The organism is Thiomonas sp. (assembly GCF_054608695.1).
This window is the reverse complement of the sequence record NZ_JBTRXV010000006.1, coordinates 1-109,512: the sequence shown is the minus strand read 5'-3', so window position 1 is coordinate 109,512 and position 109,512 is coordinate 1. Positions and strand designations below refer to the sequence as shown.

General features: G+C 66.4%; 102 protein-coding genes, 1 tRNA gene and 4 pseudogenes. 63 read left to right on the top strand and 44 right to left on the bottom strand.

The features are described from left to right. Window positions 1–129 (top strand): annotated as a pseudogene (locus ACYCUK_RS04915) (ferredoxin--NADP(+) reductase); the annotation flags it as partial. 61 nt (window positions 130–190) lie between these two features. Here ACYCUK_RS04915 and ACYCUK_RS04910 read toward each other — a convergent pair. From ACYCUK_RS04910 to ACYCUK_RS04895, 4 genes are read right to left on the bottom strand one after another with little or no spacing between them, the layout of a single operon-like run. Beyond that, complete coding sequence (locus ACYCUK_RS04910; protein ID WP_461593709.1) at window positions 191–544, bottom strand: DUF488 domain-containing protein; 354 nt, start codon at window positions 542–544, stop codon at window positions 191–193. A gap of 39 nt (window positions 545–583) precedes the next feature. Continuing rightward, a complete protein-coding gene (locus ACYCUK_RS04905; protein WP_461593708.1) occupies window positions 584–712 on the bottom strand; it encodes a hypothetical protein in 129 nt (42 codons plus the stop codon). Window positions 713–717: 5 nt separating this feature from the next. After that, complete coding sequence (locus ACYCUK_RS04900; RefSeq protein WP_461593713.1) at window positions 718–909, bottom strand: DUF2905 domain-containing protein; 192 nt, start codon at window positions 907–909, stop codon at window positions 718–720. Next, window positions 909–2,444 (bottom strand): class I SAM-dependent methyltransferase, encoded by a 1,536-nt coding sequence (locus tag ACYCUK_RS04895; RefSeq protein WP_461593707.1) that lies wholly within the window; start codon window positions 2,442–2,444, stop codon window positions 909–911. The genes ACYCUK_RS04900 and ACYCUK_RS04895 overlap by 1 nt, the downstream gene beginning before the upstream one ends. A 39-nt stretch (window positions 2,445–2,483) precedes the next feature. On the opposite strand from ACYCUK_RS04895, the gene ACYCUK_RS04890 reads away from it, so the two are divergent. The 20 genes and pseudogenes from ACYCUK_RS04890 (at window position 2,484) to ACYCUK_RS04795 (ending at window position 22,090) form a co-directional block, all read left to right on the top strand. Beyond that, on the top strand, window positions 2,484–3,296 hold the full coding sequence (locus ACYCUK_RS04890) for an SDR family oxidoreductase (protein WP_461593706.1): 813 nt from the start codon (window positions 2,484–2,486) through the stop codon (window positions 3,294–3,296). A gap of 35 nt (window positions 3,297–3,331) precedes the next feature. After that, entirely contained in the window at window positions 3,332–3,733 is a 402-nt protein-coding gene (locus ACYCUK_RS04885) for a dihydroneopterin aldolase (protein ID WP_461593705.1), read from the top strand. Further along, complete coding sequence (ttcA, locus tag ACYCUK_RS04880) at window positions 3,730–4,722, top strand: tRNA 2-thiocytidine(32) synthetase TtcA (RefSeq protein WP_461593704.1); 993 nt, start codon at window positions 3,730–3,732, stop codon at window positions 4,720–4,722. Before ACYCUK_RS04885 ends, ttcA begins: the two co-directional genes overlap by 4 nt. A 97-nt stretch (window positions 4,723–4,819) precedes the next feature. Further along, complete coding sequence (locus ACYCUK_RS04875) at window positions 4,820–5,521, top strand: DUF4136 domain-containing protein (RefSeq protein WP_461593703.1); 702 nt, start codon at window positions 4,820–4,822, stop codon at window positions 5,519–5,521. Window positions 5,522–5,710: 189 nt separating this feature from the next. Then, window positions 5,711–6,013: an FmdB family zinc ribbon protein gene (locus tag ACYCUK_RS04870; protein WP_461593702.1), complete on the top strand. Its 303-nt coding sequence runs from the start codon at window positions 5,711–5,713 to the stop codon at window positions 6,011–6,013. A gap of 105 nt (window positions 6,014–6,118) precedes the next feature. Further along, the gene (locus tag ACYCUK_RS04865) at window positions 6,119–6,802 is read left to right on the top strand and encodes a DUF502 domain-containing protein (protein ID WP_461593701.1); all 684 of its coding nucleotides are present in this window, start codon (window positions 6,119–6,121) and stop codon (window positions 6,800–6,802) included. Window positions 6,803–6,898: 96 nt separating this feature from the next. Then, a pseudogene (aspS, locus tag ACYCUK_RS04860) lies at window positions 6,899–8,686 on the top strand (aspartate--tRNA ligase); the annotation flags it as partial. Between the two features lie 313 nt (window positions 8,687–8,999). Next, entirely contained in the window at window positions 9,000–9,212 is a 213-nt protein-coding gene (locus tag ACYCUK_RS04855) for a DUF3311 domain-containing protein (protein ID WP_461593700.1), read from the top strand. Then, window positions 9,209–10,684: a sodium:solute symporter family protein gene (locus ACYCUK_RS04850; protein ID WP_461593699.1), complete on the top strand. Its 1,476-nt coding sequence runs from the start codon at window positions 9,209–9,211 to the stop codon at window positions 10,682–10,684. Before ACYCUK_RS04855 ends, ACYCUK_RS04850 begins: the two co-directional genes overlap by 4 nt. A 223-nt stretch (window positions 10,685–10,907) precedes the next feature. Beyond that, window positions 10,908–11,423 carry a dihydroneopterin triphosphate diphosphatase gene (nudB, locus tag ACYCUK_RS04845; RefSeq protein WP_461593698.1) on the top strand — a complete coding sequence of 172 codons (516 nt, stop codon included), beginning with the start codon at window positions 10,908–10,910 and terminating at the stop codon, window positions 11,421–11,423. Beyond that, window positions 11,420–12,478 carry an endonuclease/exonuclease/phosphatase family protein gene (locus tag ACYCUK_RS04840; protein ID WP_461593697.1) on the top strand — a complete coding sequence of 353 codons (1,059 nt, stop codon included), beginning with the start codon at window positions 11,420–11,422 and terminating at the stop codon, window positions 12,476–12,478. The genes nudB and ACYCUK_RS04840 overlap by 4 nt, the downstream gene beginning before the upstream one ends. A gap of 65 nt (window positions 12,479–12,543) precedes the next feature. Next, window positions 12,544–14,040, top strand: a complete 1,497-nt coding sequence (gene clsB / locus ACYCUK_RS04835) for a cardiolipin synthase ClsB (RefSeq protein WP_461593696.1) — start codon at window positions 12,544–12,546, stop codon at window positions 14,038–14,040. A 346-nt stretch (window positions 14,041–14,386) separates the two neighbouring features. Continuing rightward, window positions 14,387–15,295 (top strand): sulfurtransferase, encoded by a 909-nt coding sequence (locus ACYCUK_RS04830; protein ID WP_461593695.1) that lies wholly within the window; start codon window positions 14,387–14,389, stop codon window positions 15,293–15,295. A 32-nt stretch (window positions 15,296–15,327) separates the two neighbouring features. After that, window positions 15,328–16,551 carry a YeeE/YedE family protein gene (locus ACYCUK_RS04825; RefSeq protein ID WP_461593712.1) on the top strand — a complete coding sequence of 408 codons (1,224 nt, stop codon included), beginning with the start codon at window positions 15,328–15,330 and terminating at the stop codon, window positions 16,549–16,551. Window positions 16,552–16,563: 12 nt separating this feature from the next. Beyond that, a complete protein-coding gene (locus ACYCUK_RS04820) occupies window positions 16,564–16,746 on the top strand; it encodes a hypothetical protein (RefSeq protein ID WP_461593694.1) in 183 nt (60 codons plus the stop codon). Between the two features lie 89 nt (window positions 16,747–16,835). After that, window positions 16,836–17,678 (top strand): 23S rRNA (adenine(2030)-N(6))-methyltransferase RlmJ, encoded by an 843-nt coding sequence (locus ACYCUK_RS04815; RefSeq protein WP_461593693.1) that lies wholly within the window; start codon window positions 16,836–16,838, stop codon window positions 17,676–17,678. Between the two features lie 231 nt (window positions 17,679–17,909). Further along, on the top strand, window positions 17,910–19,517 hold the full coding sequence (locus ACYCUK_RS04810; protein ID WP_461593692.1) for a sensor histidine kinase: 1,608 nt from the start codon (window positions 17,910–17,912) through the stop codon (window positions 19,515–19,517). Further along, window positions 19,514–20,206 carry a hypothetical protein gene (locus ACYCUK_RS04805; RefSeq protein ID WP_461593691.1) on the top strand — a complete coding sequence of 231 codons (693 nt, stop codon included), beginning with the start codon at window positions 19,514–19,516 and terminating at the stop codon, window positions 20,204–20,206. The genes ACYCUK_RS04810 and ACYCUK_RS04805 overlap by 4 nt, the downstream gene beginning before the upstream one ends. After that, window positions 20,203–21,552: a sigma 54-interacting transcriptional regulator gene (locus ACYCUK_RS04800; RefSeq protein WP_461593690.1), complete on the top strand. Its 1,350-nt coding sequence runs from the start codon at window positions 20,203–20,205 to the stop codon at window positions 21,550–21,552. Before ACYCUK_RS04805 ends, ACYCUK_RS04800 begins: the two co-directional genes overlap by 4 nt. Window positions 21,553–21,850: 298 nt before the next feature. Next, the gene (locus tag ACYCUK_RS04795) at window positions 21,851–22,090 is read left to right on the top strand and encodes a hypothetical protein (RefSeq protein WP_461593689.1); all 240 of its coding nucleotides are present in this window, start codon (window positions 21,851–21,853) and stop codon (window positions 22,088–22,090) included. Between the two features lie 158 nt (window positions 22,091–22,248). On the opposite strand, the gene ACYCUK_RS04790 is transcribed toward ACYCUK_RS04795, so the two are convergent. Both ACYCUK_RS04790 and ACYCUK_RS04785 read right to left on the bottom strand, forming a co-directional pair. Beyond that, on the bottom strand, window positions 22,249–24,510 hold the full coding sequence (locus tag ACYCUK_RS04790; protein WP_461593688.1) for a sensor domain-containing diguanylate cyclase: 2,262 nt from the start codon (window positions 24,508–24,510) through the stop codon (window positions 22,249–22,251). A 298-nt stretch (window positions 24,511–24,808) separates the two neighbouring features. Further along, on the bottom strand, window positions 24,809–26,149 hold the full coding sequence (locus ACYCUK_RS04785) for an NAD(P)/FAD-dependent oxidoreductase (RefSeq protein WP_461593687.1): 1,341 nt from the start codon (window positions 26,147–26,149) through the stop codon (window positions 24,809–24,811). A gap of 340 nt (window positions 26,150–26,489) precedes the next feature. Here ACYCUK_RS04785 and ACYCUK_RS04780 point away from each other — a divergent pair, with 340 nt between their 5' ends. Then, window positions 26,490–28,538: a DEAD/DEAH box helicase gene (locus tag ACYCUK_RS04780; RefSeq protein ID WP_461593686.1), complete on the top strand. Its 2,049-nt coding sequence runs from the start codon at window positions 26,490–26,492 to the stop codon at window positions 28,536–28,538. Between the two features lie 174 nt (window positions 28,539–28,712). Here the strand turns inward: ACYCUK_RS04780 and ACYCUK_RS04775 are convergent, their stop codons facing one another. Both ACYCUK_RS04775 and ACYCUK_RS04770 read right to left on the bottom strand, forming a co-directional pair. Next, a complete protein-coding gene (locus ACYCUK_RS04775; protein ID WP_461593685.1) occupies window positions 28,713–28,997 on the bottom strand; it encodes a DUF427 domain-containing protein in 285 nt (94 codons plus the stop codon). Between the two features lie 109 nt (window positions 28,998–29,106). After that, window positions 29,107–29,794 (bottom strand): annotated as a pseudogene (locus tag ACYCUK_RS04770) (alpha/beta fold hydrolase). Window positions 29,795–29,938: 144 nt separating this feature from the next. Between ACYCUK_RS04770 and ACYCUK_RS04765 the strand changes: the two are divergent. After that, on the top strand, window positions 29,939–31,171 hold the full coding sequence (locus ACYCUK_RS04765) for a nucleoside recognition domain-containing protein (protein ID WP_461593684.1): 1,233 nt from the start codon (window positions 29,939–29,941) through the stop codon (window positions 31,169–31,171). Between the two features lie 16 nt (window positions 31,172–31,187). Here the strand turns inward: ACYCUK_RS04765 and ACYCUK_RS04760 are convergent, their stop codons facing one another. The 5 genes from ACYCUK_RS04760 to ACYCUK_RS04740 form a co-directional block, all read right to left on the bottom strand. Then, the gene (locus ACYCUK_RS04760; RefSeq protein ID WP_461593683.1) at window positions 31,188–31,727 is read right to left on the bottom strand and encodes a hypothetical protein; all 540 of its coding nucleotides are present in this window, start codon (window positions 31,725–31,727) and stop codon (window positions 31,188–31,190) included. Between the two features lie 31 nt (window positions 31,728–31,758). Then, window positions 31,759–32,889 (bottom strand): ABC transporter substrate-binding protein, encoded by a 1,131-nt coding sequence (locus ACYCUK_RS04755; protein ID WP_461593682.1) that lies wholly within the window; start codon window positions 32,887–32,889, stop codon window positions 31,759–31,761. 125 nt (window positions 32,890–33,014) lie between these two features. Further along, entirely contained in the window at window positions 33,015–34,148 is a 1,134-nt protein-coding gene (locus ACYCUK_RS04750) for a PilT/PilU family type 4a pilus ATPase (RefSeq protein WP_112485439.1), read from the bottom strand. 55 nt (window positions 34,149–34,203) lie between these two features. Further along, complete coding sequence (locus tag ACYCUK_RS04745) at window positions 34,204–34,833, bottom strand: cyclic nucleotide-binding domain-containing protein (RefSeq protein ID WP_461593681.1); 630 nt, start codon at window positions 34,831–34,833, stop codon at window positions 34,204–34,206. A 90-nt stretch (window positions 34,834–34,923) separates the two neighbouring features. Next, on the bottom strand, window positions 34,924–35,970 hold the full coding sequence (locus ACYCUK_RS04740) for a type IV pilus twitching motility protein PilT (RefSeq protein WP_461593680.1): 1,047 nt from the start codon (window positions 35,968–35,970) through the stop codon (window positions 34,924–34,926). Between the two features lie 129 nt (window positions 35,971–36,099). Here ACYCUK_RS04740 and ACYCUK_RS04735 point away from each other — a divergent pair, with 129 nt between their 5' ends. Beyond that, the gene (locus ACYCUK_RS04735; protein ID WP_461593679.1) at window positions 36,100–36,834 is read left to right on the top strand and encodes a YggS family pyridoxal phosphate-dependent enzyme; all 735 of its coding nucleotides are present in this window, start codon (window positions 36,100–36,102) and stop codon (window positions 36,832–36,834) included. Window positions 36,835–36,942: 108 nt separating this feature from the next. Continuing rightward, complete coding sequence (locus ACYCUK_RS04730) at window positions 36,943–37,446, top strand: DUF3617 domain-containing protein (RefSeq protein WP_461593678.1); 504 nt, start codon at window positions 36,943–36,945, stop codon at window positions 37,444–37,446. 111 nt (window positions 37,447–37,557) lie between these two features. Here the strand turns inward: ACYCUK_RS04730 and ACYCUK_RS04725 are convergent, their stop codons facing one another. The 4 genes from ACYCUK_RS04725 to ACYCUK_RS04710 all read right to left on the bottom strand — a co-directional run bounded on the left by ACYCUK_RS04725 (window position 37,558) and on the right by ACYCUK_RS04710 (window position 42,252). Then, window positions 37,558–37,911, bottom strand: coding sequence for a thioredoxin domain-containing protein (locus ACYCUK_RS04725; RefSeq protein WP_461593677.1), 354 nt, complete (start codon window positions 37,909–37,911; stop codon window positions 37,558–37,560). Between the two features lie 137 nt (window positions 37,912–38,048). Continuing rightward, window positions 38,049–39,713 carry an energy-dependent translational throttle protein EttA gene (ettA, locus tag ACYCUK_RS04720; RefSeq protein WP_461593676.1) on the bottom strand — a complete coding sequence of 555 codons (1,665 nt, stop codon included), beginning with the start codon at window positions 39,711–39,713 and terminating at the stop codon, window positions 38,049–38,051. A gap of 211 nt (window positions 39,714–39,924) precedes the next feature. Beyond that, entirely contained in the window at window positions 39,925–40,212 is a 288-nt protein-coding gene (locus ACYCUK_RS04715; RefSeq protein ID WP_461593675.1) for a hypothetical protein, read from the bottom strand. A 558-nt stretch (window positions 40,213–40,770) separates the two neighbouring features. Beyond that, window positions 40,771–42,252 carry a Do family serine endopeptidase gene (locus tag ACYCUK_RS04710; protein ID WP_461593674.1) on the bottom strand — a complete coding sequence of 494 codons (1,482 nt, stop codon included), beginning with the start codon at window positions 42,250–42,252 and terminating at the stop codon, window positions 40,771–40,773. 333 nt (window positions 42,253–42,585) lie between these two features. Between ACYCUK_RS04710 and ACYCUK_RS04705 the strand changes: the two genes are divergently transcribed. The 8 genes from ACYCUK_RS04705 (at window position 42,586) to ACYCUK_RS04670 (ending at window position 48,936) form a co-directional block, all read left to right on the top strand. Then, on the top strand, window positions 42,586–42,930 hold the full coding sequence (locus tag ACYCUK_RS04705) for a hypothetical protein (protein ID WP_461593673.1): 345 nt from the start codon (window positions 42,586–42,588) through the stop codon (window positions 42,928–42,930). A 152-nt stretch (window positions 42,931–43,082) separates the two neighbouring features. Continuing rightward, on the top strand, window positions 43,083–43,304 hold the full coding sequence (locus ACYCUK_RS04700) for a YXWGXW repeat-containing protein (protein WP_461593672.1): 222 nt from the start codon (window positions 43,083–43,085) through the stop codon (window positions 43,302–43,304). Window positions 43,305–43,382: 78 nt separating this feature from the next. Then, window positions 43,383–43,532 (top strand): hypothetical protein, encoded by a 150-nt coding sequence (locus tag ACYCUK_RS04695; RefSeq protein ID WP_461593671.1) that lies wholly within the window; start codon window positions 43,383–43,385, stop codon window positions 43,530–43,532. An 82-nt stretch (window positions 43,533–43,614) separates the two neighbouring features. Then, on the top strand, window positions 43,615–44,391 hold the full coding sequence (locus ACYCUK_RS04690) for an SIMPL domain-containing protein (protein WP_461593670.1): 777 nt from the start codon (window positions 43,615–43,617) through the stop codon (window positions 44,389–44,391). A 56-nt stretch (window positions 44,392–44,447) separates the two neighbouring features. Next, window positions 44,448–45,287, top strand: a complete 840-nt coding sequence (locus ACYCUK_RS04685; protein ID WP_461593669.1) for a class II glutamine amidotransferase — start codon at window positions 44,448–44,450, stop codon at window positions 45,285–45,287. Window positions 45,288–45,712: 425 nt separating this feature from the next. Further along, window positions 45,713–46,933 carry an efflux RND transporter periplasmic adaptor subunit gene (locus ACYCUK_RS04680; protein ID WP_461593668.1) on the top strand — a complete coding sequence of 407 codons (1,221 nt, stop codon included), beginning with the start codon at window positions 45,713–45,715 and terminating at the stop codon, window positions 46,931–46,933. 43 nt (window positions 46,934–46,976) lie between these two features. Then, window positions 46,977–48,179, top strand: coding sequence for an ABC transporter permease (locus ACYCUK_RS04675; RefSeq protein ID WP_461593667.1), 1,203 nt, complete (start codon window positions 46,977–46,979; stop codon window positions 48,177–48,179). Continuing rightward, window positions 48,172–48,936, top strand: a complete 765-nt coding sequence (locus tag ACYCUK_RS04670) for an ABC transporter ATP-binding protein (RefSeq protein ID WP_461593666.1) — start codon at window positions 48,172–48,174, stop codon at window positions 48,934–48,936. Before ACYCUK_RS04675 ends, ACYCUK_RS04670 begins: the two co-directional genes overlap by 8 nt. 57 nt (window positions 48,937–48,993) lie before the next feature. Here the strand turns inward: ACYCUK_RS04670 and ACYCUK_RS04665 are convergent, their stop codons facing one another. From ACYCUK_RS04665 to ACYCUK_RS04650, 4 genes are all read right to left on the bottom strand, one after another. Continuing rightward, window positions 48,994–50,163, bottom strand: a complete 1,170-nt coding sequence (locus tag ACYCUK_RS04665; protein WP_461593665.1) for an NAD(P)/FAD-dependent oxidoreductase — start codon at window positions 50,161–50,163, stop codon at window positions 48,994–48,996. Between the two features lie 12 nt (window positions 50,164–50,175). Then, complete coding sequence (locus ACYCUK_RS04660) at window positions 50,176–51,417, bottom strand: MFS transporter (RefSeq protein WP_461593664.1); 1,242 nt, start codon at window positions 51,415–51,417, stop codon at window positions 50,176–50,178. Between the two features lie 104 nt (window positions 51,418–51,521). Then, the gene (locus ACYCUK_RS04655; RefSeq protein ID WP_461593663.1) at window positions 51,522–51,698 is read right to left on the bottom strand and encodes a hypothetical protein; all 177 of its coding nucleotides are present in this window, start codon (window positions 51,696–51,698) and stop codon (window positions 51,522–51,524) included. 89 nt (window positions 51,699–51,787) lie between these two features. Beyond that, the gene (locus ACYCUK_RS04650; RefSeq protein ID WP_461593662.1) at window positions 51,788–52,726 is read right to left on the bottom strand and encodes a carbohydrate kinase family protein; all 939 of its coding nucleotides are present in this window, start codon (window positions 52,724–52,726) and stop codon (window positions 51,788–51,790) included. A 194-nt stretch (window positions 52,727–52,920) separates the two neighbouring features. On the opposite strand from ACYCUK_RS04650, the gene glpK reads away from it, so the two are divergent. Further along, entirely contained in the window at window positions 52,921–54,501 is a 1,581-nt protein-coding gene (glpK, locus tag ACYCUK_RS04645; RefSeq protein ID WP_461593661.1) for a glycerol kinase GlpK, read from the top strand. 7 nt (window positions 54,502–54,508) lie between these two features. Here the strand turns inward: glpK and tpx are convergent, their stop codons facing one another. The 11 genes and pseudogenes from tpx to ACYCUK_RS04590 all read right to left on the bottom strand — a co-directional run bounded on the left by tpx (window position 54,509) and on the right by ACYCUK_RS04590 (window position 59,847). Beyond that, entirely contained in the window at window positions 54,509–55,009 is a 501-nt protein-coding gene (gene tpx / locus ACYCUK_RS04640) for a thiol peroxidase (protein ID WP_461593660.1), read from the bottom strand. 99 nt (window positions 55,010–55,108) lie between these two features. After that, window positions 55,109–55,420: a HigA family addiction module antitoxin gene (locus ACYCUK_RS04635; RefSeq protein ID WP_461593659.1), complete on the bottom strand. Its 312-nt coding sequence runs from the start codon at window positions 55,418–55,420 to the stop codon at window positions 55,109–55,111. A 17-nt stretch (window positions 55,421–55,437) separates the two neighbouring features. Next, window positions 55,438–55,749 carry an addiction module antidote protein gene (locus tag ACYCUK_RS04630; RefSeq protein ID WP_461593658.1) on the bottom strand — a complete coding sequence of 104 codons (312 nt, stop codon included), beginning with the start codon at window positions 55,747–55,749 and terminating at the stop codon, window positions 55,438–55,440. Further along, window positions 55,746–56,081: a type II toxin-antitoxin system RelE/ParE family toxin gene (locus ACYCUK_RS04625; RefSeq protein ID WP_461593657.1), complete on the bottom strand. Its 336-nt coding sequence runs from the start codon at window positions 56,079–56,081 to the stop codon at window positions 55,746–55,748. Before ACYCUK_RS04625 ends, ACYCUK_RS04630 begins: the two co-directional genes overlap by 4 nt. Window positions 56,082–56,127: 46 nt before the next feature. After that, window positions 56,128–56,331, bottom strand: a complete 204-nt coding sequence (locus ACYCUK_RS04620; protein WP_461593656.1) for a hypothetical protein — start codon at window positions 56,329–56,331, stop codon at window positions 56,128–56,130. A gap of 2 nt (window positions 56,332–56,333) precedes the next feature. Further along, window positions 56,334–56,567 carry a hypothetical protein gene (locus tag ACYCUK_RS04615; protein ID WP_461593655.1) on the bottom strand — a complete coding sequence of 78 codons (234 nt, stop codon included), beginning with the start codon at window positions 56,565–56,567 and terminating at the stop codon, window positions 56,334–56,336. A gap of 157 nt (window positions 56,568–56,724) precedes the next feature. Further along, a complete protein-coding gene (locus ACYCUK_RS04610) occupies window positions 56,725–57,948 on the bottom strand; it encodes a tyrosine-type recombinase/integrase (protein ID WP_461593654.1) in 1,224 nt (407 codons plus the stop codon). Window positions 57,949–58,124: 176 nt separating this feature from the next. After that, window positions 58,125–58,200 (bottom strand) — tRNA-Ala (locus tag ACYCUK_RS04605). 13 nt (window positions 58,201–58,213) lie between these two features. Further along, window positions 58,214–59,002, bottom strand: a complete 789-nt coding sequence (yaaA, locus tag ACYCUK_RS04600) for a peroxide stress protein YaaA (protein ID WP_461593653.1) — start codon at window positions 59,000–59,002, stop codon at window positions 58,214–58,216. Window positions 59,003–59,107: 105 nt separating this feature from the next. Continuing rightward, a complete protein-coding gene (locus ACYCUK_RS04595; RefSeq protein ID WP_461593652.1) occupies window positions 59,108–59,233 on the bottom strand; it encodes a hypothetical protein in 126 nt (41 codons plus the stop codon). Between the two features lie 187 nt (window positions 59,234–59,420). Next, window positions 59,421–59,847, bottom strand: a pseudogene (locus ACYCUK_RS04590) (rubrerythrin family protein). 324 nt (window positions 59,848–60,171) lie between these two features. On the opposite strand from ACYCUK_RS04590, the gene ACYCUK_RS04585 reads away from it, so the two are divergent. Then, window positions 60,172–61,104: an NAD(P)-dependent oxidoreductase gene (locus tag ACYCUK_RS04585; protein WP_461593651.1), complete on the top strand. Its 933-nt coding sequence runs from the start codon at window positions 60,172–60,174 to the stop codon at window positions 61,102–61,104. Between the two features lie 993 nt (window positions 61,105–62,097). On the opposite strand, the gene acnA is transcribed toward ACYCUK_RS04585, so the two are convergent. The 6 genes from acnA to ACYCUK_RS04555 all read right to left on the bottom strand — a co-directional run bounded on the left by acnA (window position 62,098) and on the right by ACYCUK_RS04555 (window position 70,406). Beyond that, a complete protein-coding gene (gene acnA / locus ACYCUK_RS04580) occupies window positions 62,098–64,989 on the bottom strand; it encodes an aconitate hydratase AcnA (RefSeq protein WP_461593650.1) in 2,892 nt (963 codons plus the stop codon). Between the two features lie 123 nt (window positions 64,990–65,112). Beyond that, window positions 65,113–66,567 (bottom strand): bifunctional 2-methylcitrate dehydratase/aconitate hydratase, encoded by a 1,455-nt coding sequence (locus ACYCUK_RS04575; protein ID WP_461593649.1) that lies wholly within the window; start codon window positions 66,565–66,567, stop codon window positions 65,113–65,115. 24 nt (window positions 66,568–66,591) lie between these two features. Next, the gene (locus ACYCUK_RS04570) at window positions 66,592–67,188 is read right to left on the bottom strand and encodes a hypothetical protein (protein ID WP_461593648.1); all 597 of its coding nucleotides are present in this window, start codon (window positions 67,186–67,188) and stop codon (window positions 66,592–66,594) included. Window positions 67,189–67,229: 41 nt separating this feature from the next. Beyond that, entirely contained in the window at window positions 67,230–68,402 is a 1,173-nt protein-coding gene (prpC, locus tag ACYCUK_RS04565; RefSeq protein ID WP_461593647.1) for a bifunctional 2-methylcitrate synthase/citrate synthase, read from the bottom strand. 78 nt (window positions 68,403–68,480) lie between these two features. Next, window positions 68,481–69,389 (bottom strand): methylisocitrate lyase, encoded by a 909-nt coding sequence (prpB, locus tag ACYCUK_RS04560; RefSeq protein WP_461593646.1) that lies wholly within the window; start codon window positions 69,387–69,389, stop codon window positions 68,481–68,483. Window positions 69,390–69,419: 30 nt separating this feature from the next. Next, window positions 69,420–70,406, bottom strand: coding sequence for a malate dehydrogenase (locus tag ACYCUK_RS04555; protein WP_461593645.1), 987 nt, complete (start codon window positions 70,404–70,406; stop codon window positions 69,420–69,422). A gap of 235 nt (window positions 70,407–70,641) precedes the next feature. On the opposite strand from ACYCUK_RS04555, the gene ACYCUK_RS04550 reads away from it, so the two are divergent. The 24 genes from ACYCUK_RS04550 to ACYCUK_RS04435 all read left to right on the top strand — a co-directional run bounded on the left by ACYCUK_RS04550 (window position 70,642) and on the right by ACYCUK_RS04435 (window position 95,873). Further along, the gene (locus tag ACYCUK_RS04550; protein WP_461593644.1) at window positions 70,642–71,421 is read left to right on the top strand and encodes a GntR family transcriptional regulator; all 780 of its coding nucleotides are present in this window, start codon (window positions 70,642–70,644) and stop codon (window positions 71,419–71,421) included. 77 nt (window positions 71,422–71,498) lie between these two features. Continuing rightward, window positions 71,499–71,909 carry a succinate dehydrogenase, cytochrome b556 subunit gene (sdhC, locus tag ACYCUK_RS04545; RefSeq protein WP_461593643.1) on the top strand — a complete coding sequence of 137 codons (411 nt, stop codon included), beginning with the start codon at window positions 71,499–71,501 and terminating at the stop codon, window positions 71,907–71,909. A gap of 78 nt (window positions 71,910–71,987) precedes the next feature. Continuing rightward, the gene (sdhD, locus tag ACYCUK_RS04540) at window positions 71,988–72,353 is read left to right on the top strand and encodes a succinate dehydrogenase, hydrophobic membrane anchor protein (protein WP_461593642.1); all 366 of its coding nucleotides are present in this window, start codon (window positions 71,988–71,990) and stop codon (window positions 72,351–72,353) included. Between the two features lie 2 nt (window positions 72,354–72,355). Beyond that, window positions 72,356–74,119 (top strand): succinate dehydrogenase flavoprotein subunit, encoded by a 1,764-nt coding sequence (sdhA, locus tag ACYCUK_RS04535; protein WP_461593641.1) that lies wholly within the window; start codon window positions 72,356–72,358, stop codon window positions 74,117–74,119. A 20-nt stretch (window positions 74,120–74,139) separates the two neighbouring features. Next, a complete protein-coding gene (locus ACYCUK_RS04530) occupies window positions 74,140–74,850 on the top strand; it encodes a succinate dehydrogenase iron-sulfur subunit (RefSeq protein WP_461593640.1) in 711 nt (236 codons plus the stop codon). A 17-nt stretch (window positions 74,851–74,867) separates the two neighbouring features. Then, entirely contained in the window at window positions 74,868–75,140 is a 273-nt protein-coding gene (locus ACYCUK_RS04525; RefSeq protein ID WP_461593639.1) for a succinate dehydrogenase assembly factor 2, read from the top strand. A gap of 88 nt (window positions 75,141–75,228) precedes the next feature. Continuing rightward, on the top strand, window positions 75,229–76,542 hold the full coding sequence (gene gltA / locus ACYCUK_RS04520) for a citrate synthase (protein WP_461593638.1): 1,314 nt from the start codon (window positions 75,229–75,231) through the stop codon (window positions 76,540–76,542). Between the two features lie 260 nt (window positions 76,543–76,802). Beyond that, window positions 76,803–78,203 (top strand): 3-isopropylmalate dehydratase large subunit, encoded by a 1,401-nt coding sequence (leuC, locus tag ACYCUK_RS04515; protein WP_461593637.1) that lies wholly within the window; start codon window positions 76,803–76,805, stop codon window positions 78,201–78,203. Window positions 78,204–78,218: 15 nt separating this feature from the next. Next, a complete protein-coding gene (gene leuD, locus ACYCUK_RS04510; RefSeq protein ID WP_461593636.1) occupies window positions 78,219–78,866 on the top strand; it encodes a 3-isopropylmalate dehydratase small subunit in 648 nt (215 codons plus the stop codon). 20 nt (window positions 78,867–78,886) lie between these two features. Continuing rightward, a complete protein-coding gene (gene leuB / locus ACYCUK_RS04505; protein ID WP_461593635.1) occupies window positions 78,887–79,990 on the top strand; it encodes a 3-isopropylmalate dehydrogenase in 1,104 nt (367 codons plus the stop codon). A 50-nt stretch (window positions 79,991–80,040) separates the two neighbouring features. Then, on the top strand, window positions 80,041–81,165 hold the full coding sequence (gene asd, locus ACYCUK_RS04500; protein WP_461593634.1) for an aspartate-semialdehyde dehydrogenase: 1,125 nt from the start codon (window positions 80,041–80,043) through the stop codon (window positions 81,163–81,165). A 197-nt stretch (window positions 81,166–81,362) separates the two neighbouring features. Beyond that, complete coding sequence (locus ACYCUK_RS04495) at window positions 81,363–83,915, top strand: FimV/HubP family polar landmark protein (protein ID WP_461593633.1); 2,553 nt, start codon at window positions 81,363–81,365, stop codon at window positions 83,913–83,915. Window positions 83,916–83,939: 24 nt separating this feature from the next. Continuing rightward, window positions 83,940–84,725 carry a tRNA pseudouridine(38-40) synthase TruA gene (gene truA / locus ACYCUK_RS04490; RefSeq protein WP_461593632.1) on the top strand — a complete coding sequence of 262 codons (786 nt, stop codon included), beginning with the start codon at window positions 83,940–83,942 and terminating at the stop codon, window positions 84,723–84,725. 9 nt (window positions 84,726–84,734) lie between these two features. Then, window positions 84,735–85,385: a phosphoribosylanthranilate isomerase gene (locus ACYCUK_RS04485; protein ID WP_461593631.1), complete on the top strand. Its 651-nt coding sequence runs from the start codon at window positions 84,735–84,737 to the stop codon at window positions 85,383–85,385. Between the two features lie 60 nt (window positions 85,386–85,445). Further along, window positions 85,446–86,678 (top strand): tryptophan synthase subunit beta, encoded by a 1,233-nt coding sequence (gene trpB / locus ACYCUK_RS04480; protein WP_461593630.1) that lies wholly within the window; start codon window positions 85,446–85,448, stop codon window positions 86,676–86,678. Further along, entirely contained in the window at window positions 86,678–87,499 is an 822-nt protein-coding gene (trpA, locus tag ACYCUK_RS04475) for a tryptophan synthase subunit alpha (RefSeq protein ID WP_461593629.1), read from the top strand. Before trpB ends, trpA begins: the two co-directional genes overlap by 1 nt. A 28-nt stretch (window positions 87,500–87,527) precedes the next feature. After that, complete coding sequence (accD, locus tag ACYCUK_RS04470; protein ID WP_112485537.1) at window positions 87,528–88,403, top strand: acetyl-CoA carboxylase, carboxyltransferase subunit beta; 876 nt, start codon at window positions 87,528–87,530, stop codon at window positions 88,401–88,403. Window positions 88,404–88,497: 94 nt separating this feature from the next. Beyond that, window positions 88,498–89,817 carry a bifunctional tetrahydrofolate synthase/dihydrofolate synthase gene (gene folC / locus ACYCUK_RS04465; protein ID WP_461593711.1) on the top strand — a complete coding sequence of 440 codons (1,320 nt, stop codon included), beginning with the start codon at window positions 88,498–88,500 and terminating at the stop codon, window positions 89,815–89,817. Beyond that, window positions 89,814–90,719, top strand: coding sequence for an SPOR domain-containing protein (locus ACYCUK_RS04460; protein ID WP_461593628.1), 906 nt, complete (start codon window positions 89,814–89,816; stop codon window positions 90,717–90,719). The genes folC and ACYCUK_RS04460 overlap by 4 nt, the downstream gene beginning before the upstream one ends. Further along, complete coding sequence (locus ACYCUK_RS04455) at window positions 90,716–91,216, top strand: CvpA family protein (RefSeq protein ID WP_461593627.1); 501 nt, start codon at window positions 90,716–90,718, stop codon at window positions 91,214–91,216. Before ACYCUK_RS04460 ends, ACYCUK_RS04455 begins: the two co-directional genes overlap by 4 nt. Before the next feature lie 50 nt (window positions 91,217–91,266). Further along, a complete protein-coding gene (gene purF, locus ACYCUK_RS04450) occupies window positions 91,267–92,772 on the top strand; it encodes an amidophosphoribosyltransferase (RefSeq protein WP_461593626.1) in 1,506 nt (501 codons plus the stop codon). Then, a complete protein-coding gene (locus tag ACYCUK_RS04445) occupies window positions 92,769–93,992 on the top strand; it encodes an O-succinylhomoserine sulfhydrylase (protein WP_461593625.1) in 1,224 nt (407 codons plus the stop codon). The genes purF and ACYCUK_RS04445 overlap by 4 nt, the downstream gene beginning before the upstream one ends. A 61-nt stretch (window positions 93,993–94,053) precedes the next feature. Next, window positions 94,054–95,460 carry a glutamate--tRNA ligase gene (gltX, locus tag ACYCUK_RS04440; RefSeq protein ID WP_461593624.1) on the top strand — a complete coding sequence of 469 codons (1,407 nt, stop codon included), beginning with the start codon at window positions 94,054–94,056 and terminating at the stop codon, window positions 95,458–95,460. A 152-nt stretch (window positions 95,461–95,612) separates the two neighbouring features. After that, entirely contained in the window at window positions 95,613–95,873 is a 261-nt protein-coding gene (locus ACYCUK_RS04435; RefSeq protein ID WP_233224428.1) for a hypothetical protein, read from the top strand. A gap of 54 nt (window positions 95,874–95,927) precedes the next feature. Here the strand turns inward: ACYCUK_RS04435 and ACYCUK_RS04430 are convergent, their stop codons facing one another. Then, a complete protein-coding gene (locus ACYCUK_RS04430; protein ID WP_461593623.1) occupies window positions 95,928–96,965 on the bottom strand; it encodes a quinone-dependent dihydroorotate dehydrogenase in 1,038 nt (345 codons plus the stop codon). A 96-nt stretch (window positions 96,966–97,061) separates the two neighbouring features. Here ACYCUK_RS04430 and rpiA point away from each other — a divergent pair, with 96 nt between their 5' ends. Continuing rightward, window positions 97,062–97,724, top strand: a complete 663-nt coding sequence (rpiA, locus tag ACYCUK_RS04425) for a ribose-5-phosphate isomerase RpiA (RefSeq protein WP_461593622.1) — start codon at window positions 97,062–97,064, stop codon at window positions 97,722–97,724. 18 nt (window positions 97,725–97,742) lie between these two features. On the opposite strand, the gene ACYCUK_RS04420 is transcribed toward rpiA, so the two are convergent. The 5 genes from ACYCUK_RS04420 to ACYCUK_RS04400 all read right to left on the bottom strand — a co-directional run bounded on the left by ACYCUK_RS04420 (window position 97,743) and on the right by ACYCUK_RS04400 (window position 104,783). Continuing rightward, entirely contained in the window at window positions 97,743–98,420 is a 678-nt protein-coding gene (locus ACYCUK_RS04420) for a glutaredoxin family protein (RefSeq protein ID WP_461593621.1), read from the bottom strand. Window positions 98,421–98,492: 72 nt separating this feature from the next. After that, on the bottom strand, window positions 98,493–100,589 hold the full coding sequence (locus ACYCUK_RS04415; protein ID WP_461593620.1) for a M3 family metallopeptidase: 2,097 nt from the start codon (window positions 100,587–100,589) through the stop codon (window positions 98,493–98,495). A gap of 17 nt (window positions 100,590–100,606) precedes the next feature. After that, the gene (gene folD / locus ACYCUK_RS04410; protein WP_461593619.1) at window positions 100,607–101,455 is read right to left on the bottom strand and encodes a bifunctional methylenetetrahydrofolate dehydrogenase/methenyltetrahydrofolate cyclohydrolase FolD; all 849 of its coding nucleotides are present in this window, start codon (window positions 101,453–101,455) and stop codon (window positions 100,607–100,609) included. Window positions 101,456–101,528: 73 nt separating this feature from the next. Then, complete coding sequence (locus tag ACYCUK_RS04405; protein WP_461593618.1) at window positions 101,529–102,143, bottom strand: response regulator transcription factor; 615 nt, start codon at window positions 102,141–102,143, stop codon at window positions 101,529–101,531. A 51-nt stretch (window positions 102,144–102,194) separates the two neighbouring features. Then, window positions 102,195–104,783 (bottom strand): PAS domain-containing sensor histidine kinase, encoded by a 2,589-nt coding sequence (locus ACYCUK_RS04400; protein WP_461593617.1) that lies wholly within the window; start codon window positions 104,781–104,783, stop codon window positions 102,195–102,197. 340 nt (window positions 104,784–105,123) lie between these two features. Between ACYCUK_RS04400 and aceE the strand changes: the two genes are divergently transcribed. The 3 genes from aceE to ACYCUK_RS04385 all read left to right on the top strand — a co-directional run. Then, complete coding sequence (aceE, locus tag ACYCUK_RS04395) at window positions 105,124–107,832, top strand: pyruvate dehydrogenase (acetyl-transferring), homodimeric type (protein ID WP_461593616.1); 2,709 nt, start codon at window positions 105,124–105,126, stop codon at window positions 107,830–107,832. A 75-nt stretch (window positions 107,833–107,907) separates the two neighbouring features. Next, window positions 107,908–109,359 carry a dihydrolipoyllysine-residue acetyltransferase gene (locus tag ACYCUK_RS04390; protein ID WP_461593615.1) on the top strand — a complete coding sequence of 484 codons (1,452 nt, stop codon included), beginning with the start codon at window positions 107,908–107,910 and terminating at the stop codon, window positions 109,357–109,359. An 18-nt stretch (window positions 109,360–109,377) separates the two neighbouring features. Beyond that, window positions 109,378–109,512: biotin/lipoyl-containing protein (locus ACYCUK_RS04385; protein ID WP_461593710.1), on the top strand; the 135-nt coding region annotated here is incomplete at its 3' end.

Sequence of the window (109,512 nt, the reverse complement as noted above, 5' to 3'; positions counted from 1 at the left end):
GAGGCGGCGCTGGCGGCGTTCGGCGCGGCGCACGCCATCTTCCCGGAGAAGAAGATCCATCTGCAGTACACCACCACCAGCCCCAAGCTGCATAAAGTGCTGGGGGTGGAGTCGCCGGCCTTCGACTAGGTCGTGCTCCGAAGCAAGCGCAGGGCGGCGGCAAGCTTGGCCGCTCCTGGCGCGCGCCTCGTCAAGGCTTGCGCAGGTAGTCGGCCAGGACGATGGCGTGGTTGTGGGCCTCGTCCTTGGCGGCGTACAGCAGCGTGACCTGCTTGTGCTCCTGGAGCAGGCGGCGCAACAGTCCCACGGTTTCGGGCATGGCGTCCAGCTCGGCGACGTAGCGGCGCCGGAATTCGTCCCACCTCGCCGCATCGTGGCCGAACCACTGTCGCAACGCCGGGCTCGGCGCGATCTCGCGCACCCAGCGGTCCGCCGCGGCCTCGTCCTTGCCCAGTCCTCGCGGCCACAGCCGGTCGACCAAAAGGCGCAGGCCGTCGGCTGCCGTCGCGGGCTCGTAGACCCGCTTGATGTCGATTCGTGTCATCGTCCCTCTCCCATGCTTGGAGTGTTCGATGTCCGCATGCTAAGACGCCACCGGATCGCCGTGTTGGGTCGGTGAGGCGATGGCAGTGCGCGGATCAGGGTCGGCTTCTGGCACGAGTTCCTCCTGCAGGCGCCGCAGCGTGTCGTGGCCCTCGGCTGGAGCGCCCATGCGTTTCAGCGCAGCAAGCGCGCGATCACCCAGGCGAAGATGGACAGCAGCAGGGCGGAGCCGAGGGGGAACAGCCATGCGCGGCCGAAGGCGTGAAAGCGCAGGTCCAGCGGCAGGCGGCCGAAGCCGAAGCGTTCCAGGTAAGGCAGCAGCGCCGAGACCACGATGGACGCGAGGATGAAGACGAACAGCCACATCAAGGTGGCCCCTCGGCTGTGTCGTGCAGGGCGAGCGCGGCGCGGCGGTCTCCTTGATCAAAGCCCATGAGCGGTGCGCGCAGGCCGCGCCCCAGGGCGATGACCTTGAACAACTCGCCCATTTCGGCCTCCGACAGCAGCTTTTGCACTGCCGCGGTCTGGGCCAGGCCGGCGCGGTTGCGGGGCGCCCCGGTCTCGCCTTGCTGCCCGGCGGCAACGGCGGCACCGAGCAGGTCCAGCAGGCCGCAGTTGAGCAGGAAGCGCGCCTGCGAGGTGTAGCCCAGCAGCTCCAGCCCCGCTTGCGCGGCGGCTTGGGCGATGCCGCTGAAGTCCACATGCGCGGTGATGTCGGAGGCGCCCGGCTGCCACAGCGGATCGTCGTGGGCGCGGTGGGCGCGGTGGCAGCGCAGGGTGCCGCCACTGCGCTGCGGGTGGTCGTACTCGTGGGCGGGAAAGCCGTAGTCGATGAACAGCAGCAGGCCACGGCCGAGGTGTTCGGCCAGCGTGCTGATGAAGGCTTCGGCGGCCTGGTGGATTTCGGTGACGGCCCCCAGCGGCAGCGCCCGCATACTGGGACGCGGCGCGACGCCGGTCGCGCGCTCGGCCCAGGCGAGGGGTTGTTCCGTATCGTTGTTCTCAAGGAAACGCTGGGCCGCACCCGAGTTTCCTTGACCCCCTCGGGGGGCCTGACGCGAAGCGGCAGGTTCGGGGGCGGTCTCAAGGAAACGCTGGGCCGCACCCGAGTTTTCTTGACCCCCCCGGGGGGCCTGACGCGAAGCGGCAGGTTCGGGGGCGGTCTCAAGGAAACGCTGGGCCGCACCCGAGTTTCCTTGACCCCCTCGGGGGGCCTGACGCGAAGCGGCAGGTTCGGGGGCACTCTCAACGACGCCACGCTCGACCCAACCCTGCTGCGTGCGCCGCGCGAGTTTCACCGGCATGGCGTCCAGCACCTCGTTGCCGATGACCACGGCGTCGAAGCGCGCGGGCAGGGCGTCCCACCAGACGATGCGCTCGCGCAAGGGCGCGGGCAGCGTGGCCACGGCTTCCTGCTGGCGCGCGCGCATGGCGGCAGAGACTTCGACGATGGCGTACTGCGCCGGCAGCCAGCCCTCGGCGTGGAGCGCGGCCAGCAGGTCGCAGGCCAGGCGGCCGCTGCCGGCGCCGAATTCCACCACGGTGGCGAGCCCCTCGGCCTGCGCCGCCGCCGCCACCTGTCGCGCCAGCGTCGCGGCGAACAGCGGCGTGAGTTCGGGGGCGGTGACGAAGTCGCTGCTGCCGCCCCAGGCGCCCAGCACCCCGGGCGCGGCGGCGTAATAGCCCAGGCCCGGGGCATACAAGGCCAGTTCCATGTAGCGGTCGAAAGGCAGCCAGCCGCCGGCTTCGGCAATGGCTTGCTTGATGCATGCGAGCAAGGCGGGCAGATGGTTCCAGGCGGGCGCGGCCAAGCCACCATCCGAGCCTGGCCGCGCTGCTTCGGGCATGCCCCCGCCCTCGGGTTGCGGGGCGCCTGACGGTAGACTCTGCATGCTTTTCATCGCCGCGATTCTAGGTTTCACACCCCCTGCCTAGGTTTCATGCCTCCTGCCAACCCTCCCGCACAAAGCACTCACGCCGCCGCTCGGCCCGTGGTGCTGGTCACGGGCGCCGCGCGGCGCGTGGGCCGGGTGATCGCGCTGGAACTGGCCGCTGCCGGCTGGGACGTGGCCGTGCACCATCGCGACTCCGCCGACGAAGCACGGCAAACCTGCGCCGACCTGGCTGCCGCCGGAGCCCGCGCTCAGGCCTTCGCCGCCGATCTCGCCGACGCTGCTGCGGTCCGCAACCTCGTGCCGCAAGTGGCAGCCGCCTTCGGCCGCTTGGACGCCCTGGTGAACAACGCCTCGCTGTTCGAGCATGACGACGCCGCCAGCTTCAGCGCCGAAGCGGCAGGGCAGCATTACCAGGTCAACACCGTGGCGCCGGTGCTGCTGGCGCAGGCGCTGCACGCGCATGTGCAGGCCCGCGGCGCGCAGGGTTGCGTGGTGAATCTGCTCGACCAGAAGTTGTGGAATCCCAACCCCGATTACTTGTCCTACACCTTGAGCAAGGCGGCGCTGCGCGAGGCCACCACGCTGCTGGCGCAGGCACTGGCGCCCAGCTTGCGCGTGGTCGGCGTGGCGCCGGGCGTGACCCTGCCGTCGGGGCCGATGAGCGCAGCCGAATTCGCCGCTGCCCATGGGCTCACGCCGCTGGGCCGTTCGTCCACGCCGCAAGACGTGGCCGAGGCGGTGCGTTATGTGCTCGCGGCCCAAGCCGTCACCGGCACCACCTTGCTGGTGGACGGCGGCCAGCACCTCACGGCGCAGGCGCGCGACGTCTTGTATCTGGCGCGCGCGCAAGCCGGTTGAGCCGCACGCCCAAAAACCCTCCACGAAAGCTATCCATGACGAGTGCCCTGAACCATCCCGCCCTCGGCGATTGCCGCCGGCTGTTCCTGAAGAATTACGAGGTGTGGATCAACATCGGCGTGCACGACTTCGAGAAGCGCGGCGAGCAGCGCGTGGTCATCAATGTGGACCTTTACGTGCCCTACGCCGACTCCACACCGACGCGGGACAAGCTCGACGAGGTGGTGGATTACGACTTCATCCGCCGCACCATCGCCCAGCGCCTGGCGCGCGGCCACATTCATCTGCAGGAAACCCTGTGCGACGACGTCGCCGCGCTCATGCTGCAGCACCCCAGCGTGCGCGCCGTGCTGGTGTCCACCGAAAAGCCCGACGTCTACCCCGATTGCGACGCGGTGGGCGTGGAGGTCTTCCGCATCAAGGAATTGGCGCCATGAGCGCACCGTTGCCGGCCGATCTTGGCGTGAGTGACGGCCATGCCCAGGCCCTGCGCGCCGCGCGCGAAACCAACAAGCTGTCCAAGCGCCTGCACCGGCTGGTGGGCCAGGCGATTGCCGACTTCGCCATGATCGAGGCCGGCGACCGGGTGATGGTCTGCATGTCGGGCGGCAAGGACAGCTACGCCATGCTCGACATCCTCCTGAGCCTGCGCGAGCGCGCCCCGGTGGACTTCGACATCGTCGCCGTCAATCTCGACCAGAAGCAGCCCGGCTTTCCCGAGCATGTGCTGCCGGAGTATCTGCAGCGCCAGGGCGTGGCCTTCCACATCGAGCAGCAGGACACTTACTCCATCGTCAAGCGCCTCATTCCCGAAGGCAAGACGCTGTGCAGCCTGTGCTCGCGCCTGCGCCGCGGCATCCTCTACCGCGTGGCCGACGAACTCGGCGCCACCAGAATCGCCCTCGGCCACCACCGCGACGACATCCTGCAGACCTTTTTCCTCAACCTCTTCCACGGCGGCCAGCTCAAGGCCATGCCCCCGAAGCTGGTGAGCGACGACGGCCGCCACATCGTCATTCGTCCGCTGGCCTATGTGGAAGAGGCCGACCTCGTTCGCTGGGCCGCGCACCGCCAGTTCCCCATCATCCCCTGCACCCTGTGCGGCAGCCAGGAAAACCTGCAGCGCAAGCAGGTGGCGGCCATGCTGCGCGAGTGGGACAAGCGCTTCCCCGGCCGGCTGGAGACCCTGTTTTCCGCGCTCGGCAAGGTGACGCCCTCGCATCTGCTGGACCGCAACGCCTACCCCTTCGCCACCCTGCAGGCCAGCGGCCAGCCGGATGCGAACGGCGACATCGCCTTCGACGACGAACCTTGCACACCACCCAGGCAAGACCCTGTCGGGGAACGGGATGGCGCTGCTGTCGTCCAATGGATAATCGAGCCCCCAGACCGCCGCCTTGCGGCAGTCGCCCCCGGAGGGGAATGAGAACACTTCGGATGGCCGGGCGTTTTCTCATGCGGCTTTGCTGGCTGGCACTGAGTGCTGTCGCCTGCCGGACAGAGCCGGAACCATCGAGGTGATCATGCGTCCACTTGCGAGTTCTTCCCAGGCCGGGTCCGCCCTGGCCACGGCGCAGTCTCAGGCCGGCCTGCACGGTCCGGCGCCTTCAGCGCATCCCCAGCGCCGCCTGGGCCACCGTCTCGCCGGCCTCGTTGCACTCTCGGCCGTGTTGCTTCTGGGCGGCTGCGCCACACTCACCGCCGTGCGGGCGGACGTGGCCACGCCCAAGCCCGCGCCCCAGGCCCTGGTTGGCGCCAAGGTTCAACTGCAGGCCGCTCCTTCCATTGCCGCCGCGCCCGACGCCGGCGTGTTCCAGTCCGCCGTGGTGCAGGCCATGACCCACGCCGGTATGGTGCCCCTGCTGGGTCAGCCCGCCCCCTACACCGCGCGCTACAGCTTCCACAGTTATCTGGACTTCGAGGCCAGTTTCCCCAGCGCATGGCCACCGCCCGGCGCGCCCATTCTGTTGCCCAATGGCGCCTGGATCTACAGCGGCTACCCCTTGTTGTGGAGCGGTTTCTCCTGGCCGCCACCGTGGTACGACCGCGTATTCGACCTGGAAATTCGCGACACGGCGACGGGCGCCCTGGTCTACAGCACCAGCGCCGTCACCGGCTCCTACGAGCAGCGTCTGGGGCCGGTGGCACAAAAGCTGGCGGATTCCGCGCTGGCCGGTTTCCCGCTGCGAAGCGGCATGCATCGGGTGACGATCCCGGGCGGGTGAGTGCTGCCCGCGCCGCCCACCGCTGCGCCCCGGCTTCGCGCAGCGGTGGGCGGCGCGCTGTCCGCGGGTGCTGCTTTTATAATCGGCACCAATTTTGCTTTGCCCCTCTCCACGCGGCGCCGGCCTTGAAGACCGGCGCCGCGTCCTCATCTGTTCCCTGTCCAATCGTCTCTCTCTGCGGAGTCAGCCATGCCGATTTACGCCTACAAATGCGCTTCCTGCGGACACAGCATGGACGCGCTGCGAAAACTATCCGACGCACCTCTCTCGGTCTGCCCGGCTTGTGGCCAGGCGGCGTTGAGCAAGCAGGTCACGGCCGCTGGATTCCAGCTCAAGGGGTCCGGCTGGTACGCCACCGATTTCAAGGGCGGCGGGGCTGCGGCGGCCGCAGCGGCGGCCAAGCCTGAATCCAAAACCGAACCCAAGGCTGAGCCCAAGGCCGAAGCAGCACCTGCGGCCGCCGCGTGCGGCAGCTCCTGTGCCTGCCACTGACCTGCGGATTCGCTGCACCGTCCCGCCCGCGCTGTCATGGCCGGGCGGTTTTGATTTTCCGCGGTCAACGCCCGTCTTGTTCTCACGGGGAAACGGGTTTCGCTCATGCGTCTGAAAAACTTCTTCATGGCCGGCCTGCTGGTCTGGCTGCCGCTCACCATCACCATCTGGGTGCTGTGGCAATTGCTGTCGGTGTTCGACGGCATTTTCCGCGCCATGGTCGGCGCCCTGAGCGCGGTGGCCCCAGGCCTGGCGCCGGCGCTCGACCGGCTGATGGACATTCCCGGCGTGGGTGTGGTGCTGGTGCTCGCGGCCATCCTGCTCACCGGCGTGCTGGTGGCTAATATCGTCGGCCAATGGTGGCTGGCGCGCTGGGATGGACTGCTGGCGCGCATCCCCATCGTCAAGAGCATCTACAGCAGCGTCAAGCAGGTGTCGGACACCTTGTTCTCCAGCAGCGGCCAGGCCTTCCGCCAGGCGGTGATGGTGCAGTATCCGCGCGCCGGCTCCTGGACCATTGCCTTCGTCACCGGAACGCCCGCCGGCGAGGTGGCCGAGCACTTGCCCGGCGAGCACATCAGCGTTTACGTTCCCACCACCCCCAACCCCACCTCGGGTTTTTTCCTGATGGTGCCGCGCGCCGAAGTGATGGAGTTGGCGATGAGTGTGGACGAAGCGCTCAAATACGTCATTTCCATGGGCGTGGTGGCGCCGCAAGCGCACGCCCCAGCACACCCGGAAACACCCCCTCTGCCCCACGCTGCCCCGCAGTCGAACAACGGGCATTGAGCCGGCCCGGCCAGACCTGGGCGCTTGTCCCGGGGTGGGCCGTCCTCTTCGCTTCGGTCTTTTTCGATTTCCATTTTTCCTGACCTCCATCACACCATGAGCCTTCGCAGCCATACCCTCGGCGCCGTCACCGAATCCCTGCTCGGACAAACCATCAGCCTGTGCGGCTGGGTGCAGCGTCGGCGTGACCACGGCGGCGTCATCTTCATCGACCTGCGCGACCGCGAGGGCCTGGTGCAGGTGGTGTGCGACCCCGACCGCGCCGCCATGTTCGCCACCGCTGAAACCCTGCGCAACGAGTTCTGCGTGCAGGTGCAGGGCCTGGTGCGCAGCCGCCCGGCCGGCACCGAAAACGCCAACCTCGCCTCGGGCAAGGTGGAGGTGCTGTGCCACGCGCTGCAAGTGCTGAATGCCTCGGCCGCGCTGCCCTTCCAGCTCGACGACGACAACCTGTCGGAAACCACCCGCCTGACCCACCGCGTGCTCGACCTGCGCCGCCCGCAAATGCAGCACAACCTCAAGCTGCGCTACCGCGTCAGCATGGCCGTGCGCCAGTACCTGGACGCGCAGGGTTTCATCGACATCGAAACCCCCATGCTGACCAAGAGCACCCCCGAGGGTGCGCGCGACTACCTCGTGCCCAGCCGTGTCAACGCCGGCCAGTTCTTCGCCCTGCCGCAGTCGCCGCAGTTGTTCAAGCAGATGCTCATGGTGGCCGGTTTCGACCGCTACTACCAGATCACCAAATGCTTCCGCGACGAAGACCTGCGCGCCGACCGCCAGCCCGAGTTCACCCAGATCGACTGCGAAACCTCCTTCCTCGGCGAAGACGAAATCCGTCCGCTGTTCGAGGCCATGATCCGCACCGTGTTCAAGGACGCGCTGGGCGTGCAACTGGCCGACCCCTTCCCGGTCATGCCCTATGCCGAAGGCATGGCCCGCTTCGGCTCCGACAAGCCCGACCTGCGGGTGAAGCTGGAGTTCACCGAACTCACCGATGTGATGAAGGACGTGGACTTCAAGGTGTTTTCCGGCGCCGCCGAATTGCCCGACGGCCGCGTCGTGGCGCTGCGCGTGCCGGGTGGCGGCGACATCAGCCGCAGCGAGATCGACGCCTATACCGAATTCGTCAAGATCTACGGTGCCAAGGGCCTGGCGTGGATCAAGGTCAACGACGTGGCCAAGGGCCGCGACGGTTTGCAGTCCCCCGTCGTCAAGAACCTGCACGACGCGGCCATTGCCGCCATCCTGCAGCGCAGCGGTGCGCAGAACGGCGACATCCTGTTCTTCGGCGCCGACCGCGCCAAGGTCGTCAACGCCGCCATCGGCGCGCTGCGCCTGAAAATCGGTCATGGCGACTGGGCCCGCGTCCACGGTCTGTTCGAAGACGCCTGGAAACCCTTGTGGGTGGTGGACTTCCCCATGTTCGAGTTCGACGACGACGAACAGCGCTTCGTGGCCTGCCACCACCCCTTCACCGCGCCGAAAGACGAGCATGTGGACTACCTCGCCACCGATCCCGGCCGCTGCATCGCCAAGGCCTACGACATGGTGCTCAACGGCTGGGAAATCGGCGGCGGCTCGGTGCGCATTCACCGTGCCGGCATGCAGAGCAAGGTGTTCGCCGCGCTGGGCATCGGCCCGGAGGAAGCCCGCGCCAAGTTCGGCTTCCTGCTCGACGCGCTGCAATACGGCGCCCCGCCCCACGGCGGCATCGCCTTCGGCCTGGACCGCATCGTGACGATGATGACCGGCGCCCAGAGCATCCGCGACGTCATCGCCTTCCCCAAGACCCAGCGCGCCCAATGCCTGCTGACCAACGCCCCGAGCCCGGTGGACGAGAAGCAGTTGAAGGAGTTGCACATCCGCCTGCGGCAGACGCAGCCGGGGTTTTTAACGACTCGGATCCGTGTCGAGCGAATCCAGCAAAAGGGCGCGGCCGCGCCCTTTTTTGCGCCTGCAAGCGGCGGCCAAGCGTGTACAAACTGTTTCAATTTCGTCCACCAGGGCTTGCCCGGCCTCAATGCATGCATGTTGGGTGATGCCGCTCGGACGAGTGGCCCGTGCGTATGGCCATGCGCGACAAGAATTGCATACAATTTGTTGGGTCTATTGTGGGCAATAAAGGCTTGACGTTGCCGAGGGGCTCGCCTAGCCTGCAGAGCGTGGATTGTCCCCTGACCTTCTGGAGGCCGCGATGCGCAACATCCGCTATCTGGGTTGGATTCCGCCGATTGGCACGCTGATCGGGCCGCTGGTGCACAACGACGTGCATCCCTTCATCCTCGGCATGCCCTTCATCCTGGGCTGGATCGTGGTTTGGCTCCTGCTCACCACGCCCATCATGGCGCTGGTGTACTGGCTCGACCCCTCCAACCGCGGCAGCGGCGACGCGGGAGGCCGGCCATGAATATCGCCCTCATTCTGATTGCCCTGATGACGGCCTTCGCGCTGTGGCTGGGCATCCGCGCGCGCAGCGGCCACACCATGCACCTGGAGCAGTGGACGGTGGCCGGGCGCGGCTTCGGCCCGGTGTTCGTGTTCCTGCTGCTGGCCGGCGAGATCTACACCACCTTCACCTTCCTCGGCGCCTCGGGCTTCGCCTATGGCCTCGGGGGACCTGCGTTCTACATCATCGCTTACGGTTCGTTGGCCTATGTCCTGTCCTACTACGTCATGCCGCCGGTGTGGCGCTACGCGCGGGAGCACAAGCTCATCAGCCAGCCGGACTATTTCCGCACCCGCTATGCCAGTCCGGCGCTGGGGGTGCTGGTGGCGTTGGTGGGGATCGTCGCCCTCATTCCCTATCTGGTGCTGCAGTTCAAGGGGCTGGGCATCATCGTGCACGCGGCGAGCTACGGCAGCATCGACAACGCGCTGGCGATCTGGATCGGCGCTGCCGTGGTCACCATCTATGTGATGGTCTCCGGTGTGCGCGGTTCGGCCTGGATCTCGGTGGTCAAGGACATCGGCATCCTTGCCGTGGTCATCTTCCTCGGGGTGTACCTGCCGACCCACTATTTCGGCGGCATCGAGGCCATGTTCCATGCCATCGACGTCGCCAAGCCCGGCTTCCTGGCGCTGCCGGCGCATGGGCAAAGCGTGTCGTGGTTCGTCTCCACCGTGGGTCTGAGCGCTCTGGGTTTTTTCATGTGGCCGCATTCCTTCGCCGCCACCTACACCGCGCGCAGCGAGCGCACCCTGCGCAAGAACGCGGTGGTGCTGCCGCTCTACCAACTGGTGCTGCTGTTCGTCTATTTCGTCGGCTTCGCCGCGCTGCTGAAGGTGCCGGGGCTGAAGGGGCCGGACATCGATCTGGCGCTGTTCCACATCGCCACCGCCACGTTCTCGCCGGCCGTGGTGGGCATCATCGGCGCCATCGGCGTGCTCACCGCCCTGGTGCCCGGCTCGCTCATCATGATGAACGCCGCCACGCTGCTGGCCCACAACCTTTACCGGCTGGCGCACAAGGGCTGCGACGATGCGCAGGTGACCCGCATGGCCAAGGGCCTGGTGCCGGTAGTGGCGCTGGTGGCCGTGGGCTTCACCCTGCATGGCGGTTCCACCATCGTCGCCCTGCTGCTGATGGGCTACAGCTTCGTCACGCAGCTGTTCCCCTCGCTGCTGCTGAGCTTGTCGAGCCGCAACCGGGTGACGGCGCCGGGTGCCTTCGCCGGCATCGCCGTCGGCGTGGCCACGGTGGCGCTGTTCAGCCTGGAGCACCTGTCGCTCGGCAAGCTGGTTCCCGCGCTGCCGTCAGCCGTAGCCGACTTGAACGTGGGCATCGTCGCCCTGGTGCTGAACATCGTGGTCATGCTCGTGGTCAGCGCATGGACGCGCAAGCAGCTGCCTTTGCAAGCTGGCGCGCAACTGGCAGGCTGAGGCGCGGCGCGGTCGGCAGCCGGGTTGCCGGTGTTGTGCCGCCGCCTTGGCCCTGCGTTTTGGCGGGGGCAGCGGCAAGCCCGCGGCCCCGTTTCCACGCTATGAGCGCAAGGCCCCGAACCCGGGTCGGCAACCCGCCGATACGCCAACTGGTGGGATGGTCGGCGCCTAACATGCGTGCTGCGCCCGGCATGGTGTTCGAGCGCATCGGAACCACTGCCGCATGTCCTCCCTCAACCCTGCATCTCCCGTCCAAACCCAGGCCCAGACCGTGGTCCACAAGTTGCCGGTTTCGGTGCTGGTGGTGATTCACAGCCCGGAGCTGGATGTGCTGCTGATCGAGCGCGCCAAGCAGCCTGGTTTCTGGCAGAGCGTCACCGGCAGCCTGGACGCGTTGGATGAACCACTGGCCGCTACCGCCATGCGCGAGGTGGCCGAGGAAACCGGCATCCGCGTCGGTGCGGCAGCGGTACCGGCTACGGCGCTGCGCGACTGGCACTTGGCGAATGTGTACGACATCTACCCTGTTTGGCGCCACCGCTACGCCCCCGGTGTGTGGACCAACACCGAGCATGTGTTCAGCCTGGAAGTGCCACGCGGCACGTCCGTGACCCTGGCGCCGCGCGAGCATCGCGCGCAACAGTGGCTGCCCTGGGGCGAGGCGGCGGCGCGGTGTTTCTCCGCGTCCAATGCCGAGGCCATTCGGCAACTGCCACGTCGACTGGGTCGGCAGGCATGAAGATGCCGGACCGTCGGCAACAAAAGGCAGCGCGTCTGCGTGCCGCCCTGACTGCCGCCGGCGGGCCGGCAGCGGCCCTCGCCAGCCACGCCGCCACATCGGCTCGCGGTCCGGGCGATGCCAGCGAAACACGCGTGGAGCCATCGGCTGCGGTGCCAGCGCCCACGGTTGCGGACGTGCTGCGGGTGGCGTCGTACAACATTCACAAAGGCGTGGTGGGCCTGGGGCCGACCAAGCGCCTGAGCATTCACGAGCTGCAGGAAGGCTTGCGCGAACTCGACGCCGACCTCGTCTTCCTGCAAGAGGTGCAGTTCACCCACCCGCGCCATGCGCGCCGTTTTTCCCACTGGCCCGAACTGCCGCAGCACGAGGTGCTGGGGCGGGGTCTGGGCATGCACACGGCTTATCACACCAATGCCACCACACGGCATGGCGAGCATGGCAATGCGCTGTTGACGCGCCTGCCCATTCTCAGCGTGGCCCACCACGATGTGTCGGACCACCGCTTCGAGCAGCGCGGCCTGCTGCATGTGCGCCTGCAATGCGCGGGTCTGGGCGCGTGGCACGGGGGCAGCAGCGCTGTCGGCGGCGGCTCTGCGGTGCTGCACGCCATCGTCGTGCACTTCGGTCTGTTCAGTGCCGGGCGCAAGCGCCAGATCGCGCGGCTGGTGCATTACATCGCTGCCCAGGTGCCGGGCGACGAGTCTGTGATCGTCGCCGGCGACTTCAACGACTGGCGCGGCCAGCTCGGCACTGAGCTTGCCGCGGTGGGCCTGATCGATGTCTCCGCGCGCCAATCGCCCCATGCCGACGGGCGCAAGCCGCGCTGGCGCCACCGCGTGCGCACCTTCCCGGCGCGCCTGCCGCTCATGCCGCTGGACCGCATTTACGCGCGGGGCTACGCCGCGCGCTCGCTGGGCCTGGGCTGGGGCGCTGGTTGGGCGCGCTTGTCGGACCATGCTCCGCTCCTGGTGGATCTGGAGCCCGCGACCACGGCCGTGGCAGGTGCTGCGCCGCTGGCCAGCTCAGGGCTTGGAGTTGGCGTGCGGGGTTGACGCAGGCGGCACAATGCGGCGAGCGACCGCAGGCCAGCACCGACACAAGCCGACCCATCACCCGCATGTCCGAACCCGCAACCCCCAAAAGCCGACACCGACGCAGCTCCCGCCTGGGCCGGGCGCGTGTCTGGTTGCGTGCGGGCTGGCAAGCAGCACGCTGGTCGCGCATGGTGCCGCGCGGCGCTGGCGGGGGAGGTGTTGCGGGCGCGACCAGCGGCAACCCGCTGGTCGCCGATGACGACACGTCGCCCGACCCGGCCTGGTCACGCGGCAATTGCGTCGAGCTGCTGCCCCTGGGTGAAACGCTGTTCCCGGCGCTGGAGCAGGCGTGGACAGCGGCGCGCACCAGCATCTGGCTGGAAACCTACATCTTCCACGACGACCCCATCGGCCTGCATCTCGCCACGGTGCTGGCCGACGCGGCGCGGCGCGGCGTGCACGTGCGCGTGATGGTGGACGGCCTCGGTTCCGGCCGCAGCATCCCCACGCTGGCGGCACTGTTCGCCGGCAGCGGCGTGGAGTTCATGGTCTACCGCCCCTGGCGCCTTTGGCTCGACCTGGTGCAGCGCGGCCATTGGCGCCGGCTGCACCGCAAGCTGTGCGTGGTGGACGGCGCCACCGCGTTCATCGGCGGCATCAACCTGATCGACGACCGGCTCGACATTCGCCATGGCTGGAGCGCCCAGCCGCGGCTGGACTATGCCGTGCGGGTGCAGGGCCTGGTGGCGCAGCAGGTGCTGTGGAGCATGCGGCGCTTGTGGCTGCGCACCGTGGCCACCGGCAGCTTGCAGCGGCAGTTGCGCAGCATGCCGGGGCCCGAGGTGCTGAAGTCGCGCCAGGCGCGCCAACGCTATCTGGATGAATTGCGCGCCTGGGGTGGCGAACTGCCGCCACGCGAGGACGTGCAGCAGGAAACCCGCGAGCGCCAGAGCCGCCTGCTGGCCGAGGAGCGGCCGACGCATCCCGCCTGCCCCGACGGCCAGCCCGGCATGCGCGCCGCGCTGGTGGTGCGCGACAACCTGCTGCAGCGCCGTGCCATCGAGCACAGCTACATCCAGGCCATCGACCAGGCGCGCAGCCAGGTGCTGCTGGTGTCGCCCTATTTCTATCCGGGCCAGGCATTTCGCACCAGTCTGAAACGCGCTGCCGCACGCGGGGTGCAGGTCACCTTGCTGCTGCAAGGCCGCATCGACTACCGCGCCGCCGCCTGGGCCGCGCACACCCTGTACCGTGAGCTGCTGCAGGCCGGCGTGCATATTTGCGAATACCAGCGCGCCTATCTGCACGGCAAGGTGGCCGTGGTGGACGAGTCCTGGGCCACGGTGGGCAGCTCCAACATCGACCCGCTGTCGCTGCTGGTCAACCGCGAGGCCAATCTCCTCGTGCGCGATGCGCGCTTCGCCCGCGATCTGGCGGCGCATATCCGCGCCGAACTCATCCACGCCCTGCCCATCGACCACGCCCGGCTGCAAAAACGCGTGTCCTGGTGGACCCGCCCGCTGGTGGCCTTGGCCGCGCGGCTGTTCATCGCCATGGCCGGCGGTGCGCGCAATTACTGAGCACTCAGCGCGTTCCCCCGTTTCATCCCGATTCTTCCCTTTCTTTCGTTTCCTGAAGACGCCTGCGTGACCCACGAACCGCCTGTGCGACTTCGCCTTGCTGGCTCACCGGCATATAACGTCCGGTTCTATGCGTATATGAAAACGGTATTTCCCAAGCTATTCGGCCTTGGCCAAAATGCCGAGCATGAAGACTGAATCCCCCCGAATCCCCAAGCCAACTGGAACCACGCCAGAAGTAACTGGCGCATCCGAGCGCCGATCCGTTCCACCCTCCGAGCACACCAGTTTGTGGAGCCGGCTCAAGCATGGCTGCGTCCTCTGCTGGCTGCTTGCAGCTTGGGCTTTGAGCCAGAGTGCAAGTGCTGCACCGAGTCCTTTGCTCACCCCGGCCGCGCTGCTGGCGCAGTTGCCACAGGTGCGGGTGATTGACATCCGCGAGGGCGACGCCTCCTCGTCACCCTACGCCGCTGGCCATATTCCCGGCGCCGTGTGGGCACCGTATTCCAGCTGGCGCGGCGCGGCCGACAACCCCGGCAAGCTGCGCTCGGTCGCCGACTACACCGCGCTGGTGCGCAGCCTGGGGCTGAACGCGCAGACCCCCGTGGTGCTGGTGGCCGACGGTTCCGACCCGAGCGATTTCGGCGCCCCGGCCCGTGTCTACTGGACCCTCAAGTGGCTGGGCCTGGGGCATCTGGCCATTCTCAACGGCGGCATGACGGCGTGGGCCCGCGCCGGGCTTCCCGTGACGCGCCAGTCGGTGCAGGCGCAGCCCTCCGACTTCACGCCGCATCTCGACACCGCCATTCTCGCCAGCCGCACCCAGGTGGCGCAGGACTTGCGCCAGTCGCAGTCCACCTTGCTGCTGGATGCAAGACCCCGCGCCTTCTACCTCGGCCAGGTCAAGGCGCCAGCCGCTGCCCAGCCCGGCACCCTGCCGGGCGCGCTGGACTTCGACAACGCGCGCTGGTTCCCAGGCGGTTCCGGCACGCTGCCCGACAAGGCCGAGCTGGAGCGCATCGCCCAGTCCATGCCGCATGCCGCCGGGGCGCAGCAAACGGTCTCGTTCTGCAACACCGGCCACTGGGCCGCGACCAACTGGTTCGTCCTGTCCGAGCTGCTGCACCAGCCCGATGTGAAGCTCTACCCCGGCTCGATGGTGGACTGGTCGCGCGCTGGCGAACCCATGACCAACGTTCCCTCCCGCATCCAGCAGCTATGGGCACAGCTCCAACAAACGTGGCGGGCGCATTGAACGACCCGGGGGCGATCAATGGCGGCATCACGGTGGCAGCGACAAGTCGGTCGCAGGCACATCCCGGCGTACGAACCAGCCGGCCCGTCCTGCTGATGGGCGCGGCGCTGGCCGGCTTTCTGGCCGTCACCTGGCTGGTGGGCTGGCGCCAGGGGCTGCTGTGGTGCATCGGCGTGGGCTATGGCGTGGCGCTGTTGGCGGCGGCCTTCGGCTTCACCACCGGCTGGCGGGTGTGGATCACCCAGCGCGACCCCAAGGGCCTGTGGGCGCAGTTCGTCGGCATCGCGGTCGCCATGCTCATCAGTGTGCCGTTGCTGGCCATCCACCCCGAGCTGGAGGGGGCCGACGGTCCCTTGTCCATCAGCCTGCTGGTCGGCGCTTTCGTTTTTGGCGCCGCCATGCAGGTGGCGGACGGCTGCGGTTCGGGCACGCTGTACAAGGCCGGCCTGGGCCATCCGGTGAGTTTGGCGGTGCTCCCGGCTTTCGTCTTCGGCAGTTTTTTCGGCGCCGCGCAACTGCCAGCCTGGCTGGCGCTCGGCGCGTTGCCGCCGGTGAATCTGGTGCATGTGCTGGGCGCGGGATGGACACTGGCGGCGCAACTCGGCGCCCTGGCGCTGTTGGCCGCCCTGCTCTGGCGCTTCAGTGCGATGCGTGCCTACCGCTTGCGCCGCGCAGCCACTGGCGCGGCGGTTGCCGCGGCGGGCCCCAGTGAGCGTGATTCAGCCGTGCTGCTGCAGGGGCCACCGCAGTCGCGCTGGCAGGGCAAGGCGGTGTGGATCGCGGCCATCGCCCTCGGGCTGTTGGCCGCTGCCAATCTGGTGGTGGCCGGCCAGCCCTGGGGCATCGTCTACGGCCTGGGTTTGTGGGGCGCGAAAATCGTGCAGGCATTGGGGTTCGATCTCAGCCACAACGCCTTCTGGGGCCTGCCCGTGCAACAGGCGCAATTGCACGCCAGCGTGCTGGCCGACAACACCAGTGTCACCGACATCGGGCTTTTGCTTGGCGCCCTCATCGCCGCCAGTTGGAAGGGCAAGGCCTGCCCACGGGTGAAGTTGCCGTGGCGCGCCTGGGTGGCCTCGGTGCTGGCCGGGTTGGTGCTGGGCTACAGCTCGCGCCTCGCCTTCGGCTGCAATGTGGGGGCCTATTTCTCCGGCATTGCCACCGGCAGCCTGCATGGCTGGATCTGGTTTGCCTGCGCCTTCCTGGGCAGCGTGCTGGGCGTGCGCTTGCGCGGCCGCTTGGGCATCGCGGGTTGAGCGGGCGCACGCATGCCATTTCCCTTCAAAAAATCCTGGCCTGCCTGGCTGCTATGGGCCGCGCTACTGGCCCTGCTCGTGCTCGACTGGTGCAGCAGCACCCCGCACCAGCGCTTCGCCGAACCGCCCCCGCTGGCCCTGGGCAACGGCCCTGCAGCCGACGCCGGGCACTGCTCACTGGCACCCCAGAAATAGCTCCCTGACCGGGGCCGAGGCGCTGGCCACGCCGAATACGCCCGCCATCCCAGGCGCTACAGTTCGGCTTCCTCCTCCGGAAGCCCGCGATGCTCGCCTACCGCCATGCCTTTCACGTCGGCAATCCTGCCGACGTGCTCAAACACATCGTGCTGCTCGGTGTGCTCGAACGCATGGCCGCGAAGGACAAGGCGTATTGGTATATCGACACCCACGCCGGCGCCGGTAGCTACCAGTTGGCCGACCGCATGGCCCAGCGCCTGGCCGAGTACCAGACCGGCATCGGTCTGCTGTGGGGGCGCAAGGACATGCCGCCTCCGGTGGCGGCCTATGTGAAACACATCCGCACCTTCAACGCCGGCGGCGAGCTGCGCACCTACCCCGGCTCGCCCGCGCTGGCCGGTTCGGTGTTGCGGCCGCAAGACCGCATGCGCCTGTTCGAGCTGCACACCACCGACTTTCGTCTGCTCGACGCCACATGGGGCCAGCAGCCGCATGTGGAAGTGCGCAACAGCGACGGCTTTGCCGGGCTCAAGGCCGTGCTGCCGCCGCCCACGCGTCGCGGCGTGGTGCTGATCGATCCATCCTACGAACTCGACAGCGATTACGGCCAGCTCGTCGCTGCCCTGCGCGACGCCATCTCCCGCTTCGCCACTGGCGTCTACTGCGTTTGGTATCCGCAGTTGCAAAGCCTCGAATCCATCCGCCTGCCCAAGCGCCTCAAGGCGCTGTCACCCGCCGGATGGATGCATGCCCAACTCTCCACCGCCGCGCCGCGCCCCGATGGCTTCGGCCTCATGGGCAGCGGCATGTTCGTCATCAATCCGCCTTTCGGCCTGCAGGAAAGTCTGAAAGCCACGCTGCCCTGGCTGGCCCGCACCCTGGGGCAGGACGGGGCGGGCCAGCATGTGCTGGAAGGACATACGCCATAGGGGGCGCCCTGGCGTTTCTTGAGATTGAGCCGCCGGCCTCCAACCTGCCCGCCCATGGTGAGGTGCCGCAGGCGCTGGCCGTGCTCGAGATGGATGGGCCGCGACATGTCCTGGCGTTGGCGGGTGCGCCGGGTTGCAGCCTGAGCGCAGCGGGATAATGATCGGCCGTCGCCCCGCCCCTTGCCCTGCAGCGCCCGCCCATCACCGGCTTTCCCTCGTCCGACCATGCGCATGCCCTATCCCCGTTCCTTCTCCAGCCTCTTGCTGGCGGGCTTCGCGCTGGTGACGCTGCCGCTGCTGGCCGGGATGGCCTACACCGCCGTGGTGCAGGAGAGGCTCGCGGTGCAGACCCGACAGTCGATCACGCTCACGGTCAAGGTCACGCGCACCACGCGGCAGTTGGCGGAAGACATCTCCAGCCTGCAGCGCGCCGCGGGGCAGTTCTATGTGCTGCAGGACCCGCAGCTGCGCTCCGGCATGCGCGAGGCGCACGAGTCCATTCGACAGGCGCTGCAAAACCTGCGGGCCATGCCCTTCGGCCCGTCGAACACCGAGCGCATCCGGCAAATCGGCCTGCGCGAAGGCGTGCTGTATGCCCAGCTGAACGATCCGGCCAATGTCGGATTGCGGCGCTTCGACTCGTTCGCCACCGAGTTCAACACCCTCGACCGGCTGGCCGATCAGGTGGCGGTGGCGGGCAATGCCATGGTGGAGGATCAGGCTGCTTCGCTCATACACCGCGCCCGCACCCTGCGCATCGTGCTGCTGAGTCAGGCTGCGGCGGCAGTGCTGTTGTCGCTGCTCATCGCAGGCCTGTTTTCCTGGTTGCTGGGCCGGCCGGTGCGCCAGATCGACCAGGCCATCCGCCGTCTTGGGGCTGGCGACCTGCAGCCCCAGCCCCGGGTGCAAGGCCCCATCGACCTGGTGTTCCTCGGTCAGCAGCTCGACTGGCTGCGCCAGCGCCTGCGCGAGCTGGACGAGCAGAAACTGCGTTTCCTGCGGCATGTTTCGCACGAGCTGAAAACCCCGCTGGCCTCGCTGCGCGAAGGTGTGGAACTGCTGGCCGACGGCGTGGGTGGCAGGCTCACGGCGCAGCAGCGCGAGATCACGCAGATCATGCGCGGCAATGCGCGCGACCTGCAGGCGCGCATCGAGAACCTCATCGGCTACAGCCGCGCCCAACGCCAGCTCGACCCGCTGGTCTCCAGCGGCGTGGACCTCGCCGCCCTGCTCGACCAGGTGGTGCGCCGCAACGACCTGGCGCTGCGCGCCAAACATCTGCAGGTCGTGCGCAGCGGCCATGCGCCCTTGCTCAAGGCCGATCGCGGCAAGCTCGACACCCTGTTCGAGAACCTGCTGATCAACGCCATGCGCTTCAGCCCTGAAGGCGGGAGCATTCGCATCGACCTGCGCAGTGCCGACGGCGTGGTGCACGCCACCGTGGCCGACGAGGGTCCGGGCGTGGCCGAGAACGACCGCGCCCATTTGTTCAAGCCCTTCTTCCAGGGCAGCCGCCAACCTCCGGCGGCGGCCCCCGGCAGCGGCCTGGGGCTGGCCATCGCCCAGGAATATGCGCAACTGCATGGCGGCGAAATCCAGCTGTGCGACACCCCCGATCGCCCCGGTGCCAGCTTTTGCGTCCACCTGCCGCTGCAACCCGAGCTGCCAGTCGTGGGCGCATCCGCCTCGACCAACGCTTCAACCACCGCCACCACCTCGGCCCCGGCCACCCGCCGTTTGCCGGGCGCCGCACCGCAGCGCAACGAGCTTGCGGACTCCAGCACGGACCCGGAAGCGGAATGGCAACCGACCCAACCCTCCAACGACACACCCTCATGAACCGACCGTTTTCTGCAACACGGATTTCAACGCGCAGCCGCAGCCGCAGCCCCAGGCGCTCAGGCGCAGCGCTTGCTGCCCGGTGCGTCGCTGCCGCCAGCTTCGGCGCGCTGGCCCTGCTGTCCGGCTGCGCGCCGCTGCCGATGCACCCCGTGCCTGGAGCCGCGCCGCATGGCGAATCGCAATCGGCCCAGTTCCCCCGGGCGCAGGCCGTATCCCCCAAGCCGGCGGCAACGTCCACTGCGGCCATCGCCTCGCTGTTCAAGCCCGAGCCGTTGAGCATGAGCTGGATTGGCGACACATTGCGCCAAATCGCGCTCGACACGCAGGCGGCGGCCAACACCGAGCAGCAGCGGCTGCAAGCCCTGGGGGCGCAGCGCACGCCGGCCGACAAGCTCAAGCTGGCGTATTTGCTGGTGGCGCGCGCCGCGCCCACGACGGAGGAGGCCAATCAGGCACAGGACTTGCTCAGAGGACTGGATAACCAGACCGACGATCCGGCGTCCAAGCAGTTCATCCGCGTCATGCAGCGCCTGACGCGCCAGACCCTGGACCTGGCGCAACTGCACGCCGACCTGGCCCGCAGCAACAAACAAGTGGCCGATCTGCAGGACAAGATCGGCCAGATCAAGAACCTGGAGGTCGAATTGCAAGATCGTGCCCAAAGCCGGCCGGGGCCGGCGAAATGAGCCTGGCGGCACCCAACGTCCTGGTGGTCGACGACGACGCCGACCTGCTGCGCCTGCTCGGCATGCGCCTGCAGTCGGCCGGCTACAAACCGGTGGCGGCCAGCAGCGGCGAAGAGGCGCTGGCGCGGCTGGCGGTGTCGCGACCGCGCGCGGTCATCACCGATCTGCGCATGCCGGGCATGGACGGCATGGCGCTGTTCGAGCGCATCCACGCTGCCGACCCCTCGCTGCCGGTCATCATTCTCACCGCCCACGGCACCATTCCCGACGCGGTTTCGGCGGCGCAGAGCGGCGTCTTCGGCTACCTCACCAAACCGTTCGAAGCGCCGGAATTGCTGGCCCTGCTGGCGCGCGCCGTGGGCAGCGGCAGCCTGGAGAGCGGCCAGGCAGCGCGGCCGCGCTTTCCCGAAATCGTCACCGCCAGCCCCTTGATGAATGCGCTGCTCGACGAAGTGGTGCTGGTGGCGACGAGCGAGGCCGGGGTGCTCATCCAGGGCGAATCCGGCACCGGCAAGGAGATGCTGGCGCGCGCCGTGCACCAGGCCAGCGCGCGCAAGCGTGCGCCCTTCGTCGCCATCAACTGCGCCGCCATTCCCGAGGCGCTGCTCGAATCCGAATTGTTTGGCCATGCCAAAGGCGCCTTCACCGGCGCCGACAGCGCCCGCAAGGGCTTGTTCCAGACGGCGCAGGGCGGCACGGTGTTTCTCGACGAGATCGGCGACATGCCCCTGGCGCTGCAGGCCAAGCTGCTTCGCGTGTTGCAGGAGCGCGAGGTGCGCCCGGTGGGCGCCAGCCAGTCGCTGCCGGTGGACGTGCGCATCGTCTCGGCCACCCACCGCGACCTGGAAGCGGCGATTGCCGAGCAGCAGTTCCGCGAAGATTTGTTCTACCGCCTCAATGTGGTCAACCTGCACATTCCACCGCTGCGCGAGCGCCGCGAGGACATCGCCCCGCTGGCCCAGCACTTCGTCGACAAACTGGCGAAAAAGCATGGCCGCCGCATCGTCGGCTTTGCCGCCGATGCCCTGGACCTGCTGATGCGCGCCGAGTGGCCCGGCAATATCCGCCAACTCATGAACGTGGTGGAGCAATGCTGCGCGCTCTGCACCACCGTGCGGATTCCGGCGGCGCTGGTGACGCGCGCGCTGCGCAACAAACCGACGGAAATCCTCAGCTACGCCGAGGCCAAGGACCGCTTCGAGCGCGACTACCTCGTGAACCTGATGAAGCTCACCGGCGGCCAGGTGACCGAAGCCTCCCGCCTGGCGCAGCGCAACCGCACCGAGTTCTACCGTCTGCTGCAAAAACATGCGCTGTCGCCCGCGCTGTTCAAGTCGACTGAGTAGGGCCTCGGCCGCAGGCTGTCGCCAGGGTTCTCCCCAGCGTCGCTTGGGAGCGACAAAAAAAACAATGGAAATCAGGTGCTTGCACAAAGCTGACTGCAGGTGTCGGGCTGCGGCGACAGTTTCCAGTATTCACGGACAAGGTTTGTGGCGGCGTACTCCGCGAGCTCGGTTCGACAAGCGCAAGCTATTGATTCAAAACATGAAAATAGCCTGGCACGCAAACTGCAAAGTAGAGGGCATGGTTGTGTTGAATCTGTCCTCAGCACATCGTCTTCAAACCTGAATCAGGAGCGATCCGATGAACCCCAACATTCTGAGCAAACCCTGGATTCCCGCCTTGGGTTTTGCTGCTGCCATCTTGCTGGCCGCGCTGATGTCCGGCCAAGCCCACGCTGCCGGCATGCCTGCCGAAACCACGGCACAGGCAGCCACCATGCAACCAACAACCTACAACGCCGCGAAGAGCGGCGCCTCCGCCCCTGACAAGGCGGGTGAAAAAGCCGACAAGATGAAAAAAGAAGGCGAAAAGAAAGAATGAATTCGTCAGGCGCTGCCTGACCCCGGTTGTTGTCTCCTCCCCCCTTGGCCAAGCGCATGCTTGGCATTTTTTTTGCGCGTCGCGCGCGCAGAAATAGCGTGAACGGCCCTGGGTTTGGCGGCTTGGGCGCGGGGCGCTGCGCTGCGGCGGCCCAATGGTCAGGGCAGCGCCAGATCGTGGAATGACCAGATCTCGACGCGGTTGCGCCCGCGTTGCTTGGCTTGGTAGAGCGCCTTGTCGGCGCGTGCGAGCAGGTCCTCGATGCCGCGGTCGGCGGCTTCCGGGTCGGCGGCATCGGCAATGCCGATGCTGACGGTGAGCTGCTGGCGCAAGGGCGCGTGGTCCATCCCCGCCGATTCCTGAATGGCCAGGCGCAGGCGCTGTGCGAAGTCGTAAGCACGCAGTCCGTCGCAATGGGGCAGGACGATGGCGAACTCATCGCCACCGAGACGCCCGAAGAGATCGACGCTGCGGAGCTGGGACTTGCAGACCGTGGAGAAACTGCGCAGTGCGCGATCACCCGCCGGGTGGCCGTAAACATCGTTGAGTTGCTTGAAGTGATCGACGTCGATGGCCAGCAGCGCCAGGTCGTGGCTCAGTCGCCGCGACTCGTGAAACGCGGCTGAGGCCTGGGCCAGGAAATGGCGACGATTGGACACGCCGGTGAGCGAGTCGGTGTAGGCCAGCTCCTGCAGGCGCAACTCACGCTGCTTGGTGGGGGTGATGTCCTTGAAGGCGAAGATCAGCGCCTCTTCATCCTGGTAATGCGTGTGGGTGATGGACAGCAGCAGCCAGAGCAAGCTGCCGTCGAAGCGACGGAATTTGACCTCCTGCCCACTCACGGTGCCCTCGCGCAGCACGCGCGCAATGATGGCTTCGCGCTGGCCCGAGTCGGCCCAGAGGTTGCGCATGGGTTTGCCGTGGTGCTCGGCATAGCTGGCGCGAAAGAGTTCGTCCGAGGCGCGGTTGGAGAACATCAAGCCCGAGTCGCGCAGGCGGATGATGACCAGGGGCACGGGCGACGCATCGACCAAAAAGCGAAAACGCTGCTCGTCGCGCTGCAACTGGTCTTGCAGCCGCTTGAGCTCGGAGATGTCCTGCAGACTGGTGACGATGCCCAGCGGCTTGCCGCTCGAGTCAGCCACCTGGGCCTTGTTCAGGATCCAGACCGATTCCTCGCCGTCCACCGACAGTTGGCGGCATTCCTGCGACAGCGGCCGTCCTTCAGCCAGCAGCTTGCGGTCCATGCCGGTCCAGGTGTGCAACAGGCTGTCTTCGAACACGTCTTCAGGCGGGCGTCCCAGCATGGCATCCTGGGTGCGCCCCAGCAGCTGGGTGAAGGCCTTGTTGATGAGCGCAAGGCGCCCGTCGTTCGCGGTGTAGGCCGTGGGGTTGGGCAGGGCGCTGAGCAAGGAGTCCTGGAAGCGTAGTTGCCGTTGCAGCCGCGTCTGGCTCTCCACCAGGGCCGCGGTGCGCCGCTCGACGGCGCGCTCCAGCCCGGCGTTGGCCTCGCGCAATTGGCGCAACGCCGCGCCGCGATCCTGCGCCAGGCTGCTGGCGAGCAGAACCGTGCAGGCCAGGCTGATGCCCATGACCTGCAGCGCGGTGATGCGATCCATCGGCGGCAGCGCCGTCATCGGACCCAGGCCCATGGTGGTGCCCGCCAACTCCAATGCGAACAGCGCGGCCATGAACAGGCTGGAAAGACGCATGGGCAGGCGGATTGCGGCCCAAAGCACGGGCAACAACACCAGTGTTCCCAGACCCAGCGGCAAGGCCTGCGTCGTGGGCGGGGCAAAGTAGATGAGCACCGTGCCCAGCAGGGCAAGCACCGGGACGCCGAGCAGTTCGGGGGTTGGCGCCGGCAATGCATCGTTGCGACGCTCCCACCACAGCACCAGGGGTGGGGCGAAGATCAGCACGCTGCAAATATCGCCGACCAGCCAGCTCAGCCACAAGCCGCCGAGGTTGTGCATCGGCGGCAAGGGTGGCAGCAGCGTTGCGAGCATGCCGCCGCCGGCACTGAACGCAGGAGCCAGCAGACCGAGCGTGACGATGAAGGCCAGCGTATTGCCTGTGCCTTGCAAGCCTGTCCATGGTCGGCGCAAGCGTTGCAACAGCCACCAGGCGATGAGCACACCAACAGTGTTACCCGTCGCGATGCACAGGGCTGCCAGCGGCGACCAGCCGACACTGAATGCATTGGCCAGGTAAGCGCCCAGCGCAATGCCTGGAGCGGCGGCCCAACCGCCAACCATGACGCCGAAAACGGCCACGGCACTGGAGGGCCAGAGCAACGCGCCTGCTGCGCCGCTGCGCATCACGAACCACGCCAGCAGCACGTAGACGCCCGCCAGCGCAGCGTTGAACAGCAGCAGCTTGGACAGGCGCTGCAGTGCGGCTCTGGCGGGTGCCTGCATATCAGCCGTGTCCCGGCACGACAAACTGCGGGAAAGCATGGCGCCGAGCCATGCGCGCCGGCTTGCCGTGCAAGGGGGACGCGCACGCGGTACACAGCTGGCGGCGGGCAGCAGCCGGCTGCGATGCCTGGCGAGTGCCCGAAGTTGGGCGGATGTTCCCAATTTGCACGTTATCGTTCTTGTCTGGATTTTTCTACAGCATACCGAACAGTTCGCGCAGAAAAACCTGACAATCAGGGCGAAGCACTCGTCACCGATCACCCGTGTGCTCGATGCAGCAGCACCCGCTGGGCTTCTCTCAATGCAACTTGATGCGCGGTTCGGTCGTGCGCGAGATCAGGCGTGCCAGCGTGAGGAAGGCGGTTTTCCAGAAGCCATGCAAGGCATGCAGATGCTTGCGATAGAGCAGCCAGTAGATGAACCTGGCGAAATGGCCTTCGATGAACAGGCTGCCCTTGGCCAAGCCGCCCATCAAGCTGCCCACGGTGCTGTGCTCGCCCAGGGAAACGAGGGAGCCGAAATCGCGGTAGTGGAAGGCGTGCAGCGGCTTGCTGGTGCACCGACGTTGAATTTGCCGCACCAGAAAACTGGCCTGCTGGTGGGCGGCCTGGGCGCGTGGCGGCACACCGCCGGGGTGGCCTTTCCAGGGGCAGGCGGCGCAATCGCCCAGGGCAAAAATGGCGTCGTCGCGCGTGGTCTGCAAAGTGGGGCGGACCACCAACTGGTTGATGCGGTTGCTTTCCAATCCATCGAGATCGCGCAGCACGTCGGGGGCTTTCACACCTGCGGCCCACACCACGAGTTCTGCCGGCAGAAAGTCGCCATCGGCCGTTTGCACCCCGGTCGCGGTGACGGCGGTGACGCGTTTGCCGGTGTGAATCTGCACGCCCAGCTTGGCGAGTTCGGCCGTTGCCGCCGTCGACACGCGCTCTGACAACGCGGGCAGGATGCGCGGGGCGGCCTCCACCAGGCTCAGGCGCATATCGCGTTCGGGGTCGATGCGATCCAGCCCGTAGGCGGCCAGCGCGCGGGTGGAGTTGTGCAGCTCGGCCACCAGTTCCACCCCGGTGGCGCCGGCGCCGATGGCCACCACCTTGAGTTGCTCCGGCCGCAGCGGGTCGGTTTGCGTGTTGGCGGCAATGCAGGCGTTGACCAGGCGCTTGTGGAAGCGCCGCGCGTCTTCAGGGCTGTCGAGGGCGATCGCGTACTCCGCTGCGCCGGGGGTGCCGAAGTCGTTGTTCTGGCTGCCCAGCGCCAGCACCAGGATGTCGTAGCCGAAGCTGCGGCGCGGCACGATTTCGCGCCCGTCCTCGTCCAGCGTCGGCGCCACCAGCACCTGCTTGCGGGCGCGGTCCAGCCCGTCCATCGCGCCCAGGCGGTACTTGAAGTGATGCCAGGTGGACTGCGCCAGGTAGTTCAGCTCGTTGTCGTCGATGTCGAGGGTGCCTGCAGCGGCCTGGTGCAGCAGCGGTTTCCACAAATGACTGCGACCGCGCTCGACCAGGGTGATGTCGGCGTGTCCGCGCCGGCCCAGGGTGTTGCCCAGGCGGGTGGCCAGTTCCAGCCCGCCGGCACCGCCGCCGACGATGACGATGCGTGGCAAGGAGGATGCCGGGGATGCGTCGGTTTGTGCGTCCATGGTTTCTGGGTTGTTGTTGGTCTTTGCAAGCGTACTGCGCATTGTGCGAAAAATGGGGCCTGCAAGGAAACACAGGCTCGCCCGGCGATGTTGCCGGGGCGCTGGCTGGCGCACAATCTCGGCTTGGGCACTGTTAGGGCAACGCTGAACAAGTCCCGCGTGCGCATCGCATCCGCGCCTCGGGCGGTCTGCGGCGTTGCAAATCCGCGCCATGGCTTGGGCTATGGCTGTGGGTTTGCGCCTTGCATCCCATCCCGATGCGCGGCGCTTTGCATCACGGGAACTCATTCAGCATCGTCTTCGCGCCCCTTTCATTCACCGTCATCAGGTTCATCCATCCATGTCCAGCACCGCCCCCGAGTCTCCCGCCGTCACCTTCGCCGATCTCGGTCTGCCGGAGCCCATCCTCGCAGCGCTGCGCGACGTGGGTTACGAAAGCCCGTCGCCGATTCAGGCGGCCACCATTCCCATTCTGCTCGAAGGCCGTGACCTGGTTGGCCAGGCGCAAACCGGCACCGGCAAGACGGCGGCCTTCGCCCTGCCCATCCTCGCCCGCATCGACGTGGCTCGCAAGGAGCCGCAGGCGCTGGTGCTGGCGCCCACGCGCGAACTCGCCATCCAGGTGGCCGAGGCCTTTGCCACCTACGCCACGCACCTGCCGGGCTTCAACGTGCTGCCCATTTACGGCGGCCAAAGTTATGTGCCGCAGCTGGCCTCGCTCAAGCGCGGCGCGCATGTCGTGGTGGGCACGCCCGGGCGCATCATCGACCATCTGGAACGCGGCACGCTGAAGCTCGACGGCCTGGCCCATATGGTGCTGGATGAAGCCGACGAAATGCTGCGCATGGGCTTCATCGACGATGTCGAATCCATCCTGCAGAAAACCCCGCCCACACGCCAGGTCGCGCTGTTCTCGGCCACCATGCCGCAGGCCATTCGCCGCATTGCCAGCAACCATTTGCGCACGCCGGCGGAAGTCACCATCAAGGCCAAGACCAGCACCGCCACGCAAGTGCAGCAGCGCTACTGGATGGTCAGCGGCCTGCACAAGCTCGACGCGCTGACCCGCATCCTGGAGGTGGAGAACTTCGATGGCATGATCGTTTTCGCCCGCACCAAGATGGCCACCGAAGAGCTGGCCGAGAAGCTGGCGGCGCGTGGCTTCTCCACCGCCGCGCTGAACGGCGACATCCTGCAGGCGCAGCGCGAGCGCACCGTGCAGCGACTGAAAGACGGGCAGATCGACATCCTGGTGGCCACCGACGTGGCCGCGCGCGGACTGGATGTGGACCGCATCAGCCATGTGGTGAACTACGACATCCCGACCGATACTGAAAGCTATGTCCACCGCATTGGCCGCACCGGGCGCGCCGGGCGCAGCGGCCAGGCCATTTTGTTCGTCACGCCGCGCGAGCGCCATCTGCTGGCCGCCATCGAGCGCGCCACGCGCCAGCCCATCACGCCGATGCAATTGCCCAGCCCGCAGGACGTGAACGACAAGCGCATTTCCCGCTTCCTGGAGCGCATCACCGAGGCGCGCGAGCAGGAAGGCCTGGAGCAGTTCCAGAGTCTGATCGAACGCTACGAGCAGGAGCAGAACGTGCCGGCCATTGAAATTGCCGCTGCCCTGGCGCGCATGGTGCAGGGCGACAAACCCCTGCTGCTGGGGCCGGGTACCGAGGAGGGCGGCCATGCGATGCGCAGCGACAGCCTGGGCGCACGCGGGCGCGCTGCGCAGCGCGCCGAGCCCACCTTCGGCCCGCGCGGAAAACCCGCCAAGTCCTTCGAGCGCGAGGTGCGCAAGCCTTCGCCATCGCTGCCTCCGCGCGAGCCCAAGCCCGCCAGCGCCAAGCCACGCGGCCTGACCGACATCGCCGACGCCGCCATCGGCGAACTGGAAGCACGGGTGCAGTCGGCGCGCTTCGAGAAGTCGCATCCCGGCTTCGAGCCGGACGACCACGGCAGCGCCGCGCCGCGCCGCAAGAAGGCCGTCGCGGGCGACATGGCTTTCGAGACGTATCGCGTCGAGGTCGGCCGCGACCATGGGGTGGAGGTGCGCAACCTGGTCGGCGCCATCGCCAATGAAGCCGGGCTGGAAAACAAGCACATCGGCAGCATCGACATTCGCGGCGACCACAGCCTGGTGGACCTGCCCGCAGGCATGCCCAAGGACGTGTTTCGCACCCTGCAAAAAGTCTGGGTCCTGGGCCACCAGCTCAACCTGAGCCTGGCTGGAGCGGGCGGCGGTGCGGCGTTCAAGCCGCCGGCTCACGCCAAACCCAGGGCCGCAGCCGGCACCACGCGGCCAACCCTGCGCGCCACCGAGCGCGCGCCCAGCCGCAAAGGCCCGGGCGCCGATTCGCCCAAGCGCAAGCCGATCCGGCGTTGAAAACGGCCCCCAGGGGCGCTACGCTGCCCCGCCCCCCAAGGGGGGTCGAGGAAACTAGGGAGCTGAGGGGCGCGGCTCCAAGTCTGCCAGTGCAGGCTTGGACGGCACGAAGGCCAGCCGGCTCTGACGCTGGCGGCCAGGCGTTTCCTTGAGTCGGCCGAAGCTGAGTCGGCCCTAACCGGGTTTGACGACCACACCCTTCCAGAACGCCACGCGCCCGGTGATTTCTTTCGCTGCGGGTTTGGGTTCGGGGTAGAACCACACCGCGTCGGTGTTGCGCTGGCCGTCGGCCACCAGGGTGTAGTAGCTGGCGGTGCCCTTCCAGGGGCAGACGCTGTGGGTGTCGCTGGGTTCGAGCAGCCCGGGTTTGACCGACTCGCGCGGGAAATAGTGGTTGCCTTCGACCACCACCGTGTCGTCGCTTTCAGCGATGATGACACCGTTCCAGACAGCTTGCATCGTGACCTCCATTGTGATTGGATTGGCAGATCTGCCTGGCAGAGATGTGCGGCAGATGTGTTCGGCAGACTATGCCGCAGTTGCGCGGTGTCTGCCACGGCTGCGGCGCTCAGCCCTGCGGGCTGGATGTCGCTGGGATCCGGCCCGTATGCGTTGCGACGACATTCGGCGTGGCGCGAATGACCTCTTCCGGCGCGTCGCGCTGCGGCACATGGCCACAGTTGGGCAGCACCAGGGTGCGCGTGTGGGGCAGGATGCGAGCGATGCGGTCGACCTGTTCCAGCGTGCCGTAGGCATCGTCCTCGCCCTGCACGACGAGCAGCGGGCAGCGCAGGGTGGCGATGTCAGCCTCGATCGTCCAGTGGCGAAACCCCGCAGCCAGCCACGGCTTCGGGAAAAGCCGCGGCGTGGAGCAGGGCGATGGTGGCGCCGCTGTGGCCGAACAGCCAGGGCCGGTGGATGCCGAGGGCCGCGAGCAGGGCTGGCAAGACCTCCAGCGCCTGCCGGTGGAGATAGCGTGCATCCCAATGCTCGCCGGGTGCGCGCGGGGTGGAGCGGCCATAGCCGGGACGCGAGTACACCAGGCCGTCCAGGCCGCTGGCAGCGCAGAGCTGGTCGGGGAAGTCGCGCCAGGCGGCGACCGAGCCCAGCCCCTCGTGCAGGAAGACGATGCAGGGCGTCTCGGTGGTGTCGGCAGCACGCTGGGTGCGAACCCGGCGGAACTCGATGCATGGCGACTCCGGCAGCGCTTGCCGGGTGATGAACTCGGTCGCGAGGGGCGAATCGGCCTGGTGCATGGAATGGGTCGGGTGGCGCGAGGTGGCGACACTGCATTGTCGCGGCAGTTCCGCCCACAGGCCCAGCCTCTACCATCGGCGCCATCTGCTCGACCGTCCATCGACGCCGCCGATCGACGCTGCTGATCATCGTCCACGCTGCCCATGCTGAATCGTCTTTGGCTCGGATTCTTCCTCACCGCCGCTGTGGCCGCGCTGGCGCGCTGGTCGCTGGGCGACGCCGCCGTGTTCGGCGCCATCGTCGACAGCCTGTTCGCCATGGCCAAACTCTCGGTCGAGGTCATGGTGCTGCTGTTCGGCACGCTCACGCTGTGGCTGGGCTTGCTGCGCATTGCCGAACGCGCCGGACTGGTGGACTTGCTGGCGCGCGCGCTCGGTCCCTTGTTCAAGCGGCTGATGCCGGAGGTGCCGGAAGGCCATCCGGCCATCGGCCTGATCACGCTCAACTTCGCCGCCAATGTGCTGGGGCTGGACAACGCCGCCACGCCCATCGGCCTGCGCGCGATGCGCGAGCTGCAAACCCTGAACCCCAGCAGCGACACCGCCAGCAATGCGCAGATCCTGTTCCTGGTGCTCAACGCCTCGTCACTCACGCTGCTGCCGGTGAGCATCTTCATGTACCGCGCGCAGCAGGGCGCGCCCGACCCGACGCTGGTGTTTCTGCCCATCTTGATTGCCACCAGCGCCTCGACCTTGGTGGGTCTGCTCAGTGTGGCGTGGATGCAGCGCCTCAAGCTCTGGGACCCGGTGGCGCTGGCCTATCTCGGCAGCGGCGCACTGCTGCTGGGTGCGCTGCTGGCCGGGCTGGCGACATTGAGCGCGGCGGCGCTGGCCAGCGTCTCGTCCCTGGTTGGCAACCTCGCGCTGTTCGGCGTGGTCGTGGCGTTCTTGCTGGCAGGAGCGATCAAGCGCGTGCCGGTGTACGAGGCCTTCATCGAAGGCGCGAAAGACGGCTTCGGCGTGGCGCGCGATCTGCTGCCGTATCTGGTGGCGATGCTGTGCGCGGTCGGCGTGCTGCGCGCTTCCGGCGCGTTGGGCTATGCGTTGGAGGGTATTCGCTGGGTCGTGCACGGCCTCGGCATGAACACCGATTTCGTCGCCGCCCTGCCCACCGCGCTGGTCAAGCCTTTCTCCGGCAGCGCCGCGCGCGCCATGCTGATCGAGACCATGCAGCACTACGGCGTGGACAGCTTTCCGGCGCTCACCGCGGCGACGATGCAAGGCAGCACCGAAACCACGTTCTATGTGGTGGCGGTGTACTTCGGCGCGGTCGGCATCAAGCGCGTGCGCCATACCGTGGGCTGCGCGCTGGCGGCAGACCTGGCCGGCATCATCGCCTCCATTCTGGTTTGCAGCTGGTTTTTCGGCGGGCGCTGATCGCCCGGAACAGACGCTACAGCCCGGCGAGATACGCCCGGGCGCGCTCGCGTCCGACCGCCTTGTCCAAGGCTGCTTCCAGGTCGGGAATCAAGCTGCGCAGCTGCTCGACCGAGTTGCATTGTTCGATCTTGAGCTGCAGGCCATAAGCCTTGAGCAGGCTGAGGTGTTCGCTCACCAGCGCATTCATGCGGGCGTAGAGCTCGGCATAGTCCCCAGTGGGCGCGGCGGCTGACCCGAACACAGCGTCCAGCGGCTCCAGGGTGTCGGGCCCGGCCATATCGCGCGCCCTATCCGCCGCAGCCTCAACCCCTGGCACAGGCGGCACGGCGGGGGGAAGGGGAGTCGTGGCGACGATCAACCCAAGCTGCAGGAGCTGCTGCAGGCTATCGCTGGGCGCGCCACTGGCCTGGACCAGAGCTTCCAATTCCGCCAGAGCACGTTTACCGTCGACGCACAGCAGCAGATTGCGCATGGGGCGCGTGAGGTGGTCGCTGCGGCTGCGGATTTCATCCTGGCCGGCTGCGGTTTTGGCGTAGATGAGCGGGGTTTGCATGGTGCGTGATTCAGGCCTGAAACCGCGCCACTCAATGCCGGAATTTCCCGTCTTTGGTGATGCTGGTGACGTCGACCAGGCTGGAGCCGGAATGGTCGGTCGGCGAGAAGCGCACCATGAAACCGCCGAGGTCGTCCGCATTCATGGCGTTGAGTGCATCGATCAGGCCGGTGCGCGTGGGCGTCTTGCCAGCCTTGCGCAAACCTTGAACCAGGACTTTGGCGTCGATATAGCCTTCCAGGCTGGTGAAGTCGTAGTCGTCCTTGTGGCCGCTGGCCGCCATGCGCGCCTGGTACTCGCGCACGATGGCGATCGCGCCCGAGTAGGGGAAGGGCACCACCTGGGTGATCATGACGCCGTCGCCTTCTTTTCCAAGGGCTTTCGCCAGGGCCTCCGAGCCGACGAAGCTGACGTTGGCGAACTGGCCGGCGTAGCCCTGGGCGCGTGCAGCCTTGATGAAGGCCGCGGCCTCGGTGTAGGTGCCGACCTCGACGATGAGATCGGGCTTGGCCGGCAGGATGGATTTCAGCGCCGCAGCCACATCCACCGTGTTGCGCTGAACCGTGCCGGTGGCCACGGGCTTGAGGCCATGCGCTGCCAGGGCCTTGACCACGCCCGACAAGCCGGCCTTGCCGAAGGCGTCGTCCTGGTAGAACACGGCGACCTTCTTCAGCCCGAGGAACAGAAAGTTATCGACCATCCGGCGGGTTTCGTCGTTGTAGCTGGCACGGATGTTGAAGATGTAGCGGTCCACCGGCTCACGCAAGGCCACGGCACCCGTGAATGGCCCAACGAGCGGAATTTTCGCCTCGTCGATGAGCGGCTTGGCGGCCAGCGTGGTGGGCGTGCCGACGTAGCCGAGCAGGGCGAAGACCTTGTCGTCGTTGATGAGCTGCTTGGTGTTGGCCACGGTGCGTGCGGGCTCGTAGCCGTCATCCAGGCTGACGAGTTTGATGCTGCGCCCATCCACCCCGCCTTCGGCGTTGACGGCCTTCAGATAGGCCTCGATGCCCAGGCGCAGGCGGATGCCGAGCTGGGCCGCGGGGCCGGTGAAGGGTGCCGATTGGCCGATGAGGATTTGCGATTCCGTCACGCCGGGGTCGGCCGCCAGCGCTGAAACGGACAAACCCAGAGAGAGCAGCAACGCCCAGAAGAATTTCATGAAGACCTCGAATCAGATGAATAAGCCGGGGAAGGGGGTTACTTGGAAAACAGGATTTCGGCCAGCATGGGCTTGTTGGGCAACAGGCCGGAACATGGGTCTTTGCAGGCCATGTGGAAGCGGCTTCAAACGATGGCCAGGTGTTCAGTGCCGCTGGACGGGTCTTGCTGGCCGCGCTTGCCGTCGAGCTTGATGCGCAGGCGCAGATCGTTGACCGAATCGGCGTTGCGCAGGGCGTCTTCGTAGCTGATCTGGTTGGCTTCGAACAGGTCGAACAAGGCCTGGTCGAAAGTCTGCATGCCCAGCTCGCGTGAGCGCTTCATCACGTCCTTGATTTCGCCCACCTCGCCCTTGAAGATGTGGTCGGCAATGAGCGGTGAGTTGATCATGATTTCCACCGCGGCAACCCGCCCGCGCCCGTCCTGCCTGGGCAGCAGGCGTTGTGATATCAGCGCTTTGAGGTTGAGCGACAAGTCCATCAGCAGCTGGCTGCGACGCTCCTCGGGAAAGAAGTTGACGATACGGTCGAGCGCCTGGTTGGCGTTGTTGGCGTGCAGCGTGGCCAGCACGAGGTGGCCGGTTTCGGCGAATGCCACGGCATGGTCCATGGTTTCCCGGTCGCGGATTTCGCCCATCAGGATGACGTCCGGCGCCTGGCGCATGCTGTTCTTCAGCGCGGCTTCCCAACTGTCGGTGTCGATGCCGACTTCGCGCTGGGTGATGATGCAGTTCTTGTGCGCGTGGACGAACTCGATCGGGTCTTCAACCGTGACGATGTGGCCGTAGGAGTACTCGTTGCGCCAGTCGAGCATGGCGGCCAGGGATGTGCTCTTGCCGCTGCCGGTGGCGCCGACGAAGATGATGAGTCCGCGCTTGGCCATCGCCAGTTCTTCCAGCACCTTGGGCAGGCCCATGCTGTCGATGGTCGGCACGGTTTGCGGAATGAGCCGCAGCACCAGGCCGATATTGCCCTGCTGCATGAAGGCGTTGCAGCGAAAGCGGCCGATGCCCGATGGGGCGATGGCGAAGTTGCATTCCTTGTTCTTCTCGAAATCCGAGGACTGCCGATCGTTCATGATGGCGCGCGCCAGTGCCTGGGTGTGCTGGGCGGTGAGCGGCTGCGCCGACATCTTGCTGACTTGCCCGTCCACCTTGATGGCGGGGGGGAAGTCGGCCGTGAGGAACAGGTCGGAACCGCCGCGGCTGACCATCAGGCGCAACAGGTCGTGGACGAATTTGGAGGCTTGGTCGCGTTCCATCAGGCGTCTCCGTGGTCAGGTGTGGATCGGGGCAGGGCGCACGGCAGAGCCGACTTCATGCCGGTTGCGCCGGAGCGCCCAGCTTGCGCAGGCGCAACGAAAGGCGGCGTGCCAGCGAGCCGATGAGGCGTGCGGCCGAACCCGGATCTTGCTCGATCATGCTATCAAGCGCCCCGGCTTCGAGCACGGCGATCTCGCAGGGGTTGAGCGAGGTGCAGTAGGACCAGCGCGGCCCGGCGTCGAGCAGCGACATCTCACCCAGCACATTGCCGGCGCGCACTTCCGTGAGTCGCAGGCGCTCACCCCAGGGCTGCTGCCGGTCGACGGCCACCACGCCGTGCAGCACCACCAGCATGAAGCCGCCATATTCGTTCTGGGCGATGAGGTCCTTGTTCGCATCGGCGGCGTAGAACTCGAAATGCCGTGCGCATTTCTCCAGGTCGTCGGGGGAAAGCCCCGCCATGAAGCGATCGCGGCTCCACAATTCCTTCAGGCGCTTGGCCGGTGCCGGTCTTGCGAGCTTGCGCGCCCCGATGGCCTTGGCGCGCTCGGCCCAATGGACGATGGGCACGGTGGCGTCGTCCACGTCCTGGAAGCCGGTGGTGAAAAACTGGGATTCCGGGCCGTCGTCCCGGCTTTCCGCCACGGGTTTGCCCCGGCGCAGCATCTCGAAGACTTTTTTCATGATGGTTGGGTGCAAACGAGCAGTTCGGGCTCGATGGGGCTGCTCGGGTGTTGTCGGAGGCGCAGCAAGGGCTGCTCGGCGTGCATGGGCTCAGGCACCCGGGAAATTTTCGGGTATTTTGGCCTTGGAGCGCGCCTCGCTGGCGGAGATGGCATTGCGGCGCACCAGATCGGTCAGGCATTGGTCCAGGGTCTGCATGCCGTGGGCCTGGCTGGTCTGGATCATGGAATACATCTGCGCCACCTTGTTCTCGCGGATCAGGTTGCGAATGGCCGGGGTGCCCAGCATGATCTCGTGCGCGGCGACGCGGCCGGCACCGTCCTTGACCTTGCACAGGGTCTGCGAGATGACGGCCACCAGCGCCTCCGACAGCATGGCGCGCACCATGTCTTTCTCGGCCGAGGGGAAGACGTCGATGATGCGGTCGATGGTTTTCGGTGCCGACGAGGTGTGCAGCGTGCCGAACACCAGGTGCCCGGTCTCGGAGGCGGTGAGGGCCAGGCGGATGGTTTCCAGGTCGCGCATTTCGCCCACCAGGATGGAGTCCGGGTCTTCGCGCAGCGCCGCGCGCAGCGCGTTGGAGAAGCTCAGCGTGTGGGGGCCGACTTCACGCTGGTTGATCAGCGATTTTTTCGACTCGTGCACGAACTCGATCGGGTCCTCGATGGTGAGGATGTGGCCGTACTCGTTTTCGTTCAGGTGGTTGACCATGGCGGCCAGCGTGGTGGACTTGCCCGAGCCGGTGGGCCCGGTCACCAGCACCAGGCCGCGGGGCTTGAGCGCCAGTTCGCCGAAAATCTTGGGCGCGTTCAGGTCATCCAGCGTGAGGATTTTGCTCGGAATGGTGCGGAACACCGCGCCGGCGCCACGGTTCTGGTTGAAGGCGTTGACGCGAAAGCGCGCCAGGCCGGGAATCTCGAAGGAGAAGTCGACCTCGAAGTACTCCTCGAAATGCTTGCGCTGCACATCGCTCATGATGTCGTACACCATGGCATGCACGGACTTGTGATCCAGCGGCTCGACATTGATGCGGCGCACGTCGCCATGCACCCGGATCATCGGCGGCAGGCCAGCCGACAGATGCAGGTCCGACGCATTGTTTTTCACACTGAACGCCAGCAATTGCGTGATGTCCACTGCAATCCCCCCTAATTTGGCAAGGCTCTTATAGTAAGGGTCAGTCCGGCGCCGCACGGCCGAAACCAGCCCATGCGGCCGGGGGCTGTTGTTTCCGCGGAACGCGGCTTTTGCCTGCACTTCAATCCCATGACGCCTTCCAGCCCTGCCGCACGCCTGCGCCAAGTGCGCGAGCGCATCGCCGCCGCCGCCACGCAGGCCGGGCGCGATCCGTCCTCGGTGCGCTTGCTGGCCGTGTCCAAAACCTTTCCGGCCGAAGCCGTTGCCGAGCTTGCCACCTGCGGCCAGGCCGACTTTGGCGAGAACTATGTGCAGGAAGGCCTGGGCAAGATGGCGGCCCTGCGCGCCACCCATCCGCAACTCGGCTGGCATTTCATCGGGCCGCTGCAGAGCAACAAGACGCGCGAGGTGGCGGCGCAGTTCGACTGGGTGCACGCCGTGGACCGCCTGCACATCGCCCAGCGCCTGTCGGCCCAGCGCCCGGCCGCGCGCAACGGCAGCCCGCTTTCGCCGCTGCAGTTGTGCCTCCAGGTGAACATCAGCGGCGAGGGCAGCAAGAGCGGCGTTGCGCCCGAAGCCGTGGCCGAACTGGCCCATGCCGTGGCGATCTTGCCGCATTTGCGCCTGCGCGGGTTGATGTGCATTCCGGCCCCAGTCGAGGGGCTGCAGGCGCAACGTGCGCCTTTCGCCCAGTTGCGACGGCTGCTGGCTGAACTCAACCGGCAAGGTCTCGCACTCGACACGCTCTCCATGGGCATGAGTGCCGACCTCGAAGCCGCCGTGCTCGAAGGCGCAACCCTGGTGCGCGTGGGCACGGCCTTGTTCGGGGCGCGCGTTGCGCGGCAAGCGGCGCAGCAGGTCTGAACCCGCGACCCGCCCCAGCGGCGCGGCTCAAGAAGTTCACAACTCGAAACCATGCACCCCAGCATCGTGGTCTACGCTGAACGGCCCGAGAACTTGCAGGATCCTGCCATGTCACGTCGCTTCCAAACCCCGTCCCGGCGCCGGGTCGCGGGTCTTCCCCTGATCGTTGCCGCCCTGGGGTCGTCCCATGCCCAAGCGTTCAGCCTCAAGCCCGGACTGTGGGACTACAGCGTGCAAAGCTCGACCAACGGCGCTCCGCCGGTCGATTTGTCGCACATGATGCAAAACGCCTCCCCGGCGATCAAGGCCGAAATCGAGGCGCAGATGAAGGCGCGCGGCATGGCGATGGACCTGGGCAACCAGACCCTGCGTCTGTGCCTGAGCCCCGGGTTCGTCGCGGCCAAGCGCCCGCCGCTGTACCTGGGCGGGCAATGCAAGGTGCACTGGAGCCAGCCCACGCAGGGCAACTGGGATTTCAGCTACGCCTGCACCCAACCCACCTCCAGCGGCAAGGGTCGCGTCGCGCTCGCCAGTCCGACGGCGTACAAGACCCAGTTCACCGCCGTCACCCCGCAAGGCACTGTCTCCGCACCTCCGAGGCGCATTGGGTGAGCAGCGACTGTGGCAGCGTGCCGCCGCTGCAGCCCGTGCCGTAAGTCGCGCCATGCGCGCCGGCCGTTCCCATGCCCGGCGCACGCAGCGCCCCGAGCCCATTCAGCGCGTTCAGCGCAAGAACCTGCGCAGGTCGATGTCGAGTCCGCCCAGTTGGCGCAGGCGCGTTGCGGTTTGCGCAGCGTCCGCGGCGTCGAGCGCCGCCAGCGTGTCGATCAGCCGCGCCCAGGTTCCAGGCTGCTGGGGCAGGACATCGCAATACAGCAGCAGGTCGCCGCGCTGCACGGCCAGCACCGGAAAGTTGTCCACTTCGCCATCGCCCAGGGCCTCGGCTGCGTCCTCCACGTCGATCCAGACGAAGCGCGCTTGCGGATAGCGCGTGGCCAGGGCCTCGAAGCCCGGCCGCCATTCCCGGCATACCCCGCACCACTGCGCGCATAGACAGGCGACGATCAAGGATTCCATGGGTGCCCCGGGTGCAGACGGACAAGTGGTGGGCTGGAGGCTCGGCGCAAGTATGCACCGAGGCCCTTCGCGCGGAAAAAATAATGGCCTCGGGAGGCATGGCGCAAGTATGCGCCATGGCCCTTCGCGCGCGGCGCTCAGCGCAGCGGTTTGAAGCGCAGCCGGTGCGGGCGGGCGCCTTCCTCGCCCAGGCGCTTCTTCTTGTCGGCCTCGTATTCCTGGTAGTTGCCGGAGAAGAAATTCCATTGCGAATCGCCCTCGGCCGCAAGGATGTGGGTGGCGATGCGGTCGAGGAACCAGCGGTCGTGGCTGATGACCATGATGCTGCCGGCGAACTCCAGCAGCGCGTCTTCCAGCGCGCGCAGGGTTTCCACGTCGAGGTCGTTGCTCGGCTCGTCGAGCAGCAGCATATTGCCGCCCGACAGCAGGGTCTTGGCCAGGTGCAGGCGTCCGCGCTCGCCGCCGGAGAGCTGTCCCACCAGCTTTTGCTGGTCGCCGCCCTTGAAGTTGAAGCGGCCCAGATAGGCGCGGCTGGCCATCTCGAACTTGCCCACGGTGATGATGTCGTGCCCGCCGCTCACGGCTTCCCACACGGTCTTGTCGTCGGGCAGCGCGTCGCGGCTCTGGTCGACATAGGCCTGGCGCACCGTGGGGCCGATGACGACCGTGCCCGAGTCCGGCTGCTCGCGCCCGCTGAGCATGCGAAACAGCGTGGACTTGCCCGCGCCGTTCGGCCCGATGACGCCGACGATGGCGCCCGGCGGCACCGAGAAGCTGAGCTTGTCGATCAGCAGCCGGTCGCCGTAGCTCTTGCTCACCTCGTGGAACTCCACCACCTGGTTGCCCAGGCGCTCGGCGAAGGGAATGAAAATCTCGTTGGTCTCGTTGCGCTTCTGGTATTCCTGGCTCGACAGTTCCTCGAAGCGCGCCATGCGCGCCTTGCTCTTGGCCTGGCGCCCCTTGGGGTTCTGCCGCACCCACTCCAACTCCTGCTTCATGGCCCTCATGTGCGCGTCCACCGCGCGCGACTCCTGCTCCAGCCGCGCCTCCTTCTGCTCCAGCCAGGTGCTGTAGTTGCCCTTCCATGGAATGCCGTGGCCGCGGTCGAGTTCCAGGATCCACTCCGCGGCGTTGTCGAGGAAGTAGCGGTCGTGGGTCACGGCCACCACGGTGCCGGGGAAGCGGTGCAGGAACTGCTCCAGCCAGTCCACGCTCTCGGCGTCGAGGTGGTTGGTGGGCTCGTCGAGCAGCAGCATGTCGGGCTTGGACAGCAGCAGCCGGCACAACGCCACGCGGCGCTTTTCGCCGCCGGACAAGTCGCCCACGCGCGCGTCCCAGGGCGGCAGGCGCAGTGCGTCGGCGGCAATTTCCAGTTGCAGGTCGGTGTTGCTGCCCTCGCCGGTGGCGATGATGGCCTCCAGCTGGGCCTGCTCCTCGGCCAGCTTGTCGAAGTCGGCATCCGGCTCGGCGTAAGCGGCGTAGACCTCGTCCAGCCGCTTCTTGGCCGCCAGCACGCCGCCCAGCCCGGCCTCCACCGCTTCGCGCACGGTCTGGTCGGGGTCGAGTTGCGGCTCCTGCGGCAGATAGCCCATGCGAATGCCGGGCATGGCGACGGCCTCGCCTTCGATGTCCTTGTCCACCCCGGCCATGATCTTCAGCACGGTGGACTTGCCCGAGCCATTCACCCCCAGCACGCCAATCTTGGCGCCGGGGAAAAAGCTCAGGGAAATGTCTTTGAGAATGTGTCGCTTCGGCGGAACGATCTTGCCGACGCGGTTCATCGTGAACACATATTGCGCCATGGTTTTCGCGGTCTGGGGTTGTCTTGCAGCCGGGGCCCGAATGGGCTGCGGCATCGGCATTCAGCTTAGCGGACTGGGCGAGGGCGGCATCCGGACCGCTCGCAATCAGCCTTCGGTATCACGCGCTGCCAATCTGCCTGTTGAATCGGCAGCCCAATCCGCTGGCTCGTCAGCCAGTGCCCTCAGCCCCCCCCGGCGCCGGACGTTTGCCTCACTGCTTTTGGCCCTTCACCGCATGCCAGGCCGCCACACCGCCAGCCTCCGCCGCATGGCCCACGGCCAGGCCGACGTGCTTGGCTTCATGGCCCACCGCCAGCCCCACTTTCTTGCCTTCCTTGCCAACGTCACGCACAACCGTGCCGACGGTCGTGCCCACTTTTTTCGCCCCTTGCGTCAGGCTGCTGTCGCTCGCCTGGGCTGGCAAATTGCCCAGCGCCACAAGCGCAATGAGGCTGGCGCAAAGCTGGGCTGCATACGTTTTTTTCGATCGAGATTGCATCTGGATTCTCCTGGTTCGTGGTGCTTGCTTCCGGGATGATTTCCGCCAGAACAAGCATAAGGCAACACTGAACAAGTCCCTCGTGTGCATCGCATCCCCGCCTCGGGCGGTCTGCGGCGTTGCAAATCCGCGCCATAGCTTGGGCTATGGCTGTGGTTTGCGCCTTGCATCCCATCCCGATGCAAGGCGCGCTGCATCACGGGAACCTATTCAGCATCGCCATAAGCGCAACGGCGCGCCGACATCGCAAGGTCGAGCACGAAAAAAGAAGCGGACCGAGGCCCGCTGGAAGTGCTGCTCGCTTGCTTGAGGAACACCCCGGAGCGTGAGCCCCGGGGCGGGTGAAGGCGGCGGCCCGTTACCGCCGCCAAATGGTCGCAGCTCAGGGAGTGAAAGCTGCGGCCAGATGGGGTTTGTGCGCGGAGGCTCGGCGCTTGCAGGCGCCGAGGCCCTGAGCTGCGCGCGCACGCTGGTCGTTGGCCGGAGGCAGCGGGCTTGCAAGCCCCAGACCGTTCGTGCGGCGCGCCGCAGTGCGCAGGCACTGCGTCTGGTCCGCTTTTAGCCCATTTCCACCGGGACGAAGATGCGGTTGTTGCCACGCTGGATGAGGAGCGCCACGGTTTTGCCGGCTTTCTTCAGGATGGTGCGAACCTGGTCGATGCTGTCCACCGGCTTGCCGTCCACGGCCAGCAGGATGTCGCCGGATTGCACGCCAGCTTGTTCGGCCGGGCCCGTGACGTTCTCCACCAGCAGGCCGTGGTGCACATCGGCCTGCTGCTCTTCGGTCGGCTTGAGCGGCCGCACTTCCAGGCCGAGGCCATGGCCGCCTTCGGTGCTGCCGCCGGCATCGGCCACCAGGGTGTTGCCGCTGAAGCTGCCCAGGGTGGCGGTGATGGTGGATTCGCGATGGTTGCTCCAGACGCCGAGCTTGACGGGCTGGCCCGGCCGCATCAGACCGATCATCATCGGCAGATCAGCCGAGTCGTTCACCGGTTCGCTGTTGACGCTCAGGATGATGTCGCCCGCCTTCAGGCCGGCCTTGGCCGCCGGGCTGCCCTTGGCCACATTGGCCACCAGCGCGCCGCGTGGCGTTTGCAGGCCGAAGGAGTTGGCCAGTTGCTGCGACACGGTTTGCACCGCGATGCCGAGCTTGGCGTGTTCCACATGGCCGCTCTGGATGATCTCCTTGGCCACCGTCACGGCCACGTTGATCGGGATGGCGAAGGACAGGCCCTCGAACGCGCCGGTCTGGGTGAAGATCTGCGAGTTGATGCCGACCACCTCGCCCTTGGTGTTGAACAGCGGGCCGCCGGAGTTGCCGGGGTTCACGGCCACGTCGGTTTGAATGAAGGGCACCATGTCGTCGTCGGGCAGCGAGCGGCTCTTGGCGCTGACGATGCCCGAGGTCACGGTGTTGTAGAAGCCGTAGGGCGAGCCGATGGCCAGCACCCAGTCACCGGGTTCCAGGTTGGCCGGGTTGCCCACGCGGATCGTGGGCAGATTGGTGGCGGGAATCTTCACCACGGCGATGTCGGTCTTGGTGTCATAGCCCAACACCTTGGCCTTGTAGCTGCGGTGGTCGGTGAGCGTGACCATCACCGACTTGGCGCCTTTCACGACGTGGGCATTGGTGAGGATGAGCCCGTCGGAGCTGATGATGAAGCCCGAGCCCAAGCCTTCGGTCGGCACCTCGCGCGGCTGCTGGTTCTGGAACTGCTGGAAGAACTGGAAAAAGGGCGAGTTGCGCAGTTGCGGCGGCACCTGCGACATGTCGGGTGCGTCGGTGCTCTTGGTTTCGCCGCGCACATTGATGTGCACCACCGTGGCGCCGAATTGCTTGACGATGGCGGCGAAGTTCGGCCCGCCCACGGCAGCGGTCTGCATCGGCGCGCCCGGCGGGTTGTTGAACAGGGGCACCGTCTTGTTGTTGAGTTCCACATGGGCTGGAATGCCGGCATAGCTCACCTGGTAGGCCATGAAACCGCTGCCCCCGATGATGCCGGCGGCAGCCAGGGCTGCCCACAGTTTTCTGGATTTCATGATGCACCTCCGTGAAGAAATCCGATGGAATCGAAATTGCGCTGAGGTGAATGATCCATGCATGAACTTAGGTCTGTCTTAAGTAGTGATGGGTAGTGATGGGTGGGCGCAGGAGCAGGAAGCGCCGCTTGGGTTGCGACACATTTGCTGACATTTGCGCGTTCAGCACTGTCGCCATCGCGGACGGCGACTCCGTTATCGCCGGCACTGCATGCAGCATCGTTCGTTTCTATCTCATGTGAAAACGCAGGGCCGCCCCGAGTTTTCTCATCCCCTTCTGGGGGGGGAGTCCGCTTGCGGACAACTGGGGCGCTCACAACCGGAACTCAGACCATGAACACCAGAATCACCTCGCTGCACAAAACCTTGCTCGGCGCATTCGCTCTGGGCACCCTGCTCGTTGCCACATCGGCACAGGCGGAAACCCACTGGGAGCACGTGCATCCGCGGCGCGACCAAGTCCTCGACCGCACCCAGCACCTCAATCGCCGCATCGTGCACGAACGCCGCGAAGGCGAACTGACCGCGGCGCAGGCCCATGACCTGCATGCCCAGGTGCGGCAAACCCACTTGGAGCAGCGCGCGATGGCGCAGACCAATGGCGGCTACATCACCAGGGTGCAACAAGCGGGTCTGAACCAGCAGCAAAACGCCATCAGCCGGAAGATCGGGCCATGAGCCCCGCGCCCGGCCGCCCGAAGCGGGGCGAACCCCTCTCGGAGGGGACGCGCGCAGCGCGAGGGGAGCCCAGCATGAGCCCCGCGCCCGGCCGCCCGAAGCGGGGCGAACCCCTCTCGGAGGGGACGCGCGCAGCGCGAGGGGAGCCCAGCATGAGCCCCGCGCCGGCTTCGCGCGCCTGGGCACGGCGCCTGCGCCTGGGTTTGCTGGGGCTCACGGCCGCTGCGGCGTTGAGCGGCTGTTATGTGGCGCCGCTGGCGCCTCCCGGGCCGCCCGTCGCCGTGGTGGTGCGCCCGGCCCCGCATGGCTGCTGGCACCCTGGCTGGTGGGGCCCGTGGGGCTGGCATCCGGGGCATTGGGGCCTGTGCCGCTGAAGCCGGCGGCAACAGCCATGCGCCATCCAATCAACCAACCATCATGCGGGCCGCACGCGGCCTGCCGAAGGAGCCTTCATGCGCCTCATCCTGCTCGCCGCGCTGCTTGCGGCCAGTCTCTCGGGCTGCATCGTCGTGCCGCCCCGCGCCGGCGTCTACATCCAGCCTTATGGCATGATTCAAGGCGGCTGGTATCACCGTTGGGGTGATGACGACGAACGGCGTTGATCAGCGCAATGCCATTTGCTCGTGGCCGGCGTCGTGGGTTATGTTGGCGCTGTTCCAACCGCATTGCGCGACGAGGCCCTGCATGAATTCACGCTCATTCGCTCCAAGCCTGGCTCGGCGTCTGCCGGGTCTGCGGCGACATTTTCCCGCCGTGGCGTTGTGCGCGGCTTGCCTGGCGGCAGCGCCACTCGCGCTGGCGCAGACGCCGTTGGCCACCTGCGGCGCCCAGCCTGCCGGTGTGGTGCAACTCGAAGCCACAGCGCATGCCGACGTCACGCCCGACCGCGCCGTGGCCGTGCTCGCCGCCGTGCGCCAGGGCAGCGATGTCGCCACCCTCAATGCCGAAGTCGCCAAGCTGCTCGACAGCGCGGTGAAAGCGGCGCGCGCCACGCCCGGCGTGCAGGTGCAGACCGGCAGCTTCCAGACCCAGCCACGCTACAAGGCGGTGGCCGGCCAGAGCCAGCAGGACGGCTGGAGCGTGCGTGCCCAGATCATTCTCAAGTCGGTGGATTTCGCCGCCGTCGGCCGCCTTGCCGGGCAGCTTGCGCAGAGCCTGCAGGTGGAAAGCACCGGCACCGAAATCTCGCCCGAACTGCAGGCGCACGAATTGACCAAGCTCACTCAAATGGCCATCGCCCAATACCGCACCCAGGCACAGGCCGCGGCGCATGATTTCGGCTACGCCGGCTATACGCTGCGCGAGGTGAACATCGGCAGCCTGCAGGGCGCCTCGCCGGCGCCGAGGCCCATGTTCCGCGCCATGGCCGCGGTGCCCATGGGCGAGCAGGCGGTTCCGATCGAGGCCGGGGTGCAGGCCCTGGGCGTGACCGTGTCCGGTTCGGTGCAGTTGCAGCGCTGAGGCCGTGCATGGACGGCGCCGGCCTCCCCACACACTGCGCAGGATAGGTCTCCATCATGTGCGAGTTGTTCGCCGTCAGCAGCGCCCACCCGGCTCGCGTGCGCCTGCGCTTCGCCGAGTTCGCCACCCATGGTGCCCCGGTGCGGGGCGGCAATCCCGACGGCTGGGGCGCGGCGTATTTCGACGGCCCCGAGGCGCATGTGCTGCGCGAGCCGCTGCCTGCGGTGCGAAGCGCCTTCGCGCGCGTGCTGGAAGACCACGATTTCCACAGCACCCTGGTGCTCGCCCATGTGCGCCGCGCCTCGCGCGGGCCGGTGGCACTGGCCAACACCCAGCCGTTCTCGCGCGAGCTGGCCGGTCATCGGCATGTGTTCGCGCACAACGGCGATCTGCCCGACATCCAGTCGCGCTGGCCGCTCGAGTCGGGTGGCTTGCAAGCTTGTTGGCAACCGATCGGCCAGACCGATTCCGAGCATGTGTTCTGCCAGCTGCTGCGCCAGCTCGCGCCGCTGTGGCGCGCAGCGGACGGCGTGCCCGGCGTGGCGGCTCGGCTGGACGTGGTGACGGCATTCGCCGCGCGGCTGCGCCCCATCGGCCCGGCCAATTTTCTCTACAGCGACGGCGACGTGCTGTTCGCCCACTCTCACCGCCGCCATCAGGCCGATGGCAGCATCCGTCCGCCGGGCTTGCATCTGCTGCGTCGCCGTGCGGCGGGTGTGCAACTGCATGAGGCCCGTGGCTTGCAAGTGCGCACCCGTCACCACGAAGTTCACGCCTTGGCGATGCTGGCCAGCGTGCCGTTGGGCGTGGGCCATTGGCAGCCTCTGGCCGAAGGCCGGGTGGTGGCCCTGCGCGCCGGCGAGGTCATCGCCAGCACGGGTGAGGCGCCGGTCTGAGGGAGCGCCCCCAGACCTGCCGCTTTGCGTCAGGCCCCCCGAGGGGGCAAGGAAACTTGGGAGCGGCCCGGCGTTTTCTTGAGAGAGCCCCCAGACCTGCCGCTTCGCGTCAGGCTTCCCGAGGAGGATGAGAAAACTTGGGGCTGAGTACCGCGGCTCCGAGCCTGCCAGTGCAGGCTTGGACGGCACGAAGGCCAGCCGACTCAGGCGGCTGGCGGCCCGGCGTTTTCTCATGAGGTTGCTGAGTTGACGACCTTGCCGACCCGGCGCGCTTCGGCCGGTTTGACGCCTCCCCTGCCGTGAACCGGCCCCAGCACCAGGCTTGACCGTACGCAAGTCAATTGGATCGGGCATGTCGGACAATGCCACGTCCCGTGACCCAGTCGGGTTACAGCTCCCCCGCACATTCCGCTTCTCGCTTGTCCATGGCCCGTCGCCTCGTCTGGTTCGTTCTCGCCGTCATCGCGCTGGTACTGGCGGGCATCTGGTTGCTCGACTGGTGGCGCGGGCCGCTGGTGGCGGCTTACCGCGTCGAGCGCCGGCCGCTGCTGCAGGACGTGGTGGCCACCGGACGCATCATCACCCCCTCACGCATCAACATCGCCAGCGAAATCACCGGCGTGGTGATCAAGCGCCTGGTCGATCGTGGCGACATCGTCCAGCCCGGCCAGGTGCTGCTGGAATTGCGCAGCGATCAGTCCCGCGCGCAGCGCGCGCAGGCCCAGGCGGCGCTGCAGCAACTGCTCACGCAAACCCGGCCGCAGGCGCAAGCCGCCCTGGTGAATGCCGAGTCGGCGCTGAAGCTGGCGCGCAGCGAGGAAGCGCGTGCCCGCGTTCAGGTGCAGCAGGGCGCCTTGTCGCAGCAGGCGTTGGAGCAGGCCGAGCAGACGCAGGCCGCTGCCGCGGCCCAGGTGCGCAGCGCCCGCGCTGGTTGGGACGCGGTGCGCCCCGGCGGCGCAGCCGAATCGCAACTGCACGCTGCACTCGCCGCCGCCGAGGCGGTGCAGGCGCGCAGCTTCATCCGCGCCGAGGTGGCCGGCGAGGTGCTCACCCGCAGTGTGGAGGCGGGCGATACCATCACGCCCGGCCAGGTGTTGTTCACCGTGGCGCGCGCCGGCAGCACGCAAGTGTCGTTGCCGGTGGATGAGCAGAACCTCGAACATCTGGCGCTCGGCCAGGCCGCGCAATGCCTCACCGACGCTTACCCGAATCGCAGTTTCGCCGCGCGGCTCAGCTTCATCGCCCCGGCGGTGGACACCACCAGCGGCACCATCGAACTGCGCCTCACCGTGGCGCAGCCGCCCGTCTGGCTGCGGCAGGACATGACCACTTCGTGCGACATCACCACCGGCCAGCGCGCCGATGCGCTGGTGGTGCCGAACGACGCGCTGCGTGCCCAGCGGGGCGAGCACGCCCAGGTGCTGGTGCTGCGCGCGGGCCATGCGCGGGCGCAGAACGTGACGCTCGGCCTGCAGGGCCTGGTGGCGAGCGAGGTGCGCTCGGGCCTGAGCGCAGGCGAGGTGGTGATCGACGACCCCAAGGTGCAGCCCGGCCAGCGTGTGCGCGCGGCCTTGCAGGGCGTGCCGGCCGCCGGTGGCGGCAGTTCCGCCGGCGGCCGCAGCGAAGTGGCCGGCGCGCCGCGCTGAGCGCCCGGCCAAGCCCACGCAGAGCCAGCAGAGCACGCAGCCGATGGGACTGTCCTGGCGCATCGCCTACAACTTCCTGCGCGACGGGCGGGCGCAGACCCTGCTCATCATCGTCGGCGTGGCGGTGGGGGCGGCGGTCATCGTGTTCATCACCGCGCTGGTGGACGGGCTGCAGGGCAATATCGTGCAGCGCACCCTCGGCACACAGGCGCATATCGTCGTCAGCAGCCCGGACCTGCTGCCGCTGGCCCAGGCGGTGCCGCCCGGCACGGTCGATTTGCGCAGCACCGATGCCCGCCCCCAGCGCCTGCGCTCGATCAACAACTGGCCGGGCGTGCTCGACGTGCTGCAGCAGCTCGACGGCGTGACTGCGGCCTCGCCGGTGGTCACCGGTCCGGCGTTCGCCCAGCGCGGCGCCGCGGTGCGTGCGGTGGCCGTCATCGGCATCGTGCCGCAGCGCTATGTGCAGGTCATTCCGGTGAACCAGGACATGGTGCAGGGGCGCTTCAACGTCGGCGCCAGCCAGATTCTCATCGGCAACCGGCTGGCGCAGGACCTCGGCCTGCGCGTGGGCGACAAGCTGCGGGTGCAGGGCGCATCCGGGGGCTCGCAGGTGTTCGACGTCGCCGGGGTGTTCTCGCTCGGCGTGCGCGACCTCGACCAGCGCTACGTCTACATGGGGCTCAAGCCGGCGCAGGCGCTGCTGGGCCTGCCCGGCGGCGTCACCGAGATCGACCTCACCGTGCGCGACATCTTCCGCGCCGAGGCCATCGCCGCGCGCATCAACCGTCTCACCGGGCTGAAGTCGGAGAGCTGGATGACGACCAACGGCCAGTTGCTCAATGCGTTGAAGTCGCAGTCGCTCTCCAGCGCGTTGATCCGTTTTTTCGTCGCGCTCTCGGTGGCCTTCGGTATCGCCAGCGTGCTGGCGGTGAGCGTGGTGCAGCGCACGCGTGAAATCGGCATCCTGCGCGCCATGGGCGCCACGCGCCAGCGCATCCTGGCCGTGTTCCTGTACGAAGGCGCTGCGGTCGGCTTCGCCGGCTCGGTGCTGGGCGCCGCGGCGGGTGCCGGCATGGTGTGGGTCTTCAACACCTACGGTCCGGCCTTGTTCTATGTGCCCGTGGCCTTCTCGTTGGTGATCGAGGCCGTGGTCGTGGCCACGCTCGCCGGCATCGCCGCAGCGGCCTTGCCGGCGATGCGCGCAGCCGGGCTCGATCCCGTGGTGGCGATCCGCTATGTCTGAACCCGCGCCAAGCAGCCTGGCGCCCAGCGGCGCCATCCCGGTGTTGCGCTTGGAGGGGCTGCGCAAGTCCTACCAGGTGGGCACGCCGCTGGAAATCGAGGTCCTGCATGGCGTCGGCTTCACGCTGCAGCGTGGCGAGTTTGCCGCCCTGGTCGGGCCTTCGGGCTCGGGCAAGACCACCCTGCTCAATCTCATCGGCCTGCTCGACGCCCCCACCGGCGGCGAACTGTTCCTGCAGGGCACGCCCACCCGCATGCTGGAGGACGCCGAGCGCACCGCGCTGCGCGGCCGCGCGATTGGCTTCGTGTTCCAGTTTCACCATTTGATCCAGGCCTTTCCGGTGTTGGACAACGTGCTCATGCCGGCACTGGTGCAGGGCGCGCGCCGCAGCCGCGAACTGGAAGCGCAAGGCCTGGCGCTGCTCGACGCCGTGGGCCTGGCGGCGCATGCGCGCAAGCGGCCGAACGAGCTGTCGGGTGGGCAGCAGCAGCGCGTGGCCATTGCCCGCGCCTTGCTCACGCGCCCGCCGCTGGTGCTGGCGGACGAGCCCACTGGCAACCTCGACACCCACAGTGCCGACGATGTGTTCGCGTTGCTGCGCCGCTTCAGCCGCGAGTTCGGCTGCGCCGTGCTCGTCGTCACCCACGACCCGCGCCTGGCGCAGCGCTGCGACCGCATCCTCAACCTGGTGGACGGCATGATCGTGAGCGATCAGCCGGTGGCGCCGGAACTCGCGGTGCAACCCGCGCCGAACTGAAGTTCGGCCGGCACTCGAACCACAGACGCGAGCCAGCGCCCCGGCTGGGGCCGCGGCTCAGGCCGTGGCGCTGCCGCGCAGCCGTTGCGGATCGAGCATGGCGGCGCGCAAGCCCAGCGCCTGCAAATCCGCAGGCAGATCTGCGCGGCGCAGCAAGGCCGCCGCCGCGCGCGCCAGCGCAGGGGCGGTCTGAATGCCGTAGCCGCCCTGGCCCGCGAGCCAGAACAGGCCGGGCACATCCGGGTCGTGGCCGCAGACCGGCTCGCCATCGGCAACGAAGCTGCGCAGCCCCGCCCAGGCGCTGCGCGGGCGACGGATGGACAGCAGGGTGGCTTGTTCGATGGCCCAGATGCCCGTGGCGATGTCCAGCTCCTCCGGCTGCACGTCCTGCGGCGGCATGGGGTCGGCGTTGGCCGGCGAACCGAGCAGGGCGCCGGCGTCGGGCTTGAAGTAAAAGCGCTCGAAGGCGTCGATCACCATCGGCCAGGCGTGGCAGTCCAGGCCCGCGGGCGGATCGAAGATGAACGCGCTGCGGCGCCGGGGCTGCAGGCCGATGGGCTGCGCGCCGGCAAGCTGCCCGACCACGTCGGCCCAGGCGCCGGCGGCGTTCACCACGATGTCAGCGGAGAACAGGCCGGCGCTGCTGCGAACCTGCCAGGCGTCGTCGGCGCGGCTGAGCGCGAGCACTTCGGCGTTGGTGTGGATCCTGGCGCCCGCGTGCCGCGCGCTGCGCAGGAAGCCCTGCAGGATGGCGTCCACATCCATGTCCAGCGCCTGCGGCTCGAACACGCCGCCCGCCAGCCCATCGGGGCGCAGCACCGGGCAGCGCTGCAGGCATTGCGCGGGCGACAGGCGCTGCACGTCCACGCCGCTGGCATGCGTGTCGCGCTCCAGGGCATCCAGCCGGTTTGTCGCGGCCGTCAGGCTGATGTCGTCGTGCGTCCAGGCCACATGCAAGGCGCCTCGCGGCGTGAGCAGTGGATGCTCGGCAAAACCCGTGGGCGGGCTGGTGTAGAACGCGCCACTGCCCAGAGTGAGGGCGCGGATGCCCGGTGGCCCGTAGGACGGCATGTACAGCGCGGCCGAGCGGCCGGTGGCGTGCATGCCGCATTGCGCTTCGCGCTCCAGCAGCGTGACCGTCAAGCCCGGCTGCACGGCCAGCATGCTGGCCAGCGAGGCGCCGGTCATGCCGCCGCCCACCACCAGCACGCGGGTTGCGCGCTCCATGCCGCCGTGCCCTCAGGCGGCCGCTGGCGCCGCGGGTTTCGGCTTGGCTGGCGGTGCTTGCAAATCCGGCAGGAAGGTGGCGAGCAGGCCGATCAGCGGCAGGAAGGCGCACACCTTGTAGACGCCGACGATGCCGATCACATCGGCCAGCTGGCCAAGCGCCGCCGCGCCAATGCCGCCCAGGCCGAAGGCCAGGCCGAAGAACAGGCCCGACACCGCGCCGACCTTGCCCGGCATCAGCTCCTGCGCGTACACCACCATGGCCGGGAAGGCCGAGGCCAGCACGAAGCCGATGATGGCCGTGAGGAAGGCCGAGACTTCCAGGCTGGCATAGGGCAGCGCCAGGGTGAAGGGCGCCACGCCGAGGATGGACGCCCAGATCACGCGCTTGCGGCCGATGCGGTCGCCGATCGGGCCGCCCAGCAGGGTGCCCGCGGCCACCGCGGCGAGGAAGATGAACAGGTGCAGCTGACCGTCTTGCACGCTGATGCCGAAGCGGTGCTGCAGGTAGAAGATGAGGTAGGTGTTGATCGACGCCAGGTAGAAAAACTTGGAGAACACCAGCGCCATGAGCACCGCCATGGTTTTGCGCACCAGCCCTGGCGGATGCGCTTGCGCCTGGCTGGCGGCGGGCTTGCGCTTGCCCGGGCGCATCTGGTGCGCCGACCAGCGGCCGACGAAGGCCAGCACGACCATCGCCAGCAGCGCGGCGGCCGAAAACCAGGCGATGCTGCCTTGCCCGTATGGCATGATGAAAGCTGCCGCCAGCAGCGGCCCGATGGCGGTGCCGGCGTTGCCGCCAACCTGAAAGATGGACTGCGCCAGCCCATGCTGGCCGCCCGAGGCCATGCGCGCCACGCGCGACGATTCCGGGTGGAAGATGGACGAGCCCATGCCGACGCAGGCCGCCGCCATCAGCACATGCGGAAAACTGTCGGCGCGCGACAGCAACAGCAGGCCGACGAAAGTGAAGCCCATGCCGATGGACAGGGAATAGGGATGCGGCTTGCGGTCGGTGTACAGCCCCACCAGCGGCTGCAGGATGGACGCGGTGATCTGGTAGGTGAGGGTGATGAGCCCGATCTGGGCGAAGTTCAGATGCAGGCCGGCCTTGAACAGCGGGTAGATGGCCAGCATCAGCGACTGCATCATGTCGTTGAGCAAATGCGAGAAGCTGATGGCGCCGAGCACGGAGTAGCGCGTGCCCTCGGAGGCACTGGCCGTTGGCGCCAGCGCGGAGGATGGAGTGGACATGACGGGAATGGTTGGCAAGGCGCCAGCGATTGCGGCGCAGAGCGAAACTGTACGCCGGGACGTGCTTTTTTGCTGGGTCTCAAAACGCCGGGCGCCACCCGGGTTCAGCCTGCGGCAGGCTTCGCGCCAGTCGTTTGCGCCTTGGCTTGTGCGCTGGTCTGAACATGGCCACGCGCAGGTGCGGCCATGCCGAAGACCTGGCTGTAGCCGATGAAAATGCCCAGGCCGATGAGCCCGACGGGGAGGATGGCGAGGACGAGAATGAGGAGCTTGTTACCCATGACGCTGGCCCTAGTTGCGGTTCATCATGGGGTCAAGGCAGGGACAAGCCTCGTCACACCTGAAACGCTTTGCCGTTCAGTCACCCACCTCAGCCCGCATGGATGGCGCCATAGCCCAGGCGCAGGCGTTCGAGCGCCGCGTCACGCGGGATGGTGTAGTTTTGCGGCCCGGCGCAGGCAATCTTGCTCGCCCCCATCACATTGCCCAGCTTGCAGGCGTCGGCCAGGCTCCAGCCCTGCTCCAGCGCCCACAGCAGCCCGCTGCGAAAGGCGTCGCCGCAGCCGGTGGGGTCGACCACGGCGCTGGCCTCCAGGCCCGGGACATGCACGCAGGCGCCGTCCTCGAACACCTCGCAGCCCTCGGCGCCCTTGGTGACCACCAGGCCGCGCACGCGGCTGGCCATGTCGTGCAGGCTCAAGCCCGTGCGCTCGACCAGCATGGCGGCTTCGTAGTCGTTCACCGCCACCCAGGCGGCCTGGGCGATGAAGGCGCGCAGCTCGGCGCCGTCGAACATGGGCAGGCCCTGGCCGGGGTCGAAGACGAAGGGCAGGCCGGCGGCGGCCATTTGCGCGGCGTGGTCGAGCATGGCCTGGCGGCCATCGGGAGCGATGATGCCCAGGCGCAGGCTGGCGTCGGCAGGGACCGCCTGTTCATGCGCCTGGCTCATCGCGCCGGGGTGGAAGGCGGTGATCTGGTTGTTGTCGCGGTCGGTGATGATGTGGGCCTGCGCCGTGTGGCTGCCGGCCACCACACGCACATGCCCGCGCGAGATGCCCAGGCGGTCGAGCCGCACCTCGTAGTCCACCCCGTCTTCGCCCAAAGCGGCCAGGATGACGGGCTCGCCGCCCAGCTGCTTCATGCCGTAGGCGATGTTGCCGGCGCAGCCGCCGAACTCGCGCCGCAAGGTTGGCACGAGGAACGCGACGTTGAGCATATGCACCTTGTCGGGCAGGATGTGCTCGGCAAAGCGGCCGGGAAAATCCGTGATGGTGTCGAAGGCGAGCGAACCGCAGATGAGGCTGGACATGGCGAGAAGCGGGCTGGGCGAGCTGGAAAGCCAGCACTTTAGCGGCAGTGCCGCGGTGCACGCTCGCGCGTGCCCGTGGCCTGGTTCTCGCCTGCTCCTGGCACTCGCCGGCTCCTGGTTTGCCCGGCTGCGGCGTCACTGGGTATGCTGAATCCTCCATCGTGCTCCCCGACCCGCTTGCTGCCAGCCCCGCCATGACCACCGCCTCGTCCTCCGCCATCCTCGCCCTCGACCAAGGCACCTCCAGCACCCGCGCCATCGTCTTCGACCGCACCGGGGGTGTCGCCGCCATGGCGCAGCGCGAGTTGCCGCAAAGCTATCCGCAACCCGGCTGGGTGGAGCATGACGCGCGCCGCATCTGGGCCGACCAGCTCGCCACCGCGCGCGAGGCGCTGGCCGCGGCGGGCGCTGGCCGCGTGGCCGCCCTGGGCATCACCAACCAGCGCGAAACCACGGTGCTGTGGGACCGCGCCAGCGGCGAGCCGCTGCACCCGGCCATCGTCTGGCAAGACCGTCGCACCGCCGAGACCTGCGCCGCGCTGCGTGCCCAGGGGCTGGAGGCCGAGGTGCGGGCGCGCACCGGCCTGCTGCTCAATCCCTACTTCTCCGGCACCAAGCTCAAATGGCTGCTCGACCGCATCCCCGGCGCAAGAGCGCGGGCGCAGCGCGGCGAGCTGGCTTTCGGCACCATCGACAGCTGGCTGCTGTGGATGCTCTCCGGCGGCGCTGCGGCCTCCACCCGCGCCCAGGCCGTGCATGCCACCGATGTCAGCAACGCCAGCCGCACCCTGCTGTGGAATATCCACACGCGGCAATGGGACGACACCTTGCTGCGTGCGCTCGACATTCCGCGCGAGCTGCTGCCGCAAGTGCTGCCCTCCAGCCACGTCTACGGCCATACGGCTCCTGGCCTGCTGCCGGTGGCGTTGCCCATCGGCGCGCTGGCCGGCGACCAGCAGGCCGCGCTGTTCGGCCAGGGCTGCGTGCGCCCCGGGCTGGCGAAGAACACCTACGGCACCGGCTGTTTTTTATTGCTGCACACCGGCGGCACGGCACTGGCCAGCGGTAACGGATTGTTGACGACGGCTGCGGCGCAGATCGGCGGCGGGGCGACATCGAACGGCAAGCCCGCGGGCGCTCCGCAATATGCCTTGGAAGGCGGCGTGTTTGTTGGCGGCGCGGTGGTGCAGTGGCTGCGCGACGGCCTCAACGCCATCAGCGCCAGCGCCGAGGTCGAGCGCCTGGCGCAAAGCGTGCCCGACAGCGGCGGCGTCGTGTTCGTGCCCGCCTTCACCGGCCTGGGCGCACCCTACTGGCGGGCCGACGCCACCGGCACCATCACCGGCCTGACGCGGGGCAGCACCGTGGCCCATGTGGCGCGCGCGGCGCTGGAAAGCATCGCCTTCCAAAGCGCCGCCTTGCTGCAGGCCATGAACGCCGACATGCGTGCTGCGGGTACCCGGGAAGCGCCGGATGGCCTTCAGCATCTCGTGACTGAATTGCGCGTGGATGGCGGCGCCAGCGCCAACGACTTGCTGATGCAGTTCCAGGCCGACCTGCTCGGCATCCCGGTGGTGCGCCCGCAAGTGCTGGAAACCACCGCGCTCGGCGCCGCGCTCCTGGCCGGGCTGAGCTGCGGGGTCTACAGCGGATGGGCAGACATCGAGGCGCTGCCGCGCAACAGCCGCCGCTTCCTGCCGAGCTTGTCGGCGTCGCAGGCCGCGGCGCGTCTGCAGGCCTGGGAGCACGCCGTGCGCAAGGCGCTGACGGCTTGAGGCGTTTTTACTGCAACGCTGCCAGTGCAGCGGCGTAGTTCGGCTCCTGGCCGATTTCGGGCACCAGCTCGGAATGCAGCACCTTGTCGTGCTCGTCCAGCACCACCACGGCGCGCGCCGTGACGCCCACCAGCGGGCCGGTGGCGATTTTCACGCCATAGGCCTGCATGAAATCGGGGTTGCGAAAGGTGGACAGGGTGACGACGTTGTTCAACCCTTCGACGCTGCAAAAGCGGCTGGCGCCGAACGGCAGGTCGGCCGAGATCACCAGCACCACGGTGTTGTGCAGCTTGCTCGCATCGGCATTGAAATGCCGGGTCGATTGCGCGCAGGTGGGCGTGTCCAGCGAGGGCACGATGTTCAGCACCTTGCGCTTGCCGGCAAACGCATCCAGCCCGACGTCGGCCAGTTCCTTGTTGGTCAGCTTGAGCGCCGGCGCCTTGCTGCCCGGCTGCGGCAGGTGGCCATCAACCTGGATGTGGGAACCGTGAAGGGTGACTTGAGCCATGATTACTCCTGAGTGCGTGATGTGTCGGGGATGGTGGCCGCATCGTGCGGCCGGCTGGTGGTGGTCTTGCTCATGAAGTTTTCTTTCGATCGCATGGGATCAGGCCGCTACCAGATTGCCGACAGGCGCATGCTTGACCTTTGGCGCGCCGGCTTGGCGAGCCTGCCAGAGGTCATAGGCGCTCTGCTGCTGCAGCCAGACGTCTGCGCGGCCGCCATGCTCGATGCCGAGCCAGCCCTCAAGGCGCAAGGCCATTTCGGGTGAGATCGCCGCGCGGCCGTTGAGCACACGCGACAGAGCAGGGCGCGTCACGCCGAGTTGTGCGGCGGCATCGGTGACGGTCAAGCGCAGCGCCGGCAAGATGTCCTCGCGCAGCGTCAGGCCAGGGTGCGGTGGGTTGTGCATGCTCATGGTCGGTTTCCTCTTGATCAGCCGCGGTGCACGCCCAGCTTCAAGCCAGTGGCCTGCATGACGGCCAGCAGCGTCTTGATGGTCGGGTTGCCCTTCGGTGATAGCGCACGGTAAAGGCTCTCGCGTTGAATGCCGGCGGCCTTGGCCACCTGCGTCATGCCACGGGCCTCGGCCACCCGGCGCAGAGCCGTGAGCAGCGTCTCGCGACCACCGGGCTGGTCGACTTCTTCGAAAGCTGCTTCCAGGTATTCGCTGGCGAAGTCCGGGTCGTCGCGCAGCATCTCGACAATGGCCGCGTCGTGCGGCCGGCTGGTGGTGGTCTTGCTCATGATGCGCTCCTGCTTCGCCAATCTCGCCAATAGTCCCGAGCTGCCGATATGTCCGCCTGCTGGGTGCGCTTGTCGCCGCCGATCAGCAGCAGCACCAGTGACGCACCCGCTTGGGCGTAGTACACGCGGTAGCCAGGCCCCCAGTCGATCCGCAACTCCCACACGCCTTCGCCTACGGGCTTGCAGTCGCCAAAGTTGCCGTTTTCCGCCACACGATCCAATCGCACCACGATGCGCGCGCGGGCATGTCGGTCGGCCAGCTTTGACAGCCATCCGGCGAACGGGTCGAGCCCGTCGGCCGTGACGTAATGCTCAAGCTCGAAACTGGGCATGTGTGAATTATAGGTTACGGATAGACGGGCGCCCCGGGCGAACCGTTCAGCGCTGGTTGCGCGCCGCCTGCCAATCTGCAATCCGAACGATGTGAGCTTTCCTTCGTGGTATAGGCGGCGGTTTATCGCGTTGGTACTCCCGCAACCTACCCCAGACGGCCGAGAAAGCATCCATGCGGCCATCTTCGTCGGTGGCTTCCATCATCTCAATCACTTTGGCGATGTGAATGTCAGGGTGGTGGGCTTTCATGGTTAGATCACCTCGCCAATGTCATTGGCCGAGTTGCCCAGCATGTCGGCGGTTCGACGGAGCACACGCCCTATGGCGTTCATCTGGTCCGTTGTTTCGCTGTGGTCCCAGTGCTCTGCAAGCAGCGCAAGAGCGCTCCACACATTAGCGCGCCCGTCATACAGGACATGCTGCGCTTGAATCAGCGCTTCTTTGAGGTCAACTTCCTGCGTTTCGTTACGATGTTCAACAACCATGATTCACCTCTTTGGTAGGTGGGTTGCGGTGAGGGCGGCTCGGTGTTTACGCACCTTGTCGCCCGCTTTGCCTGAGGCCGTCAGGCGGCGGATTTCGGGGTCAAACACCCCTGTTTTTGCGAATGCAAGATAAGGGTTGTGGCGCTCGTAACTCGGTTCACGCTGCGCCGCGTATCGGGATGATCTCGGCACCTGCTTTCAGCTTGTCCAGGTAGTCGCTCCATTCCTGCATCATCTTGCGTCGGGTGGCGATGAACCTGGTGCGGTTGTAGGCGGTGCCCAGGCTGTCCGGCACGGCATGCGCGAGCTGGTGTTCGATCACGGCAGGCTCATAGCCCAGGCGTTCATGCAGGAACGTGCGCGCTACTGAGCGCCAGCCGTGGCCGGTGAGTTCGGTTTTGGTGTCGATCCCCAGGCGACGATAGGCTGCATTGATTGCTGCATCGCTCATGGGTTGTGTGGGTGTGCGTCCGCCGATGAAAACCCAGCCAGCGGGCAGATGGCCGGTGAGCAAGCGCAGATCAGTCAGCAGCGCCACGGCCTGGTGCGACAAGGGGACTAGATGATCCGTGCCCGTCTTGGACACGATGTAGCGCCATTCCGCAGTCTCCAGGTTCACTTGCTCCCAGCGCATCGTCCGCAACTCCCCAGGACGGCAGAACAGCATCGGCAGCAGCTTGATGGCAGCAGCGACAACCGGGCCACCCTTGAAGGCGTCCAGCGACCGCAGGATGGCACCCACAGCGGCGGGATCATCGGCAGGTGATGCCATGTGCTGAGGAACGTAGGCGGGCAATGCGCCGCGCAGTGCCGGGGTGGGATCGTTGGTAGCTCGGCCCGTGAGGATGGCGTAGCGAATCACCTGCCCGATGTTCTGCTGCGCACGATGCGCGGTTTCCAGAACGCCACGGGCATCAATGCGCCGCAGAACGGCCAGGATGTCGGGCGCGGTGATTTCGGCAACGGGGCGGCGGCCAAGGTAGGGGAAAACGTCGCGCTCCAGGCGGCGGACAACCTTGTCCCGATGGCTGGTGGCCTTGGTGGCCAGGTGGCGCTGTATCCAGTCGCGTGCGACAACCTCGAATGAATCGGCAGCCAGGGCGCAGGCGCGTGCTTTCTCGGCTTGCTTGACGGCTCCGGGATCGCGGCCATCGGCAAGGTGGGCGCGTGCGGCGTCTCGTCGATCGCGGGCGAGCTTCAAGCCGACTTCCGGGTATACCCCCAGCGCCAGCACTTTTTCTACCCCCAGGAAGCGATATTTCAAGCGCCAGTATTTCGAGCCGTTCGGGTGGATCAGCAGGAACAGCCCTTTTTCGTCACTCAGCTTGGCAGGCTTCGGGCCGGGCTTGGCGTTGCGTATGGCGGTGTCTGTCAGGGGCATGGTGGGCTTCCAGGCGGTTTGTACCCCCGTGATTTCGGATATACCCCCGCTTTGTACCCCCAGGTATCCCCGGCTGTCAATGCACCTCTGCGAACGTCTACGGCATGAAAAAAGGCCGCAAAGCTTTGATTTCTCAGAGCTTTACGGCCTTGTACGGATGCTGGCGAACTGGTTGTTGGTGGAGAGGAGGAGGATCGAACTCCCGACCTTCGCATTGCGAACGCGACGCTCTCCCAGCTGAGCTACCCCCCCAACGACATCGAAATCATAGCCGAGCCGCAGCGGGCTTGGGGCGGCGGAACACCCAGCGGGATGGGCTCGAAGCTTCGGGGGCGTAGCGATAGCCTTCGGCGTCGAAGGCCTTGAGGCGCTCGGGGTCGGCGATGCGGTGGGTGATGGCGTAGCGGGCCATGAGGCCGCGGGCGCGCTTGGCGTAGAAGCTGATGACCTTGTGCTGGCCGGCTTCGCTGTCCTGGAACACGGGCTGGATGACGGGCAGGGCGAGGGCCTTGGTGTCCACGGCGCCGAAGTATTCATCGGATGCCAGGTTGATCAGCACCATGTGGGACTGCCCTTCGAGTTGCTCGCGCAGGGTCTTGGCGATGCGGCTGCCCCAGTAGGCGTAGAGGTTCGCGCCCTTGGGGTTGGGCAGCTTGGCGCCCATCTCCAGCCGGTAGGGCTGCATCAGGTCGAGCGGGCGCAGCACGCCGTACAGGCCGCTGAGCAGGGCGATGTGGTCTTGCGCCCATTGCAGGTCTTTGGGCTTGAGGTGTGCAGCATCGAGGCCTTCGTAGACGTCGCCGTTGAAGGCGAGGATGGCGGGGCGGCTGTTGTCGGCGGTGAAGGTCTTGGACCATGCCGCATAGCGGTCGGCGTTGAGCGTGGCGAGCTTGTCGGAAATGCCCATCAGGCTGGCAAGCTCGGCCGGGCTTTGGCGGCGCAGCAGCTTGATCAGCACCGCGGACTGCGGGATGAAACGCGGCAAGGTGACGGGCAGCTCGGGCACCGGGCTGGTGTAGTCCAGCGTCTTGGCGGGGGAGAGGACGATGAGCATGGGTCGTGGGGAACGGCTGGAACAGGCAGCGGGGGCAGGGGGTGATAAGGACGTAGGTCAGGGCGCGGCTACGGGACAGAGATGGGCACCGTTGCGGGCGCGCCATCAGGCAGCGGAAAAATCCTTCAGCAGCGCGTCGCGCGTAGCCGGCGCGATGACTTGCCGCACATCGTAGTCGGGGTGTTCGCAGCCGATGACGATGCTGGGGCTGGCCCGCATCGCGGCGATCATCGCGGGGGCTGCCTTCGTGCGTGGACATGGTTCGTGCCTTGTGTTGTTGGAAACGGTGGTGCCGCGCGGCCTTCTTCCCGGTGTGGATGCGGGCTTGCCGCAGCCCGGCTGGAACGGGCAGGCCAGAATGCGCCACGGCAGCGCGAGGCTGCCGTGGGCGGATGCGAAGCGGTGCTGGGCGACAGGCTCAGTCGCTCAGCGCTTCCAGTGCTCTTTCTGGTAGCGGTTCGCGTGCGAGCGCTCGGCCTTGGCCAGGGTGGAGAGAACCAGTCGGCAATTTCGTCGAAGCCTTCGTCGCGCGCGGTCTCGGCCATGCCGGGGTACATGTCGGTGTACTCGTGGGTTTCACCGGCCACCGCGGCTTTCAGGTTGTCGCGGGTGGGGCCGATGGGCAGGCCGGTGGCGGGGTCGCCCACGGCTTCGAGGAATTCGAGGTGGCCATGGGCGTGGCCGGTTTCACCTTCGGCGATGGAGCGGAACAGCGCCGAGACATCGTTCTGGCCTTCCACGTCGGTCTTGTTGGCGAAGTACAGGTAACGGCGGTTGGCCATGGATTCGCCGGCGAAGGCATCTTTCAAGTTTTGCTCGGTTTTCGAGCCTTTGAGTGATGACATCGTTTTCTCCTAGGGTGCAGAAGCTGGACACGATCTTGCCGCTGCACGCGGCACCCCCGAATTTGGAGTCCGAACAGAACTCTGTCCAATACTATGTTGCTTTGCAATCTTGGTCATGGGACTTCGCTATCTGCGGGCGCAGCGCTGAACGGGTGCCGCCGGCAGGCAGTCTGCCGTGCAATGGCCCCAGGACAAGTTCTATTGATTCGCGCCGATGAAGTTGGAACTTTCACCAGCGTGCAGGCCTCACGGCGCTGCCTACCGGATTCAAAACTTCAAGAGGCGGAGCAATAAGATCAACGGCCGTTCCAGCCTTCGCCCGCCATGACATCCTCCGCAGCCGAATCAGGCCCCGACGCCTCGGCCCCACCCCTGCCGCCGCAGACCCTGGCCTTCATCGGTCTGGGCGCCATGGGCTGGGCCATGTGCGGGCATTTGCTGCGCGCCGGCCATGCCCTGCGCGTGTACGCGCGCGATGCGGCCAAGCGCGAGCGCGCCGCGCGGGCCGGCATGGTCGTGTGTGATTCCCCCGCCGAGGCGGCGCAGGGCGCGGCCTTCGTCTTCAGCAACGTCACCTCCACGGCCGACGTGGAGCAGGTGCTCATCGGGCCCCAGGGTGCCATGCAGGGCGCCCGGCCAGGTGCCGTCTGCATCGACCACAGCACCATCGCCCCGGCCGGGGCACGGCGCATCGGATCAGTGCTGGCCGAGCGGGGCATCGGCTTTCTCGACGCGCCCGTGTCCGGCGGCGAGAAAGGTGCGATCGAGGCCAGCCTGTCCATCATGGTCGGCGGCGATGCGCCCACCTACGCCCGCGCCTTGCCGCTGCTGCGCCTGCTCGGCCGCACCATCACCCATGTCGGCCCGGTGGGCAGTGGGCAGGTGGCGAAGCTGTGCAACCAGATCGTGCAGGTCATCAACATCGAAGGCATCGCCGAGGCCATGCGCTTCGCCCAGGCCGAGGGCGCCGACCTGCAGCGCGTGCTCGCCGCCATCTCCGCCGGCATGGCCGGCAGCCGCATGCTCGACCTGATGGGCCCGAAAATGGCCACGCGCGATTTCGCCGCCGGCATCCAGGCCCGGCTCCACGCCAAGGACTTCGGCCTGGCCGCCGCCGCCGCGCGAGACTCAGGCCTCCATCTCCCGGCCCTGCAGGTGGTGCGGCAGCAACTGGAGCAACTGATGGCGCTGGGCCTGGGGCAGGACGACACCAGCTCGCTGCTGCGGGTGCTGGAGCGCGGTGGCGCCACGGATTGATGCATGGGCGAACATGGCACCACTTAAACCAGGGGGACTGCAGGGCATCGAATTGGCGTCCAATACAGCCAAGCGCCATATCGTGGCTTGGCAACCATGAACAGGCGATTCACAGCTGTCTAGAGACACGACAACAACCCGAGAAAATCATGCACAAACGACTGATTTTGGCTTGCATCATGACGGCCGGTTTGCTGGCCGCATGCGGGGGTGGCGGGGGCGGTACTGGAAGTGGGGGAGGAAGCAATCCGTCAACCTCGCCGAATAGCGCTGCGACATGTACGGGTTCCCAATGCACGAGCTTTAGTGGCGTCGTCAGCGATGGTTCTACGCCCGTACCTAAGGGAACCCCGATCACTGCGACGAACCCAGCAAACGGAGCAACTTGTGCTGGGGCCGTGACCAATGATTCTGCAGGCGACTATGTCATGGCTTTGACGGAGTTGACCACTAATCCACAGTGCGCAAATGTGAGCGGTTTGGTGGTGTCCGCGCTGAACGGCAATGTGAGTACCACGTGTTACGTAGGGCAAACAACAGCTTGCAATGTTTCGCCCAGCACCGCAGCGCAAATCGCGAGCTTTCAGGGAAAATGGTCGGCAAAGTACACGGGTGACGACCAGGGGACTTGCTCGATTCTTGTGGCATCGAACGGGGCTGTACAGCAAGCTTCTTGCATCTCAACGATGACGAACAATCCTTTCACTCTCAGTGGCGTGCTCACACCGAGCAGCACGAATTCCTCTCAGGGAATCTTTGCAGGAACGGCAACCACTGGTGCGACGTACCAAGGCACGTTCGTGCTGAGTAGTGGAGGGGGCGGCTCTGTGAGCAATGGCGTGTGGTCAAACACCACGAGAAGCCCAGCAACCAGCGGGACCTGGAGCGCAACCTTCCCGTAATGTGGCGGTTTTGAGATGGAAAGGCCCGCTTTGTAGCGGGCCTTTCCACATCTGTTGGGCTGAAAAGCAGGTGGAGTAGCTTCCTCGTATATCAAGCCGCCAGCAGCTGCCTCAACACATACGGCAGGATGCCGCCGTGGTGGTAGTAGTCCACCTCGATGGGGGTGTCGATGCGCAGCTTGACCTTCACCTGCTGGTCGGGCTGGCCGGGGCGGTGCACGATCAGGGTGGCGTCCTGTTGCGGCTTGATGCTGTCGCCCAGCAGCACGTCGAAGGTCTCGGTGCCGTCGATGCCCAGGCTCTGCCAGGAGTCGTCGCCCAGGAACTGCAGCGGCAGCACGCCCATGCCGATGAGGTTGGAGCGGTGGATGCGCTCGAAGCTGCGCGCCACCACGGCTTTCACCCCCAGCAACTGCGTGCCCTTGGCGGCCCAGTCGCGGCTGGAGCCGGTGCCGTATTCCTCGCCGGCCAGAATCACGGTGGGCGTGCCTTCGCGGATGTAGCGCATGGCCGCGTCGTAAATGAAGGTCTTTTCGCCGGAGGGCTGGAATACGGTCACGCCGCCTTCCTCGCGCGAGCCGTCGGCCGCGGGCGGAATCATCAGGTTCTTGATGCGCACGTTGGCGAAGGTGCCGCGCATCATCACCTCGTGGTTGCCGCGGCGCGAGCCGTAGGAGTTGAAGTCGGCCTTGATCACGCCATGCTCCTGCAGCCATTTGCCGGCGGGCGAGGTGTCCTTGATCGAGCCGGCCGGGGAGATGTGGTCGGTGGTGATGGAGTCGCCGAACAGCGCCAGCGCCCGCGCGCCTTGCACGCTGGAGGGGGCTGCGGCCGGCGCCATGCCGAAGCCTTTGAAGAACGGCGGCTCGGCGATATAGGTGCTGTCGGGCCAGTTGTAGACCTGCCCGGCGGACTTGGCGATCTGGTTCCACAGCTTGCCGGGCTTCTCGTCCACCAGGGCGTAGTTGGCCTTGTAGGCCTTGGGGTCCAGCGCCACCTTGAGCAGCTTGTCGACCTCGGCCGTGGTCGGCCAGATGTCGCCCAGATACACCGGCTTGCCGCCCTTGCCGGTGCCCACGGGCTCGGTCATCAGGTCGCGGCTCACCGTGCCGGCGATGGCGTAGGCCACCACCAGCGGCGGCGAGGCGAGGAAGTTGGCCTTGATGTTGGGGTGGATGCGCGCCTCGAAGTTGCGGTTGCCCGACAGCACCGCGGCGCACACCAGGTTGTTGGCGGTGATGGCCGCTTCGATGTCGGCGGCAAGTGGCCCGGCGTTGCCGATGCAGGTGGTGCAGCCGTAGCCAGCCAGATAAAAACCCAGCTTTTCGAGGTAGGGCAGCAGGCCGGCGCGCTCCAGATATTCGGTGACCACGCGCGAGCCGGGAGCCAGCGAGGTCTTGATGTGCTTCTTCACCTTCAGGCCGCGTTCCACCGCCTTTTTCGCCAGCAGGCCGGCTGCCAGCAGCACGCTGGGGTTGGAGGTGTTGGTGCAGGAGGTGATGGCGGCGATGAGCACGTCGCCGTGGCCGATGGTCAAGCCCGGCGCGGCCTGCACGCGTGATGGCGCTTTGGTTTGCGCGGCTTCCGCAGTGGAGCGGTTGTCCATCATTTCAACCAGATCGCGCGCGGCGCCGGGCTGAATGGAAGGCGCGTCAGCATAGGTTTGCGCGCCGTCGGCTTGCACGGCGTAACGTGTGCCCAGCTTGCCTGCCGGCTGGTTAAAGCCGCCCTGGTCCATGGGTGCGGAAAACAACGCGGCGTAGGTGGATTTCACCGCGCCGAGTTCGATGCGGTCTTGGGGCCGCTTCGGCCCCGCTAGCGAAGGGGCGACGCTGGACAGGTCGAGCGCGAGCGTGGTGGAGTAGTCGATCTGCCCGGCCTTGGGCACGCCGTAAAGCTTCTGCGCCTTGAAGTAAGCCTCCAGCGCCTCGAGTTCGCTCTTGCTGCGGCCGGTGCCCTTGAAGTAGGCCAGGGTCTTGTCGTCCACCGGGAAAAAGCCCATGGTGGCGCCGTATTCCGGGGCCATATTGGCAATGGTGGCGCGGTCGGGCACGCTCAAGGACTCGGTGCCTTCGCCGAAGAACTCGACGAACTTGCCCACCACCTTGGCCTTGCGCAGCATTTCGGTGACGGTGAGCACCAGGTCGGTGGCGGTGACGCCGCCGCGCAAAGCGCCCTTCAGCTCCACGCCCACCACGTCGGGCGTGAGGAAGTACACCGGCTGGCCGAGCATGCCGGCCTCGGCCTCGATGCCGCCCACGCCCCAGCCGACCACGCCCACGCCGTTGATCATGGTGGTGTGGCTGTCGGTGCCCACCAGGGTGTCGGGGTAGTAGACATCGCCCTTGCCCTTGTGCACGCCGCGCGCCAGGTATTCCAGGTTGATCTGGTGGACGATGCCGAAGCCCGGAGGCACGACGCCGAACGTGTCGAACGCCTGCATGCCCCACTTCATGAACTGGTAGCGCTCGCGGTTGCGCTGGAACTCCAGCTTCATGTTCAGGTCCAGCGACTTGCTGTTGCCGTAATGGTCGATCATGACCGAGTGGTCGACGACGAGATCGACCGGCACCAGCGGCTCGATCGCCTTGGGGCTCTTGCCCATGGCTGCGGCCACGCTGCGCATGGCGGCCAGATCGGCCAGCAGCGGCACGCCGGTGAAGTCTTGCAGCACCACGCGGGCGACGACGAAGGGAATTTCATCGATGCGCTGGGCGCTGGGCTTCCAGTTGGCGAGCTGCTTCACATGCTCGGGCCCGACGCGCTTGCCATCGCAATTGCGCAGCACCGATTCCAGCACGATGCGGACCGACACCGGCAGGCGCGACACGTCCACGCCAAGCTCCTTGCCCAGCGCCGGGATGGAGTAGAACTTGCCCGCCTTGCCGCTGGCGGTCTTGAAGGATTTGAGCGTGCCGGCGAAGGCATGCTTCGGGGCTTTTGCAGCGCTGGGGGGCTTGGTGGTTTTGGTCGCGGTGGCCATGGCGAACTCCGGTGGGGTTTGGTGTGAAGCGGCGGTCTGTGCAGTATGGCGCGAGGTAGGGCAAATCAGGGCAAATCAGGACAAATGAGCGCTCAACAGTTGCGCGATGCGGTTGAGGCCAGTTCAGTCGGGGCAGTACAAGTCCACATAGCTGTGCACCGGCATGGCCGCGAGACGGGCCGTGTCGAGAGACGCGTGCACGATGCGTTCCTGCTGTTTCGCGGCGAAACGGCGCGCCAGATTGGTGCGGAACTTGGCTTCGAGCAGGGGAATGCCGTCGGTGCGGCGGCGCTTGTGGCCGATGGGGTATTCCACCGCGACTTCGGGCAGCACCGTGCCGTCGTTCATCGTCACGGTCAGCGCGTTGGCGATGGAGCGCTTGTCGGGGTCGTGGTAGTCGCGGGTGTATTGCGGGTCTTCGACGCAACGGATCTTGTCGCGCAGGGCGTCGATGCGGGGGTCGGCGGCGACGCTGTCTTCGTAGTCGGACGCGGTGAGCCGGCCGAACAGCAGCGGCACGGCCACCATGTACTGAATGCAATGGTCGCGGTCAGCCGGGTTGTTCAGCGGGCCTTGCTTATCGATGATGCGAATGCAGGCCTCGTGGGTGCGGATGGTGATGGACGCAATGTCCTCGGCGCGCTTGCCCGCGGCCTTGAGTTGCTGGTGCAGGGTCATCGCCGCTTCCACCGCGGTCTGGCTGTGGAATTCGGCGGGGAAGCTGATCTTGAACAGCACGTTTTCCATCACGTAGCTGCCATAGGGGCGCTGGAACTTGAACGGCTGGCCGCGGAAGCTGACGTCGTAAAAGCCCCAGGTCTTGGCGCTGAGGACCGAGGGATAGCCCATCTCACCCGTCTTGGCGATGAGGGCCAGGCGCACGCCGCGGCTGGTGGCGTCGCCCGCGGCCCAGCTCTTGCGGCTGCCGGTGTTGGGGGCATGGCGGTAGGTGCGCAAGGACTGGCCGTCCACCCACGCCAGCGACACGGCGTTGATGATCTCGTCGCGCGACAGGCCCAGCAGGCGCGCCACCACGGCGGTGGTGGCCACCTTGACCAGCACCACGTGGTCGAGGCCCACCTTGTTGAAGCTGTTTTCCAGCGCGATCACGCCCTGGATTTCATGCGCCTGGATCATGCCGTTGAGCACGTCGCGCATGGTGAGCGGCGCCTGGCCCTGCGCCACGGCGTTGCGGCTCAGCCAGTCGGCCACGGCGAGAATGCCGCCGAGGTTGTCGGACGGGTGGCCCCATTCCGCCGCCAGCCAGGTGTCGTTGAAGTCCAGCCAGCGGATCATGGCGCCGATGTTGAACGCCGCTTGGATCGGGTCGAGCTGGTAAGGCGTGCCGGGGACCTTGGCGCCATGCGGCACCACGGTGCCCGGCACCACCGGTCCGAGCAGCTTGGTGCAGGCCGGGTACTCCAGCGCCTCCAGCCCGCAACCCAGGGTGTCGATCAGGCAGAGCCGCGCGGTTTCGAAGGCCACGCCGTCGAAGCGGCTCTGGTCGAGAACATAGTCGGCAATGTCGGCGAGGACCTGATCGGGGGCAGGGCGGATGTTGGAGATGGCGGCGGACATGGAACGGCGTGGATGGACGTGAAGTTACTGGCTGGCGACGATGGGATTGCAGTCGTCGGCCAGGCGGGTCATGTTCTTTTTATCGAAGAGCATGCTTTTGGCGGGAATCTGAATCATCACCAGGCCGGCCCTGGCGTCGTCGAAGTGGTAGGCGCCGGTGGTGGTGGGTTTGCGCGCGAGCAAGTAGTGTCGACCCTTCCAGGTGACGAGGATGGACTGGTCGTTCGTCCCTTCCTGCTGGATGTCCATGAACTCGTGCGAACCGCATTCCATGCGGCCCCACTTCATCTGGTAGATGGGGTTCACGGCCTGCTGCGCGGCTTCGGTGGCCGCGACTTGCTGCGCCTCCGTGGGGGGGGCGTTGCTGCTGCCCAGCAGCGGCTTGGCTTCGGCGGCGGCCACTTCTGCGGCAGCGGTCTTGGGTGAGACTTTGTGCAGCTTGGTGGTTTTGACCACATGGCGCGACACCGGCTTGGCCGCCTTCTTGCCGGGCGTGGCGTTCGGCGTCAGCATCGTGCTTGCCGGCTCGGTGGCCTGGGCTGTGAGCAGGCACGATGCGCCGGCCAGGCAGATGCCGCTTAGCCAGGGTGTGAGGCGGGATACGAACAGTGCGTGGGGCATGATGAAGTCTCCGAATCGCAGAAAAGCCGCGTTCGGCAGACTCAGGGGCGCTGCGCCAGCGGCACGAATGACAGGTCGTCGGGACCAGTGTAATTCGCGCTCGGACGGATGATTTTGTTGTCCACCCGCTGCTCGATGACATGTGCGCTCCAGCCACTGGTGCGGGAAATCACGAATAGCGGCGTGAACATCGCGGTGGGTACGCCCATGAGCGAATAGCTCACGGCGCTGAACCAGTCGAGGTTGGGGAACATGTTCTTTTCGCGCCGCATGACCGCTTCCAGACGCTCGGCAATGGCGAACAGCTTCATGTCGCCAGCGGCCACGCTCAGGCGTTTGGCAACGTTCTTGATGACTTCGTTGCGCGGGTCGGCGATGGTGTAGACCGGGTGGCCGAAGCCGATGACGACTTCCTTGGCCGCCACGCGCCGCACGATGTCGGCCTCGGCCTCGTCGGGGTTGTCGTAGCGGTTCTGGGTGTCGAACGCGGCTTCGTTGGCGCCGCCATGCTTGGGGCCGCGCAGCGCGCCGATGGCGCCGGCGATGCAGGAATGAAAGTCGCTGCCAGTGCCGGCAATGACCCGTGCGGCGAACGTGGAGGCATTGAACTCGTGCTCGGCGTACAGGTTGAGCGAGGTGTGCATCGCCCGCACCCAGGGGTCGGACGCCGGCTTGCCGTGCAAGAGGTGCAGAAAATGGCCGGCGATGGAGTCGTCGTCGGTTTCCACGTCGATGCGCTGGCCGTTGTGGCTGTAGTGGTACCAGAGCAGCAGCATGGAGCCGAGGCTGGCCATCAGCCGGTCGGCCATGTCGCGCGCGCCGGGAATGCCGTGGTCGTCCTTCTCCGGCAGCACGCAACCCAGAGCGGACACACCCGTGCGCATCACGTCCATCGGGTGGCTGGAGGCAGGCAGCGCTTCCAGCACCGCGCGCACCTGCATGGGCACGCCGCGCAAGGCGCGCAGCTTGGTTTTGTAAGCGGCCAGTTCGGCCTTGTTGGGCAGTTTGCCACGCACCAGCAGATGGGCGATTTCCTCGAATTCGCAGACGTCGGCCATGTCGAGAATGTCGTAGCCGCGGTAATGCAGGTCGTTGCCGGTGCGCCCCACGGTGCACAGCGCCGTGTTGCCGGCGACGACGCCGGACAGGGCCACCGATTTCTTCGGCTTGGGTGTCATGGAAGGTGTGGCGGATGCGGCCTGGACTTCGCTCATGCTGGTCTCCTGAGTTGATGGTGGGCTGTGGCTTTGATCTCCCGGCCCGGTCGGGTTCATGCGCCGAGCCGGTTCAGCCTAGCCCTTGCTTTGCTGGAACAAGGCATCCAGCCGGTGTTCATAAGCGTGGTAGCCGATGACGTCGTACAACTCGGCGCGGGTCTGCATCTGGCTCACCACGGCTTGCTGCGTGCCGTCGCGGCGGATGGCGCCGTAGACGGTTTCGGCCGCCTTGTTCATCGCCCGGAAAGCCGACAGCGGGTAGAGCGCCAGGCTGACGCCGGCGCTGCGCAACTCGTCGGTGGTGAACAGCGGCGTGGCGCCGAACTCGGTGATGTTGGCCAGCACCGGCACCTTCACCGCGTCGGCGAAGCGGCGGTACATGGCGAGTTCGGTCATGGCTTCGGGGAAGATCATGTCGGCGCCGGCTTCGACACAGACCACGGCGCGCTCGATCGCCGCGTCCAGTCCTGCCACCGCCAGCGCATCGGTGCGGGCCATGACGACGAAGGCGTCGTCGGTGCGCGCGTCCACCGCGGCTTTGACGCGATCGGCCATTTCCGAGGTGCTGACGATTTCCTTGCCCGGCCGATGGCCGCAACGCTTGGCGCCGACCTGGTCTTCGATATGCATGCCGGCGGCGCCAAACTTGATCAGGCTTCGCACCGTGCGGGCTATGTTGAAGGCGCTGGGCCCAAAGCCCGTGTCCACGTCCACCAGCAGCGGCAACGCGCAGACATCGGTGATGCGGCGCACGTCGGTGAGCACGTCGTCCAGGGTGTTGATGCCCAGGTCCGGCATGCCCAGCGAGCCCGCCGCGACGCCGCCGCCCGACAGATAGATGGCGCGGAACCCGGCGCGCTGCGCCAGCAAGGCATGCTGGGCGCAGGTGGCGCCAACCACCTGCAGCGGGCTTTCTTCGCCCACGGCCTGGCGCAGGCGCTGCCCGGGGCTGGTGGTCTTGTGGTTGCTACTGAGGCTCGGCATGGTGTCTCCCCGACCTGTTGGATGCAAGCTTTACAGCAGATGCTTCACGCCGTCTTTTTCTTCCATCAACTCGCCCAGCGTCTTGTCGATGCAGGTTCGCGAGAAGGCGTCGATGGGCAGCCCTGCCACGCGGGTGTAGCTGCCGGGTGTGCAGGTTACCGGCACACCGAACATGGTGTCTTCGGGAATGCCGTAGGAACCGTCGGACGCAATGCCCATGGTCACCCAGCGTCCATTCGTGCCGAGGAACCAGTCGTGCATGTGGTCGATGGCGGCGTTCGCCGCCGACGCCGCCGAACTCAGGCCGCGCGCCTCGATGATGGCGCCACCGCGCTTGCCCACGGTGGGCAGGAACACATTGCGGTTCCAGTCGTCGTCGGCAATCATGTCCTTCACCGATTGGCCGTCGATGGTGGCGAAGCGGTAGTCGGCATACATGGTGGGCGAGTGGTTGCCCCAGACGCAGAACTTCTCGATGGAGGCCACCGGCTTGCCCAGCTTGGCGGCGATTTGCGACAGGCCGCGGTTATGGTCCAGGCGCAGCATGGCGGTGAAGTTCTGCTTCGGCAGATCGGGGGCCGACTTCATGGCGATGTAGGCATTGGTGTTGGCCGGATTGCCCACCACCAGCACGCGAACGTCGCGCTTGGCCACGACGTTCAGCGCCTTGCCTTGCGCGGTGAAGATCTGCGCATTGGCCGAGAGCAGATCGCGCCGCTCCATGCCCGGGCCGCGCGGACGGGCGCCCACCAGCAGGGCGGCATCGATGTCCTTGAACGCGGTGTTCGGGTCGCCATGCGCCGTCATGCCGGCGAGCAGCGGGAAGGCGCAGTCCTCCAGTTCCATCATCACGCCCTTGAGCGCTTTCTGTGCTTTCTCGTCGGGAATTTCCAGCAGCTGCAGGATCACGGGTTGATCTTTGCCGAGCATTTCGCCCGAGGCGATGCGAAACAGCAGGGCGTAACCGATCTGGCCGGCAGCGCCGGTGACGGCGACGCGCATGGGGGTTTTGGACATGGTGGACTCCGGTGAGGTGCGGAACTGAACTGTTGCGGTCGATGGCCGCAGAGCGTGATGCACTCAAGCCCGGCGCTGACCGTGCTTGATGCTGCTTTCATTAGACAGGCTGATGATGCGGTGCATCAAGAAGTTTAGGCGCCCCGCATGGAGGCGTCAACAAACATCTGTCATATATAAGACATCTATTAGGTCATGGTGGACAAGGCCGTGGCCGTGTGCTGCAATGCAGCGCATGGCCACCCCGACCCATACCGGCAATCTCCCCGCACCAATGGGGACCGCTGGCGTCAGTCCCGTCTTCAGCCCGCTCTACCAGCAGATCAAGGCGCTGCTGACCCGCAGCCTTCAAAGTGGCGAATGGAAGCCGGGCGAACTGATCCCGAGCGAGGCTGAGCTGGCCCTGCGCTTCGGTGTCAGCCAGGGCACGGTGCGCAAGGCGATTGACGAACTCGCTGCCGAAAACCTGCTGCTGCGCCGCCAGGGGCGCGGCACCTTCGTCTCCACCCACCACGAGGAGCAGGTCAAGTTCCGATTCCTGCGCATGGTGCCCGATGGCGAGCCCGACCAAGCCTTGCGCATGCAACGGCAATTTCTCGAATGCCATCGCATGCGCGCGGCAGCCGATGTGGCCCGATTGCTGGCCATCAAGCCTGGGGATATGGTGCTGGAAATTCGCCGCATCCTGCATATCGGCGGCGAGCCCCTGGTCTACGAAGACATCTATTTGCAGGGGGCACCCTTCCGTGGCCTCACCGCCGAGCGTCTGGAGCGTTATGAGGGGCCGCTGTACGCCTTGTTCGAATCCGAGTTCGGCACGCGCATGGTGCGGGCCGAGGAGAAAATTCGCGCCGTGAACGCCGGCCCGCAAGAAGCCGCGCTGCTCAAGGTTCCCGTGGGGCAAGCCTTGCTCTCGGTCGAGCGCCTCGCGTTCAGCTATGGCGATCAACCCGCAGAATTGCGCCGTGGGCTGTACTCCACAGCGCATCATCACTACCGCAACGCGCTGAGTTGAGCCGACAAACAGGAGCAAAAATCCAAGTTTATTGCGGCGCAATAAACTCGTATCACATCAGTAGAGGTCAAACAATCATGCCAACCGTTCACACACGAAAACGACCCGAATTCCGCAATATCCACATCTCCCAGATTGCCAGCTACAGGCTGCCGCTGGCCGGTCTGGTGTCCATCCTGCACCGTGCCAGCGGTGCGGTGATGTTCTTTTTGCTTCCCTTCACGCTCTGGATGCTCGACACCAGCCTGCGCTCCGAGCAAAGCTACGCGCAACTCGCCCAGTTTCTGGGGCTGTGGCCAGTCAAGCTGCTGTTGCTGGTCCTGTTCTGGGCCTTGGCCCACCACCTGGTGGCCGGTGTACGGCACTTGGTGATGGATGCGTTCCAGACCGTGAGCAAGGAGCAGGGGCGCAAGCTGGCGGTGGCCACCTTTGCCGTCTCGTTGCTGGCCACCGCGGTTTTCGCAGTGCATCTGTTTGTGGGGGCATGAAATGAGCACACTGCACGACCGCCCGAAGGCCGGCTCGTCCTCCTTGGGGGAAAGGCGCTTTGCGCCAGGGGGGTTCCAATGAGATCAACGAACTATGGCGCACACCGTCTGGTGGTCGGCGCGCATTATGGGTTTCGCGACTGGCTGGCGCAGCGCGTAACCGCCGTGGTGCTGGCGGTCTACACCCTGGTGCTGCTGGGTTATTTCGTCTGGCCGGGGCCGTTGAACTATGCGCGCTGGCAGGCGCTGTATGCCGCGCAGTGGATGAAGCTGCTGAGCTTCGTCGCCGTGATCGCCTTGACCTACCACGTGTGGGTGGGCGTGCGCGATATCTGGATGGACTACATCAAGTCCGTGTCGCTACGCCTGTCGCTGCAGGTGCTCACCATCGTCTGGCTGGTGGCTTGTGCCGGCTGGGCGGTGCAAGTGTTGTGGAGGGCTTGAGCATGGCGGTCAACAAACGCAAATTCGACGTGGTCATCGTTGGCGCTGGTGGCTCAGGGCTACGCTGCGCGCTGCAGCTCGCGCGCGCCGGACACGATGTGGCGGTGCTGTCCAAGGTGTTCCCCACGCGCTCGCACACCGTGGCGGCGCAGGGCGGCATCAGTGCCTCGCTCGGCAATATGAGTGAAGACCACTGGTACTGGCATATGTTCGACACCGTGAAGGGGTCGGACTATCTCGGCGACCAGGATGCCATCGAGTTCATGTGCCGCGAAGCGCCCAGCGCCGTGTACGAGCTGGAGCACATGGGCATGCCGTTCGACCGCAATCCCGACGGCACCATTTACCAGCGCCCTTTCGGCGGCCACACCGCCAACCTGGGCGAGAAGCCGGTGCAGCGCGCCTGCGCCGCGGCCGACCGCACGGGCCACGCCCTGCTGCACACCCTGTACCAACAGAACGTCGCGGCGCGCACCCACTTTTTCGTCGAGTGGATGGCGCTGGACCTGATCCGCGACGCCGATGGCGACGTGCTCGGCGTGGTGGCGATGGAGATGGAAACCGGCGAGGTCACCATCCTCGAAGCCAAGGCCACGGTGCTGGCCACGGGCGGGGCCGGGCGCATCTTCGCCGCATCCACCAACGCCTACATCAACACCGGCGACGGCTTGGGGATGGCAGCGCGCGCCGGCATCCCGTTGCAGGACATGGAGTTCTGGCAATTCCACCCCACTGGCGTGGCCGGGGCCGGCGTGCTCATCACCGAAGGCGTGCGCGGCGAAGGCGGCATTTTGCTCAACGCCAATGGCGAGCGCTTCATGGAGCGCTACGCCCCGACCTACAAAGACCTGGCGCCGCGCGACTTCGTCTCGCGCTCGATGGACCAGGAGATCAAGGAAGGACGTGGCGCCGGGCCGAACAAGGACTACGTCCTGCTCAAGCTCGACCACCTCGGCGCCGAGACGATACACAAGCGCCTGCCGTCGATTGCCGAAATCGCGCTCAAGTTCGCCAATGTGGACTGCACCAAGGAACCCATTCCCGTGGTGCCCACCATCCATTACCAGATGGGTGGGGTGCCGGCCAATCTTCACAGCCAGGTTCTGACCGTGGGCGCCGACGGCAGTGAGCACATCGTCGGCGGCCTCTACGCCATTGGCGAATGCTCCTGCGTCAGTGTGCACGGCGCCAACCGCCTGGGTACCAACTCCCTGCTCGACCTGGTCGTGTTCGGCCGCGCTGCGGGCAATCACATTGCATCGAGCGAACTGCTCAAGCGCAGCCACAAGCCGCTTCCGGCGGACGCGGCCGATGCGTCGCTGGCGCGTCTGTCGAGGCTGGACGCATCCACCTCGGGCGAGTCCATCCAGGACGTTGCCAACGACATTCGCGCCAGCATGCAAAAGCATTGCGGCGTGTTCCGCACCTCCGAGCTGTTGCGCGAGGGCGTGGGCGCCATCGGCGAGATCGCACAGCGCGCGCAGCACATCCACCTCAAGGACAAATCCAAGGTGTTCAACACCGCGCGCGTCGAGGCGCTGGAGGTGGAAAACCTGATCGAGACGGCCAGGGCCACCATCGTTTCGGCCGAGGCGCGGCAGGAAAGCCGTGGCGCCCATTCGCATCGCGACCACCCCGAGCGTGACGACGCGAACTGGCTCAAGCACACCCTCTGGTTCAGCGAAGGCAACCGCCTGAGCTACCGAGCGGTGCAGATGAAACCCCTGACCGTCGAAACCTTCAAACCCAAGGCGCGCACGTTCTGACGCGCAGCCCGGAGACCACCATGACCCGCAAGATGAAGTTTTCCATCTACCGCTACGACCCGGACAAGGACGCCAAGCCGTATATGCAGGACTACGAGGTCGGGCTGCAGCACAACGACAAGATGCTGCTCGACGCCCTCATGCGCATCAAGGCCGACGTCGACGAGACCGTGGCCTTCCGCCGCTCCTGCCGCGAAGGCGTGTGCGGCTCCGACGGCATGAACATCAACGGCAAGAACGGCCTGAGCTGCACCACCAATCTGCTGACCTTGAAAGAGCCGGTGGTGCTCAAACCCCTGCCGGGACTGCCGGTGATTCGCGACCTGATCGTGGACATGACCCAGTTCTTCAACCAGTACCACTCGATCAAGCCCTACCTCATCAACGACACGCCGCCACCCGAAAAAGAACGGCTGCAAAGCCCCGAGCAGCGCGAAGTGCTCGACGGTCTGTACGAATGTATTTTGTGCGCCAGCTGCTCCACCTCCTGCCCCAGCTTCTGGTGGAACCCGGACAAATTCGTCGGCCCTGCCGGGCTGCTGCAGGCCTACCGCTTCATTGCCGACAGCCGCGATGAAGCCACGAACGAGCGCCTGGACAATCTGGAAGACCCCTACCGCCTGTTCCGCTGCCACACCATCATGAACTGCGTGGACGTCTGCCCCAAGGGGCTCAACCCCACCCGCGCCATCGGCAATATCAAGGATTTGATGGTGCGTCGCGCCGTCTGAGCTTGCAGCCACAGCCCATGCAGCCACAAGCCATGCCCCCCGACGATGCCGCCTTGCGTCGCATCCGTTGGCGTGCGCGGCGGGGTTTGCTGGAAAACGATCTCATCCTCGGCCGGTTTTTCGAGCGTCACGGCGAAACGCTGCAGCCAGCCGACTGGCAAGCCGTGCAAGCGTTGCTCGAGCTCGACGACAACCACCTGCTGGACTTGCTGCTGGGCCATGCCGAACCCTCCCCCGAGCAGCTGCCGCCTGCACAAATGCATGTCTTGCACTGGCTCAGGGCAGCTTGAAACTTGCTTGTATTCTTGACCGCACGCACGAGATTGGGGCGCAACAAGCCTCGACACAGCACCCACTTCCCCCATCCGGAGTTGCACCATGATCCCATCCGACGTCAAAGCCACCCTGTCGTTCTCCGACGGCTCTCCCAGTGTCGAACTGCCCATCCACGAAGGCTCCATCGGCCCGGATGTGATCGACATCCGCAAGCTCTACGCCCAGACCGGCAAGTTCACCTATGACCCCGGCTTCCTCTCCACCGCCTCGTGCAGTTCGGCCATCACCTATATCGACGGCGACAAGGGCGAATTGCTCTACCGCGGCTATCCCATCGAGCAGATCGCGGTGCATTGCGACTACATGGAGACCTGCTACCTCATCCTCTACGGGGAACTGCCCGATGCCGCGCAGAAAAAGGATTTCCTGACCCGCGTCACCCAGCACACCATGGTCAACGAGCAGATGCAGTTCTTTCTGCGCGGTTTCCGTCGGGATGCCCATCCGATGGCAGTGCTCACCGGCCTGGTCGGGGCGATGTCGGCGTTCTACCCCGACTCCATCAACGTCAATGACCCCGAGCAGCGCAATATTTCGGCCATCCGCCTCATTGCCAAAATGCCGACGCTGGTGGCCATGGCCTACAAGTACAACATGGGACAGCCCTATATGTACCCGCAGAACAAGTTGAGCTACGCCGCCAACTTCATGCGCATGATGTGGGCCACGCCCTGCGAGGACTTCGAGCCCAACCCGGTGATCGAGCGCGCGCTCGACCGCATTTTCATTCTCCACGCCGACCACGAGCAGAACGCCTCGACCTCCACGGTGCGGCTGTGCGCCTCGTCGGGGACCAATCCGTTTGCCGCCATCGCCGCTGGCGTGGCCTGCCTGTGGGGCCCGGCGCATGGTGGCGCCAACGAAGCCTGCCTGAACATGCTCGATGACATTCAGGCGCATGGCGGGGTCGCCAAGATCGGCGAGTTCATCGCCAATGTCAAAGACAAGAACTCCTCGGTGCGGCTGATGGGCTTCGGCCACCGCGTGTACAAAAACTACGACCCCCGCGCCAAGCTCATGCGCGAAACCTGCCACGAAGTGCTCGACGCCCTGGGCCTGCACGACGACCCGTTGTTCAAGCTGGCCATGACCCTGGAAAAAATCGCCCTGGAAGACGACTATTTCATCCAGCGCAAGCTCTACCCCAACGTCGACTTCTACTCCGGCATCGTGCAGAAGGCCATCGGCGTGCCGGTCTCGCTGTTCACCGCCAACTTCGCTTTGGCGCGCACGGTGGGCTGGATCGCCCAGCTCAACGAAATGCTGACCGACCCGGAATACAAGATCGGCCGTCCGCGCCAGTTGTTCACCGGCGCCGTCAAGCGCGACGTGGTGCCTCTCGCCCAGCGCGGCTGACACACCGCTGACCTTCCGCCCGCGCTGCCGGGCGGTGGCCCGGGCGGCGCTTGCCTGGGCTTTTTTATACCAGGATCAATCGTCATCTTGTCACAGGATGGCGACGGAAGTAAGGTGTGTGAACACCGACGCTTGCGCACCAGCCTGGGCAGTTTTTGCGCCTTGGACGCCTAGCCTGCCGACACCGAAGAGCCTTGTTGCCGCCCGGCGCGGTGCGAATCCGGCCCACCTAAAATGACAAGGTCTTGAAGGAATCTGGCATGTCACGCACGCTTTACGACAAACTCTGGGATGAACATGTGGTGGACGTCGAGGCCGACGGCACCACGCTGCTCTACATCGATCGCCATCTGGTGCATGAAGTCACCAGCCCGCAGGCCTTCGAGGGGCTGCAACTGGCGCACCGCAAGGTCTGGCGCATCAGTGCCAACCTGGCCGTGTCCGACCACAACGTGCCGACCACCGACCGATCTGCGGGCATCGCCGACCCGATCTCGCGCCTGCAGATCGACACGCTGGACAAGAACTGCGACGCCAACGGCATCACCCAGTTCAAGATGGCCGACCGGCGCCAGGGCATCGTCCACGTCATCGGCCCGGAGCAGGGCGCCACGCTGCCGGGCATGACGGTGGTGTGCGGCGACTCGCACACCAGCACCCATGGCGCTTTCGGCGCACTCGCCTTCGGCATCGGCACCAGCGAGGTCGAGCATGTGCTGGCCACGCAAACCCTGCTGGCGCGCAAGATGAAGAACATGCTGGTGCGGGTGGGCGGCGAGTTGCCGCGCGGCTGCACGGCAAAGGACGTGGCGCTGGCCGTGATCGGCGCCATCGGCACTGCGGGCGGCACCGGCTGCACCATCGAATTCGGCGGCCCGGTGGTACGGCGCTTGAGCATGGAAGGGCGCATGACCTTGTGCAATATGGCCATCGAAGCCGGTGCCCGCGCCGGCCTGGTGGCGGTGGACGACACCACGCTGCGCTACATCAAGGGCCGCCCTTTCGCCCCCAGCGACGTGGAGTGGGCGCAGGCCGAGGCGCACTGGCGCACGCTGCGTTCCGACGCCGACGCGAAGTTCGACGTCACGGTGGACCTCGACGCCAGCCACATTCGCCCGCAAGTCACCTGGGGCACATCGCCCGAGATGGTGGCCGATATCGACGCCCGCGTGCCCGACCCCGACAAGGAGAAAGACCCGGTCAAGCGCTCGGCGATGGAGCGCGCCCTGAAGTACATGGGTCTGGAGCCGAACAAGCCGCTGGCGGATATTTTTGTCGACAAGGTGTTCATCGGCTCGTGCACCAATTCCCGCATCGAAGACCTGCGCGACGCGGCCCGCGTGCTGGCCGGCAAGCGTGTCGCCGCCAACATCAAACTGGCGCTGGCCGTGCCCGGCTCCGGCTTGGTGAAGGCCCAGGCCGAGCGCGAGGGGCTGGACAAGGTGTTCATGGCGGCCGGCTTCGAGTGGCGCGAGCCGGGCTGCTCCATGTGCCTGGCGATGAACGCCGACCGCCTGGAGCCCGGTGAGCGCTGCGCCTCCACCTCGAACCGCAATTTCGAAGGCCGGCAAGGGCAGGGCGGGCGCACCCATCTCGTCAGCCCGGCCATGGCCGCGGCGGCCGCGGTCGCCGGGCATTTCATCGACGTGCGCAAACTCTGAACCCGAACCCTTCCCATGCAAGCCTTCACCATCCATCAGGGTCTGGTCGTGCCCATCGACCGTGAAAACGTCGATACCGACGCCATCATTCCGAAGCAATTCCTCAAGTCCATTCGCCGCACCGGCTTCGGCCCCAACCTGTTCGACGAATGGCGCTATCTCGACCACGGCGAACCCGGGCGAGATCCCGCCACGCGCAAGCCCAACCCGGACTTCGTCCTCAACCAGCCGCGTTACAAGGGGGCCAGCGTCATGCTGGCGCGGCAGAACTTCGGTTGCGGTTCTTCGCGCGAGCACGCGCCCTGGGCCATCGAGCAATATGGCGTGCGCGTCGTCATCGCCCCGAGCTTTGCCGATATTTTTTTCAACAACAGCTTCAAGACCGGGCTGCTGCCCATCGTCTTGCCCGAGCATGAAGTGGCCAAGCTGTTCGACGAGGTTTATGCCTTCGTCGGCTACCAGCTCACCGTGGATTTGCCGCGCCAGCGCGTGATCAAACCCGATGGCACCGAGCTGCCTTTCGACATCACGCCCTTTCGCAAGCATTGCCTGGTCGGCGGGCTGGACGAAATCGGCCTGACCCTGCAAAAAGCCGACAAGATTCGTGCCTTCGAGGCCGAGCGCATCGCGCGCATGCCCTGGCTGGCGCATCGCGTTCTCTGACATCAAACCAAGACACACGCATGAAGATTGCAGTTCTGCCGGGTGACGGCATCGGCCCGGAAATCGTCGCCGAAGCGGTGAAGGTTCTCCAACGCCTGGAGGCCGATCAGGCCGCTGGCTTGCGTTTCGAGCTGGAGTTTGCCGATGTCGGCGGCACCGCCTACACCAACCACGGCCATCCCCTGCCCGAAGCCACGCTGGCGCTGGCGAAGCAGGCCGACGCCGTGCTGTTCGGCGCCGTGGGCGACCCGCGTTTCGATGCCCTGGAGCGCCATCTGCGCCCCGAGCAGGCCATTCTCGGCCTGCGCAAGAACCTCGGCCTGTTCGCCAATCTGCGTCCGGCCATTCTGTATGGCGAACTCGCGGCGGCGTCCAGCCTGAAGCCTGAAGTGGTGGCGGGGCTGGACATTCTCATCGTGCGCGAACTCACGGGCGACATTTATTTCGGCCAGCCGCGTGGCCGCCGCCCGAGCCCGGACGGCGCTTTTGCCGGCGCGCCGGAAGCCTTCGACACCATGCGCTACAGCCGCCCGGAAATCGAGCGCATCGCCCATGTCGCGTTCCAGGCGGCGCGCACGCGCAAGGCGGCCGGCCATGCGGGCAAGGTGACGAGCGTGGACAAGGCCAATGTGCTGGAAACCTTCCAGTTCTGGAAAGACGTGGTGATCGAGGTGCACGCGCAGTATCCCGACATTGCGCTCGAACATATGTATGTGGACAACGCCGCGATGCAACTGGTGAAGGCGCCGAAGAAGTTCGACGTCATCGTCACCGGCAATATGTTTGGCGACATTCTGAGCGACGAAGCCGCCATGCTCACCGGCTCCATCGGCATGCTGCCCTCGGCTTCGCTCGACGCCAACGGCAAGGGGCTGTACGAGCCCTCGCACGGCTCCGCGCCCGACATTGGCGGCAAAGGCGTGGCCAACCCGCTGGCCACCATCCTGAGCGCGGCCATGATGCTGCGCTACTCGCTGCGCCAACCCGAAGCTGCGGCCCGCATCGAGCAGGCCGTGCAGGCCGTGTTGCGCCAGGGCCTGCGCACGGCGGACATCGCCGAGCCAGGCGCGCAGACCGTGGGTACGGCGACAATGGGCGACGCGGTGGTGGCGGCACTCGGCTGAGCCCGTCGCCGTTTTCGGCAGCAACCACAATCAAGAAAGTACGATTCAAGATGGCGAACAAGCGTGCAGGTTTGGTCGGCTGGCGCGGCATGGTGGGTTCGGTGCTGATGCAGCGCATGCGCGACGAGGGCGATTTCGAACACATCGACCCGGTGTTTTTTTCCACCAGCAATGTCGGCGGCAAGGCGCCAGGCTGGACGAAAACCAGCACCCCGCTGCTGGACGCGCACGACCTGGACGCGCTGCGCGCCTGCGACATCATCCTCACCGCCCAGGGCGGCGACTACACCAGCGCGATATTCGACAAATTGCGTGCCAGCGGCTGGACCGGGCACTGGATCGACGCTGCCTCCACCCTGCGCATGCGCGACGACTGCGTCATCATCCTCGACCCGGTCAATCGCACGGTGATCGACACCGCGCTCGAGCGCGGCGGCAAGAACTGGATCGGCGGCAACTGCACCGTGAGCTGCATGCTCATGGGTGTGGGCGCCTTGTTCAAGGCGGGTCTGGTGGAGTGGATGACCAGCATGACCTACCAGGCCGCATCGGGCGGCGGCGCGCAGCATATGCGCGAGCTGCTGACCCAGTTCGGCACGCTCAACGCCGCGGCCCGGCCGCTGCTCGACGACCCGGCCTCGGCCATTCTCGACATCGACCGTGGCGTCATCGCCCAGCAGCGTGCGCTGAGTTCCGCGCAAACCCGCCATTTCGAGGCGCCGCTCGGCGGTAGCCTCATTCCCTGGATCGACAAGGATCTGGGCAACGGCATGTCGCGCGAGGAGTGGAAAGGCGGCGCCGAGACCAACAAGATTCTCGGCCTCGCCGAGGGTCAAGCCATTCCAGTGGACGGCCTGTGCGTGCGCATCGGCGCCATGCGCTGCCACAGCCAGGCCCTCACACTCAAACTCAAGCGCGATGTGCCGTTGGCCGAGATCGAGGCCATGATCGCCGCCGACAACGCCTGGGTGAAGGTCGTGCCGAATACGCGCGACGCCAGCATGCGCGACCTGACGCCCGTAGCCGTCACCGGAACGCTTGGCATTCCCGTTGGCCGGCTGCGCAAGCTGGCCATGGGGCCCGAGTATCTGAGTGCCTTCACGGTCGGCGACCAACTGCTGTGGGGTGCGGCCGAACCCCTGCGGCGCATGCTGCGCATCGTGCTGGACGCCTGAAACGCAACCGGACGCGCGCGGCATCTGCAGACCCCAACGGGTGCCCCGAATATGGCCTGCGCGCGACAGTTCAGGGCCCGCGGCATCTTCACCTATTGGCCGAGCTTGTCAGGCTAACTATCGGATGCTATGTTGATTCGACAATCATTCAATAGCGGCGCGCTGTGAAACAAGCCAATCAAACTAGGGGGTGCAACGTGGCCAAATGGCGTCAAGCAATCGGCTTGGTGTGTCTGGCGGCATTGCCAGGTGCAATTTCGCAGGCCTATGCATTCGGCCTCGGCCATGCGACAGTCAAATCCGCGCTGGGCCAGCCCCTGCGCGCCGACATCGACATCACCCAGATCACCCCTGACGAAGCCTCCTCGCTCAAGGTGGCGGTGGCGCCAGCCTCGGCCTTCCAGTCGCGCAAGTTGAACTACAGCAGCATCCTGCCGGAAGTCACCATCACGCTGGAGCACCGTCCCGATGGGCGGTCCTATTTGCGCCTGAGCAGTTCCCGCCCGGTGCAAGAGCCTTTTGTCGATGTGCTGCTGCGCGCCTACTGGGGGAATGGCGAGCTGACGCGCGACTACACCCTGTTGTTTGACCCACCCAATTTCCAGGAGCCCCAGGCTGCGACCCAGATTGCGCCGCAGGCCGGCCAGCAGATGGCGCCGCCAGCCACGGCCATGCAGCCACCCATGGCACAGCGGGCTCCGACCAACCCGGTTGGCAATGGCTCCTCCACCCCTGCCAAGCCTGTCGCAACGCAGCGGCAGCCCGTTGCGGCCCCCGCCCCGACCTCAACGGCGCAGGCTCAGACCTACACCGTGCGCAAGGGCGACACGCTCTCCAGCATTGCCCAGCAGGTTGGCGTGGAAACCGTTTCGCTGGACCAGATGCTCACGGCGCTCTACCGCGCCAATAGCGGCGCCTTCATCGACGGCAATATGAATTTGCTGCGGGCCGGCGCCATTTTGCGCATCCCCAGTGTGCAAGAGGCGCAGGACATTCCACAGGCCAAGGCGCGCGAGGTCGTCATCGCCCAGAGCCAGAATTTCCAGGCTTACCGCCGCCGTCTGGCGCAAATGACCGGGCAGGCAGCGCCGCAAGAAAAGACGAATCCGCGCCAGGCCGCAGGCAAGATTCAGGCGCAAGTGCAGGAGCCGGTGTCGAAGGCATCGGAGCCCAAGTCGCAGCTCAAATTGAGCGAGGCCGCGGTCGGCACCGCTGCCCAGGCTCAGACCGAGCAAGCCAGCAAGATTGCAGCGCAAAAAGAGGCGCAAGCCGCTGCCACAAAGTTGGCTGAAGCCAAGGCCAATGTCGCCGCACTCTCGAAGCTGGCTGCCAGTGCCAGCGCTGCCGTCAAAGCCGCAACGCCTGCGGCCATGCCGGCCTCGGCAGCCAAGCCTGCGGCCCAGGTCAGGGTTCAGTCTCCCGTGGCCACGGCCGCATCCAAGCCCAAGCCGGTGGTGAAGCCGGTTGCTGCGCCCAAGCCGCCTGGCGAAGCGTCAAACCAACCCGGCTGGCTCTCCGGTCTGTTGGCCAATCCTTATTTCGCACCGGCTGCTGGCCTCATCGCCTTGCTGCTGGCAGCCTGGGCTTTTCTGCGCCGCCGCAAAAAGGGCGGTTCGCCACGTGATTCCTCGGTGTTCGACAGTCGACTGAGCGCCGCCGACAGCTTCTTTGGTGGCACGGGTGGGGAGCGCGTGGACACACGCAACAGCACCCTGGGTTCTTCCGTTGCCTATTCGCCGAGCCAACTGGATACAGGTGATGTCGACCCGGTCGCCGAAGCCGATGTCTACCTCGCCTATGGTCGCGATCTGCAGGCTGAGGAGATTCTCAAAGAGTCGTTGAAAAATCATCCCGACCGCAACGCCGCGCGGCTCAAATTGCTCGAGATCTATGCCAAGCGCAAGGATGTCCGCTCATTCGAGATGACGGCGGCCGAGTTGTTCGCCTTGACCGAAGGCGTTGGCGACGACTGGAAGAAGGCCCAGGATCTGGGGCGCAACCTCGATCCCATCAATCCTCTGTATCACAACACCGTGCCGCCGAGCACCATCAACGCGCCGACCACCATGCCTGTCAGCGACTTCGCGCCCACGGGTTCGTCGATGCTGTCGGCGCCGAGGTCCCTGCCAGCGACGGAATTGCTCACCAGCCTGCCGTCACTGATGACCTCCGCGTCAACCGCCACTTCCGCGCCCGCCGGTTCTGGCCTCGATCTCGATTTGAATCTCTCCGGCCCACCCGTCACGCCGGCCATGCCAAACAAGAGCGTTACGGCGATGGCGCCGCAAAGGTCGACCCCTGTCAGCGCCGCGCCTGCTGAGCCGGCTCCTGCCGACAAGTCCGACTCGGTCCTGAACTTTGATTTTTCCGGCTTCCATGCGCCCGACTCGAACTTGCCGGTCATCCAGCCCGAGATCTCGCATCCCTCGGACAAGCAGCCGCTGGAGTTCGATCTCGGCGCGCTCTCGCTGGATTTGCCCCCGAGCGAACCCAGCACGGCACCGGCGGCCCCAGCCGCGCCTGTTGCTCCCGGCACGGCGCAGCGCCAAGAACCGCACGCGCCCGCGCAGCCGCAGGCTGAACCCATGCCGGATTCATCGCATGGCCTGGACACGCGCTTGGCCCTGGTGGAGGAATGTCGCGCCATGGGCGATGTGGACATGGCGCGCAATCTGCTGGGCGAGATCATTGCCGAAAGCGATGGAGAAACCAAGGTACGCGCCCAGCGGATGCTGGCCGAAATCGGCTGAAGTCAGAGGGCGATCGCGGCGTCCATGCGCATTGCCCTCGGGCTGAGTTACAGGGGATGCGCCTACCTGGGGTGGCAGAGCCAGCCCGGAGGCCGCACCGTGCAGGACCAGTTTGAGGCCGCGCTGGCGCGCTTCATGGGCACCCCGGTGCGGGTGGCTTGCGCCGGCCGCACCGACGCTGGCGTGCATGCCCTGCAGCAGGTCGTGCACTTCGACTCACCTGTCTCTCGTGCGCCGTTTTCCTGGGTGCGCGGCACCAACAACTTCCTGCCGCCCGACATCGCCGTGAACTGGGCCCAGCCAGTGGTGGATGCGTTTCACGCCCAAAAGAGCGCGGTTTCGCGCCGCTACCGCTATGTGTTGGTGCAGGCCAAGGTGCGACCAGCTTTGCTGCATGGGCTCGTCGGCTGGACGCACCTGCCGCTCGACGCCAGCGCCATGCGCGCCGCCGCCGCCATACTGCTGGGGACGCACGATTTTTCGGCTTTCCGCGCCAGTTCCTGCCAGTCCCGCAGCCCGGTCAAGACCCTGCACGCCATCGACATCGGCCGGCAAGGCGACACCTGGACCTTCGACTTCCACGCCAGCGCTTTTCTGCACCATATGGTGCGCAACATCATGGGTTGCCTGATCGCCGTGGGCAGCGGGGCGCAAGACAGCGTCTGGTTGCACAATGTGCTGCAGTCCTGCAACCGCAGCCTGGCCGCCCCCACTTTCATGCCGCACGGTCTCTATTTCCTCGGGCCGCAATACCCCGCCAGTTTCGATCTGCCCGACCCGGCTTGTGACCTGCCCCAGCTTTTCGCCTGAAGCCCCGCCATGTCGATGCACCCTCCCCATCGCACCCGCATCAAGATTTGCGGCATCACCCGCATCGGTGACGCCCTGGCTGCCGCCGAGGCCGGAGCCGACGCCATCGGCATGGTCTTCTACCCGCAAAGTCCACGCTCTGTGGCCATGCAGCAGGCGCAAGCCATTGCGCGTGCCTTGCCGCCGTTCGTCAGCACCGTGGCGCTGTTCGTCAACGCCACCGAGGCCGAGGTGAACGCGGTGATCGACGCGGTGCATCCATCCTTGTTGCAGTTTCACGGTGATGAATCTCCCGCCGACTGCTCCCGCTTCTCATACCCCTATTTGCGCGCAGCCCGCATGAAAACGGGCCTGGATTTGCTAGACTTCAAGACCCGGTTCACAGATGCCCAAGCGCTTTTGCTCGATACCTACATCGAGTCCTACGGCGGCGGCGGCGAGGTTTTCGATTGGTCACTGATTCCAAAAAACGCCAACTTTCCCATCGTTTTGTCTGGTGGGTTGCATGCGTCAAATGTGGGGCGGGCCATTGCGCAGGTCAGGCCCTGGGCGGTTGACGTCTCATCCGGCGTCGAGCTGTCCAAGGGCGTGAAAGACGCAGCCGCCATTCGCCGCTTCATCGCGGCGGTGCGCGATGCAGATGCCGCCGTGCAAGCCTGATCCGCTTGCCACGGCTTTCCGGCGCAAGCCCCAGCTTCCGGCTCTCCCGACTTCACCATCATGCTGAACTATGCCTACCCCGACGCCCGCGGCCATTTCGGCCCTTACGGCGGCTCTTTCGTCGCCGAGACCCTGGTCAAGGCGCTCGACGAACTCAAGACGGCCTACGCGCATTACCGCACCGACCCCGAGTTCATCGCCGAATACCAAAGCGAACTCAAACATTTCGTTGGCCGTCCCAGCCCCATCTACCACGCCGAACGCCTGAGTCGCGAGCTTGGCGGCGCGCAGATTTTCCTCAAGCGCGAAGACCTGAACCACACCGGCGCGCACAAGATCAACAACACCATCGGCCAGGCCATGCTGGCCCGTCGCATGGGCAAGCCGCGCGTCATTGCCGAAACCGGCGCCGGTCAACATGGCGTGGCGTCGGCCACGGTGGCGGCGCGCTACGGCATGGACTGCGTGGTGTACATGGGTTCCGAGGACGTGAAACGGCAGTCCCCCAACGTCTATCGCATGCATCTGCTGGGCGCCAAGGTGGTGCCGGTGGAAAGCGGTTCCAAGACGCTGAAAGACGCGATGAACGAGGCCATGCGCGATTGGGTTGCCAATGTCGAGAACACCTTCTACATCATCGGCACCGTGGCCGGCCCCCATCCCTACCCGATGATGGTGCGCGACTTCCAGCGCGTGATCGGCGACGAGTGCATCGCCCAAATGCCGGAAATGACCGGCCGCCAGCCCGATGCCGTGCTCGCCTGCGTTGGCGGCGGCAGCAACGCCATGGGCATTTTCTACCCGTATATCGAGCATGAGAAGGTGCGCCTGATCGGCGTCGAGGCCGGCGGTGAAGGCCTCGGCACGGGCCGGCACGCGGCTTCGCTGTCGGCGGGCTCACCCGGTGTGTTGCACGGCAACCGCACCTATTTGCTGCAGGATGCCGACGGGCAGATCATCGAAACCCATTCGGTATCGGCCGGGCTGGACTATCCCGGCGTGGGCCCCGAGCATGCCTGGCTCAAGGACATCGGCCGCGCAGAATATGTCGCCGTGACCGACGCCGAAGCGCTGGCCGCCTTTCACCGGCTGTGCCGTACCGAGGGCATCATCCCCGCGCTGGAGAGCAGCCACGCCTTGGCGCAGGCCATGAAAATGGCGCCCGAAATGGGCCGCAGCCAGACCTTGCTGGTCAACCTCTCCGGCCGTGGCGACAAGGACATCGGCAATATCGCCGATCTCACCGGGGCGCAGTTCTTCTGCCGCCCGTCCTGCCGTCAGGGGGTGCTGTGATGCGCCGTATCGCCTCCACCTTCGAGCGCCTGGCGCAGACCGGCCGCAAAGCGCTGATTCCCTATGTCACCGCAGGCGACCCCGCGCCCGAGACCACCGTGCCGCTGCTGCACGCCCTGGTCGAGGCCGGTGCCGACGTGCTGGAACTGGGCATTCCGTTTTCCGACCCGATGGCCGATGGTCCTGTCATTCAGCGCGCCAGCGAGCGCGCCCTGGCGCGTGGCGTGAACATGGCGCAGGTGCTGTCCTGGGTGCGCGAATTCCGCTTGCGCGACCAGGCCACACCGCTGGTGCTCATGGGTTATGCCAATCCCATCGAGCGCTTCGGCGTCGAAGCTTTCGTGCGCGATGCGGCACAAGCCGGCGTGGATGGCGTGCTGGTGGTCGATTACCCGCCCGAGGAGGCGGAAGACTTCGCCTCCCGCCTGCGCGCAGCAGGCATGGACCCCATCTTCCTGCTGGCGCCCACCTCCACCGAGGCGCGCATGCAGCAGGTGAACCAGCTGGCCAGCGGCTACGTCTACTATGTCTCGCTCAAGGGCGTGACCGGCGCCGGCAATCTCGACGCGCAAGCGGTGTGCGAGCGGCTGCAGACCCTGCGCCGGCATGTGCACCTGCCGCTGGGCGTGGGCTTCGGCATCCGCGACGGCGCCAGTGCCGCCGCCGTGGCGGAGTGCGCCGACGCCGTGGTGATTGGCTCGCGCATCATCGAGCTGATGGAGCATCAGCCCGCGGCTGCGGGCATGCAGGCTGCAGCCGATTTCGTGCGTGGCATTCGCACCGCGATCGACGCCGCCACGCAGGCATCCGCCGCCGCTTAGGCGCATCTAGACAGGACAGGAGTGCATCATGAGTTGGCTCGAAAAACTGCTTCCCCCGAAGATTCAGCAATCCGAATCCGGCAATCGCCGGCAGATGCCCGAGGGGCTGTGGATCAAATGCCCGTCGTGCGAGACCGTGCTCTACAAGACCGACCTGGAGCGCAACCAGTATGTCTGCCCCAAGTGCTCGCACCACATGCGCATCGGCGCCCGCATGCGCCTGGACGCGCTGCTCGACGGCGAGGGCCGCTATGAAATCGGTCAGGAGGTGCTGCCGGTCGATGCGCTCAAGTTCAAGGACAGCCGCAAGTACCCCGAGCGTCTGAAAGAGGCCCTGGAAAACACCCAGGAGACCGATGCTCTGGTGGTCATGGGCGGCGCGATTCAGAGCATCGCCCTGGTGGTGGCCTGTTTCGAGTTCGAGTTCATGGGCGGCTCCATGGGTTCGGTGGTCGGCGAGCGCTTCGTGCGCGGCGTGGAAACCGCGCTGGAGCAGAAGGTGCCGTTCGTCTGCATCACCTCCACCGGCGGCGCGCGCATGCAGGAAGGTTTGCTGAGCCTGATGCAGATGGCCAAGACCAACGCCGCCCTGGCGCGCCTGGCGCAGGCGCGCATTCCCTACATCAGCGTCCTCACCGACCCGACGATGGGCGGAGTCTCCGCCAGCTTCGCCTTCGTCGGCGATGTGGTGCTGGCCGAGCCCCGCGCGCTGATCGGCTTTGCCGGCCCGCGCGTGATCGAGAACACCGTGCGCGAGAAACTGCCGGAGGGTTTCCAGCGCGCCGAATTCCTGATGCAGAAGGGCGCCGTCGACCGCATCGTCGATCGCCGCGAATTGCGCGCCGAGCTGGCGCACATGCTGGCCATGCTGCAGCGCCAACCGGCGGACGCGGTTGCCGGCTGACGCAGTGAGCGACAAGGCGGCCGTTTCGCCGCTCGCACCTTCAGCCGCGCTGCCGCCTTTGCCCACCCTGCCGACCTCGACTCCCGTCCCCGCCATGCAGGGCTGGACCCTGCAGCAGTGGCTGGAGCATGCCGAGCGCCTGCACGCGCAGGCCATCCACCTCGGGCTGGAGCGGGTCGAGCGCGTGCGCGCGGCGCTCGACCTGCGTTTCTCCTGCCCGGTCTTCACCGTGGCCGGCACCAACGGCAAGGGATCGACCTGCGCCTTGCTCGAACAGATTCTGCTGGCGGCAGGCTACCGTGTCGGCGTCTACGGTTCGCCGCACCTGGTGCGGTTCGAGGAGCGTTGCCGCATCCGCGGCTCCATGATGGAAGCAGCCGCCCTGCTGCCGCATCTGCTCGCCGTCGAACAAGCGCGCTGCAGTGTGCAACCGGCGGTGGAACTCACCTATTTCGAATTCACCACCCTGGCCATCATGCGTCTGCTCAGCCTCTCAGAGCTGGACGCCGCGGTGCTGGAGGTGGGCATGGGCGGCCGGCTGGACGCGGTGAACGTGGTCGACGCCGATTGCGCCATCATCACCAGCATCGCCCTCGACCATACCCAGTTCTTGGGTGCCGATCGCGAGGCCATCGGCTTCGAGAAGGCCGGCATCATGCGCCCCGGGCGGCCGGTCATCGTTGCCGATCCGGCGCCGCCGCAGAGCGTGATCGAACATGCCGCCGTGGTGGGCGCCAAGCTCTGGCGCATGGGCCATGACTTCGGCTACACCGCCACCGGCCAACAACAGTGGAACTACATCGGGCACGCACTGCGCCGCCCCGGTCTGGCCTACCCGGCCATGCGCGGCGCCAACCAATTGCTCAACGCCAGCGCCGCCCTGGCTGCGCTGGAAGCCCTGCAGGAACGCCTGCCCACCAGCGCACAGGACGTGCGCCAGGGCCTGGCCCGCGCGGAGTTGCCCGGCCGTTTCCAGATCCTGCCCGGCCAGCCCACGGTGGTGCTGGACGTGGCGCACAACCCGCATGCGGTTGCGGTGCTGGCCGAGAACCTCGATGCCATGGGCTACGCGCCGCACACCCACGCGGTTTTTGGCGCCATGGCCGACAAGGACGTGGCGCAGATGCTGGCGCGCATCGCGCCGCTGGTCGATCGCTGGTATCTGTGCGATTTGCCCACCCCGCGGGCCGCACGGGCGGTGGACATCGACGCGGTGCTGCGTCCGCTGCTGCCAGCGGATCATGCCGTGATGGGCTTGTATGCCGATCCCCAGACGGCCTTCGCACAAGCGACGGCTTGCGCCGAGCCGGCCGATAGAATCCTGGTTTTCGGCTCGTTCTTCACAGTCGGCGGCGTGTTGGCACAAGGCGTGCCGCGCATGCAGGGCCGCCACGCGACGCATCCATCTCCATGAAAATCCCCGGAAAACGCGGCAAGGACGATTCCAACGCGCCAGCCCAGGCTGACAGCCAGGCGCAAAGCGAAGAGGTCTTGCGGGTGCGCGCGCGCCGCCGTCTGATCGGCGCGGTCGCCCTGGTCCTGACTGGCGTGGTGGTGTTCCCGCTGATTTTCGAGACCCAGCCCAAGCCCGTGGCCTCGAATATGTCGCTGGTGATCCCGCCGCAGGATCAGGCGAGCATCTTGCCGGCGCCGGCTGGCAGCGTGCCGCGGGCCGATGCCAAAGCGGCTGCGGCGGTGGCCGAGTCGGCGCCGAAATCCTCCAGCGGCCCGCAAGCCATCGCCCCCAAGGCTGTCGAGCCTGCCGCGCCGCAGGCCGCGGTGGTCGCGCCAGCACCCGCCCCCGTGGCGCCAACCCGGCAAGCGCCTGTGCAGGCGCAAGCGCCGGTGCAACAACCAGAACAGAAGCCCGAGCAAAAACCAGCGGCTGCGCCAGGACCATCGACGGCGCAGGTCTCGCCACCGGCCCAGCACAAACCGCAGCCTTCGCAACATCAAATCGCCAGTGCGCGGCAGGCGCTTGCCGCACTGGAGGGCAAGCAGCCCGACCAGATCACCACGGCCCAGGCCGAGGCGGCCATTGCCCAGTCAGGCCACGGCTCCGGTGTTTCCAACCAGGCGTCCAGTTCGGCACGCTATGTCATCCAGGCGGGGGCCTATGCCGACACCAAGGCCGCCCATGAGGTGCGCCTGAAAATCGAGCATGCCGGCTTCAAGACTTACACCCAGGTGGTGGATACGCAGGCCGGCAAGCGCATCCGGGTTCGCGTCGGCCCCTTCACCACGCGCGAACAGGCGGACCAGGCGCTCGCCCGGATCAAGGCGCTGGGGCTCAGTGCGGTCGTGCTGACCTTGTGAACGCGCTGGACTGGTTCGTCCTGGCAGGTCTCGGCCTGTCGGCTTTGGTGGGCGTGCTGCGGGGTGCGGCCTACGAGTTCATCAGCCTCGGCGGCTGGATCGTGGCATTCTTCGTGGCGCGTCAGTGCTCGCCCTGGCTGGCCGGGCACTATTTGCAGGGTCTGGGCACGGTGGAATTGCGCAACGGCGTGGCCTGGTTCGCCTGCTTCGTGCTCGCGCTGCTGGCAGCGGGGCTGCTGGCCACGGTGATGCGGCTGCTGCTGCGCTCGACGGGGCTGGGGGTTCTCGACCGCAGCATGGGCGCCGTGTTCGGCCTGGTCCGCGGCCTGGCGTTGCTGATGCTGGCCATTTTCGCTGCAGGTTATACAGAATTGCCGCATAGTGCGATGTGGAAGACCTCGCTGTTCATCCCGCCGGCGGCAGCGGCGGTGGCCGAAGTGCTCCCTCTCCTGCCTGTGGCCGTGGTTCCGGCCATGCCTGCACTGCCGAAGCCGTAACCATCCCGATTCAGATTCATTCAGCGTTTCAGTTCTGGAGTGCACGCATCATGTGTGGAGTTGTCGGCATCGTCTCGAAGCAGCCCGTGAACCAGGTGATTTACGACGCCCTGCTGCTGTTGCAACACCGGGGGCAGGACGCGGCCGGCATCATCACCGGCCAGGCTGGCAGGCTCTACATGCAAAAAGCGCGCGGCATGGTGCGCGACGTGTTTCGCACCCGCAATATGCGCGGCCTGCCCGGCAATTACGGTCTGGGCCAGGTGCGCTACCCCACGGCCGGCAGCGCCGACAGCGAGGAAGAAGCGCAGCCGTTCTATGTGAATGCCCCGTTCGGCCTGGCGCTCGCCCACAACGGCAACCTGACCAACACCGATGTCCTGCGCGAGGAACTCAAGACCCACGATCACCGGCATATCAACACCGGGTCCGACTCCGAGGTGCTGCTCAATGTGCTGGCGCATGAAATCGATGCGGCTTCGCATGGATTGCCGCTCAAGCCGGCCGATCTGTTCAAGGCCGTGCGCGCGGTGCACCGGCGCATTCGCGGATCCTATGCCGTGGTCGTGCTGATTGCGGGCCATGGTTTGCTGGCGTTCCGCGACCCTTACGGCATCCGCCCGCTGTGCTTCGGCACGCAGGATGAGGACGGCGACATCATGGTGGCCAGCGAGTCGGTGGCGCTGGAGGGCAACGGCTACAAGCTGGTGCGCGATGTTGCTCCCGGGGAGGCCGTGTTCGTCGATCTGGAAGGTCGGCTGCATAGCGAGCAGTGCGCCGAGAACCCCACGCTCAACCCTTGTATTTTCGAGTTCGTCTACCTCGCGCGGCCCGACTCGGTGCTCGACGGCATTTCGGTCTACCAGGCGCGCCTGAACATGGGCGAGACCCTGGCGCAGCGCGTCATCTCCACCATGCCGCCGAGTGAAATCGACGTGGTGATCCCGGTGCCCGAATCCAGCCGGCCCTCCGCCATGCAACTGGCCTGGAAGCTGGGGCGGCCCTACCGCGAAGGCTTCGTCAAGAACCGCTATGTCGGGCGCACCTTCATCATGCCCGGCCAGGCCGTGCGCAAGAAATCGGTGCGGCAGAAGCTCAACGCCATCACCCAGGAATTCGCCGGGCGCAACGTGCTGCTGGTGGACGACTCCATCGTGCGTGGCACGACCTCGCGCGAGATCGTGCAAATGGCGCGCGAGGCCGGGGCGCGCAAGGTCTATCTGGCTTCGGCCGCGCCGCCGGTGCGCTACCCGAATGTCTATGGCATCGACATGCCCACGGGTCGCGAGTTGGTCGCGCATGAACGCAATATCGAGGAAGTGCGCCAGATCATCGGCGCCGACGCGCTGATCTATCAGGACCTGGAGGCGATGAAGCGCGCCGTGCGTCGCGAGCGTCCCGACATCGACACCTTCGAGGCTTCCTGCTTCGACGGCTGCTACATCACCGGCGATGTCGACGCGGCTTTGCTCGTGGGTTCGGGCGCCAGCCGGGGCGAAGACTTCGGCAGCCGCTTGAACCTGCAGAACGCGGAGCAGGAGGAGTCCCAATCGTGAATGCGAGCGACAAGGCCCTGAGCAAGGGCTTGCACATCGACACGCTGGCCGTGCGCGAGGCGCTGCCGCGCACGGCTTACGGCGAACACAGCGAAGCCCTGTTTCTCACCAGCAGCTTCGTGCATCCAGATGCCGCCACCGCCGCCGCGCGTTTTGCCGGTGAGGAGGACGGGTTTCTCTACTCGCGTTTTTCCAACCCCACCGTGGCCAGCATGGAGCGCCGCCTGGCAGCGCTCGAAGGCACGGAAGACGCCATCGGCACGGCCAGTGGCATGGGCGCCATCCTGCTGCTGATGCTGGGCCTGCTGCAGGCCGGCGACCATGTGGTGTGCTCGCGTTCGGTGTTCGGCTCCATCATCAAGCTCATCGGCGGCGAGTTCTCGCGCTTCGGCGTGGAAAGCAGCTTCGTGCCGCAGGACGATATCGCCGCCTGGAAAGCCGCCATTCGCCCCGGCAAGACCCGGCTGCTGTTCGCCGAGACGCCGACGAATCCGCTCACCGAGGTTTGCGACATCCGCGCCCTGGCCGATCTCGCCCACGATTGCGGCGCCCTGCTGGCGGTGGACAACTGCTTTTGCACGCCCGTCTTGCAACGCCCGCGTGAACTCGGCGCCGACCTGGTGGTGCATTCCGCGACGAAGTATCTGGACGGCCAGGGCCGGGTGATTGCCGGCGCGGTGTGCGGCAAGACCGAACTGATCGAGGGCCGGCTGCTGCCGGTGCAGCGCAGTGCGGGCATCAGCCTGTCGCCGTTCAACGCCTGGGTGGTGCTCAAGGGCCTGGAAACCCTTGGCCTGCGCATGCCGGCGCACAGCGCGCGCGCACTCGAATTGGCACGCTGGCTGCAAGCCCAGCCCGGCGTGGCGCGGGTGCATTACCCGGGGCTGGAGTCGCATCCCCAGCATGCCCTGGCCATGCGCCAGCAGGACGGGCAGGGGGGCGCGGTGCTCGCTTTCGAACTGGCTGCGGCCAACCCGCAAGAGGCACGGCGCCGCGCCTTCCATGTCATCGACCAGACCCGTCTGTGCTCCATCACCGCCAATCTGGGCGACACCAAAACCACCATCACGCATCCCGCCACCACCACCCACGGCCGGCTCAAGGACGAGCAGCGGCAAGCCGCCGGCATCGGCCAGGGCTTGATCCGCGTGGCCGTCGGGCTGGAACATCAGCCCGACATCCAGGCCGACCTGGCGCGTGGACTTGGCACGCTCGCTTAAGCCATCAGGTCGCCAACTGTCAGCCAATCGCGAGCCAACTGGCCGCGTCAATTCCTCCAGCATGAGCGCCACAAACCCACCCATCCGCACCCGCTTCGCCCCGAGCCCGACCGGCTTCATCCATCTCGGCAATATCCGCGCCGCGCTCTATCCCTGGGCTTTTGCCCGGCATCACGGCGGCACCTTCATTCTGCGGATTGAAGACACCGACGTCGGACGCTCGACGCGGGAGGCGGTGCAAGTCATTCTCGACGGCATGGCCTGGATGGGCCTGGACCACGACGAAGGGCCGTTCTACCAAATGCAGCGCATGCCGCGCTACCGCGAGGCGCTGCGGCAATTGCAGGACGCCGGCCATGTCTACCCCTGCTACATGAGCACTGCGGAGCTCGATGCCTTGCGCGAGCGGCAGATGGCGGCCGGCCTCAAGCCGCGCTACGACGGCACCTGGCGGCCCGAGCCGGGCAAGACCCTGCCGCCGGTGCCTGCCGGCGTGCCGCCGGTGCTGCGCTTTCGCACGCCGCTTGCCGGTGCCGTGGCCTGGGACGACCGCGTGAAAGGGCCCGTCGAGTTCAGCAATGCCGAGCTCGACGACCTGGTCATCGCCCGGCCCGACGGCACTCCCACCTACAACTTCTGCGTCGTGGTCGACGACATCGACATGCGCATCACCCATGTGATTCGTGGCGACGACCATGTCAACAACACGCCGCGCCAAATCCACGTCTTCCGCGCCCTCGGCCACGAGCCGCCGGTCTATGCCCATCTGCCCACCGTGCTCAACGAGCAGGGCGAGAAGCTGTCCAAACGCAATGGGGCGAAGAGCGTGCTGCAGTACCGCGACGAAGGTTATCTGCCCGATGCCATGGTGAACTACCTCGCGCGCCTGGGTTGGTCGCATGGCGACGCGGAAATTTTCTCGCGCGAACAGTTCGTGCAGTGGTTCGACCTCGATCACCTCGGCCGTTCCGCCGCCCAGTTCGACGGCGAAAAACTCAAGTGGGTGAACGCGCACTACCTGCGCGCCTTGCCCCCGCAGCAGCTGGCCGAAGCCGTGCGCCCATTTCTGCGGCGACTGGGCTTGCATGAGCAGGGAGTCGATCTTGCTGGCGCGGTGGCGCTGCTGCGCGAACGCGCCCACACCCTGGTCGAGATGGCCGAGCTGTGCGGCATGTTCTACGTCCAGCCCCAACCTGATGCGGCCTTGCTGGCCCAGCATCTCACCGCACCGGCCCAGGCTGCCTTGTCCGATTTGCGCACCGCGCTCGCGGCATTGCCGAGCTGGGATGCGCCGGCCATTGGCGCCGCCATGAAGCAGGTCCTTGCGGCGCACCAACTGAAAATGCCGCAGCTGGCCATGCCGCTGCGCCTGCTGGTGACGGGGCGTTTGCAAACGCCGTCGGTCGATGCGGTCCTGGCCCTGTTCACGCGCGACACCGTGGTGCAAAGACTGGCCGCAAACACCTGAATGGCTGCAGCGCGCACGCGCTCGCTCAGGGCCGCCTGTTGCGCCTGAGCGACGTTTTGCGTTACAATTGCCTGTGCTGATCAATCGGGCTGTTTGACTTGGCGCCCTTTGATTCTTGTCTTGATCTACCAAGTTCCGCTAGAGGGCGAGCCGTGGCAAAAACGACTACTACGCGCAAATCCGTGGACTCCGATACCGATACCCTGGCCACCAAGCCACAGGCATCCAAAGAGGCCAATCCCTGGGATGCCATGCTGGAAAATGCGGCCGAAGTGGCCTCAACCTTCCGCAAGCGTCCGCAAGTCAAGGTTTCATCCCCTTGGCGCGAAGGTTTCGGCAGGCCGCTTTCCCAGCGGTCGCGTGAAATCTACGAACACATCACCGCGAACAAGACGCGGCTCAAGCAGAAGTAAAGTCCTGCAGCGAAAGACCCCAAGCCCCATGGATGTGCTGGAAAGCCCGGCGCGTCAATGGGGCTTGGTCATTCTCGCCAGTGCTTGGGCGCAACGGCTCACCAGTTCCGGCCCCTGATAGATCAGCCCGGTATAGAGCTGCACCAGATTCGCACCGGCCTGGATTTTCTCAACAGCGTCGCCAGCCTGCAGAATGCCGCCGACGCCGATGATGGGGTAGCCCGGCCCCAGGCGCGCGCGCAATTGCGCAATCACCCGGGTGGACTGCTCTCGCACCGGAGCCCCGCTCAAGCCGCCGGCTTCGTCCGCATGGGGCAGCCCCGCGACGGCATCCCTTGCAATCGTGGTGTTGGTGGCGATCACGCCGTCGATGCCGTGGCGCATCAGCGCGTCGGCCAGGGCGGCAATCTGTTCAGGCTGCAAGTCGGGCGCCACTTTCACCATCAGCGGTACGCGCTTGCCCTGCGCTTGCGCCAGTTGCTCGCGCTCGGTCGCCAGCCCTGTCAGCAAGGCCTCGAGCGCCGCATCGGTCTGCAAAGCCCGCAGCCCCTGGGTGTTGGGTGAGGAGACATTGATGGCCACGTAATCGGCATGGGCATAAACCGCGCGCAGTCCGGCCGCATAGTCGTCCAGCGCCTGTTCCATGGGGGTGCTTGCGTTCTTGCCGATGTTCAGCCCCAGGGGCAGCTCGCGCCGGCTGCGGCGCACATGGTGCAGGAAGGCATCCAGCCCGGCGTTGTTGAAGCCCATGCGGTTGATCAGCGCCTGAGCCTGCGGCAAGCGGAACATGCGCGGCTTGGCGTTGCCGGGCTGGGCGCGTGGTGTGACCGTGCCCACTTCGATGAAACCAAAGCCCATGGCCGCCAGCGCATCGATGGCTTCGCCATTCTTGTCCAGCCCGGCGGCGAGGCCGATGCGGTTGGGAAAGCTCAGGCCCAGGAGTTGCACCGGATCATGCACGCGCGGATGGGCGTAGAGCCGTGACAGCCCGGTTTGATGCAGCAGGCGCAAACCGCGCAGCGTCAAGCCATGCGCCGCCTCAGGGTCCAGGCTGAAGAGTAGCGGGCGGATGAGCGCGTAGGGCAGGGGCATTGCGGGCTTGGCTTGAGTGGGCGGCGCGCTGCTGCGCCAAAGGGCGCGCTGTCGCGAGCGGCGATAATAAGGCTGACCTTTTTCGCGAGTGCACACATGACCCAGGACGAACTCAAACAAGCCGTGGCCCATGCCGCGCTGCGCCAGGTGCCGCGAGGCGAAATCATTGGTGTGGGGACCGGGTCGACGGTGAATTTTTTCATCGACGCGCTCGCCACCATGAAGGACAACGTGCATGGCGCCGTGTCGAGTTCGGAGCGCAGCACCGAGCGTCTCAAGGCGCATGGCATCGAAGTGTTCGACTTGAACGCGGTGGACCGTATTCCGGTTTATGTGGACGGGGCCGATGAAATCGACCCGTCCGGGGCGATGATCAAGGGCGGCGGTGGTGCACTGACGCGGGAGAAGATCATCGCCGAAGTCGCCGATCGCTTTGTCTGCATCGTCGACGCCAGCAAGCTGGTGCCGGTGCTCGGCAAGTTTCCGCTGCCGGTGGAAGTGGTGCCGATGGCGCGCGAACTGGTGTTGCGCCGGCTGCGCGCGCTGGGCGGCGAGCCGCGTTTGCGCGAGGGCTACATCACCGACAACGGCAACATCATCCTGGACGTGCATGGCCTGGCGATTGCCAACCCGCGCGAGTTCGAGTCCAGCATCAACCAGATTCCGGGCGTGGTCACGGTGGGTCTGTTCGCCCATCGCGGCGCCGATCTGGCGCTGGTGGGAACAGCCACGGGCGTGCAGGAACACGCTTACGTGTAAGCCGTGCTCGCCCGGGCTTCAGAACTGGAAGCCGGGCGGCGCCTTCGGGTTGGGCGGTGGCAGCACTGGGGCCGCAGGCAAGCCTTCGGGATTGCTGGCCTTCTTGGCGGGCCGTGATGCCGCGGCCACCGGCACGAGGTCCTCGGGCGCGGCGAATGCGAAGTCTTTCGGCAGGCGAGATTGCTGGGGATAGCCCGCAGCCGTGAGCGCCTGGTTCCAGGCGTCGGGCGCGAAGCCCACCGGCAGGCGCACGCCGGCCACGGTCAGCAGCGGCAATTTTTCCGAGCCGTCGCTGATGCGCTTGTAGGCCGTGACGTCCGCTGGCGTGGCGACGCTCTTGTCGCTGTAGGGAATGCCGCGTTGGCGCAGCAAGTGCACGCCATCGTCGCAAGCCGGACATTGCGGCGTGGTGTAGATGACCACGGGATACTTGCGCACGACTGGCTGCAGATCCGCCGGAACGCGGCTTGCGCCCTGCTCGGATTGCGCCTGCGCGGGTGTGCCGATGCGCTCCACCTGCTCACCTGGGCGGCTGGGGGGAATGTCGGTGAAGGTGATCTGCCCGTTGGGCCCGACCACCTTGTAGACCGCCCAGGCCGAAGGTGCCGCAAGCGCTGCAAGCAGCGCCACGGCGGTTGCAAGCAGCGCGGGACGGGTGGACAGCAGGACATGGCGCAGGACGGGGGGCATGGACATGGGCGTGGCTCCAGATCAGCGGAAGTGATGGGCGACTAGCAGGGTAGCTCGGGGCGCGGGCGGCCGGTGGCTTCAGGCTGTCTCGACCATGCCCTGGTGGCGCAGCAGGGCGTCGATCTGCGGATCGCGCCCGCGGAAGGCGCGGAAGGATTCGAGCGCCGGCCGGCTGCTGCCGCGGGCGAGGATTTCATCGCGGAAACGGGCTCCGGTCTGCGGATCCAGGACGCCGTTTTCCTCGAACTGGGCATACGCGTCGGCCGACAGCACCTCGGCCCATTTGTAGCTGTAGTAGCCCGCCGCATAGCCGCCGGCGAAGATGTGCGAGAAGCTGTGTTGAAAGCGGTAGAAGTCGGGCGGGAACAGCACGGCCACCTCTTGGCGCACGGCGGCAGCGACATCGGCCACGGTTTGTGGCGTGAAGCTGCGCAGGCTGTGGTGCAGGCGCAGGTCGAACAGCGAGAACTCGATCTGCCGCAGGGTTTGCATGCCAGCCTGGAAATTGCGCGCCGCCAGCATGCGCTCGAACAAGGTGCGAGGCAGGGCGGCGCCGGTGTCGACATGGCGGGTGAGTTGTTGCAGCACGTCCCATTCCCAGCAGAAGTTCTCCATGAACTGGCTGGGCAATTCCACCGCGTCCCACTCCACGCCGGAAATGCCGGAAGCGGAGATGTCGTCCACCTGGGTCAGCAGGTGATGCAGGCCGTGGCCGAACTCGTGGAACAGGGTCTGCACGTCGTCGTGCGTCAGCAGCGCGGGTTTGCCGCCGACGCCGGCGGCGAAGTTGCAGGTGAGCAGGGCAATCGGTGTTTGCAAGCGAGTGCCGGGCTGGCCCGGGCGCAGCCAGCGGGCGCGGGCATCGTCCATCCAGGCGCCGGAGCGCTTGCCGGCGCGAGCGTGCAGGTCGGTGTAGAACTGGCCTATCCCCTGGCCCTGGGGCGTTTGCACATCCCAGAGCTTGACCTCCGGATGCCACACGCCGCGCTGCGTTTGCGCCTCGACGATGCGCACGCCGAACAGGGTCTGCACCAGGGCGAACAGACCAGTCAGCACCTGCGGCTCGGTGAAGTATTGCTTCACCTCCTGCTCGGAGTAGTCGTACCGGCGTTCGCGCAGGCGCTCGGAGGCGAAGGAAATATCCCAGGACGCCAGTTCGGGCAGGCCCAGATTCTCGGCGGCGAAGGCGCGCAGATCGGCCAGGTCGCGCTCGGCGTAGGGGCGGGCGCGCTGGGCGAGGTCGAGCAGGAAGTGCTCGACCTGCGCGGGGCTGTCGGCCATCTTGGGTTCGAGCGACAGCTCGGCGAAGCTGGAGAACCCCAGCAGGCGGGCTTCCTCGTCGCGCAGTTGCAGCAGTTCGGCCATCGGCGCCGAGTTGTCGAGCGCCGCGTCGCCCAGGTCGCTGGCGCGGGTGACGTAAGCGCGGTAGATGCGCTCGCGCAGGACGCGGCTCTTGGCGTACTGCATCACCGGCACATAGCTCGGCTGGTGCAGGGTGAACACATGGCCGGGCTTGCCGAGTTCGGCCGCGGCCTCCTGGGCAACCTGCAGCACATCGGCAGGGATGCCGTCCACCTCGGCGGCGCTGGTTTCGAGTTTGGCGGCGTTGGTGGCGTCGAGCAGATGTTCGGAGAAGGTCTGGGCCAACTCGGCGCTGCGCTCCTGAATCTGGGCGTAGCGCCGGCGAGCCTCGCCCTGCAATTCGGCCCCGCTCAAGCGGAAGTCGCGCAAGGCGTGGCGGATGATGCGCTGGCGCGTGGCGCTCAGGCGGGTGAACTCCGCACTTTCGCTCAGGCGCTTGTATTGGGCGTAGAGCCCGGCGTCCAGGCCCAGCTCGGTCCAGAACTCGGTGACTTCGGGCAGCAGGGCGTTGAAGGCCTCGCGCAGCGCGGGGGTGTCGGCCACGGCGTTCAGATGCCCGACCATGCCCCAGGCACGCGCGAGCCGCTCGGTGGCGAGGTTGAGTGGGTCGACCACCGCATCCCAGGTGGCAGGGGTCGCCGGGTCGGTGACTTTGGCCAGTGCGGCGCGGGCCTCGCCGATGAGTTGCGTGATGGCCGGCTTCACATGCTCGGGTTGAACCTGGGCATAAGCGGGCAGATCGGCAAAATCGAGCAGCGGGTTGCCGTGGGGTTGCGGCGCCGTTTGGCTGCTGGCTTGCTCCAATGTGGGCATGATGGCCCTCCTTCGGTTCAGAATTGCTCGCAGGCCTGCACGGTGTTGGCCAGCAGCATGGCGATGGTCATGGGGCCGACGCCGCCGGGCACGGGTGTGATCCAGCCGGCGACTTGCTCCACCGCGCCGAAGTCGACGTCGCCGCACAAGGCGCCCTCGGCGTTGCGGTTCATGCCGACGTCGATGACCACGGCGCCAGGTTTCACCATGTCGGCGGTGATCAATCCGACCTTGCCCACGGCAGCCACCAGCACGTCGGCCTGGCGGCAGATGGCGGCGAGATCGGCCGTGCCGCTGTGGGCGATGGTGACGGTGGCGTCGGCTGCCAGCAGCATCATCGCCATGGGTTTGCCGACGATGTTGGAGCGGCCCACCACCACGGCGTGCTTGCCACGCAGCCGGCCCATGCCGATGTGCTCCAGCATGCGCATGCAGCCCAGCGGCGTGCAAGGGCGAAAGCCGGGCTGGCCCACCATCAGCGCGCCGGCGCTGGAGACGTGGAAACCGTCCACATCCTTGCGCGGCGAGATGGCCTCGATCACGCGGTGGGCGTCGATATGCGCCGGCAGCGGCAACTGCACCAGGATGCCGTGAACCGCCTCGTCCTGGTTCAGGGTGTGGATGCGTGCGAGCAAATCGGCCTCGCGCAGGGTGGCCGCATGGGTTTCGAGAATGGAACGCATGCCGGCCTGCTCACAGGCGGCGACCTTGTTGCGCACATACACCTGGCTGGCCGGATTGGCCCCGACCAGGATGACCGCCAGTCCCGGTTGGCGCCCCGCAGCCGTGAGGGCAGCGGCGTGTACGGCGACCTCTGCGCGGACCTGTGCGGCCAGGGCCTTGCCATCGATGCGTTGAGCGGTCATGGGTGGATCGAGATGATGGGAAGTCGCGCGGCAACAGGGGGCAGCAGCGCTGCCGCGGTCAGCAGACGCTGCTTTATTTGCTCGCGCCCAGGGCGATCTTGAGCAGGTCGGCCACGGTGTTGGCGCCGAGCTTTTCCATGATGTTGGCGCGATGCGCCTCCACCGTTTTGATGCTGATGTTGAGGTCGTCGGCGATCTGCTTGTTCAGCCGCCCGGCAACGATGCGCTCCAGCACCTGCGATTCGCGGCTGGTGAGCTTGGCCAGCAGGGCGTCGCGGCTGGCGTTCTGGGTCAGTTCTTCCAGGTCGACGCGGGCTTTTTGCAGCATGCGGTCGACCAGATCGCGCAGCAGATGTTCGTTGAACGGTTTTTCGATGAAATCCACTGCGCCTTTTTTCATCGTCGCCACGGCCATGGGCACGTCGCCGTGGCCGGTGATGAAGGCCAGCGGCATGCTCACGCCACGTTGAATCAGCCGGTCCTGCAATTCGATGCCGCTCATGCCCGGCATGCGGACGTCCACCACGAGACAGGCCACCTCGCGCGGGTCGAAGCGGGTGAGGAAGGCTTCGGCGGAGTCGAAGCAGCGCACGCGGTAATCGTTGCCTTCGAGCAGCCATTGCAGCGAGTCGCGCACGGCCTCGTCGTCGTCAATGACATAAACCGTACCTTTGCTTGCTGGTTTCATGGGCTTGATGGGTGAGGTGCGGGTTGTGGGTGCGGTGGTTGTCGTGCCCGGCTAAGCCTGGCCGAACTGGCTGTCCGCCAGATCCGTGTGCTCGATGGCGGGCGTGGACGTGACTGCGGCCGGGAGTTCTTGCGGCAAGGGTTGAAAGGGCAGTGTGAAGCTGAAAATACAACCGCATACAAGCTCTTGATTGTATTGATTCTCCGCCCAAAGCCGGCCCTGGTGGAACTCGATGATGGAGCGGCAAATGTTCAGGCCGATGCCCAGGCCGTCGGCCTTGGTGGTGTAGAAGGCCTCGAACAGATGGGCCATCACATCCTCCGGCACGCCGGTGCCGTTGTCGCGCACGGCGAAGGTGGCCTGGTGGGCATCGGCGCTGATGTTGAGTTCGATGCTGCGCGCCAGGCCTTTGCGCTGCGCCTTGTCGACCGATTCGGCGGCATTGCGCAGCAGATTGAGCAGCACCTGCTCGACCAGGATGGGGTCGGCCCAGAGTTGCGGAATACCGGGGGCGATATGCGTGAACAGGCGCACATTGCGCCGCCGCAGATCGATTTCGGCCAGTTCCAGCGTGTTCTGCACGATGTCCTGCACGCGGCAGTCGATGCGGTGCGGCTCGCTCTTTTTCACGAAGTCGCGCACGCGGCGGATCACCGCTGCGGCACGCTGGGCCTGGCGCGCGGTTTTTTCCAGCGCCGCCTGCAGTTCCTGCGGCGGCATGGACTGGTTTTTCAGGCGTGCGATCATGCCCGAACAGTAGTTGTTGATGGCGGTGAGCGGCTGGTTGAGCTCATGCGCGAGCGAGGAGGCCATTTCGCCCATGGCGATGAGCCTGCTGGTGATCTGCGCTTTCTCTTCCTGGTTGCGCGTGACGTCGTCGGCCTGGTGGCGCGCCGTCACGTCGGTGGCGATGAGCATCTGCACGATGCGCCCGTCCACCCACTGGATGTAGCGCTGGCGCACGTCGAACCAGCGGTCCAGCGCGGCGACGTGGATTTCATGCACCTGGGCCATGGGTTTGATGATTTCGCCAGCTGGCAGACCGGCATAGGCGTCGACCTCATCATCGGCATCCTGAACCGTGCTGGGGGGGGGATCCTGACCACTGAGCAGGTGGTGGCCGTGCGCCGAGGCGCCGAACCACTGGCGGTAGAGTTTGTTGGCGAAGAGCTGTTCGTTGCGGTCGATGGCGAGCACCGAAACCGCCGCGTCCAGGCCTTCCAGCACGGCGACGAAGCGTTCGTGCGAGGCCGCCAGCTCGTGGCGAATGCGCGTGGGCTCGGTGATGTCGGTGATCGAGGTGATCCACCCGGTCTGGCGTTCGCGCGCGTCGATCAGCGCCGAGACGTAGACGCGGGCGTCGAACTCGCTGCCGTCCTTGCGCCGCAGCTTCAGGGCGAACCCCGAGGGCGGCGCCAGCCCGTCGATGGTCTGCTGCAACGCCAGCGCCATTTCCGCCGCGCGCCGCTGTGGCCAATAGGGATGGGGCGGGGCGCTGCCCAACAAGTCTTGTTCGGAAAAGCCGGTCATCTTGCAGAACGCCAGGTTGACGTAGCTGATGCGCCCTTTCAGGTCGATGGCCTGCATGCCGGTGGACAGCGAGTTTTCCATCGCGCGGCGGAAGGCGGTCTCGCGCGTCAGGCTCTCCTGGGTCTGCAGCCGCTGACGCATCTGACGCCAGGTGCCCCACAGCATCCACAGCATCAGCGCCGACAGCACGAACACCGCCCAGTACAGGCCGCGCACCACCCAGCTCGGGGCCGAGTGGTAGCTGCTGACGCGCATGAACAAGCCAGCGTCAAAGGGGTGCACGGCCACCACATACTGCAGCGGCTTGCTGTGGATGTCCGCCGTCGCGCTACTGGCAAGAACGGTTTGTGCACGGCTCACCAACGCGACTGCATAACGCGTGCTGAGCTCCTGCACCACGTCGCTGCGCAACAAGCCGTCGATGCTGAACACGGCATTCACCGTTCCAGCGAATTGCTGGCTGGGCTCCAGCGACCCCTGGGAGGCGGCCGTACCCGCCGGTGTTTTGGGCGTACTGAACAAGGGTGTGGCGGACTGCACGACCCAGCCGACCCGAGGCAGTTGGTAGGGCATGGAATAAGCCGTGTGCAGGGTGATCTGCGCCTGGTTGAAGGCGCGCAGGGACAGGGCCTGGTTCTCCGGCGCGCCTTTCTCCAGCAGCTTGAGGTCATGCGGCAACACCGCACTCGACGCCAGCTGCGTCACCATGCCTTGAGCGTCGGTGGCATAGACCAGCACGGCACTGGCATGCTGTCGCAAAAAGCTGCGCGCCATGAACTCAAAACGCGCGGGCCCGCGCGTCGAAGCCTCCAGCGTGTTGGCCATGGATTGCAGCTGTTCCTGCATCAAGCCCATTTCCAGGCTCATGCGCTGCTGGGCCCACTCGCTGTCGCGCTGCAGGGTGTCGCGCTCGCGCTGCACCTCGGTTTGCTGGGTGTAGCGCACCAGCGCGGCGGCGGCGCCGAGGAACAGCACCAGGGACAACAGTGGACCAAACAGCAGCAGGCGGTCGGCGTTACGGCCGCGCAGCGCGGCCTGTGCGCGCAGGCGCAATGGCAGCAGGGCTGAAGCCAGGCGGCGCAGCAGAGGAGGGGTGTCAGAGTGGTTCACGCATGCAGTCTATGCAAGTTGCGCGTTGCGCTGCGACCTTGCCACGCGACGCGACGTCTACGGGTATGCCCGAAGCAACCAGGCTATGAGGGGCTACAGATTTCCACGATCATGGGATGGTCGATGTCGCTGTGACCTTTGCCGTGTGCGCCTGCATGACATGGTTCAGACGTTTCTCGCCTTGCGTGCGTTGCACTGAAGCGCAAATCGTGCGGACGCTGGAGCCGGGCCAGTGCACCTGGAACTCCCGGATCTGTCTATTTCACAATATAAAAAGCAATATTGCGATTCGAAAAATTATCTGCAATACTCACGCTGAACCAAGATGAGGAGATTCACCATGTCGGCTGTCCCTGAGTTCCCCGTGCCCGCTTCCGCCAACGATGGCGACCCGCAAGAAACCCGTGAATGGCTCGACGCGCTGCAGGCGCTGATCGCCACGGAAGGACGTGAGCGAGCCCACTTCCTGCTGGAGTCGCTGATCGACCAAGCGCGTCAGGACGGTGTGGACATGCCGTTCTCGGCCAACACCGCCTACGTCAACACCATCCCCGCCGACCTGGAGGAGCGCAACCCCGGCAATGTCGAGATCGAGGAGCGGCTGCGCGCCTACATGCGTTGGAATGCCATGGCCATGGTGGTGCGCGCCAACCGCCTGCACCCGGAAGACGGCGGCGACCTGGGCGGTCACATCGCTTCCTTCGCCTCGCTGGCGAGCATGCTGGGGGCGGGCTTCAACCATTTCTGGCATGCGCCCACGGCCGAGCATGGCGGCGACCTCATCTACTTCCAGGGCCACAGCGCACCGGGCATTTACGCCCGCGCCTTCATGGAGGGGCGGCTGACCGAAGGCCAGTTGCTCAACTTCCGCCAGGAAGTGGACGGCAAGGGCCTGTCCAGCTATCCCCACCCCAAGCTGATGCCCAACTTCTGGCAGTTCTCCACGGTGAGCATGGGGCTGGGGCCCATCATGGCGATTTACCAGGCGCGCTTCCTGAAGTATCTGCATGCGCGCGGCATTGCCGACACCTCCAAGCGCAAGGTCTGGGTGTTTTGCGGCGACGGCGAAATGGACGAGCCGGAATCGCTCGGTGCGATTGGGCTGGCGGCGCGTGAAAAGCTCGACAACCTGGTGTTCGTCGTCAACTGCAATCTGCAGCGTCTGGACGGCCCGGTGCGCGGCAACGGCAAGATCATCCAGGAACTCGAAGCCGAGTTCCGCGGCTCGGGCTGGAACGTCATCAAACTCATCTGGGGCTCGTACTGGGACCCGCTGCTGGCGCGCGACAAGGACGGCATCCTGCGCCAGGTGATGATGGACGTGCTCGACGGCGACTATCAGGCGATGAAGGCCAACGACGGCGCCTTTGTGCGCAAGCATTTCTTCGGCCGCCATCCCAAACTGCTGGAGATGGTGAAAAACATGAGCGACGAGGACATCTGGCGCCTCAATCGCGGTGGCCACGATCCGCAAAAGGTCTACGCCGCTTTCCATGCCGCGGCCCATCACCAGGGCCAGCCCAGCGTGTTGCTGGTCAAGACCATCAAGGGCTACGGCATGGGCCAGGCGGCGGAAGCGCGCAATGTGGCGCACCAGGTGAAAAAGCTCACCGACGAGGATATCCGCGAGTTCCGCGACCGCTTCAACATCCCCGTCCCCGACCACGAGCTGCCCAATCTGCCGTTCTTCAAGCCGGCCGACGACACGCCCGAGATGCAGTACCTGCACGCCCGGCGCAAGGCACTGGGCGGCTACCTGCCGCAGCGCCGGACGAAGGCGGATGAGCATCTGCTCATTCCCGAGCTGGCCGACGTGTTCAAACCCGTGCTGGAAGCCACCGCCGAGGGCCGCGAAATTTCCACCACCCAAGCCTATGTGCGCTGCCTCAACCAACTGCTGCGCGACAAGACCCTGGGCCCGCGCGTCGTGCCCATCCTGGTGGACGAGACCCGTACATTCGGCATGGAGGGGCTGTACCGGCAGATCGGCATCTATGCGCCCGAGGGGCAGAAGTACACCCCGGTGGACCGCGGCGAGGTGATGTATTACCGCGAGGACAAGGCTGGACAGATCCTGCAGGAAGGCATCACCGAAGCGGGCGGCATGTGCTCGTGGATCGCTTCGGCCACGTCCTACTCGCACAGCAACCGCATCACCATTCCGTTCTACATCTACTACTCGATGTTCGGCTTTCAGCGCATCGGCGACCTGGCATGGGCGGCGGGCGACATGCTGGCGCGCGGCTTCCTGCTGGGCGGCACCTCGGGGCGCACCACGCTCAACGGCGAAGGCCTGCAGCACGAGGACGGCCACAGCCAGATCATGGCGGCCAACATCCCCAACTGCATCAGCTACGACCCGACCTTCGCCCACGAGGTGGCCGTCATCCTGCACAGCGGCTTGAAGCGCATGGTGGAGAACCAGGAAGACGTCTATTTCTACATCACCCTGTTGAACGAGAACTATGCCCAGCCGGGGCTGAAGGCCGGCACCGAGGCGCAGATTCTCAAGGGCATGTACCTGCTGCGCGAAGGTCCCAAGCTGACGCCGCGGGTGCAGCTGCTGGGCTCGGGTTCCATCCTGCGCGAGGTCATTGCCGCAGCCGACTTGCTGGAGAAGGACTGGGGCGTGGCAGCCAATGTCTGGAGCTGCCCGAGTTTCAACGAACTGGCGCGCGATGGCCGCGACGTCGAGCGCTGGAATCTGCTGCACCCCGGCGAGCCGCAACGCCAGAGCTTCGTCGCGCAGCAGCTCGACAAGCACACCGGACCCGTGGTGGCCTCGACCGACTACGTGCGCCTGTTCGCCGAGCAGATTCGTCCCTTCCTGCCCAAGGGTCGCAACTACCGCGTCCTTGGCACCGACGGCTTCGGCCGCTCCGACACGCGCACCAAGCTGCGCCGGCACTTCGAGGTCGATCGCCATTTCGTCACACTGGCCGCCTTGCGCAGCCTGGCCGACGAGGGCGCGGTGCCCCAGGCCAAGGTGGCCGAGGCGATTGCCAAATACGGCATCGACGCTGATCGCATCAACCCCTTGCTGGCCTGAGCCCGCAACCCATCGCGGGAACCGCTGGACACATGGCGGGGTCCGCAGGGCGCTGAACAATCTGGAGACAAGAACATGGCAGTGATGGACGTGAAGGTTCCCGACATCGGGGACTTCAAGGATGTGGAAGTGATCGAAGTGCTGGTCAAACCCGGCGACACGATCAAGGTCGAGCAGTCGCTCATCACGGTGGAGAGCGACAAGGCCAGCATGGAAATTCCCAGCAGCGCGGCCGGCGTGGTGAAGTCCATGCGGGTGAAGCTGGGTGACAAGGTGAACGAAGGCACGGTGCTGCTGGAACTGGAGGCGGACGCTGGTGCAGCCGTCGCCACGCCAGCCACACCCGCACCAGCCGCACCAGCCGCACCAGCCGCACCAGCCGCACCAGCCGCACCAGCCGCACCAGCCGCGGCGCCAGCAGCCGCTGCGAACAAGCCTGGCGACGCGGCCGTCGCCCAGCCATCTCCCGCCGCTCCCACCCCGGCACCTGCCGCCGCCGGGGTGGGTTTCGCTTCCGAGCCGCGCCAGCACACGCCACCCACCGTGGCCTTGGAGCCAAGCGCGCCGTCTGCGAGCGCCTCGACTCAACTACCCCATGCCTCCCCCACGGTGCGCAAACTGGCGCGCGAGTTGGGCGTGCCGCTAGGCGAAGTCAAAGGCACGGGTCCGAAGGGGCGTATCAGCCCCGAGGATGTGCAGGCCTTCGTCAAGGCCGTGATGGCAGGCAAGGCCACGACCCAGGCTGCCGCGACGCAGTCCGTCGGCAAGCCCGCAGGCAATGGCCTGGGGCTGAACCTGCTGCCATGGCCCAAGGTGGACTTCGCCAAGTTCGGCCCCATCCGCACCGAGCCCTTGTCGCGCATCAAGAAGCTCTCGGGCCCGAACTTGGCGCGCAACTGGGCCATGATTCCGCACGTCACCCAGTTCGACGAAGCCGACATCACCGAGTTGGAAGAGTTCCGCAAGAGCAGCAACGAGCGCCTGGCCAAGCAGGGCGTCAAGCTCACCATGCTGGCCTTCGTGATGAAGGCCTGCGTGACTGCGCTCAAGGCAATGCCCGCGTTCAACGCCTCGCTCGACGAGAGCGGCGAGAACCTCATCCTGAAGGATTATGTGCATCTGGGCTTCGCCGCCGACACGCCGCAAGGCTTGGTGGTGCCGGTGCTGAAGGACGTGGACAAGAAGGGCTTCGGCCAGATCGCCACCGAGATGGGCGAGCTCGCCGCCACGGCGCGCGAGGGCAAGCTCAAGCCGTCCGACATGCAGGGGGCAACCTTCACCCTGTCCAGTCTGGGCGGCGTCGGCGGCACGGCGTTCACGCCCATCATCAACGCGCCGGAAGTGGCCATCCTCGGGTTGTCCAAGTCGCAGATCAAGCCGGTGTGGGACGGCAAGGCCTTCCAGCCAAGGTTGATGTTGCCGCTGTCGCTGTCCTACGACCATCGTGTGATCGATGGCGCAATGGCCGCGCGCTTCACCACCCTGCTCGGTGAGTTGCTGGCCGATATGCGCCGCACGTTGCTGTGAACCCCGGAGACATGCAAGATGGCAACGATTGAAGTCAAGGTTCCCGACATCGGGGACTTCAAGGATGTGGAAGTGATCGAAGTGCTGGTCAAACCCGGCGACACGATCAAGGTCGAGCAGTCGCTCATCACGGTGGAGAGCGACAAGGACAGC

Coding starts and splice junctions, on each gene's coding strand:
- ACYCUK_RS04910 (WP_461593709.1), bottom strand. CDS start 544: ATGACACGAATCGACATCAAGCGGGTCTACGAGCCCGCGACGGCAGCC.
- ACYCUK_RS04905 (WP_461593708.1), bottom strand. CDS start 712: ATGGGCGCTCCAGCCGAGGGCCACGACACGCTGCGGCGCCTGCAGGAG.
- ACYCUK_RS04900 (WP_461593713.1), bottom strand. CDS start 909: ATGTGGCTGTTCGTCTTCATCCTCGCGTCCATCGTGGTCTCGGCGCTG.
- ACYCUK_RS04895 (WP_461593707.1), bottom strand. CDS start 2,444: ATGAAAAGCATGCAGAGTCTACCGTCAGGCGCCCCGCAACCCGAGGGC.
- ACYCUK_RS04890 (WP_461593706.1), top strand. CDS start 2,484: ATGCCTCCTGCCAACCCTCCCGCACAAAGCACTCACGCCGCCGCTCGG.
- ACYCUK_RS04885 (WP_461593705.1), top strand. CDS start 3,332: ATGACGAGTGCCCTGAACCATCCCGCCCTCGGCGATTGCCGCCGGCTG.
- ttcA (WP_461593704.1), top strand. CDS start 3,730: ATGAGCGCACCGTTGCCGGCCGATCTTGGCGTGAGTGACGGCCATGCC.
- ACYCUK_RS04875 (WP_461593703.1), top strand. CDS start 4,820: ATGCGTCCACTTGCGAGTTCTTCCCAGGCCGGGTCCGCCCTGGCCACG.
- ACYCUK_RS04870 (WP_461593702.1), top strand. CDS start 5,711: ATGCCGATTTACGCCTACAAATGCGCTTCCTGCGGACACAGCATGGAC.
- ACYCUK_RS04865 (WP_461593701.1), top strand. CDS start 6,119: ATGCGTCTGAAAAACTTCTTCATGGCCGGCCTGCTGGTCTGGCTGCCG.
- ACYCUK_RS04855 (WP_461593700.1), top strand. CDS start 9,000: ATGCGCAACATCCGCTATCTGGGTTGGATTCCGCCGATTGGCACGCTG.
- ACYCUK_RS04850 (WP_461593699.1), top strand. CDS start 9,209: ATGAATATCGCCCTCATTCTGATTGCCCTGATGACGGCCTTCGCGCTG.
- nudB (WP_461593698.1), top strand. CDS start 10,908: ATGTCCTCCCTCAACCCTGCATCTCCCGTCCAAACCCAGGCCCAGACC.
- ACYCUK_RS04840 (WP_461593697.1), top strand. CDS start 11,420: ATGAAGATGCCGGACCGTCGGCAACAAAAGGCAGCGCGTCTGCGTGCC.
- clsB (WP_461593696.1), top strand. CDS start 12,544: ATGTCCGAACCCGCAACCCCCAAAAGCCGACACCGACGCAGCTCCCGC.
- ACYCUK_RS04820 (WP_461593694.1), top strand. CDS start 16,564: ATGCCATTTCCCTTCAAAAAATCCTGGCCTGCCTGGCTGCTATGGGCC.
- ACYCUK_RS04815 (WP_461593693.1), top strand. CDS start 16,836: ATGCTCGCCTACCGCCATGCCTTTCACGTCGGCAATCCTGCCGACGTG.
- ACYCUK_RS04810 (WP_461593692.1), top strand. CDS start 17,910: ATGCCCTATCCCCGTTCCTTCTCCAGCCTCTTGCTGGCGGGCTTCGCG.
- ACYCUK_RS04805 (WP_461593691.1), top strand. CDS start 19,514: ATGAACCGACCGTTTTCTGCAACACGGATTTCAACGCGCAGCCGCAGC.
- ACYCUK_RS04800 (WP_461593690.1), top strand. CDS start 20,203: ATGAGCCTGGCGGCACCCAACGTCCTGGTGGTCGACGACGACGCCGAC.
- ACYCUK_RS04795 (WP_461593689.1), top strand. CDS start 21,851: ATGAACCCCAACATTCTGAGCAAACCCTGGATTCCCGCCTTGGGTTTT.
- ACYCUK_RS04790 (WP_461593688.1), bottom strand. CDS start 24,510: ATGCAGGCACCCGCCAGAGCCGCACTGCAGCGCCTGTCCAAGCTGCTG.
- ACYCUK_RS04785 (WP_461593687.1), bottom strand. CDS start 26,149: ATGGACGCACAAACCGACGCATCCCCGGCATCCTCCTTGCCACGCATC.
- ACYCUK_RS04780 (WP_461593686.1), top strand. CDS start 26,490: ATGTCCAGCACCGCCCCCGAGTCTCCCGCCGTCACCTTCGCCGATCTC.
- ACYCUK_RS04775 (WP_461593685.1), bottom strand. CDS start 28,997: ATGCAAGCTGTCTGGAACGGTGTCATCATCGCTGAAAGCGACGACACG.
- ACYCUK_RS04765 (WP_461593684.1), top strand. CDS start 29,939: ATGCTGAATCGTCTTTGGCTCGGATTCTTCCTCACCGCCGCTGTGGCC.
- ACYCUK_RS04760 (WP_461593683.1), bottom strand. CDS start 31,727: ATGCAAACCCCGCTCATCTACGCCAAAACCGCAGCCGGCCAGGATGAA.
- ACYCUK_RS04755 (WP_461593682.1), bottom strand. CDS start 32,889: ATGAAATTCTTCTGGGCGTTGCTGCTCTCTCTGGGTTTGTCCGTTTCA.
- ACYCUK_RS04750 (WP_112485439.1), bottom strand. CDS start 34,148: ATGGAACGCGACCAAGCCTCCAAATTCGTCCACGACCTGTTGCGCCTG.
- ACYCUK_RS04745 (WP_461593681.1), bottom strand. CDS start 34,833: ATGAAAAAAGTCTTCGAGATGCTGCGCCGGGGCAAACCCGTGGCGGAA.
- ACYCUK_RS04735 (WP_461593679.1), top strand. CDS start 36,100: ATGACGCCTTCCAGCCCTGCCGCACGCCTGCGCCAAGTGCGCGAGCGC.
- ACYCUK_RS04730 (WP_461593678.1), top strand. CDS start 36,943: ATGTCACGTCGCTTCCAAACCCCGTCCCGGCGCCGGGTCGCGGGTCTT.
- ACYCUK_RS04725 (WP_461593677.1), bottom strand. CDS start 37,911: ATGGAATCCTTGATCGTCGCCTGTCTATGCGCGCAGTGGTGCGGGGTA.
- ettA (WP_461593676.1), bottom strand. CDS start 39,713: ATGGCGCAATATGTGTTCACGATGAACCGCGTCGGCAAGATCGTTCCG.
- ACYCUK_RS04715 (WP_461593675.1), bottom strand. CDS start 40,212: ATGCAATCTCGATCGAAAAAAACGTATGCAGCCCAGCTTTGCGCCAGC.
- ACYCUK_RS04710 (WP_461593674.1), bottom strand. CDS start 42,252: ATGAAATCCAGAAAACTGTGGGCAGCCCTGGCTGCCGCCGGCATCATC.
- ACYCUK_RS04705 (WP_461593673.1), top strand. CDS start 42,586: ATGAACACCAGAATCACCTCGCTGCACAAAACCTTGCTCGGCGCATTC.
- ACYCUK_RS04700 (WP_461593672.1), top strand. CDS start 43,083: ATGAGCCCCGCGCCGGCTTCGCGCGCCTGGGCACGGCGCCTGCGCCTG.
- ACYCUK_RS04695 (WP_461593671.1), top strand. CDS start 43,383: ATGCGCCTCATCCTGCTCGCCGCGCTGCTTGCGGCCAGTCTCTCGGGC.
- ACYCUK_RS04690 (WP_461593670.1), top strand. CDS start 43,615: ATGAATTCACGCTCATTCGCTCCAAGCCTGGCTCGGCGTCTGCCGGGT.
- ACYCUK_RS04685 (WP_461593669.1), top strand. CDS start 44,448: ATGTGCGAGTTGTTCGCCGTCAGCAGCGCCCACCCGGCTCGCGTGCGC.
- ACYCUK_RS04680 (WP_461593668.1), top strand. CDS start 45,713: ATGGCCCGTCGCCTCGTCTGGTTCGTTCTCGCCGTCATCGCGCTGGTA.
- ACYCUK_RS04675 (WP_461593667.1), top strand. CDS start 46,977: ATGGGACTGTCCTGGCGCATCGCCTACAACTTCCTGCGCGACGGGCGG.
- ACYCUK_RS04670 (WP_461593666.1), top strand. CDS start 48,172: ATGTCTGAACCCGCGCCAAGCAGCCTGGCGCCCAGCGGCGCCATCCCG.
- ACYCUK_RS04665 (WP_461593665.1), bottom strand. CDS start 50,163: ATGGAGCGCGCAACCCGCGTGCTGGTGGTGGGCGGCGGCATGACCGGC.
- ACYCUK_RS04660 (WP_461593664.1), bottom strand. CDS start 51,417: ATGTCCACTCCATCCTCCGCGCTGGCGCCAACGGCCAGTGCCTCCGAG.
- ACYCUK_RS04655 (WP_461593663.1), bottom strand. CDS start 51,698: ATGGGTAACAAGCTCCTCATTCTCGTCCTCGCCATCCTCCCCGTCGGG.
- ACYCUK_RS04650 (WP_461593662.1), bottom strand. CDS start 52,726: ATGTCCAGCCTCATCTGCGGTTCGCTCGCCTTCGACACCATCACGGAT.
- glpK (WP_461593661.1), top strand. CDS start 52,921: ATGACCACCGCCTCGTCCTCCGCCATCCTCGCCCTCGACCAAGGCACC.
- tpx (WP_461593660.1), bottom strand. CDS start 55,009: ATGGCTCAAGTCACCCTTCACGGTTCCCACATCCAGGTTGATGGCCAC.
- ACYCUK_RS04635 (WP_461593659.1), bottom strand. CDS start 55,420: ATGAGCATGCACAACCCACCGCACCCTGGCCTGACGCTGCGCGAGGAC.
- ACYCUK_RS04630 (WP_461593658.1), bottom strand. CDS start 55,749: ATGAGCAAGACCACCACCAGCCGGCCGCACGACGCGGCCATTGTCGAG.
- ACYCUK_RS04625 (WP_461593657.1), bottom strand. CDS start 56,081: ATGCCCAGTTTCGAGCTTGAGCATTACGTCACGGCCGACGGGCTCGAC.
- ACYCUK_RS04620 (WP_461593656.1), bottom strand. CDS start 56,331: ATGAAAGCCCACCACCCTGACATTCACATCGCCAAAGTGATTGAGATG.
- ACYCUK_RS04615 (WP_461593655.1), bottom strand. CDS start 56,567: ATGGTTGTTGAACATCGTAACGAAACGCAGGAAGTTGACCTCAAAGAA.
- ACYCUK_RS04610 (WP_461593654.1), bottom strand. CDS start 57,948: ATGCCCCTGACAGACACCGCCATACGCAACGCCAAGCCCGGCCCGAAG.
- yaaA (WP_461593653.1), bottom strand. CDS start 59,002: ATGCTCATCGTCCTCTCCCCCGCCAAGACGCTGGACTACACCAGCCCG.
- ACYCUK_RS04595 (WP_461593652.1), bottom strand. CDS start 59,233: ATGATCGCCGCGATGCGGGCCAGCCCCAGCATCGTCATCGGCTGCGAA.
- ACYCUK_RS04585 (WP_461593651.1), top strand. CDS start 60,172: ATGACATCCTCCGCAGCCGAATCAGGCCCCGACGCCTCGGCCCCACCC.
- acnA (WP_461593650.1), bottom strand. CDS start 64,989: ATGGCCACCGCGACCAAAACCACCAAGCCCCCCAGCGCTGCAAAAGCC.
- ACYCUK_RS04575 (WP_461593649.1), bottom strand. CDS start 66,567: ATGTCCGCCGCCATCTCCAACATCCGCCCTGCCCCCGATCAGGTCCTC.
- ACYCUK_RS04570 (WP_461593648.1), bottom strand. CDS start 67,188: ATGCCCCACGCACTGTTCGTATCCCGCCTCACACCCTGGCTAAGCGGC.
- prpC (WP_461593647.1), bottom strand. CDS start 68,402: ATGAGCGAAGTCCAGGCCGCATCCGCCACACCTTCCATGACACCCAAG.
- prpB (WP_461593646.1), bottom strand. CDS start 69,389: ATGCCGAGCCTCAGTAGCAACCACAAGACCACCAGCCCCGGGCAGCGC.
- ACYCUK_RS04555 (WP_461593645.1), bottom strand. CDS start 70,406: ATGTCCAAAACCCCCATGCGCGTCGCCGTCACCGGCGCTGCCGGCCAG.
- ACYCUK_RS04550 (WP_461593644.1), top strand. CDS start 70,642: ATGGCCACCCCGACCCATACCGGCAATCTCCCCGCACCAATGGGGACC.
- sdhC (WP_461593643.1), top strand. CDS start 71,499: ATGCCAACCGTTCACACACGAAAACGACCCGAATTCCGCAATATCCAC.
- sdhD (WP_461593642.1), top strand. CDS start 71,988: ATGAGATCAACGAACTATGGCGCACACCGTCTGGTGGTCGGCGCGCAT.
- sdhA (WP_461593641.1), top strand. CDS start 72,356: ATGGCGGTCAACAAACGCAAATTCGACGTGGTCATCGTTGGCGCTGGT.
- ACYCUK_RS04530 (WP_461593640.1), top strand. CDS start 74,140: ATGACCCGCAAGATGAAGTTTTCCATCTACCGCTACGACCCGGACAAG.
- ACYCUK_RS04525 (WP_461593639.1), top strand. CDS start 74,868: ATGCAGCCACAAGCCATGCCCCCCGACGATGCCGCCTTGCGTCGCATC.
- gltA (WP_461593638.1), top strand. CDS start 75,229: ATGATCCCATCCGACGTCAAAGCCACCCTGTCGTTCTCCGACGGCTCT.
- leuC (WP_461593637.1), top strand. CDS start 76,803: ATGTCACGCACGCTTTACGACAAACTCTGGGATGAACATGTGGTGGAC.
- leuD (WP_461593636.1), top strand. CDS start 78,219: ATGCAAGCCTTCACCATCCATCAGGGTCTGGTCGTGCCCATCGACCGT.
- leuB (WP_461593635.1), top strand. CDS start 78,887: ATGAAGATTGCAGTTCTGCCGGGTGACGGCATCGGCCCGGAAATCGTC.
- asd (WP_461593634.1), top strand. CDS start 80,041: ATGGCGAACAAGCGTGCAGGTTTGGTCGGCTGGCGCGGCATGGTGGGT.
- truA (WP_461593632.1), top strand. CDS start 83,940: ATGCGCATTGCCCTCGGGCTGAGTTACAGGGGATGCGCCTACCTGGGG.
- ACYCUK_RS04485 (WP_461593631.1), top strand. CDS start 84,735: ATGTCGATGCACCCTCCCCATCGCACCCGCATCAAGATTTGCGGCATC.
- trpB (WP_461593630.1), top strand. CDS start 85,446: ATGCTGAACTATGCCTACCCCGACGCCCGCGGCCATTTCGGCCCTTAC.
- trpA (WP_461593629.1), top strand. CDS start 86,678: ATGCGCCGTATCGCCTCCACCTTCGAGCGCCTGGCGCAGACCGGCCGC.
- accD (WP_112485537.1), top strand. CDS start 87,528: ATGAGTTGGCTCGAAAAACTGCTTCCCCCGAAGATTCAGCAATCCGAA.
- folC (WP_461593711.1), top strand. CDS start 88,498: ATGCAGGGCTGGACCCTGCAGCAGTGGCTGGAGCATGCCGAGCGCCTG.
- ACYCUK_RS04460 (WP_461593628.1), top strand. CDS start 89,814: ATGAAAATCCCCGGAAAACGCGGCAAGGACGATTCCAACGCGCCAGCC.
- purF (WP_461593626.1), top strand. CDS start 91,267: ATGTGTGGAGTTGTCGGCATCGTCTCGAAGCAGCCCGTGAACCAGGTG.
- gltX (WP_461593624.1), top strand. CDS start 94,054: ATGAGCGCCACAAACCCACCCATCCGCACCCGCTTCGCCCCGAGCCCG.
- ACYCUK_RS04430 (WP_461593623.1), bottom strand. CDS start 96,965: ATGCCCCTGCCCTACGCGCTCATCCGCCCGCTACTCTTCAGCCTGGAC.
- rpiA (WP_461593622.1), top strand. CDS start 97,062: ATGACCCAGGACGAACTCAAACAAGCCGTGGCCCATGCCGCGCTGCGC.
- ACYCUK_RS04420 (WP_461593621.1), bottom strand. CDS start 98,420: ATGTCCATGCCCCCCGTCCTGCGCCATGTCCTGCTGTCCACCCGTCCC.
- ACYCUK_RS04415 (WP_461593620.1), bottom strand. CDS start 100,589: ATGCCCACATTGGAGCAAGCCAGCAGCCAAACGGCGCCGCAACCCCAC.
- folD (WP_461593619.1), bottom strand. CDS start 101,455: ATGACCGCTCAACGCATCGATGGCAAGGCCCTGGCCGCACAGGTCCGC.
- ACYCUK_RS04405 (WP_461593618.1), bottom strand. CDS start 102,143: ATGAAACCAGCAAGCAAAGGTACGGTTTATGTCATTGACGACGACGAG.
- aceE (WP_461593616.1), top strand. CDS start 105,124: ATGTCGGCTGTCCCTGAGTTCCCCGTGCCCGCTTCCGCCAACGATGGC.
- ACYCUK_RS04390 (WP_461593615.1), top strand. CDS start 107,908: ATGGCAGTGATGGACGTGAAGGTTCCCGACATCGGGGACTTCAAGGAT.